At 58.4% G+C, this 113,952-nt stretch carries 102 protein-coding genes and 5 tRNA genes (2 of these 107 running past the window's edge); 52 read left to right on the forward strand and 55 right to left on the reverse strand.

Features of this window, described 5'->3' with window-relative positions; translation table 11 throughout:
• Positions 1 to 491 carry the 3' portion of a GNAT family N-acetyltransferase gene (locus tag ACR0LF_RS01440; protein WP_480573886.1) on the forward strand. 49 nt of this gene lie to the left of the window's left edge, so only the last 491 of its 540 coding nucleotides appear in the window; its start codon lies off the left edge, out of view; it ends in the stop codon at positions 489 to 491.
• Positions 492 to 537: 46 nt separating this feature from the next.
• On the opposite strand, the gene ACR0LF_RS01445 is transcribed toward ACR0LF_RS01440, so the two are convergent.
• The 7 genes from ACR0LF_RS01445 to ACR0LF_RS01475 all read right to left on the reverse strand — a co-directional run bounded on the left by ACR0LF_RS01445 (position 538) and on the right by ACR0LF_RS01475 (position 7,722).
• The gene (locus ACR0LF_RS01445) at positions 538 to 1,584 is read right to left on the reverse strand and encodes a Hint domain-containing protein (protein ID WP_480573889.1); all 1,047 of its coding nucleotides are present in this window, start codon (positions 1,582 to 1,584) and stop codon (positions 538 to 540) included.
• Between the two features lie 123 nt (positions 1,585 to 1,707).
• Positions 1,708 to 3,198 (reverse strand): replicative DNA helicase, encoded by a 1,491-nt coding sequence (locus tag ACR0LF_RS01450; protein WP_480573892.1) that lies wholly within the window; start codon positions 3,196 to 3,198, stop codon positions 1,708 to 1,710.
• A 225-nt stretch (positions 3,199 to 3,423) separates the two neighbouring features.
• Positions 3,424 to 4,104 carry an orotate phosphoribosyltransferase gene (locus tag ACR0LF_RS01455; protein WP_480573895.1) on the reverse strand — a complete coding sequence of 227 codons (681 nt, stop codon included), beginning with the start codon at positions 4,102 to 4,104 and terminating at the stop codon, positions 3,424 to 3,426.
• A gap of 141 nt (positions 4,105 to 4,245) precedes the next feature.
• Entirely contained in the window at positions 4,246 to 5,427 is a 1,182-nt protein-coding gene (locus ACR0LF_RS01460; RefSeq protein WP_480573898.1) for an ammonium transporter, read from the reverse strand.
• A gap of 197 nt (positions 5,428 to 5,624) precedes the next feature.
• Positions 5,625 to 6,101, reverse strand: coding sequence for a CinA family protein (locus ACR0LF_RS01465; protein WP_480573901.1), 477 nt, complete (start codon positions 6,099 to 6,101; stop codon positions 5,625 to 5,627).
• Positions 6,098 to 6,595, reverse strand: coding sequence for a phosphatidylglycerophosphatase A family protein (locus tag ACR0LF_RS01470; RefSeq protein WP_480573904.1), 498 nt, complete (start codon positions 6,593 to 6,595; stop codon positions 6,098 to 6,100). The genes ACR0LF_RS01465 and ACR0LF_RS01470 overlap by 4 nt, the downstream gene beginning before the upstream one ends.
• A complete protein-coding gene (locus ACR0LF_RS01475) occupies positions 6,592 to 7,722 on the reverse strand; it encodes a bifunctional 2-C-methyl-D-erythritol 4-phosphate cytidylyltransferase/2-C-methyl-D-erythritol 2,4-cyclodiphosphate synthase (RefSeq protein ID WP_480573907.1) in 1,131 nt (376 codons plus the stop codon). The genes ACR0LF_RS01470 and ACR0LF_RS01475 overlap by 4 nt, the downstream gene beginning before the upstream one ends.
• 182 nt (positions 7,723 to 7,904) lie before the next feature.
• Here ACR0LF_RS01475 and dusB point away from each other — a divergent pair, with 182 nt between their 5' ends.
• The 5 genes from dusB (at position 7,905) to ntrX (ending at position 15,134) form a co-directional block, all read left to right on the forward strand.
• Complete coding sequence (dusB, locus tag ACR0LF_RS01480; protein ID WP_480573910.1) at positions 7,905 to 8,888, forward strand: tRNA dihydrouridine synthase DusB; 984 nt, start codon at positions 7,905 to 7,907, stop codon at positions 8,886 to 8,888.
• Positions 8,885 to 9,973 (forward strand): two-component system sensor histidine kinase NtrB, encoded by a 1,089-nt coding sequence (locus ACR0LF_RS01485; RefSeq protein ID WP_480573913.1) that lies wholly within the window; start codon positions 8,885 to 8,887, stop codon positions 9,971 to 9,973. Before dusB ends, ACR0LF_RS01485 begins: the two co-directional genes overlap by 4 nt.
• Positions 9,973 to 11,340 (forward strand): response regulator, encoded by a 1,368-nt coding sequence (locus ACR0LF_RS01490; protein ID WP_480573916.1) that lies wholly within the window; start codon positions 9,973 to 9,975, stop codon positions 11,338 to 11,340. The genes ACR0LF_RS01485 and ACR0LF_RS01490 overlap by 1 nt, the downstream gene beginning before the upstream one ends.
• A gap of 123 nt (positions 11,341 to 11,463) precedes the next feature.
• On the forward strand, positions 11,464 to 13,728 hold the full coding sequence (locus tag ACR0LF_RS01495; protein WP_480573919.1) for a sensor histidine kinase NtrY-like: 2,265 nt from the start codon (positions 11,464 to 11,466) through the stop codon (positions 13,726 to 13,728).
• Entirely contained in the window at positions 13,725 to 15,134 is a 1,410-nt protein-coding gene (ntrX, locus tag ACR0LF_RS01500; protein ID WP_480573922.1) for a nitrogen assimilation response regulator NtrX, read from the forward strand. Before ACR0LF_RS01495 ends, ntrX begins: the two co-directional genes overlap by 4 nt.
• 75 nt (positions 15,135 to 15,209) lie before the next feature.
• Here the strand turns inward: ntrX and ACR0LF_RS01505 are convergent, their stop codons facing one another.
• Positions 15,210 to 15,689 carry a hypothetical protein gene (locus ACR0LF_RS01505; RefSeq protein ID WP_480573925.1) on the reverse strand — a complete coding sequence of 160 codons (480 nt, stop codon included), beginning with the start codon at positions 15,687 to 15,689 and terminating at the stop codon, positions 15,210 to 15,212.
• A gap of 96 nt (positions 15,690 to 15,785) precedes the next feature.
• Between ACR0LF_RS01505 and trkA the strand changes: the two genes are divergently transcribed.
• The 5 genes from trkA to ACR0LF_RS01530 all read left to right on the forward strand — a co-directional run bounded on the left by trkA (position 15,786) and on the right by ACR0LF_RS01530 (position 20,669).
• The gene (gene trkA / locus ACR0LF_RS01510; RefSeq protein ID WP_480573928.1) at positions 15,786 to 17,162 is read left to right on the forward strand and encodes a Trk system potassium transporter TrkA; all 1,377 of its coding nucleotides are present in this window, start codon (positions 15,786 to 15,788) and stop codon (positions 17,160 to 17,162) included.
• A complete protein-coding gene (locus tag ACR0LF_RS01515; protein ID WP_480573930.1) occupies positions 17,162 to 18,700 on the forward strand; it encodes a TrkH family potassium uptake protein in 1,539 nt (512 codons plus the stop codon). Before trkA ends, ACR0LF_RS01515 begins: the two co-directional genes overlap by 1 nt.
• Before the next feature lie 132 nt (positions 18,701 to 18,832).
• Positions 18,833 to 19,072, forward strand: coding sequence for an RNA chaperone Hfq (gene hfq, locus ACR0LF_RS01520; protein ID WP_005982826.1), 240 nt, complete (start codon positions 18,833 to 18,835; stop codon positions 19,070 to 19,072).
• The gene (gene hflX / locus ACR0LF_RS01525; RefSeq protein ID WP_480573934.1) at positions 19,072 to 20,343 is read left to right on the forward strand and encodes a GTPase HflX; all 1,272 of its coding nucleotides are present in this window, start codon (positions 19,072 to 19,074) and stop codon (positions 20,341 to 20,343) included. Before hfq ends, hflX begins: the two co-directional genes overlap by 1 nt.
• Before the next feature lie 20 nt (positions 20,344 to 20,363).
• Positions 20,364 to 20,669 (forward strand): putative quinol monooxygenase, encoded by a 306-nt coding sequence (locus ACR0LF_RS01530; protein ID WP_480573937.1) that lies wholly within the window; start codon positions 20,364 to 20,366, stop codon positions 20,667 to 20,669.
• A 1-nt stretch (position 20,670) separates the two neighbouring features.
• On the opposite strand, the gene ACR0LF_RS01535 is transcribed toward ACR0LF_RS01530, so the two are convergent.
• The 4 genes from ACR0LF_RS01535 to hemB form a co-directional block, all read right to left on the reverse strand.
• Complete coding sequence (locus tag ACR0LF_RS01535) at positions 20,671 to 21,066, reverse strand: SgcJ/EcaC family oxidoreductase (RefSeq protein WP_480573940.1); 396 nt, start codon at positions 21,064 to 21,066, stop codon at positions 20,671 to 20,673.
• Between the two features lie 109 nt (positions 21,067 to 21,175).
• Positions 21,176 to 23,638, reverse strand: a complete 2,463-nt coding sequence (locus ACR0LF_RS01540; RefSeq protein WP_480573943.1) for a penicillin acylase family protein — start codon at positions 23,636 to 23,638, stop codon at positions 21,176 to 21,178.
• Between the two features lie 169 nt (positions 23,639 to 23,807).
• Positions 23,808 to 24,383 (reverse strand): lipid-binding SYLF domain-containing protein, encoded by a 576-nt coding sequence (locus ACR0LF_RS01545; protein WP_480573946.1) that lies wholly within the window; start codon positions 24,381 to 24,383, stop codon positions 23,808 to 23,810.
• Between the two features lie 143 nt (positions 24,384 to 24,526).
• Entirely contained in the window at positions 24,527 to 25,525 is a 999-nt protein-coding gene (gene hemB / locus ACR0LF_RS01550; protein WP_480573949.1) for a porphobilinogen synthase, read from the reverse strand.
• A gap of 120 nt (positions 25,526 to 25,645) precedes the next feature.
• On the opposite strand from hemB, the gene ACR0LF_RS01555 reads away from it, so the two are divergent.
• Positions 25,646 to 26,170, forward strand: coding sequence for a component of SufBCD complex (locus ACR0LF_RS01555; RefSeq protein WP_480573952.1), 525 nt, complete (start codon positions 25,646 to 25,648; stop codon positions 26,168 to 26,170).
• 20 nt (positions 26,171 to 26,190) lie between these two features.
• The gene (mfd, locus tag ACR0LF_RS01560; RefSeq protein WP_480573955.1) at positions 26,191 to 29,649 is read left to right on the forward strand and encodes a transcription-repair coupling factor; all 3,459 of its coding nucleotides are present in this window, start codon (positions 26,191 to 26,193) and stop codon (positions 29,647 to 29,649) included.
• A gap of 144 nt (positions 29,650 to 29,793) precedes the next feature.
• Here mfd and ACR0LF_RS01565 read toward each other — a convergent pair whose 3' ends face one another.
• From ACR0LF_RS01565 to ACR0LF_RS01580, 4 genes are all read right to left on the reverse strand, one after another.
• Positions 29,794 to 31,452 (reverse strand): tetratricopeptide repeat protein, encoded by a 1,659-nt coding sequence (locus tag ACR0LF_RS01565; RefSeq protein ID WP_480573958.1) that lies wholly within the window; start codon positions 31,450 to 31,452, stop codon positions 29,794 to 29,796.
• A gap of 57 nt (positions 31,453 to 31,509) precedes the next feature.
• Complete coding sequence (locus tag ACR0LF_RS01570; protein WP_480573962.1) at positions 31,510 to 32,718, reverse strand: multidrug effflux MFS transporter; 1,209 nt, start codon at positions 32,716 to 32,718, stop codon at positions 31,510 to 31,512.
• A 76-nt stretch (positions 32,719 to 32,794) separates the two neighbouring features.
• Positions 32,795 to 33,454: a DsbA family oxidoreductase gene (locus ACR0LF_RS01575; RefSeq protein ID WP_480573965.1), complete on the reverse strand. Its 660-nt coding sequence runs from the start codon at positions 33,452 to 33,454 to the stop codon at positions 32,795 to 32,797.
• Positions 33,451 to 34,968: a class I adenylate-forming enzyme family protein gene (locus tag ACR0LF_RS01580; RefSeq protein WP_480573968.1), complete on the reverse strand. Its 1,518-nt coding sequence runs from the start codon at positions 34,966 to 34,968 to the stop codon at positions 33,451 to 33,453. The genes ACR0LF_RS01575 and ACR0LF_RS01580 overlap by 4 nt, the downstream gene beginning before the upstream one ends.
• Positions 34,969 to 35,032: 64 nt before the next feature.
• Between ACR0LF_RS01580 and ACR0LF_RS01585 the strand changes: the two genes are divergently transcribed.
• Complete coding sequence (locus ACR0LF_RS01585; protein ID WP_480573971.1) at positions 35,033 to 35,656, forward strand: helix-turn-helix domain-containing protein; 624 nt, start codon at positions 35,033 to 35,035, stop codon at positions 35,654 to 35,656.
• Here ACR0LF_RS01585 and ACR0LF_RS01590 read toward each other — a convergent pair.
• Positions 35,645 to 35,884 (reverse strand): hypothetical protein, encoded by a 240-nt coding sequence (locus ACR0LF_RS01590; protein WP_480573974.1) that lies wholly within the window; start codon positions 35,882 to 35,884, stop codon positions 35,645 to 35,647. The genes ACR0LF_RS01585 and ACR0LF_RS01590 overlap by 12 nt on opposite strands.
• 557 nt (positions 35,885 to 36,441) lie before the next feature.
• Entirely contained in the window at positions 36,442 to 38,259 is a 1,818-nt protein-coding gene (locus ACR0LF_RS01595; protein WP_480573977.1) for an extracellular solute-binding protein, read from the reverse strand.
• A 298-nt stretch (positions 38,260 to 38,557) separates the two neighbouring features.
• On the opposite strand from ACR0LF_RS01595, the gene ACR0LF_RS01600 reads away from it, so the two are divergent.
• A complete protein-coding gene (locus ACR0LF_RS01600; RefSeq protein ID WP_480573980.1) occupies positions 38,558 to 39,331 on the forward strand; it encodes a 3-hydroxybutyrate dehydrogenase in 774 nt (257 codons plus the stop codon).
• Between the two features lie 64 nt (positions 39,332 to 39,395).
• Complete coding sequence (locus ACR0LF_RS01605) at positions 39,396 to 40,421, forward strand: patatin-like phospholipase family protein (RefSeq protein WP_480573983.1); 1,026 nt, start codon at positions 39,396 to 39,398, stop codon at positions 40,419 to 40,421.
• Here the strand turns inward: ACR0LF_RS01605 and ACR0LF_RS01610 are convergent, their stop codons facing one another.
• From ACR0LF_RS01610 to ACR0LF_RS01620, 3 genes are all read right to left on the reverse strand, one after another.
• Positions 40,422 to 41,099, reverse strand: coding sequence for a DUF502 domain-containing protein (locus tag ACR0LF_RS01610; protein ID WP_480573986.1), 678 nt, complete (start codon positions 41,097 to 41,099; stop codon positions 40,422 to 40,424).
• A gap of 65 nt (positions 41,100 to 41,164) precedes the next feature.
• On the reverse strand, positions 41,165 to 42,076 hold the full coding sequence (locus tag ACR0LF_RS01615) for a pseudouridine-5'-phosphate glycosidase (protein WP_480573989.1): 912 nt from the start codon (positions 42,074 to 42,076) through the stop codon (positions 41,165 to 41,167).
• Positions 42,073 to 42,966: a PfkB family carbohydrate kinase gene (locus tag ACR0LF_RS01620; RefSeq protein ID WP_480573992.1), complete on the reverse strand. Its 894-nt coding sequence runs from the start codon at positions 42,964 to 42,966 to the stop codon at positions 42,073 to 42,075. The genes ACR0LF_RS01615 and ACR0LF_RS01620 overlap by 4 nt, the downstream gene beginning before the upstream one ends.
• A gap of 170 nt (positions 42,967 to 43,136) precedes the next feature.
• Between ACR0LF_RS01620 and ACR0LF_RS01625 the strand changes: the two genes are divergently transcribed.
• The gene (locus tag ACR0LF_RS01625; RefSeq protein WP_480573995.1) at positions 43,137 to 44,279 is read left to right on the forward strand and encodes a hypothetical protein; all 1,143 of its coding nucleotides are present in this window, start codon (positions 43,137 to 43,139) and stop codon (positions 44,277 to 44,279) included.
• Here the strand turns inward: ACR0LF_RS01625 and ACR0LF_RS01630 are convergent.
• Positions 44,276 to 44,896 carry a thiamine phosphate synthase gene (locus ACR0LF_RS01630; RefSeq protein WP_480573998.1) on the reverse strand — a complete coding sequence of 207 codons (621 nt, stop codon included), beginning with the start codon at positions 44,894 to 44,896 and terminating at the stop codon, positions 44,276 to 44,278. The genes ACR0LF_RS01625 and ACR0LF_RS01630 overlap by 4 nt on opposite strands.
• 163 nt (positions 44,897 to 45,059) lie before the next feature.
• Here ACR0LF_RS01630 and ACR0LF_RS01635 point away from each other — a divergent pair, with 163 nt between their 5' ends.
• Genes ACR0LF_RS01635 through ACR0LF_RS01645 form a run of 3 tightly spaced genes read left to right on the forward strand, consistent with a single transcriptional unit; the run spans position 45,060 to position 48,482 of the window.
• Entirely contained in the window at positions 45,060 to 45,803 is a 744-nt protein-coding gene (locus ACR0LF_RS01635) for an RNA methyltransferase (protein ID WP_480574001.1), read from the forward strand.
• 59 nt (positions 45,804 to 45,862) lie between these two features.
• Positions 45,863 to 47,008 carry a heme A synthase gene (gene ctaA, locus ACR0LF_RS01640; RefSeq protein ID WP_480574003.1) on the forward strand — a complete coding sequence of 382 codons (1,146 nt, stop codon included), beginning with the start codon at positions 45,863 to 45,865 and terminating at the stop codon, positions 47,006 to 47,008.
• Positions 47,009 to 47,012: 4 nt separating this feature from the next.
• On the forward strand, positions 47,013 to 48,482 hold the full coding sequence (locus ACR0LF_RS01645) for a carboxypeptidase M32 (protein ID WP_480574006.1): 1,470 nt from the start codon (positions 47,013 to 47,015) through the stop codon (positions 48,480 to 48,482).
• A 25-nt stretch (positions 48,483 to 48,507) separates the two neighbouring features.
• On the opposite strand, the gene trhA is transcribed toward ACR0LF_RS01645, so the two are convergent.
• Together trhA and gyrA are read right to left on the reverse strand one after the other, a co-directional pair.
• Positions 48,508 to 49,194 (reverse strand): PAQR family membrane homeostasis protein TrhA, encoded by a 687-nt coding sequence (gene trhA, locus ACR0LF_RS01650; protein ID WP_480574009.1) that lies wholly within the window; start codon positions 49,192 to 49,194, stop codon positions 48,508 to 48,510.
• Between the two features lie 115 nt (positions 49,195 to 49,309).
• Positions 49,310 to 52,015, reverse strand: a complete 2,706-nt coding sequence (gyrA, locus tag ACR0LF_RS01655; protein ID WP_480576148.1) for a DNA gyrase subunit A — start codon at positions 52,013 to 52,015, stop codon at positions 49,310 to 49,312.
• A 223-nt stretch (positions 52,016 to 52,238) separates the two neighbouring features.
• Between gyrA and ACR0LF_RS01660 the strand changes: the two genes are divergently transcribed.
• Both ACR0LF_RS01660 and ACR0LF_RS01665 read left to right on the forward strand, forming a co-directional pair.
• On the forward strand, positions 52,239 to 52,508 hold the full coding sequence (locus ACR0LF_RS01660) for an usg protein (protein ID WP_480574012.1): 270 nt from the start codon (positions 52,239 to 52,241) through the stop codon (positions 52,506 to 52,508).
• Positions 52,509 to 52,608: 100 nt separating this feature from the next.
• Positions 52,609 to 53,271, forward strand: coding sequence for a lipid-binding SYLF domain-containing protein (locus tag ACR0LF_RS01665; protein WP_480574015.1), 663 nt, complete (start codon positions 52,609 to 52,611; stop codon positions 53,269 to 53,271).
• Here the strand turns inward: ACR0LF_RS01665 and ACR0LF_RS01670 are convergent.
• Positions 53,268 to 54,221, reverse strand: coding sequence for a radical SAM protein (locus tag ACR0LF_RS01670; RefSeq protein WP_480574018.1), 954 nt, complete (start codon positions 54,219 to 54,221; stop codon positions 53,268 to 53,270). The two genes, ACR0LF_RS01665 and ACR0LF_RS01670, sit on opposite strands and share 4 nt — an antisense overlap.
• A gap of 162 nt (positions 54,222 to 54,383) precedes the next feature.
• Between ACR0LF_RS01670 and zwf the strand changes: the two genes are divergently transcribed.
• From zwf to ACR0LF_RS01690, 4 genes are all read left to right on the forward strand, one after another.
• Positions 54,384 to 55,838 (forward strand): glucose-6-phosphate dehydrogenase, encoded by a 1,455-nt coding sequence (gene zwf, locus ACR0LF_RS01675; RefSeq protein WP_480574021.1) that lies wholly within the window; start codon positions 54,384 to 54,386, stop codon positions 55,836 to 55,838.
• Complete coding sequence (pgl, locus tag ACR0LF_RS01680; RefSeq protein ID WP_480574024.1) at positions 55,835 to 56,506, forward strand: 6-phosphogluconolactonase; 672 nt, start codon at positions 55,835 to 55,837, stop codon at positions 56,504 to 56,506. The genes zwf and pgl overlap by 4 nt, the downstream gene beginning before the upstream one ends.
• A 4-nt stretch (positions 56,507 to 56,510) precedes the next feature.
• A complete protein-coding gene (gene pgi, locus ACR0LF_RS01685; protein WP_480574027.1) occupies positions 56,511 to 58,115 on the forward strand; it encodes a glucose-6-phosphate isomerase in 1,605 nt (534 codons plus the stop codon).
• 185 nt (positions 58,116 to 58,300) lie between these two features.
• Positions 58,301 to 59,920, forward strand: a complete 1,620-nt coding sequence (locus tag ACR0LF_RS01690; protein ID WP_480574030.1) for a long-chain-fatty-acid--CoA ligase — start codon at positions 58,301 to 58,303, stop codon at positions 59,918 to 59,920.
• A gap of 21 nt (positions 59,921 to 59,941) precedes the next feature.
• Here the strand turns inward: ACR0LF_RS01690 and ACR0LF_RS01695 are convergent.
• The 3 genes from ACR0LF_RS01695 to ACR0LF_RS01705 form a co-directional block, all read right to left on the reverse strand.
• A tRNA-Asn gene (locus ACR0LF_RS01695) sits at positions 59,942 to 60,016 on the reverse strand.
• Positions 60,017 to 60,145: 129 nt separating this feature from the next.
• Positions 60,146 to 60,220: transfer RNA gene (locus tag ACR0LF_RS01700), tRNA-Asn, on the reverse strand.
• A 76-nt stretch (positions 60,221 to 60,296) separates the two neighbouring features.
• Positions 60,297 to 61,211, reverse strand: coding sequence for an MBL fold metallo-hydrolase (locus tag ACR0LF_RS01705; protein ID WP_480574033.1), 915 nt, complete (start codon positions 61,209 to 61,211; stop codon positions 60,297 to 60,299).
• Positions 61,212 to 61,255: 44 nt separating this feature from the next.
• Between ACR0LF_RS01705 and ACR0LF_RS01710 the strand changes: the two genes are divergently transcribed.
• Both ACR0LF_RS01710 and ACR0LF_RS01715 read left to right on the forward strand, forming a co-directional pair.
• Entirely contained in the window at positions 61,256 to 62,575 is a 1,320-nt protein-coding gene (locus tag ACR0LF_RS01710; protein ID WP_480574036.1) for an ATP-binding protein, read from the forward strand.
• A gap of 95 nt (positions 62,576 to 62,670) precedes the next feature.
• On the forward strand, positions 62,671 to 63,228 hold the full coding sequence (locus ACR0LF_RS01715; RefSeq protein ID WP_480574039.1) for a hypothetical protein: 558 nt from the start codon (positions 62,671 to 62,673) through the stop codon (positions 63,226 to 63,228).
• A 45-nt stretch (positions 63,229 to 63,273) separates the two neighbouring features.
• Here ACR0LF_RS01715 and ACR0LF_RS01720 read toward each other — a convergent pair.
• A tRNA-Ile gene (locus ACR0LF_RS01720) sits at positions 63,274 to 63,350 on the reverse strand.
• A 106-nt stretch (positions 63,351 to 63,456) separates the two neighbouring features.
• Here ACR0LF_RS01720 and purM point away from each other — a divergent pair.
• The 3 genes from purM (at position 63,457) to rnd (ending at position 66,369) form a co-directional block, all read left to right on the forward strand.
• On the forward strand, positions 63,457 to 64,503 hold the full coding sequence (purM, locus tag ACR0LF_RS01725; RefSeq protein WP_480574042.1) for a phosphoribosylformylglycinamidine cyclo-ligase: 1,047 nt from the start codon (positions 63,457 to 63,459) through the stop codon (positions 64,501 to 64,503).
• Positions 64,500 to 65,096: a phosphoribosylglycinamide formyltransferase gene (gene purN, locus ACR0LF_RS01730; protein ID WP_480574045.1), complete on the forward strand. Its 597-nt coding sequence runs from the start codon at positions 64,500 to 64,502 to the stop codon at positions 65,094 to 65,096. The genes purM and purN overlap by 4 nt, the downstream gene beginning before the upstream one ends.
• Positions 65,097 to 65,211: 115 nt before the next feature.
• Positions 65,212 to 66,369, forward strand: coding sequence for a ribonuclease D (gene rnd / locus ACR0LF_RS01735; RefSeq protein ID WP_480574047.1), 1,158 nt, complete (start codon positions 65,212 to 65,214; stop codon positions 66,367 to 66,369).
• A gap of 6 nt (positions 66,370 to 66,375) precedes the next feature.
• Here rnd and ACR0LF_RS01740 read toward each other — a convergent pair whose 3' ends face one another.
• Positions 66,376 to 66,906 carry a hypothetical protein gene (locus tag ACR0LF_RS01740; RefSeq protein ID WP_480574050.1) on the reverse strand — a complete coding sequence of 177 codons (531 nt, stop codon included), beginning with the start codon at positions 66,904 to 66,906 and terminating at the stop codon, positions 66,376 to 66,378.
• Between the two features lie 139 nt (positions 66,907 to 67,045).
• Between ACR0LF_RS01740 and ACR0LF_RS01745 the strand changes: the two genes are divergently transcribed.
• A complete protein-coding gene (locus tag ACR0LF_RS01745) occupies positions 67,046 to 67,456 on the forward strand; it encodes a SufE family protein (RefSeq protein WP_480574053.1) in 411 nt (136 codons plus the stop codon).
• 2 nt (positions 67,457 to 67,458) lie between these two features.
• On the opposite strand, the gene ACR0LF_RS01750 is transcribed toward ACR0LF_RS01745, so the two are convergent.
• The 3 genes from ACR0LF_RS01750 to ACR0LF_RS01760 all read right to left on the reverse strand — a co-directional run bounded on the left by ACR0LF_RS01750 (position 67,459) and on the right by ACR0LF_RS01760 (position 70,076).
• Entirely contained in the window at positions 67,459 to 68,118 is a 660-nt protein-coding gene (locus ACR0LF_RS01750) for a DUF1638 domain-containing protein (RefSeq protein WP_480574056.1), read from the reverse strand.
• A gap of 76 nt (positions 68,119 to 68,194) precedes the next feature.
• Complete coding sequence (locus ACR0LF_RS01755; protein WP_480574059.1) at positions 68,195 to 69,232, reverse strand: Hint domain-containing protein; 1,038 nt, start codon at positions 69,230 to 69,232, stop codon at positions 68,195 to 68,197.
• Between the two features lie 145 nt (positions 69,233 to 69,377).
• Complete coding sequence (locus ACR0LF_RS01760) at positions 69,378 to 70,076, reverse strand: corrinoid protein (RefSeq protein ID WP_480574062.1); 699 nt, start codon at positions 70,074 to 70,076, stop codon at positions 69,378 to 69,380.
• Between the two features lie 274 nt (positions 70,077 to 70,350).
• Between ACR0LF_RS01760 and ACR0LF_RS01765 the strand changes: the two genes are divergently transcribed.
• Entirely contained in the window at positions 70,351 to 71,418 is a 1,068-nt protein-coding gene (locus tag ACR0LF_RS01765) for a PA0069 family radical SAM protein (RefSeq protein WP_480574065.1), read from the forward strand.
• A 134-nt stretch (positions 71,419 to 71,552) separates the two neighbouring features.
• Here ACR0LF_RS01765 and gltA read toward each other — a convergent pair whose 3' ends face one another.
• Positions 71,553 to 72,848 carry a citrate synthase gene (gltA, locus tag ACR0LF_RS01770; protein WP_480574068.1) on the reverse strand — a complete coding sequence of 432 codons (1,296 nt, stop codon included), beginning with the start codon at positions 72,846 to 72,848 and terminating at the stop codon, positions 71,553 to 71,555.
• Positions 72,849 to 72,969: 121 nt separating this feature from the next.
• Positions 72,970 to 74,370, reverse strand: coding sequence for a glutamate--tRNA ligase (gltX, locus tag ACR0LF_RS01775; RefSeq protein WP_480576151.1), 1,401 nt, complete (start codon positions 74,368 to 74,370; stop codon positions 72,970 to 72,972).
• 78 nt (positions 74,371 to 74,448) lie between these two features.
• Between gltX and ACR0LF_RS01780 the strand changes: the two genes are divergently transcribed.
• Positions 74,449 to 76,497 (forward strand): ComEC/Rec2 family competence protein, encoded by a 2,049-nt coding sequence (locus ACR0LF_RS01780; RefSeq protein ID WP_480574071.1) that lies wholly within the window; start codon positions 74,449 to 74,451, stop codon positions 76,495 to 76,497.
• Here the strand turns inward: ACR0LF_RS01780 and lexA are convergent.
• The 6 genes from lexA to ACR0LF_RS01810 all read right to left on the reverse strand — a co-directional run bounded on the left by lexA (position 76,491) and on the right by ACR0LF_RS01810 (position 81,316).
• Positions 76,491 to 77,189: a transcriptional repressor LexA gene (gene lexA / locus ACR0LF_RS01785; RefSeq protein WP_480574074.1), complete on the reverse strand. Its 699-nt coding sequence runs from the start codon at positions 77,187 to 77,189 to the stop codon at positions 76,491 to 76,493. The genes ACR0LF_RS01780 and lexA overlap by 7 nt on opposite strands.
• Positions 77,190 to 77,267: 78 nt before the next feature.
• Positions 77,268 to 78,440 carry a molybdopterin molybdotransferase MoeA gene (locus ACR0LF_RS01790; protein ID WP_480574077.1) on the reverse strand — a complete coding sequence of 391 codons (1,173 nt, stop codon included), beginning with the start codon at positions 78,438 to 78,440 and terminating at the stop codon, positions 77,268 to 77,270.
• On the reverse strand, positions 78,437 to 78,910 hold the full coding sequence (moaC, locus tag ACR0LF_RS01795) for a cyclic pyranopterin monophosphate synthase MoaC (protein WP_480574080.1): 474 nt from the start codon (positions 78,908 to 78,910) through the stop codon (positions 78,437 to 78,439). Before moaC ends, ACR0LF_RS01790 begins: the two co-directional genes overlap by 4 nt.
• A complete protein-coding gene (trpC, locus tag ACR0LF_RS01800; protein WP_480574082.1) occupies positions 78,910 to 79,722 on the reverse strand; it encodes an indole-3-glycerol phosphate synthase TrpC in 813 nt (270 codons plus the stop codon). Before trpC ends, moaC begins: the two co-directional genes overlap by 1 nt.
• Positions 79,719 to 80,738, reverse strand: coding sequence for an anthranilate phosphoribosyltransferase (gene trpD / locus ACR0LF_RS01805; RefSeq protein ID WP_480574085.1), 1,020 nt, complete (start codon positions 80,736 to 80,738; stop codon positions 79,719 to 79,721). The genes trpC and trpD overlap by 4 nt, the downstream gene beginning before the upstream one ends.
• Positions 80,735 to 81,316 (reverse strand): anthranilate synthase component II, encoded by a 582-nt coding sequence (locus tag ACR0LF_RS01810; protein WP_480574088.1) that lies wholly within the window; start codon positions 81,314 to 81,316, stop codon positions 80,735 to 80,737. The genes trpD and ACR0LF_RS01810 overlap by 4 nt, the downstream gene beginning before the upstream one ends.
• Positions 81,317 to 81,514: 198 nt before the next feature.
• Between ACR0LF_RS01810 and ACR0LF_RS01815 the strand changes: the two genes are divergently transcribed.
• Positions 81,515 to 82,948, forward strand: coding sequence for a divergent polysaccharide deacetylase family protein (locus ACR0LF_RS01815; protein ID WP_480574091.1), 1,434 nt, complete (start codon positions 81,515 to 81,517; stop codon positions 82,946 to 82,948).
• A gap of 57 nt (positions 82,949 to 83,005) precedes the next feature.
• On the opposite strand, the gene trpE is transcribed toward ACR0LF_RS01815, so the two are convergent.
• The 5 genes from trpE to fabI form a co-directional block, all read right to left on the reverse strand.
• Positions 83,006 to 84,517 (reverse strand): anthranilate synthase component I, encoded by a 1,512-nt coding sequence (gene trpE / locus ACR0LF_RS01820; protein WP_480574094.1) that lies wholly within the window; start codon positions 84,515 to 84,517, stop codon positions 83,006 to 83,008.
• Positions 84,518 to 84,529: 12 nt separating this feature from the next.
• Positions 84,530 to 86,371: a peptidyl-prolyl cis-trans isomerase gene (locus ACR0LF_RS01825; RefSeq protein WP_480574097.1), complete on the reverse strand. Its 1,842-nt coding sequence runs from the start codon at positions 86,369 to 86,371 to the stop codon at positions 84,530 to 84,532.
• An 80-nt stretch (positions 86,372 to 86,451) separates the two neighbouring features.
• Positions 86,452 to 87,627: an aminotransferase gene (locus ACR0LF_RS01830; RefSeq protein ID WP_480574100.1), complete on the reverse strand. Its 1,176-nt coding sequence runs from the start codon at positions 87,625 to 87,627 to the stop codon at positions 86,452 to 86,454.
• Between the two features lie 65 nt (positions 87,628 to 87,692).
• Entirely contained in the window at positions 87,693 to 88,202 is a 510-nt protein-coding gene (gene gpt / locus ACR0LF_RS01835) for a xanthine phosphoribosyltransferase (RefSeq protein WP_480574103.1), read from the reverse strand.
• Between the two features lie 5 nt (positions 88,203 to 88,207).
• Entirely contained in the window at positions 88,208 to 89,014 is an 807-nt protein-coding gene (gene fabI / locus ACR0LF_RS01840) for an enoyl-ACP reductase FabI (protein ID WP_480574106.1), read from the reverse strand.
• Between the two features lie 135 nt (positions 89,015 to 89,149).
• Between fabI and pdxH the strand changes: the two genes are divergently transcribed.
• The 4 genes from pdxH to ACR0LF_RS01860 all read left to right on the forward strand — a co-directional run bounded on the left by pdxH (position 89,150) and on the right by ACR0LF_RS01860 (position 90,998).
• On the forward strand, positions 89,150 to 89,755 hold the full coding sequence (gene pdxH / locus ACR0LF_RS01845; protein WP_480574109.1) for a pyridoxamine 5'-phosphate oxidase: 606 nt from the start codon (positions 89,150 to 89,152) through the stop codon (positions 89,753 to 89,755).
• 142 nt (positions 89,756 to 89,897) lie between these two features.
• Positions 89,898 to 90,404: a cold-shock protein gene (locus tag ACR0LF_RS01850; protein WP_480574112.1), complete on the forward strand. Its 507-nt coding sequence runs from the start codon at positions 89,898 to 89,900 to the stop codon at positions 90,402 to 90,404.
• A gap of 6 nt (positions 90,405 to 90,410) precedes the next feature.
• On the forward strand, positions 90,411 to 90,878 hold the full coding sequence (locus tag ACR0LF_RS01855) for a DUF192 domain-containing protein (protein WP_480574115.1): 468 nt from the start codon (positions 90,411 to 90,413) through the stop codon (positions 90,876 to 90,878).
• Between the two features lie 43 nt (positions 90,879 to 90,921).
• Positions 90,922 to 90,998, forward strand: a tRNA-Pro gene (locus ACR0LF_RS01860).
• A gap of 11 nt (positions 90,999 to 91,009) precedes the next feature.
• Here ACR0LF_RS01860 and ACR0LF_RS01865 read toward each other — a convergent pair.
• Positions 91,010 to 91,444, reverse strand: coding sequence for a hypothetical protein (locus tag ACR0LF_RS01865; protein WP_480574118.1), 435 nt, complete (start codon positions 91,442 to 91,444; stop codon positions 91,010 to 91,012).
• 544 nt (positions 91,445 to 91,988) lie between these two features.
• Here ACR0LF_RS01865 and ACR0LF_RS01870 point away from each other — a divergent pair.
• Both ACR0LF_RS01870 and ACR0LF_RS01875 read left to right on the forward strand, forming a co-directional pair.
• Positions 91,989 to 95,609 carry a vitamin B12-dependent ribonucleotide reductase gene (locus ACR0LF_RS01870; protein ID WP_480574121.1) on the forward strand — a complete coding sequence of 1,207 codons (3,621 nt, stop codon included), beginning with the start codon at positions 91,989 to 91,991 and terminating at the stop codon, positions 95,607 to 95,609.
• A gap of 542 nt (positions 95,610 to 96,151) precedes the next feature.
• Positions 96,152 to 96,397: an EF-hand domain-containing protein gene (locus ACR0LF_RS01875; protein ID WP_480574124.1), complete on the forward strand. Its 246-nt coding sequence runs from the start codon at positions 96,152 to 96,154 to the stop codon at positions 96,395 to 96,397.
• 43 nt (positions 96,398 to 96,440) lie between these two features.
• Here the strand turns inward: ACR0LF_RS01875 and ACR0LF_RS01880 are convergent, their stop codons facing one another.
• Entirely contained in the window at positions 96,441 to 97,985 is a 1,545-nt protein-coding gene (locus ACR0LF_RS01880; RefSeq protein WP_480574127.1) for a trimethylamine methyltransferase family protein, read from the reverse strand.
• 407 nt (positions 97,986 to 98,392) lie between these two features.
• Here ACR0LF_RS01880 and ACR0LF_RS01885 point away from each other — a divergent pair, with 407 nt between their 5' ends.
• Positions 98,393 to 98,923, forward strand: coding sequence for an outer membrane protein (locus ACR0LF_RS01885; RefSeq protein ID WP_480574130.1), 531 nt, complete (start codon positions 98,393 to 98,395; stop codon positions 98,921 to 98,923).
• An 8-nt stretch (positions 98,924 to 98,931) separates the two neighbouring features.
• Here ACR0LF_RS01885 and ACR0LF_RS01890 read toward each other — a convergent pair whose 3' ends face one another.
• Both ACR0LF_RS01890 and ACR0LF_RS01895 read right to left on the reverse strand, forming a co-directional pair.
• Entirely contained in the window at positions 98,932 to 100,119 is a 1,188-nt protein-coding gene (locus tag ACR0LF_RS01890; RefSeq protein ID WP_480574134.1) for a pyridoxal phosphate-dependent aminotransferase, read from the reverse strand.
• A gap of 57 nt (positions 100,120 to 100,176) precedes the next feature.
• Positions 100,177 to 100,521, reverse strand: a complete 345-nt coding sequence (locus tag ACR0LF_RS01895) for an MmcQ/YjbR family DNA-binding protein (RefSeq protein ID WP_480574137.1) — start codon at positions 100,519 to 100,521, stop codon at positions 100,177 to 100,179.
• On the opposite strand from ACR0LF_RS01895, the gene ACR0LF_RS01900 reads away from it, so the two are divergent.
• The 4 genes from ACR0LF_RS01900 to ACR0LF_RS01915 are packed head-to-tail and all read left to right on the forward strand — an operon-like array spanning position 100,520 to position 104,550.
• Positions 100,520 to 100,807: a hypothetical protein gene (locus ACR0LF_RS01900; RefSeq protein WP_480574140.1), complete on the forward strand. Its 288-nt coding sequence runs from the start codon at positions 100,520 to 100,522 to the stop codon at positions 100,805 to 100,807. The genes ACR0LF_RS01895 and ACR0LF_RS01900 overlap by 2 nt on opposite strands.
• Positions 100,740 to 102,137 carry a cysteine--tRNA ligase gene (gene cysS, locus ACR0LF_RS01905; protein ID WP_480574142.1) on the forward strand — a complete coding sequence of 466 codons (1,398 nt, stop codon included), beginning with the start codon at positions 100,740 to 100,742 and terminating at the stop codon, positions 102,135 to 102,137. Before ACR0LF_RS01900 ends, cysS begins: the two co-directional genes overlap by 68 nt.
• The gene (cimA, locus tag ACR0LF_RS01910) at positions 102,137 to 103,771 is read left to right on the forward strand and encodes a citramalate synthase (RefSeq protein ID WP_480574145.1); all 1,635 of its coding nucleotides are present in this window, start codon (positions 102,137 to 102,139) and stop codon (positions 103,769 to 103,771) included. Before cysS ends, cimA begins: the two co-directional genes overlap by 1 nt.
• Before the next feature lie 2 nt (positions 103,772 to 103,773).
• Positions 103,774 to 104,550, forward strand: a complete 777-nt coding sequence (locus ACR0LF_RS01915) for a squalene/phytoene synthase family protein (RefSeq protein WP_480576154.1) — start codon at positions 103,774 to 103,776, stop codon at positions 104,548 to 104,550.
• Here ACR0LF_RS01915 and ACR0LF_RS01920 read toward each other — a convergent pair whose 3' ends face one another.
• Positions 104,551 to 105,777, reverse strand: a complete 1,227-nt coding sequence (locus tag ACR0LF_RS01920) for an MFS transporter (protein ID WP_480574148.1) — start codon at positions 105,775 to 105,777, stop codon at positions 104,551 to 104,553.
• Positions 105,778 to 105,874: 97 nt separating this feature from the next.
• Here ACR0LF_RS01920 and ACR0LF_RS01925 point away from each other — a divergent pair, with 97 nt between their 5' ends.
• Complete coding sequence (locus ACR0LF_RS01925; protein ID WP_480574151.1) at positions 105,875 to 106,507, forward strand: DNA-3-methyladenine glycosylase family protein; 633 nt, start codon at positions 105,875 to 105,877, stop codon at positions 106,505 to 106,507.
• Positions 106,504 to 107,169, forward strand: coding sequence for an alpha/beta hydrolase (locus ACR0LF_RS01930; protein ID WP_480574154.1), 666 nt, complete (start codon positions 106,504 to 106,506; stop codon positions 107,167 to 107,169). Before ACR0LF_RS01925 ends, ACR0LF_RS01930 begins: the two co-directional genes overlap by 4 nt.
• A gap of 45 nt (positions 107,170 to 107,214) precedes the next feature.
• Here ACR0LF_RS01930 and ACR0LF_RS01935 read toward each other — a convergent pair whose 3' ends face one another.
• Together ACR0LF_RS01935 and ACR0LF_RS01940 are read right to left on the reverse strand one after the other, a co-directional pair.
• Entirely contained in the window at positions 107,215 to 107,640 is a 426-nt protein-coding gene (locus tag ACR0LF_RS01935; protein WP_480574157.1) for a VOC family protein, read from the reverse strand.
• 32 nt (positions 107,641 to 107,672) lie between these two features.
• The gene (locus tag ACR0LF_RS01940; protein ID WP_480576157.1) at positions 107,673 to 108,278 is read right to left on the reverse strand and encodes an rRNA large subunit pseudouridine synthase E; all 606 of its coding nucleotides are present in this window, start codon (positions 108,276 to 108,278) and stop codon (positions 107,673 to 107,675) included.
• Between the two features lie 213 nt (positions 108,279 to 108,491).
• On the opposite strand from ACR0LF_RS01940, the gene ACR0LF_RS01945 reads away from it, so the two are divergent.
• Positions 108,492 to 109,079 carry an HNH endonuclease gene (locus ACR0LF_RS01945; protein WP_480574162.1) on the forward strand — a complete coding sequence of 196 codons (588 nt, stop codon included), beginning with the start codon at positions 108,492 to 108,494 and terminating at the stop codon, positions 109,077 to 109,079.
• On the opposite strand, the gene ACR0LF_RS01950 is transcribed toward ACR0LF_RS01945, so the two are convergent.
• Positions 109,076 to 109,546, reverse strand: coding sequence for a disulfide bond formation protein B (locus ACR0LF_RS01950; RefSeq protein ID WP_480574165.1), 471 nt, complete (start codon positions 109,544 to 109,546; stop codon positions 109,076 to 109,078). The two genes, ACR0LF_RS01945 and ACR0LF_RS01950, sit on opposite strands and share 4 nt — an antisense overlap.
• The gene (locus ACR0LF_RS01955; protein WP_480574168.1) at positions 109,543 to 110,121 is read right to left on the reverse strand and encodes a YqaA family protein; all 579 of its coding nucleotides are present in this window, start codon (positions 110,119 to 110,121) and stop codon (positions 109,543 to 109,545) included. Before ACR0LF_RS01955 ends, ACR0LF_RS01950 begins: the two co-directional genes overlap by 4 nt.
• Positions 110,122 to 110,268: 147 nt before the next feature.
• Between ACR0LF_RS01955 and ACR0LF_RS01960 the strand changes: the two genes are divergently transcribed.
• From ACR0LF_RS01960 to ACR0LF_RS01970, 3 genes are all read left to right on the forward strand, one after another.
• Positions 110,269 to 110,354: transfer RNA gene (locus tag ACR0LF_RS01960), tRNA-Leu, on the forward strand.
• A gap of 555 nt (positions 110,355 to 110,909) precedes the next feature.
• Positions 110,910 to 111,878, forward strand: a complete 969-nt coding sequence (locus ACR0LF_RS01965) for a TAXI family TRAP transporter solute-binding subunit (RefSeq protein WP_480574171.1) — start codon at positions 110,910 to 110,912, stop codon at positions 111,876 to 111,878.
• Positions 111,879 to 111,976: 98 nt separating this feature from the next.
• Positions 111,977 to 113,952, forward strand: the 5' portion of a protein-coding gene (locus ACR0LF_RS01970; RefSeq protein ID WP_480574174.1) for a TRAP transporter permease. The gene runs 634 nt beyond the window's last position; only the first 1,976 of its 2,610 coding nucleotides appear in the window; it begins with the start codon at positions 111,977 to 111,979; its stop codon lies off the right edge, out of view.

Consider the following 113,952-nt stretch of genomic DNA (forward strand, 5'->3'; position numbering starts at 1 on the left):
TATTTGCGGAGGTCTTTGCTGCATCGGAAGGGGCGGAAGAAGGCGCGGTTATCGGGGCGTTCGTGCGGGAGTTGATCGCAAGCACACAGCCCGAAGATTTACTGGTGTGCACCGCGCATCAAGATCAGGAACTGCTGGGCTGCGCCATCTTTTCCCAATTGACGTTTCCGCAGGATACGCGTGACGTGTTCATCCTGTCGCCCATGGCCGTCAGAACAGATACTCAGAAAACGGGTGTCGGGCAGGCGGTGATTTCTTATGGTCTGGATCGTTTGCGTGCATCCGGTGTGGATGTGGCGCTGACCTATGGCGATCCGGCCTATTATTGTAAAACCGGCTTTGCGCAGATCACTGAAGATGTCGTGCAACCTCCGTTGAAACTCAGCCATCCGCACGGCTGGTTGGGGCAGGCGCTGGACGGTGGGGAACTGGAACCATTGAAAGGCCCATCGCAATGCGTTTCCGCCCTGAATAATCCGTCGCTCTGGTAAACCAAGGCGGGTGCTTCACCCTGATCCACGGCCACGGTTCCATCGCCTAGAACAGGGGGTGATCTATAATCGCCTTGCTGTTTCGTACATGCCGGGCCACCAGCTTTTTCTGCCTTTTACCGCTGGGGATATAGCAGGCAGGGTCCATGCCCCGATGGCAGTTCAGGCCCGGGAACAGTTGCAGAATCTCGCGCAACGCCTCCGGAGGAAGGGATTTGAGCGCCTCGGGCCCGGTGAACAGGCTTTCGCTTGGGGCGCCTTCGGCAAACAGAACCACGTGGCGGTCAAAGACAAGGTGGTGGTACGTCACTTGCGTCGCGTCACAATCCACATAAATGCCGGGCATGCCCGTCAACCGGATGGCCGAGACCAATACGTTCCGCGTGTCAAACATCCGTTGTGCTATGTCCGAGCGGACCAGCATTCTGTGCTGTCGCGAGACCAACAGGTCCCGACGTGGCAGACTGTGGCCCAAAGCTCCGGCCAGGATGCGGACCGGACGCAGTTCGGGGGTTTTCAAAAGTTCCGACTGGCGCAGGGATCGGGATAGAGCCAGGCGAACCGTTGCTTCACTGCCCTCGGTCGTCATGACTCTGTCGCCGGGGCTGATGTCCTGAACTCTGACTTGCCCACGGTCCGTCAGGATCAGGGTGTCCGAAGTGAAACAGGGCGCGCCGGGGCTGGGATTAGGGTCCTCTACAAAATTCACTCCGTCCGTCGATGATAGCGAAGAGGTATCGTCAGTGCCGTTGCTGCCGATCTGGGTCGAGGTCTGGCCGCTGGCCGGACCCTGGGTCGCTGTCACCTGGGCGTCAAAAGACACAAAGCTGAGGACCGAGCCATTGTCCGAGAGAGAAACAGCCCCGAAACGGTTGATACGGGCCGATATCACGTAATAGTCGAAACCGCCCACGGTGGTCATCGTACCGTTGTCGACATCTGTCGAACTGCGGACTGAGCCATTGGAGTTGTACACGTCAACCTGAAGGCCGGTGACATCGGTTCCAGTGGGAACACGGATTTCTATGAAATCCTCATTCGGAGAGAAATTCGGACCGTTGCGATATCTGATTTCCGAAATGATCGCGGGCAAATCTGATTGTCTCCAGACGGGAACGGCGCGTTTTGCGCGAATGATAGCATTATTCTACCACCGGCAGAGGAAAACAACAAAGCGCAAGGCATAGGAAGTCCCGACCACGCTTGCCAGTTGCGATCAATAACCTTCGATTTCGCCGCCCTGTTGCCAGGGTTTGACCAGATTGCCGAACCGGGTGAACTGTGCCTCGAAGGACAGCTCGACCGTGCCGATGGGGCCGTGACGCTGCTTGCCGACGATGACCTCGGCCTTGCCGTGCAGGCGTTCCATCGCTTGCTTCCACTCTTCCATCTTTTCCAGCTCGTGATCGCCGGGCTTTTCGCGTTCTTTGTAGTATTCCTCGCGGAACACGAACATCACAACGTCGGCGTCCTGTTCGATCGAGCCCGATTCCCGCAGGTCGGACAGTTGCGGGCGTTTGTCGTCGCGGCTTTCGACCTGACGGGAAAGCTGTGAGAGAGCGACCACCGGGATATTCAGTTCCTTGGCAATGGCCTTCATGCCCATCGAAATTTCGGCAATCTCATTGACGCGGTTGTCGGACATGCCACGGCAGAGTTGCAGATAGTCGATTACAAGAAGATCCAGCCCGTGTGTCCGTTTCAAACGGCGCGCTCGCGCAGCCAACTGTGAGATCGGCAGGGCCGGGGTGTCGTCAATGAACAGAGGGCAGGCTTCCAGTTCCTTGGCCGCGTCGACGAAGCGGCGGAACTCGGCCTCGGTCATGTCGCCCTGACGGATCTTGTGGCTGGAAATTTCGGAGGCTTCGGCCAGAACCCGGCCTGCAAGCTGTTCAGCGCTCATCTCCAATGAGAAGAACCCGACGACGCCGCCATCAATTGCACCCTCGGACCCGTCGGGCTTAGTGCCGCGCTTGTACGCCTTGGCCACGTTGAACGCCACGTTGGTTGCCAGAGAGGTTTTCCCCATCGACGGACGCCCGGCCAGAATGATCAGGTCGGACGGGTGCAGGCCACCCAACTGCTTGTCGAGATCGGCCAGACCGGTGGAAATCCCCGCCATGCCGCCACCGCGCTGGTAGGCCTCGTTGGTGACGTTGACGGCTTCTGTGACCGCTTTGAGGAAGGATTGAAACCCCTGTTCGGTCTGGCCCTGCTCGGATAACTGATAAAGCTGTTGCTCGGCCTCGACGATTTGTTCTTTTGGTTCGCTGGACACATCGACCCGCGCCGCCTTGTCCGAGATGTCCCGGCCCAGCCGGATCAGCTCGCGTCGGATGGCGAGGTCATAGATCATCTGGGCATAGTCATGCACAGCAAAGGCGCTGATCGAGGCCCCGGCCAGTTTGACCAGATAGGCAGGTCCACCCAGTTCCTTCAGGCCCTCATCCTCTGCCATGAAGGATTTCAGCGTTACAGGCGAGGCCAGCGCATTCTTGGCGATGCGTGTGGCGGCAACTTCATAGATACGGGCATGGACCGGATCATAGAAATGCTCGGCCCCGATGATCGAGGCGACCCGGTCATACAGGTCGTTGTTCGTCAGAATCGCGCCCAGAAGCTGCTGTTCGGCCTCAATGGAATGCGGCATGGTTTCGGCATTTTGAATCTGTGCTGCCGCCTGCTCGATACTGCTGATCTCGTTCATTTTGTCCCCGCTGCCCGTTCCGAGGTTTTACACGCGAAACGCTATCGCAAGCTATCTGGAAATACCTGTGGCTAACTTGGGGTAAAGCCTAGGGATAACTTTCCAGACCGCTTGGATGCCTGTGTATGCGTGGCTTATTATGTAGGAATTGCAGGAAAAGTCACCAGATATCGTGGTGAACTGGCCGATTCTTTCGGGCTTATCCCCAATCCCTCCACAAGAGGTTTACGTGGGTTTATTGGCCTCTTGCCAGCCGCGCGGATCGTTCAGAAAGGCCTCAACTCCGCTAAGGGTCTCTTCGTCAAAGGCCTTTTGCGCTTTGGCTTCGGCCAGAACATCCCACCACGTGCAGAGCGAGTGAAGCTTTACACCATGATCGCCCAGCGTCTTCTCGGTCTCGGGGAAGATGCCATAGTAGAAAATGACGGCGGTGTGTCCGCAGGTCGCGCCAGTTTCGCGGATCGCATCGACAAAGGACAGTTTCGAACCGCCATCGGTGGTCAGGTCCTCGACCAGCAGAACGCGTTCACCCTCGCTCATCGCGCCTTCGATGCGGGCGTTGCGGCCATAGCCTTTGGGCTTCTTGCGGACATAGGTCATCGGCAGCGCCATACGCTCGGCCACCATGGCGGCAAAGGGGATGCCTGCGGTTTCGCCACCTGCGATGTTGTCGAAGGCTTCGAACCCGGCCTCGCGCATCACGGTGACGGTCAGGAAATCCATCAGGGTCGAGCGAATGCGCGGGTACGAGATCAGCTTGCGGCAGTCGATATAGGTCGGGCTGGGCAGGCCGCTGGCCAGTGTGAAGGGCTCACGCGAATTGAAGTGGACGGCTTTGATCTCCAGCAGCATGCGCGCGGTCAGGCGGGCGATTTCGGTGCTGTCGGGAAAGGAACTGGGGATCATGGCGCAAACCTCGGGGCTGAAAACACGTTGCGGGCTGATAGCCTGACCCTTGGGCCGGAGTCGAGAGGTCGGCAAAAGAAAAGCGGACCCCGAAATGAGGTCCGCTTTAGCCCTTGCGGGCGATGGGCAGCCAAGGTGGGCTTAACTGCTCATGTCATAGGCCCGCTCACCATGTACCGAGAGGTCGAGCCCGTTTGTCTCGGTTTCGGCGTCTACGCGAAGCGGGGTGAGGAGTGCAACCAGTTTGACCAGCACAAATGTGACAACTGCCGTAAAGGCACCCACGATCACCAGCCCGCCCAACTGCGCGGTCCAGGTTCCGAGGCCAAACAGAGCGATCATGAGTGTGCCGAAGATGCCGCCGACACCGTGCACGGCAAACACATCCAGCGTGTCGTCGATGTTCAGCTTGTTGCGCACCACGCTGACGGCTTCTTGACACAGTACGCCAGCCACGGCGCCGATGATCAGCGCTTGAACCGGCCCCACAAAGCCCGACGCCGGAGTGATCGAGGCCAGACCCGCGATCGTGCCGGTCACCAGACCGACCATCGAGGCCTTGCCAAAGCGGATACGTTCCCACAGGGCCCAGGTCAGCGAAGCCGTGGCGGCAGACAGATGCGTGACGGTCATTGCCATCGCGGCCCCGCCATCAGCGGCCAGTTGCGAACCACCGTTGAAGCCGAACCAGCCGACCCAAAGCATCGCAGCGCCAACCATGACATAGCCGGGGTTGTGCGGCGGTGTCGTGCGATTGCGGCGCGGGCCGAGTATCACCGCGATGATCAAGGCCGCCAGACCAGCGGTTTCATGCACAACGATACCACCTGCGAAGTCGCGCACGCCGATTTCACCCAGAATGCCGCCATCGGCCAGCATTCCTCCGCCCCAGATCCAGTGCACAACCGGCGCATAGCACAGCAACATCCAAAGGGCCGAGAAGGTCAGGACAAAGCCAAAGCCGACGCGTTCGACATAGGCCCCAACGATCAGGGCCGGGGTGATGATGGCAAAGGTCATCTGGAAGGCGAAGAACAGGATTTCAGGCAGGGTGCCTGCAAGGCTGTCCACATCGACGCCGTTCAGGAACGCTTTGCCCAATCCACCCCAAAGCCCGCTTTCACCGGGGCCGAAAGCGATGGAGTACCCTGCGACCAGCCACAGAACGCTCATCAAACAGGCAATGGCAAAGCAATGCATGAACACGCTGAGCACGTTTCGGGCACGCACAAGCCCGCCATAGAACAGGGCAAGTCCCGGCAAAGTCATGAATAGGACCAGTGCGGTTGCAACGATGATCCAGGCTGTATCGGCTCCGTTCATGGGCCGTTCTCCCTTCCGAATGAGTGCGCCGGTCCGTGAAAACTCGGCACGGACCGGCGCTTTGCGAGTGGTGTGGCTTGTTTCAAGCCACCGTCGGATGGAGAAAAAAGAGGCAAGGCGAAAAAAGATGCCTGTTTTGGCGGCCTTTTTTCAACTGATGTTAATTGCAGCGGTTTCAGGTGCGAGGTGCTGAAAGTTTAGGCGTTTGCGGAAAGGGCCTTGTATAGCAGCATCAGCGCGTGATCCCGCGCTGCGCTCCGCACGGCGTCGCGGCCAAGGGCACCGAATTCGATGGTTTCGACATGCGTCGGCTGTCCGTCTGTTGCCAGCCCGAAACACACGCGCCCTTCGGGTTTGAATTCTGATCCGCCCGGCCCGGCGATGCCCGTGATCGAGACGGCAAGTTGTGCGCGCGAGTTGCGCAACGCGCCTTCGGCCATTTCGCGGGCGACCTCTTCGGAAACCGCGCCATAGGCGTCAAGCGTGGCTGCCAGAACGCCCAGCATGTCCTGTTTGGCCGCGTTGGTATAGGTGACAAAACCGCGATCCACGACTGCCGAACTGCCGGGAATATCGGTCAGGGCTGCAGCGACCATGCCGCCGGTGCAGCTTTCTGCGGTGGCGATCATCATGCCTAGCGCCTTGGCGCGGTCCAGCAGTTCGGTCACGGTCACAGGCCCAGAACTCCGTGTGCTATTGCTGCCAGAATCATCACTCCGATAGCTGCGAAAACACCCGCGATGACGTCGTCCAGCATCACGCCCATCGGGTCGCCGCGACGATCAGCCCAACCAACCGGGCCGGGTTTTGTGATGTCGAACAGGCGGAACAGAAGGAACCCAGCGATCCAACCGGGCCAGAGGGCGGTAATGTCGATCCCATGCGCCCAGGACGGATATGAAATCGCCCAGAGCGCGATGAACTGGCCTGCGACCTCATCAATGACAATTTCAGAGGGGTCGTGATCGTCCTGACCTTGGGTCATCACTCGAGTGGCCCAGAAGCCACCGACAAAAACAACGACCGTTGCGAGCGCCAGCAGCGGAAACCCACCCAGCGTATGCAGAACCCAGACCATCGGCAGCGCCACCAGCGATCCCCAAGTGCCGGGGGCAGGGCGCAGATAGCCCACACCGCCGACAGTCCCGATCACTTGCGCCGCGTTCATGCCTTCACCAAACAGGCTGTGGCCAAAGAGGCGATGCCTTCACTGCGACCGGTGAAGCCCAGACGCTCGGACGTGGTGGCCTTGACCGAGACCTGATCGGCGCGCAGGCCCATGATTTCAGACATCTTTTCCCGCATAGCTGGTGCGTGTGGACCGATCTTCGGATATTCGCAGACAAGCGTGCAATCGACATTCGAGATGCTGTATCCCATCTGCCCCGCCAACTCGACCGCGTGGCGTAGAAAGATCTCGCTGGCAGCACCTTTCCACTGCGGGTCCGAAGGGGGGAAATGCTGCCCGATATCGCCCTGTGCCAGTGCGCCATAGATCGCATCGGTGACCGCGTGCATTCCGACATCGGCATCCGAATGCCCTTGTAAACCGCGATCATGCGGCACTTTCACACCACAAAGGATCACATGATCCCCGTCGCCAAAACGGTGCACGTCGTACCCGTTGCCCAGCCTCACATCCATATTCGTTCCCATAATGCGTTCCGCCCGGGTAAAATCCTCGGGTCGGGTGATTTTCAGATTGTCCGCATCGCCCGGAACGATGCAAACGTCGAGCCCCGCGGCCCGTGCAACCTCGACATCATCCGCAGCGCCGCCGGGATGGCCTGCGTGGGCGGCGGTGATGGCACCATAGTGAAACCCTTGCGGCGTCTGAGCTGCAAACAGGTTGCTGCGATCCTGCGTGCCGGTCACCACCTCGTCCTGCCCAACCCACAGGGCGTCTGTCACCGCCAAACCGGGTGCTGCCGCCGGATGAGAGGCCAAGGCGCTCAGAACGTCGTGAATGATGCGGGCTGTCACGCAAGGCCGCGCCACGTCGTGGATCAAAACGCGCTGTATATCCCGGTCCGCCAGCGCTGCCAGCCCGTTGCGCACGGACCCTGCTCGGTCTGTGCCGCCTGACGCGAGGATCAGGCCTGTTTCACGGAATTCATCCCATGCCTGGGTGTCGTCATCGGACAGCACCAAGACAATGTGGTCCACCTGTCCACGGAACCGATCTATGGTCCAATCAGCCACCCTTCGGCCAGCAAGCTTGCGCCACTGCTTCGGCACGCCACCCCCGGCCCGCAGACCGCGTCCGGCGGCAACTATTATGGCGGCTGTTGTCATGAGTGCTGGCTCTCCTCGTGATGGGCTTTGTTTAGGCGGCGGTGAATGCAGAGGCAATCACCCATGGTAAAGTGATGAAAAATTAGGCAAGTGATGATTTTGCGGGCTTGTTGCGCGCCGTTTTGTTGTTCATATGCGCAGAAAACGATATCAAAACCGCAACTGCCCAAGGATTAAGCACGTTGACTTTGCACCTCGCCGACAAGGACGTAACACTGCCTGTTCTGCTGGCCCCCATGGCCGGAATCACCGATCGCCCGTTTCGCGATCTGGTGATGCGTTTTGGCGCGGGGATGGTGGTCAGCGAAATGGTCGCCAGCCAGGAAATGGTGCAGGCCAAGCCGGGTGTGCGCGAACGGGCGGAACTTTCCGCAGATGTGGAAAACACCGCCGTGCAGTTGGCCGGGCGCGAGGCGCATTGGATGGCCGAGGCCGCGCGTCAGGTCGCCGACCGAGGCGCGCGGGTGATCGACATCAACATGGGGTGCCCGGCCAAGAAGGTGACGAACGGCTATTCTGGTTCGGCCCTTTTAAAGACACCGGATCACGCGCTGACTTTGATCGAAGCCGTTGTCGACGCGGTTGACGTACCCGTTACGCTGAAAACCCGGTTGGGATGGGACGACAACCTGTTGAACGCTCCGGATGTGGCGCGCCGCGCGCAAGAGGCGGGCATTCAGATGGTCACGATTCACGGCCGCACACGCTGCCAGTTCTACAAGGGGCGTGCCGATTGGAATGCAATCCGGGCGGTAAAAGAGGCTGTGTCGATCCCGGTCATCGCGAACGGTGATATTGTGGATACTGCCGCCGCGCGGACTGCGTTGACGCAATCTGGTGCGGATGGGGTGATGGTAGGCCGTGGCGCTCAGGGCAAGCCGTGGCTGTTGGCGCAGATTTGTCATGACCTCTATGGGGCGGATGCGCCCGACATTCCAACCGGAGGTGATCTGATCGACATGGTGCGCGCGCATTATCAGGCGATGCTTGGATTCTATGGCACCGATCTGGGCCTGCGCGTCGCTCGTAAGCATCTGGGTTGGTATATGGACGAGGCCGCAACCCCTGCGCCCCTGCGCCGGGCAGTTCTGACCTCACGCGATACGGATGAAGTTTTGCGCCTGTTGGCAGATGCGTTGAGCGACGCGGGCGAGGTGGCGGCATGAACTCCAACGCCAGCATCTGGAACTCTCTGCCGGTTCCGGCGTTCATCATTGATGAAAGCGACCGCATTTCGGATGTGAATTCGGCAGGTGAGGGGTTTCTGAATGCGTCACGCAAATCGGTTATCAGCCATCCGGTTTGGGATCAGATCGCCGTGGACGCGCCTCTGGAAGAAGCATTTGAGCGCGCACGGTGGCAGGGCACGCCTTTGTTCGTGAACGATGTGGATGTTGGGTCAGGAAATCGGGCTCCGCTGCAATGCGCGTTGCAGATAGCACCTTTGGTCGGTCATCCGGGGTCCATGATCATGATCATATCACCCCGCGAACTGGCAGGTCGGATGACGCGGGGAAACACGGTCAAATCGGCGGCACAATCGGCGATCGGCATGGCCGAGATGCTGGCGCATGAGATCAAGAACCCGCTGGCTGGGATCACTGGTGCAGCGCAGCTTCTGAGCATGAATATACCGCCGCAAGACCTTGAATTAACAGACCTTATTGTTGCTGAAAGTCGTCGGATTGTGAAGCTGTTAGAGCAGGTCGAACAATTCGGAAATCTGCAAAAACCCGATTTCAAACCGGTCAACATCCACGATGTGTTGGATCGCGCAAGGCGGTCGGCGTTGCTGGGGTTCGGCGCGGACATGACAATCATCGAAGATTACGACCCGTCACTGCCGTTGGCTTACGGCGACACGGATCAGTTTCTTCAGGTGATCCTGAACCTGCTTAAGAACGCGTCCGAGGCTGCGGGCCCGCAGGGCGGAACGATCCGCCTGCGCACGTATTTCGAACATTCGTTCCGGCTGCGCCGCAGTGACGGATCGGGTCATTCGCTGCCTTTGCAGATCGAGATTATCGATGATGGTCCCGGCCTGCCTGAACAAATCCGCAGCGATATTTTCGACCCGTTTGTATCGGGCAAGGAAAACGGCACCGGTCTGGGGCTGGCGCTGGTCAGCAAGATCGTCTCGGACCATGACGGCTGGATTTCGGCCGAGTCCGTGCCGGGGCGCACGGTATTCAAACTGTCGCTGCGCCGCGCGCCGCGAGATGCAATTGAGGACAACAAGGAGAGCACCTGATGGATGGCACCGTACTGGTTGCGGATGATGACCGCACAATCCGCACAGTTCTGACACAGGCCCTCACGCGTGCCGGATGCAAGGTGCACGCGACCTCATCGCTGACCACTCTGATGCGCTGGGTCAGCGAGGGCAAAGGGGATGTGGTGATCTCGGACGTTGTCATGCCGGATGGAAACGGGCTTGAGATGCTGCCGAAGATCGCCGAGGACCGACCCGGTTTGCCGGTGATTGTGATCTCGGCACAAAACACGATCATGACGGCGATTCAGGCCACCGAGGCGGACGCTTACGATTATCTGCCGAAACCTTTCGACCTGCCGGATCTGATGAAGCGTACGGCACGGGCACTGGATCAGAAACAGCGTGCGCAACCAGTGCCTGTTGAAGGCGCAAGCGAGCGCCCCGAAGAATTGCCTCTGGTTGGTCGCACGCCGGTGATGCAGGCGCTTTACAGGTTGGTGGCGCGGGTGATGAACACAGACTTGTCCGTAATGATTTCTGGTGAAAGTGGGACGGGCAAGTCGTTGATTGCGCGGGCTATTCACGACTTCTCCGATCGCCGCACCTTGCCGTTTGTCACCGTCACGGCCGCTGATCTGCGGGATCTGGAAGGACCGGCCCGTGTGATGGCGCGCGTACGTGGGGGCACGCTGCTGATAGACGAAATCGCGGATATCGAGGATGAGGTTCAGGCCCGCATCGTTCGGATGATGGATACTCCGGGCGACCATGTTCCGCGTTTCATGGCCACCAGCCAGTCGGACCTGACCGAAGGGATGGAAAGTGGTCGGATCCGTCAGGACCTGTATTATCGTCTCTGCGGGGCGACGATCCACGTGCCATCCTTGCGCGAAAGGGTGGATGATATTCCGCTGTTGGCCGAGCACTTTCTGGCGCGGGAAGAGCGGGAAAGCGGCACCAAACGCTGGCTAAGTCCCGAGGCGGTAGAGTTGGTGCGGCGCTATTCCTGGCCGGGAAATGTTCGGCAGTTGGAAAACGCCGTCCGTCGGTTGGGGTTGACGAGCAGGGCCGATGAAATCTCGAAGCCCGAAGTGGAAATGGTGTTGGGCAGCCAGCCCGAGGCAGAACCGATTCTAAGTGGGGGCGAGCGCGAAAAACTCTCGACTTCGGTGGAACGTCACTTGCGGCGGTATTTCGATTTGCATGGCAATATTCTGCCACCCCCCGGCCTCTATCAGCGCATTTTGCGCGAAGTCGAGGCCCCGTTGATCGAGATCGCATTGGATGCAACTGGCGGAAATCAGGCGAAATGTGCCGATTTGCTGGGAATCAATCGAAATACGCTGCGAAAAAAGATTACAGATCTCGATATTCAGGTGACACGCCGACGCAAACTGATGTAATATCGCCACACAAACCGTGGCATCCCGGCATCTGTTGGGAAAAGATCACGATATATGGCGGTACGCCGCGCAAGCGGCACATCAGGATGAGGGCAGACGGTGGCAACCCGAGCACAGAGCGGGATGATCCTATCGATTAGTCGATGGCGTAAATCACGGAAACTGCGCAATTTCGGCACCTTTGGGCTGGTCCTCATGGGGCCTGTTCTGGCATTGGCCACTTATCTTGTCATTGGCCCATTTGATCTTGGTGCGACGGCACCGACCCTGCGGCTGATTCTGCTGGCCGATCTCGTCTATGTTTTGGTTGTCGCGGCGCTGGTGCTCAGCCAGGTGGGCAGCCTGATTGCGGCGCGTCGGGCCAAATCGGCAGGTTCGCGCCTGCATTTGCGTCTGATCGGGGCGTTTACGCTGCTGGCTCTGGTGCCGACCGTGACCGTGGCGATCTTTGCGGGCCTGACCGTGAATATCGGTCTTGAAGGCTGGTTCTCGGATCGGGTGAGGCAGGTTGTGGGATCGTCCCTGACGGCGGCGGAAGCCTATGAGCAGGAACACCGCCGGGGTCTGGTGCAGGATGCGTCTGTGCTGGCGCGTTATCTGGACAATGCTCGGACACTTGATTTCTACATCTCGGATGCCGAGCTTCGCGAAGTGCTGGCGCAAGGGCAGGCCCAGATCCAGCGCGGGCTGCGCGAAGCTTACGTCATCGACGGCGGCGGTGAAATCAAGTCGCGCGGGGATCGGTCTTATCTGTTCAACTACGAAGCACCGACACCCGAGCAGATGGCTGAGGCGACCGATGAAGGGCTGTTGATCATCGCCGACTGGCCGAACAATGAATTTCGCGCGCTGGTACCTCTGACCGCCTATCTGGACCGCTATCTTTATGTCAGCCGTGAAGTGGACGGTCAGTTGCTGACGCTGCTGGACGACACCAAAGAAACGGCGCAGTTCTACCAACAGTTGGAGAGCGAACGTGGCAGGGTGCTGTTTGAGTTCGGCCTGCTTTATCTGGGCTTTGCGCTGATCCTGATCCTTGCCGCGATGTCTCTTGGCATGTGGTTCGCCGAACGCCTGTCGCGCCCGGTCGGGCGATTGACCACGGCGGCGCAGCGCGTAGGGGCCGGGGACCTGAGCGTTCAGGTCATCGAAGAGGCCAGCGATGACGAGATTGCGATGCTGGGTCGGTATTTCAACCAGATGACCCGGCAGTTGAAAGGGCAGCGGGACACGCTGCTGGAAAACACGCAACAGATTGAAAGTCGGCGCCGCCTGTTCGATTCAGTGCTCAGCTCGGTTACATCGGGTGTTGTGGGGGTCGATCCCGAGGGGTGCGTAACCTTCGTGAACCGCTCGGCCGAACGGCTGCTGGATTGGTCGCGGGGCGAAGAGCATCTGGCGATTGGTATCGCTGTGCCCGAGTTTCTGCCGCTTTTCGAAAGCCTGAAAGACAGCGGACAAGAGGCCGTTCAGGGCGAGATCAAGGTGACCCGCAAGGGTCGACTGGAAAACCTGCTGGTGCGCATGGCCATCCGCCGTGGCGAAGACGGTGGTCTGGAAGGCTATGTGGTGGCCTTTGATGACGTGACCGATCTGGTCAGCGCGCAGCGCATGGCGGCGTGGGGCGACGTGGCCCGCCGCATTGCGCATGAGATCAAGAACCCGCTGACCCCGATCCAGCTGAGCGCGGAACGGATCAAGCGCAAGTTCGCCCGCAAGCTGGACGAAGAGGATTGCGATAGCCTCGAGTCGATGACGGGAGTGATCGTGCGCCAGACCAACGATCTGCGGCGTATCGTGGATGAATTCTCGAAATTCGCGCGGATGCCAGAGCCTGAGCGCCGCGAGGAAAACCTGGTCGATCTGGTGCGCGAAGCGGTGCTGTTGCAGCAGGCGGGTCAGCCGGATGTGCAGATCGACGCAAAATATCCGCAGCAGCCGATCATGGCGGATGTGGATGCGACCATGTTGAATCAGGCGCTAACGAACCTGATCAAGAACGCCGGAGAAGCAATTGTAACCCTTAAAGAAAAAGGGGCTCCGGACAACCTCAGGCCGCAGGTCAGAGTTGAGGTTTCCAGCGATGACGCGGGTACGGTCATCACCATTGCGGATAACGGAATCGGCCTGCCGGAAGACCGGGCGCGGCTGTTTGAACCTTACGTGACGACACGCGACGAAGGGACCGGGCTGGGCCTGCCCATCGTCAAAAAAATCATAGAAGAGCATGGCGGTGCGCTGACCCTTGAAGACGCGCCCGTATTTGACGGACAGGACCATTTCGGCGCGATGGCCGTGATCCGTTTGCCGGGGACCAGTATTTCCCCAACCGCTGCGCCACAGAAGCAGGCAATTAGAACCAACAAACTGAAAGCAGGCCAAAGATGAGCGACATTCTGATCGTAGATGACGAACGCGATATTCGCGAGCTGGTGTCCGACATTCTGGAGGACGAAGGCTATTCAACCCGGCTGGCGGCGAACTCGGACGAGTGTATGGCGTCAATCAATTCCGAGCCACCGGGGCTGTTGATCCTGGATATCTGGCTGAAAGACAGCCGTATGGATGGGATCGATATTCTCAAGGCGGTGAAACGCGACAACCCTGATGTACCGGTGGTTATCATTTCCGGTCACGGCAATATTGAAATCGCCGTCGCCGCGATCAAGCAGGGCGCGTATGACTTTATCGAAAAACCCTTCAACATTGACCAGTTGATGGTGGTGATCCGCCGCGCAATGGAGACCTCGCGCCTGCGTCGTGAGAATGCGTCTCTGAAGCGCAAAGAGGTCAACAACTCCGACATGATCGGCAAGTCTGCCTCGTTCCGCGCCATGCAGGGGCAGTTGGACAAGGTGACCAAGTCCAATGGCCGCGTGATGCTGAGCGGGCCGGCCGGGTCGGGCAAGGAAATCGCCGCCCGTTATATCCATGCGCATTCCAATCGTGCCAACGCACCGTTCGTTACGGTCAATTGCGCCGGGATCGAGCCAGAGCGCGTTGAAGAAGTTCTGTTCGGACGGGAATCATCGGAACGCGGCGTGGAATCCGGACTGTTGGAAGAAGCACATGGCGGCGTAGTCTATTTTGACGAGGTCGCTGACATGCCATTGGGCACGCAGTCAAAGATATTGCGGGTACTGGTGGATCAGCAATTCCAGCGCGTTGGCGGGTCCGACAAGGTGCGCGTGGATCTACGGGTGATCTCGTCGACCAACAAGGATCTGGATGAGGAAATCGCCGCCGAGCGGTTCCGCGAAGAACTGTACCACCGTCTGAATGTTGTGCCGATCACGGTTCCATCGCTGGAAGATCGCCGCGAGGATATTCCGGTTCTGGCACAGCATTTCATCGAAATGTGCAATGAAACGCAGGGTTTGCCGATCCGGGAGATGTCGGAAGAAGCGATTGCTCTGCTGCAGACAATGACCTGGCCCGGCAACGTTCGCCAACTGAAGAACCTGATCGAGCGGGTTCTGATCCTGGGTGACGGCACCGGTCCGATCGAAGCGCGCGAGTTGCCAAACGAAGAGGAAAAAGCCGAAGACACCGGCCGCGTTGTTCTGTCGGGTGCTTTGGCCACCCTGCCGCTACGCGAAGCCCGCGAAGCCTTTGAGCGGGAGTATCTGCTGACTCAGATCAACCGGTTCGGCGGCAATATCAGCCGGACGGCCAGCTTTGTGGGGATGGAGCGCAGCGCTTTGCACCGCAAGCTGAAGTCGCTGGGCGTGGTCACTTCGAACAAATCCGGCGCGCGGGTGGCGCAGATCGACGAACCCGAACCGGCAGAGTAATCTGCCGGTCGGATGGCTTCAGTCAGGGCCTGATCCTTTAGAGGGGCGGGCCGAGCACTCAGATAGGATCACGCATCAGCCCGTCTGACCGGGTGTTATGATCTGGAATGAGCCATCATTGAATTTCACAAAACACGAAGCGCTGTTGAGCGGCGGCAATGTGGTGGTTCGGGTCGCCGGAACGCGTGACTTCACGTTCTGTTTGCAAGGCGGCAGGCTAACAGGCCGAAACCCTTTTTTCGCCATGCATTGCGCTTCGACAGAGTTGCGCAGGTTCTGGTTCACATCCACGGTGTAGACGCGGCCCGGCTGCCACCAGCCCGCGGATCGATAGCAACGGCCGTGGCCGTCGCAATATGTGCGCCCCGGCCAATAGGTTGGCGGGCTTTGGCGGACCTGATTGGCAACTGGCACCTCTTTGGCCGCTGCAAGCTGGCACTGCGTGGTCTCTTGCTGCAGGCGAGATACGGTTTCACCCTCGCGATAATAGAGCGAAAGCGGCCCGCATGAGGACAGCACCATCAAGGGTACGAGCATAGGAAACAGCGTTTTCATATGCTTATCTTGCCGCAGCTAAACGACGATGACAATTCAATTGACCGCTTTGGGGGCATCTGTCATTCAATCCTTTCAGGCAGAAGGGCCAGAAACATGAAGGTCATTATTTGCGGCGCGGGTCAGGTTGGCTGGCAAATTGCGCGGCACCTTTCGGGCGAGCTGAACGACGTCACCGTCGTGGACAACAATCCCGATCTGGTGCGTCGGGCGACGGAAACGCTGGATGTGCAGGGCATCGCCGGGTTTGCAAGCTACCCCGACGTGTTGGAGCGGGCAGGGGCTCGGGACGCCGACATGATCATCGCCGCGACCCATTCGGATGAGGTGAACATGGTCACCTGTCAGATGGCGCACTCGGTGTTTTCGATCCAGCGCAAGATCGCGCGACTGCGGTCGAAATCCTATCTTGAGGCGATCCACTCGGACCTTTATCGCCGCGATCACCTGCCGATTGACGTGGTGATCAGCCCGGAACGCGAAGTGGCCGCTGCCGCGATGCGCCGGCTGTCGGCCCCGTCCGCCTTTGACACTGAAATCTTCATGGATGAGAAAGCACAGCTGCTTGGCATTCGGGTGGAAGAAGATTGCCCGATCGTAAACACGCCGCTGCGGCAACTGACCGATCTGTTCTCGACTCTCAGTTCGATTGTGGTCGGCGTGCGCCGCGAGGGGACTCTGTTTGCGCCCGAATCCGAGGATCAGCTGTTCGTCGGCGACGAATGCTATGTCTTCACAAATGTGAATGACGTGGACCGGACCATGGAAGTGTTCGGCAAGGCGCAGAAGCGGCAGGACCGCGTGGTGGTCGTCGGCGGCGGCAATGTCGGGCTGGAAGTGGCCCGGACGCTGGAAGAGCGCGAAAGCCGCGTACGTGCCAAGATTATCGAGCGCGACCGGCAGAGCGCAGAGATCGCCGCCGAAGCTCTTGAGCGGACGATTGTGCTGCACGGCGACGGGTTGGATTCCGGGTTGCTGAGCGAGGCCGGGATCGAACGGGCCGATGCGATGCTGGCGGTGACCGATGACGACCGTACAAATATGCTGGCCGCCGTTCGCGCCAAGGCCGAAGGCTGTGCGCTGGCAATTGCACTGATAAACGATCCCAGCATGGTGGCCCTGATGGGGCCATTGGGCATTGACGCCTATATCAACCCGCGTGCGACAACCGTCAGTTCGATCCTGCGACACATCCGTCATGGGCGCGTGCGGCAGGTCTATTCTATCGGTGACGCCGAAGCCGAAGTGATCGAGGCCGAGGTCCTGTCGACCTCGCCGATGGCCGGGCAGCGTCTGCGCGATATCGACTTCCCCGAAGGTGTTCTGGTGGGGGCCGTGCGTAAAGGGGACGAGGTTCTGCGACCGACGGGCAGCCTGCGGATCGATGAAAAGGATGTGGTGGCAATCTTTGCCATGGCTAAGGACGTGCCAGAGGTCGAGCGCCTGATGCAGGTTTCAATCGATTTCTTCTGATGGCGCGTGCGGGGACACAACAGTTCGGGCTTTTGCGGCGGTTGCCGCTGTTTCTGCTGATCTGGGCTATTGCGTCGCTGGCCATGTGGATTCCGGCGATTTATGCGCTGGCGCTGGACGATCACTCAACGTCGCGATCCTTTCTTTACTCGGGCCTTTTGGGGCTGTTTCTGGTTGCCACAATCGCGATGGCGTCGTCCAACCGCGTTCCGCGACGGGGGACATTGGGTCAGTTAGCGGTGATGTTGGGATGTTTCACCATCCTTCCCATCTTTCTGGCCATCCCGTTTCACGACGCGCTTGGAACGACCATTTTTCTCAACGCCTATTTCGATATGGTCAGCGCCCTGACGACCACGGGGGCGGATCTGTTTCCGAACCCTGATCGCCTGTCGGCACCGCTGCATCTGTGGCGCGCTTTGGTCGGCTGGATGGGCGGCCTGCTGATGTGGATCGCGGCTGCCGCGATCCTTGCTCCGTTGTCACTTGGCGGGTTCGAGGTCACGGCCAAGGGGCAACCGGGGCGCCCCGTGTCCGGGGTGGCGCAAAGCGAACGCGTGGACCCGCGTGGCCGTCTGATCCGCGTGGCGAAGACGCTGACGCCGGTTTATGCCGGGCTGACTGCAGTGATCTGGGTACTTTTGCTCATCGCTGGTGAAGTCGGATTGACAGCCGTCTGTCATGCGATGGCTGTTATGGCGACGTCCGGGATTTCTCCGGTCGGAGGGATGGAGGGGGCTCAGGCCGGTTTTACGGGTGAAGCAATCCTGTTTCTGTTTCTGTTCTTCGCCCTCTCGCGCCTGACCTTTTCGAAAGATACCGCCACAACCGGCTATTCCCGTCTGGATACGGATCCCGAGTTTCGTATCGGCCTGATGATTGTTCTGGCCGTGGCGATCTTGCTGTTCTTCCGCGTGTTTGCCGGGGTGACAGAAATCGGTGGTCAAATCGAACCCTTACAGGCATTGCAGGTTATCTGGGGGATGCTGTTCACCGTTCTGGCCTTTTTGACAACCGCTGGTTTCGAAAGCGCAAACTGGAACGATGCGCAACAACTTTCCGGGCTGGGAACACCGGGTCTGCTGCTGATGGGGCTGGCATTGATCGGCGGCGGTGTCGCAACTACGGCCGGAGGTGTCAAACTTTTGCGTGTCTTCGCACTGTACCTGAACGGCGCACGTGAGATTGACCGATTGATCTATCCCTCATCGGTCAGTGGTGCAGGGGGCGGTAACCGGCGCATTCAAAGCGATGGTGCCTTTATCGCCTGGATCTTCCTGATGCTTTTTGCGCTTACGCTTGCTGTTTTTAACCTGCTGTTGGCGGCGATGGGGTCTGGGTTTGAACAAGCGATGGTGCTCAGCGTTGCAATGCTCAGCACGACGGGGCCTTTGATCGATCTGGCCACGGATGTTCCAATTCGCCTGATCGACCTGTCCGCCGGTGCCAAACTGACCCTTTGCGCGGCAATGGTGATTGGTCGTTTGGAAACACTGGCAATCATTGCCCTGATCACACCTTCTCTGTGGCGGGATTGAACCGGGCGCATGTCGCGAGTGTTAACGCCTGATTTTTCATCTGGAATATCTGCGCATAGCACTCCATACTCTCCGAGAGGGAGCGCGTTGGTCCGCAGCGCGTAGCAAGAACAATGGCGAGATTATAAAAATATGGCTTCGGACAGACAGAATCTTCAGGATGCCTTCCTGAACAATGTACGGAAAGCTAAGGTTCCGGTTACGATTTTCCTGATCAACGGTGTAAAACTGCAGGGTGTGATCACCTGGTTCGACAATTTCTGCGTATTGTTGCGCCGCGACGGACAGTCGCAGTTGGTATACAAGCACGCGATTTCGACCATCATGCCATCGCAGCCGATCAACCTGTATGAGGGCGAAGACGCCTCTTGATGGAACATGACCGGACGCGCACCCGAGCCTGGGTGCTGCATCCCGAAATCAAATCAGATGAACAGCGCCGTGTCCCCGAACCGGCGCTGGAAGAGGCGGTTGCACTGGCCGCCGCATTGCCCGATCTGGATGTGATCGGGTCCGAAATCGTTCGCGTTCAACGCGCCCAAGCGGGGCATTTGTTCGGCAGCGGCAAGATCGAAGAGCTTGGCGAGCGATTTCACGAAAACGAGGTTGAACTGGTTCTGATCGATGGGCCGGTGACGCCGGTTCAGCAGCGTAACCTGGAAAAGGCGTGGAGGGTCAAGATCCTCGACCGGACCGGGCTGATTTTGGAAATATTCAGCGACCGCGCACGGACCCGCGAAGGTGTGCTGCAGGTCGAGATGGCGGCGCTTAGCTATCAGCGCACGCGGCTGGTGCGGGCCTGGACCCACCTTGAACGTCAGCGGGGCGGATTGGGGTTTGTCGGCGGACCCGGCGAAACCCAGATCGAAGCCGACCGCCGCGCCATTGACGAACAACTGGTGCGCTTGCGGCGCCAATTGCAGAAGGTGGTCAAGACCCGCACGTTGCACCGAGCGGCGCGGGCAAAGGTGCCTTACCCGATTGTTGCATTGGTCGGTTATACAAACGCTGGCAAATCCACTCTGTTCAATCACCTGACCGGGGCCGAAGTGATGGCCAAGGACATGCTGTTCGCCACGCTGGACCCGACCATGCGCCGCGTACAGTTGCCTGATGGCCCCGAGGTAATCCTGTCCGACACGGTGGGTTTCATCTCGAACTTGCCGACCGAACTGGTGGCGGCCTTTCGGGCTACGCTGGAAGAGGTGCTGGGGGCTGACCTGATCGTCCATGTGCGCGACATCAGCCACGAGGAAACGGAGGCGCAGGCGCAGGATGTCGAGGCGATCCTGACCTCGTTGGGGGTCGATGAAGAGCGGCCCCGGCTTGAGGTCTGGAACAAGATCGACCTGCTCAGCGACGATGAGCGCGAGGCGACTTTGGCACGCGCGGAACGCGATCCGGCAATTTTCGCCATTTCGGCGGTGACCGGTGAAGGGATCGACCCTTTGCTGTCCGAGATCGCGACCCAGTTGCAAGGCGCGCGGCATGAGGAGGTTTTGAACCTGTCCTTCTCGGAGGGTAACAAACGGGCCTGGCTGTTCCGTCAGGATGTTGTGCGCAGCGAAGAACAGACCGAAGAGGGCTTTCGCATCACCGTTCTGTGGACTGATAAACAAGCGTCTCAGTTTGAGGCGCTGTAGATTTGGCGGCAGGGCTGAATATGTCTGACAAGCCAGATCAGCGGGTGTTTTTGAGCGGCTATATCACCGTGCCTGCCGACCGATTGGAAGAGGTGCGCGCGGCCCTGCCGGAACATGTGAAACTGACACGCAAGGAAGAGGGTTGCATTTCCTTCGAAGTGATCGAAGATCCGACCAGTCCGGGTCGGTTCAACGTGTCAGAAGTGTTCGTGGACCAGCAGGCCTTTGACGCGCATCAGGCGCGGGCGCAGGCGTCTGACTGGTCTCGGATCACTCAGGGGATTCCGCGAAACTACAAGATAGAAAGCGGAACCAACAGGGGCTAGCTCAGGCCCCGTCTATCTGCCGTTGATAATCATCCGCGTCGAACCAGCCCAGCGATGATTGTACCAGGTAATCCGGCGTCAATTCCCACTCTTCCCATCCACGCGCTATGACGTGATTGCCGGTTTCAGCGTGGTGCCCTTCGAGAGTTTTGACAAAAATGGCATGAGATCCGGCCCACCGCATCATGTCGCAGCGTACCTCCAGATCCGGAAAATCCGCGTAGAAGCCCCGGGCCATGTCGGCAATCGCCGCGCGCCCTTCGATCGGGTCGCCCCGGTTGATCGTGATCTGGCCGTCTGGCGCAAAGAATCCGGCAACCGCGTCGGGGTCACCTGAACTCCAGGCGATAGCGTAATCGCGTGCAAGATTATTTAGGACATCCCGAATACTGGCCATAATCGTTCCCCCTTGGTCCCACATAATCGGCCCGATGATGTTAGGCGAAAAAGGCTCAAGGTGCCACGATGGCGCAGAAATCGGGGCGAGGACTTGCCGAATAGGCGGATTATCGCGGGATCAGATTGGTCACGCCAACGGCGGCTGCGCGGGCCAGATCAAGGTCCAGTGACATCGGAATATACTCGCCACGCCGCCACAGCTGCGCCTGATCGTCATAATAGCGCGACAGGAAATGGCCCGACTGCCCGGTCGCCGTGATAAAGACCGAGCTGTTGGGATCAGCAAAGTCATAAACGCCGCGATACCCCGCCCCATGTACATTCTGGAACGGGTCCGGCCCTTCTCCCGAGGTGCGTCCCCGCAGCAGGGTATTGTCGCCACCGCTGGTCGATTGGCGAATGTTTACGAAAAACCTCAGAACAGGGACAGATCCAAGCACCGGGTGGTCGTGCGTCGCCTGATGCGCGTCGCCCCAACGCAAGGACTCCAGCGCGCTGCCATAGCGTTCGGAGATCCAGATCAGGGCGTCATCCAGCGCCAGCCGCGACATCTCGGTGCAGGTCTCGACCGGGGCGCTTTGCAGCACATCGCACCAGACGCCAGCGCCGTCGATGTCGCGATAGACCCGTTCAATGAACAGCGGTTCGACATGTTTGTATTCGCTGGCCAGTGGTCCAAGTTCGTCCGAGATCAGACGGATTTGCAGGGCGCGCAGCCAGGCCGCATAGATCAACGGCTCGGGCAGGTGTTCGTTCATCTCGCCGTTCCAGTCCGCAAGCAGGGACAGGGCTATCTGCCGTTGGCGCTCTGGTGTGCCTTCGGGGGCCGAGGCACCGGTGAACCACAAATCGGCACCGATCAGCGGAAGCAGGGACCGCGCGGTAAAGCTGACCGTGTCTAGTTGCGCTTCGATAAAGCTGTCGCGGGTATGCACCTCGCGCGATTGCATCAGGCGTTCCCAACGATGCACGCGCTGTGTATCGCCCCATTCATAAGACACATGATCCGGGAACGGGCGGTCGATGATCTTGTTGTTGGTGTTGCCCAGAACGCCGCCGACGGGGGCCACGAATTCCGGGTTGTCGGCATAGGGCAGGCGGCCTTGCCAGCGGTTGGCCTCGATCCAGCCGGGCGAGGGGATGCGCCCACGGCTTTGGTTTTGCAGATCGCGCCGGGGCATTGCGCCAATCAGCTTCATCCCGATTGTGGTCTTGTCGACCAGCGACAGGTTCTGAGACGGGGCGATGAAGCGCTCTCCAACCGTGATGGCCTCTTGCACGCTGTCAGCGTTCATCAGCGCCATGGATGCCGACATTGACGTGTCTTGCGGGCTAAGCGCGGTCCAGGACAGGGACGCTACGTGCCCCGGTGGTGTGATGGTTTCCAGCTTGTAGTCCGTGCCCGGCAGAACCGGCCCGTTATCCGTCCAGCGAAGGGTCAGCGTAACCGGGGCCTTATCCTTGATCTCAATGATCGAGGGGCGCGTCTGAAACTCCTTGAAGCCGTCCGGGGTCAGGTATTCTTCCGGGTTATCAGGATTGAGCTGTTCGATATGAACGTCCTGATCGTCGAGATATGACGAAGTCAGCCCCCATCCCAATCGGTCGCTGCGCCCGGTCATGATGGCGGGCACGCCGGGGATCGAGGCCCCGATCACACCGCCTTTTTGCAGACCAAGATGTGCCAGATACCACACCCCTGGTGCCGTGAAGCCCAGATGCGGGTCGTTGGCCAGCAATGTGCCTCCGCTTGCCGACCTCGATGGGGCGGCGGTCCAGGCATTGGACGCTCCGGCCAAACCGCGCTTTGGAATGGGCGACAAGGGTGACTCAGGGGTGTCCAAACCTGCGGCATAACGTGGTAGATTGGGGAACAAAGCGGCATATTCAGGAAGTGCCGCAATACCGGGTCCGGGCACGTCAGGCAGGATATCCGCCAAACGGGCGGGATCGTTCAGCATCAGCGAGGTGCGGGCGCGCAGAACCTCATCGCTCAGGTGGCCTGACAATTGCAGCGCCATCAGCTTGATCACCGCGATGCTGTCGCCCGGCTGCCAGGGTGAGACTGGGGCGTTGAACAGGAACATTTCCGGAGCACCGCGCCCCAGAGCCTCTTCGTTGATTTCGGTCAGCCGGGCGTTGACCCCAGCGGAATAGGCGCGCAGTGCAGCCTTGGTATAGTCGTCCTGCACCTCGACCGAGCGGTGGGCAAGGCCATAAAGGTCCAAGCGGCGCAGAAGCTTGTCGATGTGAAGCGTGCGTGGGCCAAAGACCTCGGATAAACGCCCCTGGGCGGTGCGGCGCATCACCGTCATTTGCCACAGCCGGTCCTGCGCATGGGCATACCCCAGGCCAAAGAAAACATCGGGGTCATTCTGGGCCAGAATATGCGGAACGTTGGCCGTGTCGCGTACGATCTCGACCGGGGCGGTCAGCCCATCGACCTCAAGCGTCTGGTCATAGTCGGGCAGGGATTGGCTGGCCAGAAAATAGACAAGGCCCACCGCAGCGAGGATCAGAATAATCAGACCCGACGCGATGCGCACCAGCCAGCGGAAAACAAGACCCATTACTGCCCCAGATTCTTATTCAGATGAAGGTTGGGCAGAGACTAGAGGATGGAGGGTCTGACCGAAAGAGGAACGCGGCAAGAACCTGCGTGGAAAGGGTTAAAACGAATGCCCCGCCGCAGTTTTACGCTGCGACGGGGACCGTTTGAGGGGGAAGTGGTAATCCGGATTATGGAATGATGCGGGTGTATTTCGTGCCTTCGACGGTCGCGCCGAATTTCAGACCGGCCTGGCCAAAGACCACCGCCAGCACCGGCGAACGCAGTGTTGTCGTGTCCGTGGACAAGGAATTCCCGGTTGCGTCAACCACGTACCCGATATCGGCACCTGCCGTCCATCCGCTGGAACGGCGGAAATCGTTCAGCGCATCTTCGGTCATGAAGAACAGGATATGCGCATATTGCTGCGCACCGAGTTGCAGGCCTGCGGTTCCGGAAATTGCAGAATAGTAATCGACCGTCGCCCCGTTGATGCGCAGCGCGCCTTGGCCGTAAGCGCCGCCAAAAAAGATCAATCCGGCGTCGGTGATCAGGGGCATAACCAACATGCCGTTGGCTTTGTTCGCGATGTCAACAGTGTTGGGGTATTTCGCGTACATCTCGGTCAACGTGGCATCAACGCGCGCATCGATTGTCGCTGCGTTGGAACTGCCGACACCGTTGCCGCAGGCTGCGGTCAGGGTTAGCCCTGCCATGCCAAAGGCAAAGCCGCGACGATTCAGTCGGGGGGAATTGGAACTGCTCATGGTTTTTTGTCTCTGTAACTGTGCCTGATGTGTCGGGTATTCCCGATCTTGGCGGCAAGGATACGCCGATTAGGGCGATGTGTCACGGGAAAGCTGTCCGCCTGCGCAGGATTATCGGCGAAAAGTCGCGAGTCTTTGGGGTTTTAGCTTTGCAGCGTGCGCGCAACCTGAGGCGCGAAATAGGTCAGGATTCCGTCGCACCCGGCGCGCTTGAAGGCCAGCAGGCTTTCCAGCATCACCTTGTCGCCATCGATCCAACCGTTCTGAGCCGCCGCCTGAATCATCGCGTACTCGCCAGAGACCTGATAGGCATAGGTTGGCGCGCCAAAGCTGTCTTTCACCCGGCGGCAGATATCCAGATAGGGCATTCCCGGTTTGATCATCACCATATCCGCGCCCTCGGTCAGGTCGCGTTCGATCAGGCGCAGCGCCTCGTCCGAGTTGGCCGGGTCCATCTGATAGGTTTTCTTGTCCCCGGTCAGGGCACCCGATGCGCCGACCGCGTCGCGGAACGGGCCGTAAAAGGCACTGGCATATTTCGCGGCATAGCTGAGGATCATCACATTGTGATGGCCTGCACCTTCCAGCGCGCTGCGCATTTCCCCGATACGGCCGTCCATCATGTCCGACGGGCCGATGATATCCGCACCTGCCTCGGCTTGGGCGAGGGTCATCTTGACCAGCGCCTCAACGGTTTGATCATTCACGATCTCGCCATCGACGACATAACCGTCATGGCCATTGATGTTATAGGGGTCCAGCGCAACATCGGTCATTACGGCGATATCCGGGGCCGCTGACTTGATCGCCCGAATGGCCCGGTTCGACAGGTTATCAGGGTTCCAGGCTTCTGCGCAATCTTCGGTTTTCAGCGAAGGATCCGTGTAGGGAAAGATGCAAATCGCCGGAATCTCAAGCGCTTGGGCTTCGACCGCCGCCTTTGCAATCAGATCTACCGAGCGGCGCATCACGCCTGGCATTGAAGGGACCGGCTCTTCAATCCCTTCGCCATCGCGTACGAATACGGGCCAGATCAGGTCATCAGTGGTAAGAGTGTTTTCGCGCACCAGCCCGCGAATTGCCTCGGATTGACGGGCGCGCCGAAAGCGGGTCATGGGATAGGGGGCAATGGTCGGTTTCATGGCGCGTTCTCCTTGAACATTCGTGCATTGGGTGGCATGAATTCACAAAGGTCTCAAGGGTATCAATGGACGCGGCTGCGTGGCAGAACCTCCCTGAGTGGTTTGAATAAAGGGTTGGGTTTGGACTGGTACTCTTCGATCTTTGAAGTCATCGACATGCGCAGCTTTTCGAATCTCTGGTTCTGGATTGTGCTGGCAGTTGCCTGGTCGTCAGCCAGTCACTGGGTCATGGGCATTCCCTACGATCTGGTGGTGCGCGCCCGGCGGGTCGGGGGGCAGGTCGAGGTTGATCTTCTCGACATCGTTCGCATTCACACCAACCGAATTCTGCTGATCGTGGACATGTCAGGTACCATATTGCTGGCGGCTGGATGTTTTTTGTTCACTGGCCTGGCGACGTTAGGGTTTTATTACGGTGTCGAAATTGCGCAGGCCGTGTTTTTGCTGCTGTTTCCGATGACGCTGGTGCTGTTGGTAAACATTGTGCACGCAAGGCGTTTGCGGCAGCAGGAGCTGACGATTGAGACGGTTTCAAAGACGATTTCGCGCTGTCGGCTGTATACCCAGATCATCGGCATGATCTCGATACTGGTCACTTCGTTCTGGGGCATGTATCAGAACATTTCGATCGGCGTTCTGGGATAGCAAATCTGAAAGGCGAGGCGATGAAGGCTCCGAACCACGTGACAGTTGGCGGCGCCCCCGAAGGGTTTGACGCGCAGCTTGTGCTGAACGAAATCGCCCGCACCAACGGGCCGGTGGCCCATGTCGCGCGTGATGACAAGCGGATGGAGGCGATGCGTGCGGCGCTGGCTTTCTTTGCCCCCGACATGCCGGTCTTTGTGTTTCCGGGCTGGGATTGCCTTCCTTATGATCGGGTGTCACCTAACGCGGATATCTCGGCGGCGCGGGTGGCCACGCTGGCGGCGCTGGTTCACCAGATGCCGCAGAAGTTCGTTCTGCTGACGACTCTGAATGCCGCGACCCAACGCGTCCCTGCGCGAGAGGTTCTGCGCGAAGCGGCGTTTACCGCCCGCGTGGATCAGCGCATTGATGAAACCGCGCTCAGGAATTTTCTGGTGCGCATGGGTTTCACCCAAAGCCCCACGGTGATGGAGCCCGGAGACTACGCCATTCGCGGCGGCATTATCGACATTTTCCCTCCGGGCGAATCCGGCCCGGTTCGTCTGGACTTGTTCGGAGACGTTCTGGACGGCGCGCGCCGATTTGATCCGGTATCACAGCGCACAACCGAAAAGCTGGACGTGGTGGAACTCGCGCCCGTGTCCGAGGTCATTCTGGACGAGGCCGCGATCACTCGGTTCCGTCAGAATTACCGCATCGAATTCGGTGCGGCGGGCACCGATGACCCGTTGTATGAGGCCGTCAGCGCCGGCCGCAAGCATCAGGGCATCGAACACTGGCTGCCGTTCTTCCATGACAAGCTTGAGACGCTGTTTGATTATCTTCCGGATGCCTCGATCACAGTCGATGATCAGGTCACACCGGCACGGCTGGCCCGGTGGGAGACGATTGCCGATCAATATGAAACCCGGCGTTTGGCGCTGGAAAACCGATCTCGCATGGACACGGTCTATAAACCAACGCCTCCGGGACTGTTGTATCTCGACGACGCGGCGTGGGAGGCGGTGGTCGCGGATCGTCGGGTGATGCAGTTCAGCCCATTGCCGCAAGCGTCGGGCCCCGGTGTCATCGATGCAGGCGGCCGCATTGGGCGCAACTTTGCCCCGGAACGTCAGCAGGAAAGCATCAGTCTGTTTGGCGCTTTGGCCAGCCACATCACAGCCAAGCTCGACAAGGGGCCGGTTCTTATTGCGTCATATTCCGAAGGCGCGCGCGAACGTCTGACCGGTCTGATCGAGGACGAAGGTTTGGCCGAGGCCATTCCGGTGTCCAATGGCACCCGCATCGGCAAGCGCGGCCTGCACCTTGCGGTCTGGGCGTTGGAGCATGGGTTCGAAACCCCCGACCTGACGGTTATCGCGGAACAGGATGTTTTGGGCGACCGCCTTATCCGCCAGCCCAAGAAACGCCGCAAGGCCGAGAACTTCCTGACCGAGACCCAATCGCTCAGCCCCGGCGATCTGGTGGTGCATGTGGATCACGGCATTGGTCGCTACCGGGGGATGGAGGTTGTCACCGCCGCCGGTGCCGCCCATGAATGCCTGCTGCTTGAATATGCCGAGCAAGCCAAACTGTACCTGCCGGTCGAAAATATCGAGCTTCTGTCGAAATACGGCCATGACGAAGGATTGCTTGACCGTCTGGGCGGCGGCGCATGGCAGGCCCAAAAGGCCAAGCTCAAAGAACGTATTCGCGAGATGGCGGACAAGCTGATCCGCATCGCCGCCGAACGCGCTCTGCGCAAGGCCCCTGTGATGGACCCGCCGCCCCATGCGTGGGAGGAGTTCAGCGCCCGTTTCCCCTATCAGGAGACCGACGACCAGTTGCGTGCCATCACAGAGGTGATGGAGGACATGCATTCCGGTGCACCGATGGATCGCCTGATCTGTGGCGATGTCGGCTTTGGTAAAACCGAAGTCGCCATGCGCGCGGCCTTTGTTGCGGCCATGTCCGGCGTACAGGTGGCTGTTGTCGCTCCGACCACCTTGCTGGCTCGCCAGCACGCGGCATCCTTCAAGGAACGGTTCCGAGGTTTCCCTCTGGAGGTCCGGCAGCTGTCGCGTTTTGTTTCGGCGAAAGAGGCACAGCAGACCCGCGACGGGTTGGCGCGCGGTACAGTGGATATCGTGATCGGAACCCACGCGCTGCTGGCCAAGGGAATACGGTTCAACAATCTGGGTCTGCTGATCATTGACGAGGAACAGCATTTCGGTGTTGGTCACAAAGAGAGGCTGAAGCAATTGCGCTCGGACGTGCACGTGCTGACGCTGACCGCCACGCCGATCCCGCGGACCTTGCAATTGTCGCTGACCGGCGTGCGCGATCTGTCGATCATCGGCACTCCGCCCATCGACCGTCTGGCGATCCGCACCTATGTCAGCGAATTCGACGCGGTGACGATCCGCGAAGCGCTGTTGCGTGAACACTATCGCGGCGGGCAAAGTTTCTATGTGGTCCCGCGTATCTCGGATTTGCCCGAGATCGAAGAGTTCCTCAAGGAACAGCTGCCGGAGCTGACCTATGTGGTTGCCCATGGCCAGATGGCTGCGGGAGAACTCGATGACAGAATGAACGCGTTCTATGACGGCAAATACGACGTGTTGCTGGCCACGACGATTGTCGAAAGTGGCTTGGATATTCCGACAGCTAATACGATGGTTGTACACCGCGCAGATATGTTCGGCCTTGCACAACTCTATCAGATACGCGGGCGGGTAGGGCGCTCGAAGACGCGGGCTTACGCCTACCTGACCACGAAACCGCGTCAGAAACTGACCGCCACCGCCGAAAAACGCCTGCGGGTTCTGGGTTCGCTTGACACGCTGGGGGCCGGGTTCACTCTGGCCAGCCAAGACCTCGACATTCGCGGCGCGGGCAACCTGCTTGGTGAAGAACAATCAGGTCAGATGCGCGATGTGGGGTACGAACTTTATCAGTCGATGCTGGAAGAGGCGATTGCCAAGATCAAAGCGGGCGAGATGGAAGGGTTGTCGGACGCTGACGATCAATGGGCCCCGCAGATCAATCTGGGCGTTCCGGTCCTGATCCCCGAGGACTACGTGCCCGATCTGGACGTCCGTCTTGGTCTTTATCGCCGCCTGTCATCGCTGTCGACCAAGGTCGAGTTGGAAGGCTTCGCCGCCGAGTTGATCGACCGGTTCGGCAAATTGCCGAAAGAGGTCAACACACTGATGCTGGTCGTGCGTATCAAGGCGATGTGTAAACGCGCCGGAATTGCAAAGCTGGATGGCGGTCCTAAAGGCGCGACGATCCAGTTCCACAATGACAAATTTGCGTCCCCTCAGGGGCTGGTCGAATTCATCCAGAACCAGCGCGGCATGGCCAAGGTCAAAGACAACAAGATCGTCGTGCATCGCGACTGGAAAAAGGACAGCGACAAGATCAAGGGCGCCTTCGCGATTGCCCGCGACCTTGCTGAAAAAGTGGTCGCGGAAAAGAAGAAGGCCAAAGCTGGCTGACAGGTAAGACAGGGGCTCTGCCCCCGATGCGCGTTCCGCGCATCTCCCCCGGGATATTTACGGCCAGATGAAGTAACGGATCCCAGCTTCATCTGGCTAAAAATATCCCCGCCGGAGGCATCGCGCGGCAGCGCGATCACCCCTCTAATCACGCATTGCAGCCTGCGCGCAGAAGCAAGACGCTGCAACCGCCCGATCAGCGCGGGCCAAAGCGAGGTCGAGGCGTTGTTTTATCTGTAAGATTTCAACCTCTTCTCCACGGGCTTTCAGGCAGTCGTGTAACCCCTTCAAGCTCCAGACGTTGTCCGGGTGGATCGAAGCGCGGCTCAGGGCACCGCCGAGACCCAGATCTTCGCGATAGACGTCCTCGGCTTCTGCCGTATGGCCTTGTTCGAACAGCAAAGCGCCAAGCGCGTGGCGTGTGGGCTGCATCCAGCCCCAGGGCTCGTCATAGGGCAGGGTATCGTCCAATTCGACCGAGCGGCGCAGGTGGGCGAAAGCGATTTCGAAATTACCCTTGCGATACTCGATCTCACCGCGCAGCATTTCCCGCGCGATCTCCAGCAGGTCGATCACGCGGTTGTTGTGCAGCCTGCGGGTTTCGGGAACGCATTCTTTAGCGGCGAGAAACAGGTTCTCTTCCGCTTCGGCGTGGGTGACATCGCCAGTTGCCGCATGGGCAATGGCGCGGGCGTAATGGGTCGTGGCCGTCAGGGTGCGGAACAGATCCGGATCCGAGGGCAGGTCCAGCGCCTTTGCCTCTTCCCATCGGCCAAACCGGACCAGAATATGCGGCCCCATGGACATATAGCTTTCGAAGAAATCCGCCATGGGCGGGCTTTCGATGCGAAGCATTTCTTCGGGCGTCGTATCCCACAACCCCTGGTTGGCACGCAGCGCAGGTTCAATTTGCCCCAGAAAAAGCGCGCCGTAGATGGTGAAGTGGTAGTTGTGTTGGCGGTAGCCGGTATAAATGTTGAACGCACCTTCGCGTTCGTAATATTTCAGATCGGCTTCGGAGGCTTTTTCATTCCAGTACACAACATTGTGGTAGTGGCCGCAGAGCACATCTATGTGTGTTGGCATATGGACCAGATGCCCGGCATCCGGAACCAAAGTGCGCAGGATATCTCCGGCTTTCAGGGCTTTTTCCGGTGTGGGCGACATCTCCATCAGGTGGACGTAAAGATGCAGCAGGCCGGGATGTGACATGGCGGCCGGATCGTTGGTCATCGCCCATTCCAACGCCTCTTGAGCCTCAAGCGTTGCAGCACCTTCTGCCGGTTGGCCTGTTTTCAGATCCCACATTTTCCAGGGTGTCAGGTTCAAAAGCGCTTCGACGTAGATTGTGCGCAGATCGAGGTGATCAGGGTGTGCCGCAAACGCTGTGCGCATGACGTCGGCAAAATCATGATCCCACGTATGCATGTCCTCGATTGGATCCCGCTGCGGATAACGCGCAGTTAGAGCCCTGATCAGAGATTGTTCAACGGGCGTGCAGCCGTCAGCCAGCTCCAGCGCCTTTTGCATGGCATCATAAGCCAGTGCCAGTGCTTTGCCCCGCCCACGCTCATCCTGCAATTCCCAGGGCAGGTTGTAATTCGGGCCAGCCGCATAGGCCACGCCCCAATGGGCCATGGCGCATTGGGGGTCATGTTCGGCAGCGCGCTGGAAGCAAACCACAGCTTCTTCGTGATTGTATCCGTAGGTCCAGTTCAGACCGCGGTCGAACCACAATTGAGCCTCAGGTATCGACGTGGAAACCGGGCAAGAATAGCTGCCCAGATCGTAATAGTCGTTCATCAGTGGTCCCCCCTCAGCCTGGGCCAAGGGTAGCGCATTTCCAACATGTTGCACAGATCAGGCTGGCAGGCGTTCCTCGACGCGGCCCATATGCAGCATCAGGGCGAAGGCCAGTATGCACATTGTCAGGATACCGAATGTCAACGGCGCGATGGATCCGTCAAACAGCAAGCCGATCGGCGCTGCAATTGCAGCGGCCAGCACCGTCGAAATCGATCCGATGACAGAAGCCGCCATCCCGGCAATATGCCCCATCGGCTCCATGGCGATGGCGTTCAGGTTGCCCAAAGTTACACCGGCCATGAAAAACACCATGGTTTGCCAGAACACGAACAGCGCAAATGAGGCGTCAGGCGAAAGGAGCATGGCATTTAGCGTCATAACCAAAGCTGTGATCAGGATTTGCCCGCCCAGCGCCCAAGTCACCATCCGGCGCATACCCACGCGCACGACCAGTGCTGCGTTTAACAAGCTGGCTGACCCGGACATCAGTGCCACGAACCCAAACCAGAAAGGAAAGCTTTCCGCACGGTCATGGATTACGTCATAAACCGGCTGAACCATAGTCAGCATGGTAAACAACACGCCCATACACAGCGTTTGAACCATGATCGAAAGGCGCACAGTCGGGTGAGCAAACATTTCTTTAGTGGCCGAAAGCATCAGCGGTAAGCGGAAGGGGCGGCGGTTTTCTCGGGCCAGAGATTCAGGCAGGCGAACGCCCATCCAAGTGATGATGACCAGTGCAAATAGAATGAATGACACAAAGATCCCGCGCCAGCCAAACAGGGCGATCACACCCGCTCCCAGCATCGGTGCGGCAGCAGGTACCAACGTAAAAATCATCATTGCAATCGAGATGATCCGCGCCATTTCACGGCCCGAATACAAATCGCGAATGATTGCCATCGCCACCACGCGCGGGCCAGCAGCGCCCAACCCCTGAAACACACGTGCGATCAAAACCAGCTCCAGCGAGGAACTTGCCCAGGCCACAGTCGATGCCGCGACATAGAGAACCGCGCCTCCATAAATTACCGGCTTGCGTCCAACCGCGTCGGAAAGAGGGCCGGTGAAAAAGGTTCCGATCCCCATGCCCAACACAAAGGACGTCAGGATCAATTGGGCCCGGTTGACATCATCAGGGCTGAGCTGCGCGCCGATTTCGGGAAGAGCAGGCAGCATTGAATCGATCGAAAATGCGATGGTGGCGAACATCATTGCGATCAGAGCAATGAATTCCGCCTTTGACATGCGGTTGGCCATGAAGCACTCCTAACCCGTTGGCGCTATCACGGTGGGTCAGGTTAGACCAGACTGGAATTTTGCACAGACCTCTGTGCTATTCTGCAGGGGAAGCCTCAAGTTGAGACATGATCTCGGCGATCACTTTCTCCCACATGTCAGGGGGTTGCGCGCCCGGAACCGCGTGTTGGTTGGCGACAATGTAGGTTGGGACCGAGCTGACGCCCATTTCGCGCGAGTGAGTGTCCCGGTTGCGAATTTCTTCGCGGTCGGCGTCTGATTTCAGCAGTTTCATAACCACGGCGGCGTCCATTCCAGCGCTGTCGGCGATGTCGGATAGGACTTCGGGATTACCAATGTCACGGGCCTGAACAAAATAGGCATCGAACAGCGCGTCGACGACGGCGTTCTGTTTGCCTTCAATACCGGCCCAATGGATCAGGCGATGCGCGTCCAGCGTGTTGGGCGTGCGCTTCATGCCTTCGAAGTCGATCTTGAGCCCCGCATTTTCGGCATGTTCGACCACGGGGGCATAAGCCCGAACCGCGCCTTCCTTGCCGCCAAACTTGCGCTCAAGGTACTCGCGCCGATCCATGCCAGCATCCGGCATGTCTGGGTTTAACTGAAACGGGTGCCATTCAATGACAAAGGGATGGTCGGGAACGTTGGCCAGTGCCTTGTCCAGATGCGTTTTGCCGATAAAGCACCACGGGCAGATCGGGTCGGACAGGATGTCGAGCTTGACGGTCTGGGTCATGTGGTTGGTGCCTCGAAATAGGCCGGCAACGCCCGGCGCAGGAGTTTGCCATTGCCGCCGGTCGGCAGCGCGGGCAGGTGGATGAAGGCGCGCGGTTGCTTGTAACGCGCCAGATTGGTCTCGACATAGGCGCGCAGGGCCGCATCGTCCAGCTTTTCCGGGCCAGTGTAGAAGGCCGCTATCACAAATGTGTCCGGTTTGACCTCGACCGCCGCCGCGCCGACCTGAGTGATGCCGGGAAAACGGGACAGGGCGGCTTCGACTTCGACCGGAGACACGCGATACCCACCCGCGTTCATCATGTCATCGTCGCGACCCAGGTAAGAGATCTGGCCATCCACGGCCATGGCCCCCTGATCTCCGGTCAGGAACCACTCACCCTGCATACGCGTTTCAACTTCATCAGGGGCGTTGAGATAGGTCAGCATTAATCCGGGGTCAGAGCGGTGAATTGCAATGGTGCCTTCCTGCCCCTGAGGCACCGGGCCGTCCGGTCCCAGGATCGCCACACGCCGCCCCGGTTGCGGTTGTCCAAGCGCATCCTCGCGTGCGGGATGGGCCGGGCTCGAGGAGATGAAGGTCGAGCATTCGGACATACCGTAGGCTTCGAAAAGCTCGGTGCCGGTGGTGCTCAGCCATTTCTCATGCAGTGAACGGGCCAGTTTTTCGCCCGCGCACAGACCGTGGCGCAGGTCGGGCAGCTCTATCTGATCCGCTATTTGCAGCATCTTGCGATAGACACCGGGGGCTGCGGCAAAAATTGTTGCGCGATGCTGGCCTAGCAAAACGGGCAGGGCGGAGATGTCCGTGCCCGGTTCCGGGATCAGAGCCGTCGCGCCGATGGTCCAAGGGTCCATCAACCCGGTTCCCAGCGTATAGGTCCAGTTGAACGCGCCAGCGTGGCACAACCGGTCGGTTTCGCGCAGACCGTACCAGCCTTCGACCATCATCTGCCGGGCCCAGATTGCGCGATGGGCATGGGCGACAGCGCGCGGCTTGCCTGAGGTCCCAGAGGTATAGACGACATAGGCCATACGCTCGGGATCGCCCATGTCAAAACGGGCCGCAGGCAGGTTTCGCATGGCCTTCAATGCATCCAACCCGATCTGTTGGGGATGCGAAGCGCAGGCGACGTCGGGATCGCGCAGAATGGCCGCCGGGGAAAGATCCTCGATCATTTTGGCGGTTTCGGGTTCCGTCAGTTGCGACGATGTCGGCACCGGTACGACGCCCACGGCAATAGCGCCCAGATAGGCAATCGGGAAATCCACCGTATTGCCCAGCCGCATCAGCGCGATGTCACCGGGTTTCAAACCGGCCTTCAGCAAACCCGTACCAGTGCCCAGCACCGCAGCTTTCAGATCGCGATAGCTCCAATCCTGCGAGTTGCTCGAACGCAAGACCGACAATGCCACTTTATCCGGGGCGTACTCGGCGCGGCCCAGAACATGAGCCGCCAGGTTGAACGGTTTGGGGCAGGGCGCAGCCGGCCCCTGATCGAAAATGGACAACATGGACACTGGCTAACGCGCCGCCTGCCGCGTTGCAAGCGCGGCTGGCCGGGCCTATAGAGAAGGCATGAGAACCCAAGATCCCAAATCCCTGATCCGAATTGCCCGAGACGCCGGCGAATACACCGAAGTGGAACCGCTGGACCTTGGCGCGCGCGTGCGAGAGCTGCGCAAGGCTCGGCAATGGACACTGGAACAGGCCGCCAGCCAGGCCGGATTGGCACGCTCGACCCTCAGCAAGATTGAAAACGGGCAGATGTCGCCCACGTATGACGCGCTCAAGAAACTCGCGATCGGGTTGGAAATTTCGGTTCCGCAGCTTTTCACACCGCCTCAGCGCGATCAGGTGATCGGACGGATGGCAATCACACGTGTGGGCGATGGTACGGCACATGCTACAACCACCTATGAACATGAGTTGTTGGCCGAAACCCTGACCAAAAAGCAAATGCTGCCCTACCGTGCGCGGGTCCGGGCGCGATCAATGGATGAGTTTGACGGCTGGGTGCGCCATGACGGCGAAGAGTTCATGTATGTGCTGACCGGAGTCGTGCAACTTTATACTGAGTTTTATGAGCCGGTCGAGATGCGTAGGGGCGACAGCGCTTATTACGATGGCAGCATGGGCCATAACGTAATTTCAGTTAGTGACGAAGACGCGACTATCCTTTGGGTCACATCACTTACTTAAAGCGGCGCTGCTGAATTCCCGGTTCAGACCTTCGGTGAACAGGAAATCTTCGACCTCTTCATGTGCTTCATTCATTGTCAACTGGTGACGCTCGGCCAGATAGGCCTCAAACCCTTTACGATCCTTTAAGACGCGCATCATGTCCTGGTCACGCAAGTTCGGAAAGCGCCGCTTCGCGCGTTCATAGGCCGCGCCCCAGTCTTTTGTCAGATCGGTCCAGTTCATCATCTGTGAGCTTTCCTTTAGTAGCGATTAGGACTGCTCTCCCCCACAACAGAGTACGGATAGGGGGCGGCCTCGTCAGACATGACAAAATGTCGCAGCGCGTTGTCACATTTCTTTTAGGGGCTTTGTGCCCGCTGCGAAATTTCCGCAACGGGCCGATGGGCCAATATTTGGGGTGAGTGGTGGTGGCCCAGTTGTTCTGTTTCCCGCAGCGCAGGAGGGATTCAACAAGCGGATTGCAAAGGCACTTCCCAGCTTGCCATGAAACCTAAATGTGCCGGATGTATACAGCTTTTTCCTGTTTTCCAAAGCTATTTGATGGCTTTTGCGGCGCGATCACCAAGTATTGATGGTGTTGCTAACGCGTTGCAGAGGATTGTTGGCGCCGAAACGAAATCTTGTTGGACGTGGCAATGTGCTGAATTTCGCCGACAGGCGCAGATTTTCCGGCAGCAGGCTGCAACGAACCGCAGGGCCTTCATCTGTAAGGGATTGGAAAAGTCGGTTTGGGTTGACCGGCCGGGATCACCCTTGCCCCGGCTGGCCTTTGGGTCATGCTTTTATTGGACCTCGTACCACCACACTTCGGGCATGTATTGGGGGCCGTCTCCGTAAATGGGCAAGGTATTCGGGAATCTCAGATCTTTGACATGCGCAATGCGTCCGATGTCGAAGCTCCAGATCGGGATGACATAGCGGCCTGCGGTCAGTACCCGATCCAGAGCGCGGGTGGCGGCAACGAAATCTTCTCGCGTTTCCGATGCCAGCATGGCGTCGATCATGGCGTCGACCGCGGGTGAGGCCACGCCCATCAGGTTGCGCGTTCCGGGCGTATCGGCGCCTTCGCTGCCCCAATACAAACGCTGCTCATTTCCGGGGGACAAAGAAAGTGCCCGGCGGAACGGTGTAATGTCGAAATCTAGTTCAGAAGTGCGCCCGACATATTGCGCGTTATCGACCTGTTCAGTCATGACCTGAATGCCCAGACGTTCCAACGCGCGGGAATAGATCTCGACCACCGTTGCCATTTCGCTGTCGCCCTGTTGCAGCAGAAAAGTCATCTGGAACGCATCACCGTTTGAGTTTCGCAAAACGCCGTCCTGAACGGTCCAGCCCGCTTCGGTCAAAAGTTTGGCGGCTTTGCGCAGGTTCGCCCGGTTCCGGGCCGATCCGTCGCCTTGCGGTGGTTCATACCCCTCCAGCGTGCCGGGGATCAGGTCATCGGCGAAAGGTTGCAACAGGTCCTGCACGTGACCTTGGGCCGGGCCGGGCTGCATGGCAAGGTCGGAGCCCGAGAAATAAGACGTGATCCGTGGTTGCGCACCACCGGTCACCGTGTCGTTGATGAATTCGAAGTTGAAAGCAAGTGTCAGTGCCTCGCGAACGCGCCAATCATCGAACGGGGCTTTGCGGGTGTTCATTACGAACCCGGTCATGCCCGAAGGTTTTCCGTGTGGAATCTCGGTTTTGACCACATCGCCGCGCTGCACGGCGGGAAAGCTGTATTGCGTGTCCCATTTGTCACCGTTGAATTCCCGGACCGCAGACAATTCACCGGCTTTGAAGGCTTCGAACAATACGCTGCCATCGCCGTAGAACTCGATCCGCATCTCGTCCAGATTCATGGTGCCGCGACGGAACGGGATATCCCCGCCCCAATAGTCCGGATTGCGGCGCAGGTTCACGTAGCGACCGGCCTCATAACTATCGATCACATAGGGGCCGGTTCCAATCGGCACATCATGCAGTTGCGCATCGGCGAAAGCCTTACCTTCCCATTGCGCCTTTTGCAGGATCGGACGCATCCCTGCGAGCAGGGCAAGCTCTCGATCAGGTTCATTGAATGTGATCCGCACCGATCGCGGGCCGGTTTGTTCGATACTGTCGATCTTGCCCCAGAGACCGCGATAGCGCAGGTGCCCCTGAGTGCCCAAGGTCTCGTATGACCAGATCACATCGTCGACCGTAACCGGGGTGCCGTCGGAAAAACGTGCCTCTTCCCGCAAGGTGAATTCGACCCAGGAGCGGTTCGGAGCCGTCTCAACTGATTCGGCTAACAGCCCGTAAAGTGTGAAAGGTTCGTCCCAGGACCGGCCCATCAGGCTCTCGTGGGTCCAGAATGGCAATTGCCATGGCGAGGTGCCTTTTTGCAAAAACGGGTTCAGACTGTTAAAGCCGCCCGTATTCCCGAACACGGCCTTGCCGCCTTTGGGCGCATCCGGGTTTGCATAGGGGAGGGACACAAAATCCGGTGGTAGGGCCGGGTCCCCATACATAGCTATGCCATGAGACGATTCTGCATGGGCGACAGACATCACGAAAATGCTGGCGATTCCCGCCGCAAGTGGTCGAAACGGACGGAGAAAATCCGGGCTCATTTTGGAAACAATCCTGCTCTGGCCTTATTTTGTTGGGATTCACCGTAGAGATGATTTTTCTTATTATCAAACTTTTAGCTTGGACCAAGGCGCAGAATTGCTTATAAAGGTTCCACTGCTCGATAGGTTTCTTGCCTGTATGAAACCTGCCTCAATAACTTAACGCCCGCTTCGTGCGGGCGTTTTTTTATGCGCCAAGAAGTCTCAGGCCGGGAGTCCAATCGAAAATGTTTCCCCGTTTTCTTTGCAGGTGCAGCATGGCATGCTGCGCCAAGTTAACGCTTGAGGGAGAAGGGACATGAGCCTGTCCGGCAAAACGGCAATCATCACGGGATCGAATTCTGGTATCGGTCTGGGGGTCGCACGGGAACTGGCCAAGGCCGGTGCCGATGTGGTTCTGAATTCCTTTACGGATCGCGACGAAGATCACGCGCTTGCGGCAGATATCGCGAAAGAGACCGGGACAAACGCGCGCTACATCAAGGCCGACATGTCCAAGGGTGACGAATGCCGATCGCTGATTGAGCAGGCCGGGGCCTGTGACATTCTGGTGAACAATGCGGGCATTCAGCATGTCTCACCAATCGATCAGTTCCCGGTCGAGAAATGGGACGCAATAATCGCGATCAACATGAACTCGGTCTTTCACACAACCGCTGCTGCGTTGCCGATGATGCGTAAGGCAGGTTGGGGGCGGGTGGTGAACATCGCCTCGGCCCATGGGTTGACGGCATCGCCCTTCAAGGCGGCCTATGTCGCGGCCAAGCACGGTGTTGTGGGGATGACCAAAACCGTGGCGCTGGAAACCGCGCAAGAGCCAATCACCTGTAACGCGATCTGCCCGGGCTATGTTCTGACCCCTCTGGTCGAGGCTCAGATTCCCGATACGATGAAGGAATACAACATGAGCCGTGAGGATGTGGTGAAGAACATCCTGCTGGAGCGGCAACCGTCCAAGGAATTCGCCACTGTTGAACAGTTGGGCGGAACGGCGATCTTCCTGTGTTCGGATGCGGCGGCGCAGATCACCGGGACCACGATTTCCGTAGATGGTGGTTGGACCGCGCTTTGAGGTTTTATGGGGGCTCTGCCCCCATACCCCCGGAGTATTTGTGAAAAGATGAACGGGCTGAGGCATGAAACGGATCAATCTGGCTTTGCAGGGCGGCGGCGCACATGGGGCGTTCACTTGGGGTGTGCTCGACCGGTTGCTGGATGAGGAAGATATCGAGGTCGCGGCCATCACAGGAACCTCGGCCGGGGCGTTGAACGGGGCGGCGTTCAAGTCGGGGATGGTGCATTCCGGGCGAGAGGGCTCGCGCGCGCGGCTGGACGGGTTGTGGAAGCGTATGGGTGCGATTGGCGACATGCGCATGGCGAATTGGTTTCGCGGCCTGGAACCGGCGGCCATCGCGCAGGCGATGGAGTATTCTGTGCCGTTTTCCATCGGGGACGCGTGGTCGCGGATGGTCTCGCCCTATGCTTATGGGCCATTCTACAGCAATCCGTTGGAACCGGTGGTGGACCGGTTCAATTTTGCCGAAATTTGCGCGGATGAAGGCCCGCGCCTGTTCGTGTGTGCCACTTGCGTGCGAAGCGGAAAGATCCGCGTCTTTACCGGGGACGAGATTTCCACGGATGCCATTCTGGCCTCGGCCTGTTTGCCGACCTTGTTCAAGGCGGTCGAGATATTTGATCCAAAGACCAACCGGACTGAAGCCTATTGGGACGGAGGCTATACCGGCAATCCGGCGCTTTATCCGCTGTTCAATGAGGACTTGCCAGACGACGTGGTGATCGTGAACATCAACCCGTTGGAGCGCGACGAGGTTCCGATCACACCGCAGCAGATTCAGAACCGCATCAATGAGATCAGTTTCAACTCATCCCTGTTCCGGGAACTGCGGGCGATCAGTTTTGTTCAGCGGTTGCTGGAAGAGGGCAAGCTGAAAGCCGGCGAGATGAGCCGTGTTCTGGTTCATATGATTGCGGACAACGAACTGATGAACAGCCTGTCTGTTGCCACCAAGACCGTGCCCAATCCGGTTATTCTGCACAAGTTGAAGAAGGCCGGGCGGGATGCGGCGGACGGTTTTCTTGCCAGACACAAGGATGATTTGGGTCAGAACAGCACTGTCGATCTGCCAGCAATGTTCAACTGATCACTCGGGTGGCTGTGTCGGGTCTTTTCCGTTGGGATAGACTAGCCCCGCTGAAATCACCAGTTTCGCGGCGTCTTCGATGCTCATATCCAGCAAAATTACGTCTTCGGCGGGGAAAAACAGCAGAAATCCCGAGGTCGGGTTCGGGGTTGTGGGCACGAATACGCTGAGCAGCTCGCCACCCGTTTCGGCACGCTCGCTGACCTCACCCTTGGCGCTGGTCGAGACAAAGCCGATGGCCCAGATGCCTCGTCGCGGATATTGGATCAGGCAGGCTTTTTCAAACGAGCGCTCGGTCTGGGCAAACACAGTTTCCGAAATCTGTTTGATCCCGGAATAGACCGAGCGCACAACGGGCATCCGGTCTACGAGGCTTTCGGCAAAATGGATCAGTGAGCGGCCCAGAATGCCCTTGGCGATCCAGCCAACGATCACTGTGAAGAACAGGAAGATCACCACGCCCACGCCGCGCAGGTTGATGCCCACATATTGCTCTGGCTGGAACTGGTGCGGCACCAGCGGCAGGACCGCACTGTCGATCCAGCCTACGACAGACCAGATCAGCCAGACGGTCAACCAGACAGGTGCAATGACGACGATGCCCGTCAGAAAGGACGCGCGCAGCCGTGAAAACAGGCCGGGGCGGCGATGGGGCTCTTCGTCAAACGGTGTATTCATTGCAGTTCCGAATGGTTTCCGTGGTTTAGGTAGTCAATCCACGGCTCTGGTACAATAGGTTAGCGTCAACGCTGTTGCACCAATGCGCACGCGATCTTTGCCGCCAATCGCGCGTTGTTGCGCACAAGGGCGATATTGGCGACCAGCGAACGACCCTCGGTCTTTTCAAAGATGCGTTGCAGCAGGTAAGGCGTGACGGCCTTGCCGGTGATGCGGTGCGCATCCGCGTCAGCTTGCGCCGCGGCGATGATAGGGGCGAGTTCCTCGGCCGGGATCTGATCGGCGTTGGGGATGGGGTTCGCCACAAGTTGGCCGCCGGGCAGACCCAGCGCGCGGCGGGTGGCGTGCGCTTTGGCGATGGCGTCGGCGCTGTCCATGCGCAGGGGCGCCGCAAAAGGCGATTTGGCTGACCAGAAAGCAGGAAACTCGTCCTGACCATGCGCGATCACAGGAACGCCCAACGTTTCAAGAACCTCAAGCGTTTTGGCGAGGTCGAGGATGGCTTTTGCACCGGCTGCGACAACTGTCACCGGCGTATGCCCAAGCTCATGCAGGTCAGCGGAGATGTCGAATGTGGTCTCGGCCCCCTGATGCACCCCACCGATGCCGCCGGTGGCAAAGACATCGATCCCGGCGTAATGCGCCGCGATCATGGTGGCGGCGACGGTTGTCGCCCCGGTGCCGCCGGTCGAAATGCAGGCCGCCATATCCGCACGCGAGATCTTGGCGACGCCCTGCGCCTGACCCAGCCATTGCAGCTGCTCAGGCTCCAGCCCCACGTGCAGTTTGCCTTCGATCACGGCCATGGTTGCAGGAACTGCGCCCGCATCGCGGATGTCCTGTTCGACCTGAGCCGCAACTTCGACATTCTGCGGGTAGGGCATGCCGTGGGTGATGATGGTGCTTTCCAGCGCAACGATGGGTTGGCCTGCGTCTTTGGCGGCGCGGACCTCGGCTGAGTAATGGATGTCGATCACAGTGGGGTTTCTCCGGATACGTAGGTTGCAGCGGCGTGCAGGGCGCGGGTCAGGGCCTCGTCACTCGAAGCGCCGTCGGATTCTGAGGCGATATGGGCCGCCAGGAAGGTATCCCCGGCACCGGTCACGCGGGTGACCAGAACCGAAGGGGGCGTCTGGGTCAGGATTTCGTCGGCATTGCCGACAGTGGCCGAGTTGCCGCCATCGGTGACCAGCACGCGCAGAGCGCCGCGATCCAACAGGCCTTTGGCGGCAGATTCAGAGTCGGTGAATTCGCGCTGACACAGGATACCTGCCTCTTCGAGGTTCACATAAAGGGTGGCACGGGCGTGTTTCAGGAAAGGTAAAAGACGTTCTGCCTTGCCGGGTGAGGCCGGAGCCACACGCAGATCAGCTTTTGCAAAGGCGGGGCTTTGGGCAATCTCTTCCAGCAGGTCCAGTGTAAGGTTGCCGTCAAGTGCAATGGGGCCTTCAAACGGTGTGTTCTCATAGCCCAACGGTCCGTGCATCAAAGGGTGTAATATCTTCGCGCCTGCGGCCTCCAGCGAATGCGCGTCGGCAATGGCCGCGATCAATCCATTCGCGCCTTCGACGGCCATGTAGCGATCAGTCGGCAAGTCTTGTGAGCGATAGATGTGTTCCGTGACCATGCCGAGGCGGGAACAGGCATGCACCAGTTCGTCGCCTTCGGGGTCGCGACCAATGGCGGTCAACAGGGTCGGGGCCATGCCAAAGCGCACCAAAGTCATGGCTATGTTCATCGCAACGCCGCCGGGCAGCCGGGTGATCCGGCCTGGCACGTCCGAGCCCTGCCGCATAGCGCTGGCTGATCGTCCGATCACATCCCACAGGACCGAGCCGATACACAGGATATCACTGTTCTGAGTCATAAGGGATGTCATGCCGCAGGGGTGAAGCCCGTGCAAGCCAGAACGTTACAGCAATCAGAGATTCGGAGGTTGTCAGGCCGATGCGCCCTTTGGGCTTGCGATCCACGGTCTTCGCGGGAACAATCGAAAGCAATGATTGGTGATTTGATTTTTCCGTTGGAGCGTTTCGTATGAATGGCCCTGGTTTCCGTGCCATCCTTCGCGTCCTGAAAACCTGTGCTCTGAGTTTTTTTGTTTTTTTTACTTTGCACTCGGGGGCTGTCAGGGCGCAATCCGACCCACCAACCATTATTGATTTCTGGGTCAAGTCGGACACTCTGTTTCTTGAGGTAAAGTTGAATGCCGAAGCTATGCTGACCGGGATCGACCCGACACAGCAGAACGCCTTTTCTAACGATCCACAGTACAAATCTCTGCGCCGGATGGTTTCGTCTGAATTGGAGCCGCAGATCAGAGATTTCGTTCAAACCTGGAAGCAAAGCCTTGTCGTTGAGGCTCCTGATCGGTTGAGCCTGTCATATGAAGGTGTGCGTATTCCTGTGGTTGGAGATACGGAAAAGACGCGTGTTTCCAAACTGTTGTTGACCGCGCCTTTGCCGGATCAGGCATCTGGCTTGCGTCTGACTTGGCCGTCAGGGAACGGGCCGATCGTGCTTCGACAGCAGGATGTAGTGGCCCCATACACTGGGTATTTGACTGCGAGCGAGGCAAGCCCGCTGATCCCGTTGCAGGGCGGGGCATCCCTGACAACACAGCAAACCTTGCAGACGTTTTTTGCAAAAGGGCTTGGCCAGTTTGTTCAAAACCCAATCAAGCCGTCCATTCTAGCTTTGGTGCTAGTGTTCCTGTCTTTGAACCTGCGCTCAGTTGCTCCCCAACTGGCCTTCTTATCGGCGGGCATTCTGGTTGGACTTTGGCTGGGTTTGTACGACGTTGTGGTGATGTCCAGGGCTATCGAGGCCCCGGCGCTGGTGGCCTCGACCATCGTTCTGGCGCTTTGGAATCTTGTCGCCAGAAGGTTACAGGTCTGGCGTCTGTTGGCCGTGCTTGCCGTGGGCTGTCTTCAGGGGCTGGCATTGTCCACGGCCCTGAGGGGGATCGGGGTGCCGCCTGATCATCTTCCACCGTCCATTCTGGGATATTGGGCGGGGAGTATTCTGCCGTTGATCTTTGTCGCTTTGCTAGTCTTTGCTTTGGCATTTTTTCTAGCTGGAAACTCGCACAGAACACGAGGCCGGATATCGGTTCTGGCCTCGATGCTGATCGCCGGGATCGGGGTCTATTGGATGGCTGAACCCTGGCTATTGGGTTAAGCCATCGCAGCCAGCAGCGTGTTCAGTGCGCCCATCGGATCATCGCTGCCCCAGATTTCATCGCCAATGCCGAAGAAATCAGTGCAAGGGGCCAGACCGCGGACCAATTCAGCCGTCAAACCGCCTTCGGCCACAACCGGAACCTCGATCATCTCGGACCACCACTGGAACAGGTCCTTTTCGGCGCGGGTTCCGTCCCCCAACGTGGCGTTGCCAACCGGTCCGAAGGCCACATAATCCGCCCCATTTTCGCCCGCGGTCATGCCGTCATGGCTGGAGGCACCACAGAAACTGCCGACAATGGCGTCTGCGCCCAATTCCTTGCGCGCGGCGCGAACCGACCGCGCCCCGTCATCCAGATGCACCCCGTCCAAACCCAGACGCTGCGCCAGCAGAACATGGTTCGAGATCACGATGGCCACGTCGCGCGCATGGGCGACTTCGCGGCAGGTGTCGGCTGCGCGGGCAATGGTATCTTCGTCGCTCCCGGCCAGCGCGAGGCGGATGCAGGCAATCTCGGCCCCGTCCAGAACAGTCGCCAGCTTGTTCGTGAATGTGCTCAGTTCGATGGTTGGAGGCGTGATCAGGTAAATCTGCGGCTGCTCGGGGGTGTCCATGGGCGCGTCCTTCGGCGTTTGATCTTTGGCGCGGTTTAGCGGATTAAAGCGCGGAAGCAAACTTTTAAGCCTCCGGCGGAGGTATTTGGGAACAGAAGAAGAGGATCGGGTTGCTCTGGCCATGCAGGCGGATTAGAGCGGACGGAACTTTTCGGAGAAAGCCATGCCCAGCGACAAATCCCAGCCTTCCTTCGTGCTTGTGCGCCCGCAGATGGGTGAGAACATCGGCGCTGCTGCACGGGCGATGTGGAATTTCGGGCTGGACCGGATGCGTATCGTGGCACCCCGCGATGGCTGGCCGAACCCCAAGGCCGTAGCGATGTCCAGCGGCGCGGGGCGGTTGTTGGACGAAGCACAGCTGTTTGACGATCTGGCCGGGGCGTTGGCTGACAGCACCTTTGTCTTCGCCACCACGGCGCGGCAACGCGGGCTGACGAAACCCGTCTATAGCCCCGAGCGCGCCATGCAGATCGCGGCCGAAAAGGTCGCAGCAGGCGAGAAGGTTGCGGTTCTGTTCGGCCCTGAACGCGCGGGGTTGGAGAACGAAGACATCGCCAAGGCCAACGCCATCATCTCGGTTCCGGTGAATCCGGAATATGCCTCGCTGAACCTGGGTCAATGTGTGTTGCTAACTGCCTATGAATGGATGCGCCAAACGGGCGACGTGGTGCATGAGACCACTGATCTGGGCAAGGGCGACTGGGCCACTGGGATCGAGGTTGAGAAACTGGTCGAGCATTACGAGGATCGGCTGGAAGAGGCCGGGTTCTTCTATCCGCCCGAAAAGGCGGAAGGCATGAAAGTGAACCTGCGCAATCTGTGGTCGCGGATGCGGATGACACGGGCCGATGTGCAGATGCTGCACGGGATCATGCGGCAGATGGTCCGCTGGAAAGACAAAGGCTGAGGCTGGACCTATCTTCCCCCAAACCCTAGCTTGCGACAAAATCAGGACATGAGGACAGCATGAGCGGTAAGCGCAGCATCTTCGAAGAGGTCTCGGACACCGAAAAACAACAGGCGGTTCAACCCGGTATGATCGACCGGGGTCGAGGAGGCGCGCGCAAGGCGATCCGTGTCTGGCTGATGATCCTGTTTGTTTTGGTTGTCGTGATGATCGCAGTTGGCGGCCTGACGCGCCTGACGGACAGCGGTCTTTCGATCACCGAATGGCGTCCGATCACCGGTGCCATCCCGCCAATGACCGAAGCAGATTGGCAGGCGGAGTTCGACAAGTACAAGCAGATCGATCAATGGCGGATCCAGAACCAGTGGATGGAATTGAGCGACTTCAAATCCATCTATTGGTGGGAATGGGGCCACCGGCAACTGGGCCGTGTGATCGGGTTGGTCTGGGCGCTCGGCTTCCTCGGCTTTCTCGTCGCGCGCAAGATCCCGACAGGCTGGATCGGCAAGCTGTTGATCCCCGGCCTTCTGGGGGGTGTTCAGGGCGCGGTTGGCTGGTGGATGGTCGCCTCGGGCGTGACACAGGGCGAAGGCATGATCGCCGTCGCCAGTTACCGACTGGCCATCCATCTCGGCCTGGCATTCGTGATCCTGGGTTTTCTGGCGTGGTATATCTTTGAGCTTGGTCGCGACGAACGTGACCTCATGCAAGCGCGCCGCGCCAAAGAGGCAAAGCTGTTCTCGCTTTCGACCGGCCTGATGCATTTCGCCTTTTTGCAAATACTCATTGGCGCGCTGGTCGCTGGTATCGACGCCGGTCGGTCTTTCACCGACTGGCCCCTGATCGGTGGGCAATTGCTGCCACCAGATGCGGCTGCGCTGGAGCCTATCTGGCGCAACTTCTTCGAAAGCCCTGGACTTGTGCAGTTCATTCACCGCTGCGCCGGGTATCTGCTGTTCATCTTTGCTGTCATCGTCTGGCGCCGTGGCGGTGCCAGCGCGCATCCGCAAACGCGCTTTGCGTTCAACGCGGCCTTTGCGGCGCTGTCGCTTCAGGTCGTCGTTGGCATCGTAACCGTGGTCTACGGTGCGCCATGGCAGATCGCCATCTTCCATCAGTTCATGGCAGTCGTCGTTTGGACCCTGATCCTTCGCGTGCGGTTCCTGACAGCCTACCCAATCGCAACATCTGTGCGCGGAGTTTGATACCATGACCGCTTTCAACGACCTGATGGCCTTTCAGCGTGAAACATCGGCTTTGGGGCAGATCGCTGGACGGCTGGGCTGGGATCAGGAAACCGTGATGCCACGCGGGGCCGCTCCGCAGCGCGCCGAAGAAATGGCGGCGATCGAGGCCGTCCTTCACGCACGCCGATCCGATCCGCGCGTGGCTGAATGGCTGGAACAGGCCGCGCCTCAGGATGAGGTCGGCAAGGCGCAGCTTCGTGAGATCCGCCGCGCATATGACCGGGCCGTTAAGGTACCTGCCGATCTGGCAACCCAGATTGCCCGAGTAACGTCCGCGGCGCAGGGAACCTGGGCCCAAGCGCGGGCGGACGAAGACGTTTCGGCGTTCCTTCCGGTGCTGGAGGAGGTTGTCTCGCTCAAGCGTCAGGAAGGTGAGGCACTGGCGCAGGGCGGAAATGTTTATGACGCCATGGTCGAGGATTACGAACCCTATACGACCGGCGCGCAGATCGCGGCGATTTTCGATGAGATGCGTCCGCGCTTGGTTGCCTTGCGCACGGCCGTTCTGGATCGCCCGGAACCTGCAGCGCTGACCGGCAGCTTCAATGAGCAGGCCCAAATGCGGCTGACTCAGAATCTCGCGGTCGCATTTGGCTATGACCTCAACAACGGGCGCGTGGACAAGGCTGTTCATCCGTTCAGCTCCGGCAGCGGGCTGGATGTGCGTATTACCACGCGGACCAGCGAAACCGATCCGTTCAACTGCTTCTATTCGACCATTCATGAGGTCGGTCACGCAGCCTATGAACAAGGAATCAACCGCGACTATCTGCTGACACCCCTCGGGCAAGGCGTGTCCATGGGTGTGCACGAAAGCCAAAGCCGGATCTATGAAAACCAGCTGGGCCGGTCGCGCGCCTTTACGGGCTGGTTGTTCGACCAAATGACCGAGGCGTTCGGAGATTTCGGTATTTCAGATGCGGATGCGTTCTATGCCACCGTGAACCGGGTTCATAACGGCTATATCCGCACCGAGGCGGATGAGGTTCAATACAATCTGCACATCATGCTGCGGTTCGACCTTGAGCGCGCTTTGATGGCCGGAGACCTGCAGGTCAGTGATCTGGAAGCCGCCTGGAACGACCGCTTCAAAGCGGATTTCGGTTATGCGGTCGACAAGCCCTCGAATGGCTGCTTGCAGGATGTTCACTGGTCGGTTGGTCTATTCGGATATTTCCCGACCTATTCGTTGGGCAACGTTTATGCCGGATGCCTGTATCAGGCATTGCGTAACGCTGTACCTGGGCTGGAGGCACAATTGGCCGAAGGCGACACATCCGGCGCAACAAGCTGGTTGCGCGAGCACGTCCAGCAGCATGGTGGCCTTTATGCGCCGCGCGAGATCATTCAGCGGGCAAGTGGGATTGAGCCTGGGCCTGAACCACTGATGACCTACCTGGAACAGAAGTTTGGCGCGCTGTACGGGTTGTGAGTTGTTGGGGAGCGCTTAAGCGCGCTTAGAGATTGGCAACCTGAACCAGCTCGATCCGCGCCGCGACCGCCGCAAAGAACAGGACGCTGCCGACCAGAACAAACACGTGCCATATCGTGTTGTGGAACGGCAGCCAGTCCAGCAGGTAGAAGGCGACTCCGGCGGTGTAGACGAGCCCTCCGGCGATCATAAGGGTGACGACTGTTGGGGTCAGCTCTGTCAACATGGATTGGCCGGCCCAAACTGCTGCCCATCCCATCAACAGGTAGAGCGCAAGCCCGAACCAGCGGAATCGGTTTGGATCGAACATCTTGAGCGCCGATCCAAGTGTTGCTGAAGACCACAGGCCAATCAATAGCCCCGGTGATTGCGTTCCCGACAGCAGCAGGAACGGTGTGTAAGTGCCCGCGATCTTGACGTAGATGCCCGAGTGGTCGAGGCGGCGCAGAAATGCGCTCCAGTCGTCGTGTTCGATCATGTTGTAGAGCGCTGAAAAGGTCAGCATCAGAACCAGCGTCACGCCGTAGATCGACGCGCCCAGAACGGCAGTGGGGTCCGAGCGATAGTAGATGGTCAGAGTTATCAGCATTGGAACGGCGATCAACGCGGATGAAACGCCGAGCACATGGATCACACCGTCGCTTACACGCTCAGCGCGGCTGTAGGCGGGGCGGATATGTGCGAAAGACCACATGTTAATAAGGCTAGGCATTGGATTGGTCCTGGACAAGCGCGTCAACCGGGGGACTGCCGATAACGTGATCCCAAACGGCAAAACGCCCGCAATAACGGGCGTTTTGTTTCAAAAACGTAGTGAAACGTGAGAGTTACTCTTCGGTTTCCTCATCGCCCTGATCGGCGATCCAGGCGACGCTGACGACCTCTTCGCCCTTGCCGGTGTTGAAGACTTTCACCCCGCCCGCGCTGCGGGAACGGAAGGAAATACCATCGACCGGAACCCGGATGGATTGGCCCTTGGAGGTGGCCAGCATGATCTGATCGTCGATCTCAACCGGGAAAGAGGCCACGAGCTCGCCGCCACGCATGGCCTTGTCCATTGCGGCGACACCCATGCCACCGCGTCCGCGAACAGGGTAGTCGTGGCTGGAGCTAAGCTTGCCCGCACCACCTGCGGTGATGGTCAGGATCAAGTTCTCGGCGGCCGACATTTCGGCATAGCGTTCCTGGCTGATCGTCGCCAGCGCATCACCTTCTTCGTCCGTCGCCTCGGCATCGTCGGCCAGACCGGCCACCGCTCGGCGCATCTTGAGATATGCGGCCCGTTCATCCGAGGTAGCGTTGAAATGGCGGATCACCGACATCGAGACCACCTCGTCATCGCCGTTCAGACGGACGCCGCGAACACCGACAGAGGAGCGGCTGTTGAAGACCCGCACATCTGTTGTTGGAAAGCGGATAGCACGGCCGGATTTGGTGACCAGCATCACGTCGTCATCTTCGGAACAGATACGTGCGTTGATCAGCTTGGTATCGGCGTGCTCATCCTCGAACTTCATGGCGATCTTGCCGTTGCGTTTTACATTGGTGAAATCCGACAGGCGGTTGCGCCGTACGGTGCCTGCACTAGTGGCAAAGACGATCTGCAGGTTTTCCCACTCTTCATCTGGGACATCCACGGGCATGATCGCTGCGATGGAAACCCCGGTCGGGATCGGCAGGATGTTAACGATGGCCTTGCCCTTACCGGTGCGCCCCGATTGCGGCAGGCGCCACGTCTTGAGCTTGTAGACCATCCCGTCGGTGGTGAAGAACAGCAACTGCGTATGGGTGTTCGCCACAAAGAGGGTGGTGACCACGTCCTCTTCCTTGGTCTGCATGCCCGACAAGCCCTTGCCGCCACGCTTCTGCGCCCGGAAATCGGCCAGCGGTGTGCGTTTGATGTAACCGCCGGAAGTAACAGTCACGACCATGTCTTCACGTTCGATCAGGTCCTCGTCTTCCATATCGCCGGACCAGTCGACGATCTCGGTGCGACGCGGTACAGCAAACTGCTCGCGCACGCTGCGCAGCTCATCGCCGATGATCGACATGATGCGCTCGCGCGAGGACAGAATATCCAGATATTCCTTGATCTTGGCGGCCAGTTCCTCCAGTTCGTCCGTGACCTCTTTGACGCCCAGTTGGGTCAGGCGCTGTAGGCGCAGGTCGAGGATGGCGCGGGCCTGAACCTCGGTCAGGTTATAGGTGCCGTCGTCGTTCATCTTGGACAGAGGATCGTCGATCAGGCGCAGATAGCCTTCGATTTCGGAGGCGGGCCAGCGGCGCGTCATCAGCTTTTCGCGCGCTTCGGCGGCATCGGCAGATGAACGGATGGTGGCAACCACTTCGTCCACGTTCGACACGGCAACGGCCAGGCCACACAGGATATGGCTGCGTTCGCGGGCCTTGCGCAGGTCGTATGCGGTTCGGCGGGCGACGACATCCTCGCGGAAGTCGATGAACGATGTCAGGAACCGGCGCAGGGTCAGTTGCTCGGGGCGGCCACCATTCAGGGCCAGCATGTTGCAACCGAACGAGGTTTGCATCGGCGAGAAACGGTAAAGCTGGTTCAGTACCACCTCGGGCGTGGCATCGCGTTTCAGTTCAACGACGACCCGCACGCCGTTGCGGTCGGATTCGTCCTGCACATGGGCCACGCCTTCGATGCGCTTTTCGCGCACGGCCTCGGCGATCTTTTCGATCATCGAGGCTTTGTTTACCTGATAGGGGATCTCATCCACGACGATGGCGTATCGGTCCTTGCGGATTTCCTCGGTGCGGGTCTTGGCGCGGATGATGACGCTGCCGCGGCCCTCAAGGTAAGCTTTGCGCGCGCCGGACCGGCCAAGCATAACGCCTCCGGTTGGGAAATCAGGGCCGGGGACGTATTCGATCAGTTGCTCTGACGTCAGGTCAGGGTCGTCGATCAAAGCCAGCGTTGCGTCGACAACTTCGCCAAGGTTGTGCGGCGGGATGTTGGTTGCCATGCCGACAGCGATACCACCGGCGCCGTTGACCAGCATGTTCGGAAAACGGGCGGGCAGGACGGTCGGTTCCCGGTCCTTGCCGTCATAGTTGTCCTGAAAATCGACTGTCTCTTTTTCGATATCGGCAAGAAGCGAGGCGGCGGGCTTGTCCATCCGCACTTCGGTATAGCGCATGGCCGCCGGATTATCGCCGTCCATTGAGCCAAAGTTGCCCTGACCATCCAGCAGTGGCAGCGACATCGAGAAATCCTGTGCCATCCGCACCAGCGCGTCATAGATCGCGCTATCGCCGTGCGGGTGGTATTTACCCATGACGTCGCCAACGGGGCGAGCCGACTTGCGGTAGGCCTTGTCGTGGGTATTCCCGGTCTCGTGCATGGCGTAAAGAATCCGCCGGTGCACCGGTTTCAGGCCGTCACGCAGATCGGGGATCGCGCGGCTGACGATGACCGACATGGCATAGTCCAGATAGGACGTACGCATCTCGGATTCGATGGACACCGTCGGGCCGTCATAAACGGGGCGCTCGGGCGGGGTTTCATCCATGTTTTCGGGGATTTCTGGCGTATCGCTCACGTAAACTGCCCGTGCCTTGTAATGGGTCTATATCTTGTGGATGTATCTTATCAGACTACGCACATAAGGTGCAAGCAAGCAGCGATTTTAGCAGGGGAAATCCTCGGTAACAGCCAAGTAATATAATGTTATCTAAGTATTAGGAGGTTTTCGTGCTAGCCTGAAGAGACCTTGCAACAAACCGGAGATCTGCATGAAGCCAAGTGAAACCGAATTGATGCTAAAGGGCTACGGGCTGACGACGGCGGAATTTTTCTATCACATGCCCGATTACATCCACGTCTTGAACACGTTCATCTGGCAGGAATACGACCTTGCGCCGGATCATCCCAAACTGTTCGAATTCATCGACTTTTGGCAGCGGGAAATCGAAGGCCCACTGCATTCCGTCAAGTTCACACACCGCAAAATGATCGCGCCGGGTGAGTGGCGCAATATGGTTGGCGAGTTTCGCGTGAATTGAGCGGTCGATTAAGTCTGCGCAAGCATCAAAAAACCATTCTTATTTGAGGCAAGTCGGGTACAGTCGCACCCAATCTGCTGGTGCCAAACGGAAACTGACTATGACCCGAGCTTTGTTCCTTGCTGCAGCGCTTTGCCTGAGCAGCCCTGTTTTTGCAGAAGGCGTTCTGGACAAGATCAAGAAAGGCGCTGAGAGCGTTGGGAATACCATCGACAAAGGTGCAGCGGCGGTCGATGACACTATCAATTCCACCTCGGAATTGCTGTCTAACGAGGCAACACCTGAAGAAACGCGTGCGAAGCTTGACGCTATGGCGGGTGAGATTCTGGATCAGCTTCTGGCAGAAAACCCAGATGCGCAGTCACTTTATGACATCAGTGCCGGGTACGCGGTGTTCGATTCTCGCAAGGTTACCGTATTTCCTGTTTCGGCGGGCTATGGCAGGGGTGTGGCGGTGTCGAAGGACACCGGGCAGCACACGTATATGAACATGGGGACTGGCGGTGTCGGCGGTGCCATCGGTATTGGGGGGTTTGAAACCAAGTTCGTGATACTGTTCGAAACGCCAGAAGATTTCGATAAGTTCATTACCCAAGGCTACGACGCAACTGCAGAAACCGGGGCCATGTATGGCGAGGACAAAACGGGTGAAACCCTGCGCTTTACTGACGGACGCTCGTTCTTTGTTCTCAACAAGAAGGGGTGGCGTGTATCGGCTGGCGCCTCTGGCACAAAATTCTGGAAATCGCCCGAATTGAACTAGCCCGAACAACTGGCTCCGCCCAGGACGCAGAACTTGGCGCAATGGGGGTGGTTCAGGTGAACGTCGGCTTCGGCCTCAGCCAGGGTCTGGCCCATCTCGAACTCGGGCTCGTAGGGCAGTAGGGTGCATGCCAGCACGGCTGGCTTTTCGGCACCTTTGCGCTTTACCACCATTCGGGCGCTGGCGCACATGACTGCGTCGGGTGATTTGTCAAGAATACCCCAGCAAGCCGTTGTGATTTCTGGCACTTCGACCGTTTCGTCCATTTCAGGGAACAATACTGTCTGAGCCGGATTCTGCGGGTCAATAACAAAGCTGTGTTCGGCAAAGAAACCGGCATACCCCGCACGGCTTTCTGCATCTGTATCACCCCAGACAGTGCGCCCCGCGATGGCCATTTGGAAACCGTGGTCGCGCAACCACGCCATGCCAGTGACGGTTTTGTCAAAGCTGCCTTTTCCGCGTTCTTCGTCGTGAAGTTCAGGCCGGTAGTGATCGACAGAAATGCGCAGAGTCAGCTTGTCGTTGTAGTCTTTTTGCAGCTCCAGCAACCCCTCGCGCATTTTTCGTCGCATCATCGGGGCCATCGCGTTGGTCAGGATCAGAACTTTATATCCACGTTCCAGCGCAGCGCGGGTCATTGCGATCATTTCGGGGTTCATGAACGGCTCGCCGCCGGTAAACCCGATCTCGTGCACCGGCCAATTGCGGGCTTCGATCTGATCTAGGTAATCGCGCACCTCGTCAGCGGTGATGTAGACCAAAGCGTCATTGGTCGGGCTGCTGGCGATGTAACAGTTCACGCATTCGATGTTGCACAGCGTACCGGTGTTGAACCAAAGGGTATCAGGTTGTGTCAGGGAAACCGTCGCGCGAGTTTGGCCGTCGGCTGTCACGGATTTGTTTTGAAACTTGCCGATATTGGCAAGCTGAGGGGCATTGTCTTTCATTCCCGCATCCGGTTCCTTGAGATCATCAAAGTGATCTAACCCTTTGATGCGGATTCGATAAGGGTGACGCAGCGGTTCTGACAGAGTTTTGATCGGTGTGTTTTTTTGACCTTGATTGCGCTAACATTGGACATGCCGGAAGGGGCGGGGTAAGGACAACTTATGGTTTCACGCGTCATACCTGTTGATCCCTTTGATCTGATCATTTTCGGCGGCACCGGCGATCTGGCGCAGCGCAAGATCCTGCCTGCGCTCTACCGCCGTTTCTGCGCCGGGCAATGGCATGAGGATGCCAGAATCATTGCTGCCGCGCGTGGCGACCATTCCGCTGAAGATTTTCGCCAGATGGTCGCAGAGTCATTGCGCAGACACGCCTTGGCACCGACCGGGGAATCGCAGGCATTGGCCCAATTTCTGGAGCGGGTCGACTATGTCCCGCTGGATGCGTTGACGTCCGAAGGCTGGGAGTCGCTGGGTAAAAAGCTGTCTGACAATCGCGTTCGCGCGTTCTATTTCTCGGTCGGACCCCGCTTGTTCGGACCTCTGGCCGAGAGGGTCCGGGCGTATGATCTGGCGACAGAAGACACCCGTATCGTGATCGAAAAGCCATTCGGGCATGATCTGGCAAGCGCGCATCTGCTGAATGCCACGTTGGCTGCGCATTTCGATGAAAGTCAGATTTACCGGATCGACCACTATCTGGGTAAGGAAACTGTCCAGAACCTGATGGCCGTTCGGTTTGGCAATATGCTGTTCGAGCCGCTTTGGAACAGCCAGTATGTCGACCATATCCAGATTACAGTTGCGGAATCCGTGGGTATTGACGGGCGCGAAGAATACTACGAACGCGCGGGCGCGATGCGGGACATGGTGCAGAACCACCTGATGCAGTTGCTGTGCCTGATTGCGATGGAACCTCCTGCAAAGTTCGATCCTGACGCGGTGCGGGACGAAAAGCTCAAGGTGATCCGGGCGCTTGATCCCGTTGAACCGCATCACATCGTGCGGGGCCAGTTTGCGGCAGGACCGGACGGGCCGGGATACCGCGACTGTGTTGGCAACCCACGCTCGACCACCGAGAGTTATGTGGCGCTCAAGGCCCATATCAGCAATTGGCGGTGGGCGGGTACACCGTTTTATCTGCGCACGGGCAAACGGCTGGTGGCGCGTTCGTCGGTGATCAACGTTGTGTTCAAGGACGCGCCGCATTCGATTTTCGGTGCAGATGCCGGGCGTCACGCCAATGTCTTGTCGATCCGGTTGCAGCCGAATGAAGGGATCACCCTCAAGGTGACGATCAAAGAACCCGGGCAAGGCGGCATGCGCCTGATCGACGTGCCGCTGGATATGAGCTTTGCCGAAGCGCTGGGGCCCGAAAACCAGGACCCGCCCGACGCTTATGAGCGCCTGGTGATGGATGTGATCCGGGGCAATCAGACGCTGTTCATGCGTGGGGACGAGGTCGAAGCCGCCTGGGCCTGGACCGATCCGATCACCGACGGATGGCTGGCGCGCGGGGACGTTCCGAAACCTTATGACAGCGGCAGCACAGGGCCGGGCGACGCCGAGCTGCTGATGAAACGTGACGGTCGCCACTGGCAAGGAATCAAGCCATGAATATTCAGGAATATGCTGATCGGGAAATGCTGGCCATCGACGTGGCAAACGCGCTGGCGGGTGAGCTTGAGGCCGCATTGCTGCATCACGACACCGTTGCGCTGGCCGTTCCCGGTGGGACAACTCCAGGACCGGTGTTCGACAGCCTGTGCGCGGCTGATCTTGAATGGGATCGCGTGCGGGTGCTGCCAACGGATGAACGGTGTGTGCCCGCCGATCACGAGCGCTCGAACGAACGTCTGATCCGCGAGAGACTGCTGACCAACCGGGCGTCCGTGGCGCAGTATATTCCGCTTTTTGTTCCGGGTGCAGAGCCTGAAGCGGCCTTGCCGGAAGTCGAGGCGCTGATCGCGCCTGTGTTGCCTTTGTCCGTTCTAGTTCTTGGGATGGGCGAAGACATGCATACGGCCTCTTTGTTCCCTGGAATGGATGGGCTGGAAGAAGCGTTGAGCAGTCATGCGCCGACCTTGACCGTTGCTCGAACCGATGTGCAACCCGAGGCGCGTATTTCGATGACGGCGCCAGTGTTGGATGGGGCGTTGTCGAAACACCTGATTATCTACGGGCAGGCCAAGCGCGACGTTTTGGAAAAGGCCATGTCCTTGCCACCGGAAGAAGCCCCGATCGCCGCCGTTCTTAGCGGCATGACAGTCCATTGGGCGGAGTGAGGCAATGCAACTGGATGCTTTGAAAACGCTGGCTGCCGCTGACCGTCGTATCCTTGATCTGTTTGCCGAGGATGCAACCCGGGCCGGGGCTTATTCCGCCTCAACCGGGGATTTGCTGTTCGATTATTCGAAAACGCAGATCGATGAATCGGTACGCAAGGCGCTGACCCAGCTGTGCGAAGATGCCAATCTGGCGGCGCGGCGAGATGCCATGTTTGCCGGGAACAAGATCAACGAGACCGAAGGGCGCGCGGTGCTTCACACGGCCCTTCGCAACCTTGATGGCGGGCCGGTCGAAGTGGACGGTCAGGACGTCATGCCCGAAGTTCTGGACACGCTGCAACGGATGCGCGTGTTTGCCGAGGAAGTGCGCGGCGGAGCCATTGCAGGGGCAGGGGGCAGCTTTACCGATGTGGTCAATATCGGCATCGGCGGGTCTGACCTTGGTCCGGTGATGGCCACGCATGCGCTGGTGCCGTATCACGATGGCCCGCGGGTTCACTATGTCTCGAACGTGGACGGCGCGCATATCGCGGATACGTTGCGCCAGTTGGACCCGACGCGGACACTGGTGATTGTTGCCTCGAAAACCTTCACAACCATTGAAACAATGACCAATGCGCGCACCGCCCGCGCCTGGATGACCGAGGGCGGAGGGGATCCGTCCCGCCAGTTTGCCGCCGTATCCAGCGCCTTGGACAAGACGCAGGCGTTTGGCATCCCAGAGGCGCACGTGTTTGGTTTTGCCGATTGGGTTGGCGGGCGCTATTCGGTTTGGGGCCCGGTCGGCCTGCCGGTCATGATTGCCGTCGGCTCGAATGCGTTCGATGCGTTTCTACGCGGCGGGCAGGCGATGGATCTGCATTTCCGCTCGGCGGATTGGGTTGAAAACATGCCTGTGATGCTGGCGCTGGTCGGTATCTGGCATCGTCAGGTTCTGGGTCACACCAGCCGCGCGGTTCTGCCCTACGATCAGCGACTGTTACGTCTGCCTGCCTATTTCCAACAGTTGGAAATGGAATCGAACGGCAAATCCGTGGCGATGGATGGATCATCCTTGACCGTGCCTTCAGGGCCTGTGGTCTGGGGTGAGCCGGGAACTAATGGCCAGCACGCGTTTTATCAACTGATCCATCAAGGCACAGATGTCATCCCCTGTGAGTTCATGGTTGCAGCCGAAGGGCATGAACCCGAGCTGACCCATCACCACCGCCTGCTTTTGGCCAATTGCCTGGCGCAGTCCGAGGCGCTGATGCGTGGCCGTTCTTTGGACGAAGCACGGCAGCGGATGGTTGAAAAGGGGCTGCAGGGCGAAGAATTGGACCGACAGGCCCGACACCGGGTGTTCCCGGGCAACCGTCCTTCCACAACACTGATCTATCCGAAACTCACTCCGTTTGTGCTGGGGCAGATTATCGCCCTCTATGAGCACCGTGTGTTTGTCGAGGGCGTACTGTTGGGCATCAACTCCTTTGACCAATGGGGCGTGGAGTTAGGCAAGGAACTGGCCAACTCGCTTGGGCCGATCGTGGATGGTGCCCAAAGCGCCGATGGCAAGGATGGATCGACCGCAGCATTGGTCGCCTACGCTCTGAAACATCGGGATTAACGCCTGAAAACGCGGTCTGCCACACTGGCGGACTGCATTCTTTTATTGTCAGACAATTAAATGATTGGCAGGGTTCCATCCTAGGAAACGACTGGATTGACGCATTGGGGCTTACCCCTAGCTGTTAATGTCAGGTGGATAAGGCAGGGGTCATCTAAGGCCTCGCCAACGACGGGAGGATGTCCATGCTGGGACAGATGATGACGCAGCCCCTGCTGATTTCGTCGCTGATCGATCACGCAGAGCGCTACCATGGTGAAACCGGGATTGTCTCGGTGGAAACCGACGGAACGGTGACCGAAACCAATTGGTCGGGGATTGCGCAGAATGCGCGGCGACTGGCATCGGCGCTGACGAAACTGGGGTTGGAGCCGCAGGACAGGGTCGGAACACTGGCCTGGAACAACCGGCGGCATCTGGAGATTTATTATGCCACTTCGGGCGCGGGCTATGTCTGTCACACGGTCAATCCCCGCCTGTTCCCTGAGCAATTGACCTATATTATCAACCACGCGCAGGACCGGGTGCTGTTCTTTGATGCGACCTTCCTTCCGCTGGTCGCAGCCCTGCGTGGCGCTTTGACCGAGGTTCGGCATTTTGTCCTGATGGGACCACGCAATGATGAGGCAGCAGCCCAGATTCCCGATCTGAAATTCTATGACGATCTGATCGAAACCGGAGATGCGGGTTTCGCGTGGCCCGACTTGGATGAAAACACTGCGTGCGGCTTGTGTTACACCTCGGGGACGACGGGTAACCCGAAAGGTGTGCTGTATTCACACAGATCGACTCTGTTGCACAGCTTTGCATCGAACACGAAGGACGTAATCGGGTATTCCGCGATGGACGTCGTGATGCCTGTTGTGCCGATGTTCCACGTCAACGCATGGGGTTCGCCTTATGCCTGCGCCATGTCCGGATCGCGGCTTGTATTGCCGGGGCCGGACTTGCACGGTGAAGCGCTGGTGAACCTGATCGACACCTATGGCGTGACTTTGGCCATGGGCGTGCCGACCATCTGGCAAGGGTTGTTGGCCCATGCTGCCAAGTGCGGGACCGAGTTGAAAAGCCTCGACCGGACTGTGATCGGCGGCGCGGCCTGTCCGCCATCGATGATCGAAACCTTCCGCGAAACCTATGGCGTGGACACGGTACACGCGTGGGGAATGAGCGAGATGAGCCCGCTGGGCACGACAAATTACCCGCTGGCCAAACATCTTAAGCTGCCTGCGGAAGAACAACACATGATCCGTCTGAGCCAGGGGAGACCGCCGTTTGGTGTCGAACTGAAAATCGTCGATGACGATGGCAAAGACCTGCCTCATGACGGTGAAACGCAGGGCGATCTGATGGTGCGCGGGCATTGGGTGCTGGACAGCTATTTTATGTTGCAGGATCAGGACCTGTTGCAGGACGGCTGGTTCGCGACCGGCGATGTCGCCACTTTGGATGCGGATGGGTACATGACCATACGCGACAGGTCCAAGGACATTATCAAATCCGGCGGCGAATGGATCAGTTCGGTCGAGCTTGAGAATATAGCCGTAGCGCACCCCAAGCTTGCAACGGCGGCGGTGGTCGGTGTGCCGCATCCGAAATGGGACGAACGGCCCTTACTGGTCGCGGTGAAGGCCGACGGTGAAGACCCAAGCGAAGAGGAACTGCTGGGCTTCTTCGATGGAAAAATCGCCAAATGGCAGATTCCAGACAAGGTTGTCTTTGTTGAAGCGTTGCCGCTGAATGCAACCGGCAAGGTTCTGAAACGCAATCTGCGGGCGGATTTCGAGGGGGCTTTGTCGAGCTAAGATCGCGGTATCAAGGAAGAATGGCTCCGGCGGTAGGGATCGAACCTACGACCAATTGATTAACAGTCAACTGCTCTACCGCTGAGCTACGCCGGAACGGTTCGCGCCGTATAGCAATCCGGTTTACCAACGTCCAGAGGGTGCATGAGTTTTTTGAGCGAAAAATTTCCTCAGAATTCGAAGCGATCTTTGACCGTCGAAAACGAATGCTTGAATTGAGAGATTTGGCTCCGGCGGTAGGGATCGAACCTACGACCAATTGATTAACAGTCAACTGCTCTACCGCTGAGCTACGCCGGAACTGAGGGGCGTATAGCAACCCGGATTTCCGGCGTCCAGAGGGTAAGCGCGAGAACCGTCAAAAATTTTTGTCGGTTTAACTGAGCCTGCGAAAAACGGACGATGCCGATAGCGATCCAACTGGAGACACCATGTTTTTCCCTGTCAGATCAACAAGGTGTGCGAAAACGTTTCGTTCGGCTGCACGCAACAAGGCGGCAGGTGTTTCGATGTAAATGCGTTCGGCCAGTTGTCTCGCTGTCCCGTTCGCATCTTCCAATGCAGACAGAATCTGTGTCTCGCGGGTTTGGCGATGTTGTACCAACCAGTCCAAACGCTGGGCAGGGGTGTGTATAGGTGCGCCGTGGCCCGCATGAAAAACCGACCAGTCACGCGCCCGCAACCGGTGGCAGGCGGCCATGAAGTCGGTCAGATCGCCATCCGGCGGAGACACCAATGAGCTGGCCCATCCCATGACGTGATCCGCTGTAAAACAGACGTCCTGCCAGGCCAGGGCAATTTGATTGCCCAGATGGCCCGGGGTGTGAATGACCTCAAGCTGCCATCCGTCACCCGAGATGACCTCTCCGTCCGCCACTTCGACATCGGGCCGAAAGGCGGTGTCGATGCCTTCGCCGCCACCGGCCAGCCCCTGCGCTGCTAGATCGGTCATGACGGCGCTGCGTCCCGCTTCAGGTCCGCCAAAGGCATAGATCGCTGCCCCTGTGCGAGCGGCCAGAGGTGCCGCCAGAGGCGAATGATCCAGATGTGTATGCGTGACGATGATATGACTGATCCGCTGCCCCGGGCGCAACGAATCGAGAATTGCGTTCAGATGCGCCTCGCTGGAGGGACCCGGATCAATGACCGCGATATCGCGATCACCCAGCAGATAGGTGTTGGTGCCGCGATAGGTCATGGGCGAGGGATTCGGCGCGAGAATGCGCCGCAAACCGGGTTGCAGGTCCTCCGCCACTCCGGCAGGTGGGTCGAAATCGTCAGGTGCCTGCATTCTGTGCTCTTCCTCTTGTCCGGGCAGCCCGCTAGGTTTAGCGCATGTCCGCACATTGGCTCAAACCCTATATGCCCCGAAGCCTGTACGCCCGGGCCGCGCTGATCCTGGTCCTGCCGGTGATTGTGTTGCTGTTGGTCGTGGGAATCGCCTTTCTGCAAAAACATCTTGAGGATGTTACCGGCCAGATGACCCGCGCCGCGTCACGCGAGGTGACGCTGATCACCACTATGATGGAAGGTGCCGAAACACAGCAACAGGCGTTGGCCGCAGTTCGCCCGGATCTACAGGCGCTTGAAATGAATGCCAGATTTCTCGACACCAACGAAGAGCCGATGATCGGCGCGCGGCGATGGTATGACTTCATCGCACCTCAGGTCGAATCAGAACTGCGCGCAAGGTTGCCCGATCTTGTTGCTGTTGCGTTGCCCAGCAGTAAAGAGGCGCGGGTTTATCTGAAGACCCATCTGGGCCTGCTGCAACTGACTTTTGACCGGCGCAGGTTGTCACCGGCGGCACCGCATCAGTTGATCGTTACAATGGTGTTCTTCGCCGTCATCATGACAACGATCTCGTTTCTGTACATGCGCAACCAAATACGACCCATTACGCGTCTGGCAGATGCGGCGCAGGCGTTTGGGCGGGGGCGAAGTGTTCCCTATGCTCCCGGCGGGGCCATCGAAGTTCGCGCGGCAGGCAACGCGTTTCTGGACATGCGGGCCCGAATCGAACGTCAGATGGAGCAACGAACATTGATGCTGTCCGGGGTTAGCCATGATCTGCGCACCCCGTTGACGCGTCTGAAACTGGGTCTGTCGATGTTGCCCGAAGACGAGGCCGCGCCGTTGCAGCAGGATGTGAACGAAATGCAGTCTCTGCTGGATGCGTTTCTGGATTTCTCGCGCGGGGTTGCCGAGGGGGCCCCGGAAGAAGTCCGACCGGATGAGTTTCTCCGCCAGATTGTGGACGATGCAAAACGGGCCGGGCTTCACGCGGAACTGATCGGGACCGAGGGGGAGGGAACCGCCATGCTGCGCCCGACGGCCATTCGCCGGGCAGTCGAAAACCTGATCGGTAACGCGGTGCGCTATGGTAACCGGGCTGAGGTCAGCCTGTTTCTGAACGCCAAATCAATGCGCATCCGTGTCGAGGATGACGGTCCCGGTATTCCGGCAGAACAGCGCACCGAAGCGGTGAGGCCTTTCACCCGACTCGACCCCGCGCGCAATCAGAATCAGGGCAGCGGCGTGGGGTTGGGTCTTGCGATTGTAGCCGATATAGCCCGCGCCCATGGCGGCACTTTGCGTCTGGCGAAAAGCGAGCGTTTGGGCGGTCTGTGCGCGGATATTGTCATCGGTCGGTAACCTCCCGTTATGCCCGTACATTGAATGCAATTTTGTTAATTTGTTCAGTCATGGCATCCTGTCCCAATATTTTTTTGCTTATTGGGGGCTGAGAGATGGTTATCGCAGGATTTGTGAAACTGGCTGAAAAAGGGTTCGTGGGCTGCGCGACAATTGCTGCAATTTTGCCGCTCTGGCAGTGGTATGACGAAACGGAAGAAAGACGGGTTGAACGCCTATCGGGCTTCATTGGTGCAGGCGATACCTGCCTGAAGTGGTTGCGGTCCGATCTGGTCGAGTCACTGGCGTCTGAGCTGTGGTATGCGTCGCAGCGCGAAGTAATTAATGGCGACGAAGATCTGGCGCCGCTGCCGGTTCAGGTGCGCGCCAATATGGCGATATTCTGCGCTGAAATGCTGGACTATCTCCAGAATGACTTTGGCAAGTTCGATGAACCTTATGCCTATGATTATTACATGATGATCATGGGCGCCGCGTTTTGGGTCGATCCCGCGGATTTCGAAACTTATCTGGCGACGGTGCACCAGGACCCGGCGCTTTCAGGAAGTCACGAGAATTACAGTTTTGGTGGGCGCGATGGCTATCACTATGAGTGGGAAGTGACTCAGGAAGAGTTCAATGCGTATTTTGGAAACGAAGAATCGAGCGAGTGACTCTGTGCGAACACTTCATAAACTGACACAGGCGTTTCGGCGAAATGGTAGGCCCGGCAGGACTTGAACCCGCAACCAAAGCGTTATGAGCGCTCTGCTCTAACCAATTGAGCTACAGGCCCGCCTTGGCGTCTTGCCTATCACGGTGAACGCCCGCGTCAAGCCTGACCGTTGCAACATGTTGCACAATCGACTAACCCGCCCCAAAGCATTCATGAGGGACCGACCATGACAGCGGGTAAGAACGGAATCACCTATGCCGATGCGGGCGTGGATATTGACGCAGGCAATGCTCTGGTCGATCGGATCAAGCCCGCCGCCAAGCGGACCAATCGCGCTGGCGTGATGAGCGGGCTGGGCGGATTTGGCGCCCTTTTCGATCTGAAAGCTGCCGGGTATCAGGACCCGATTCTGGTAGGGGCAACAGACGGTGTTGGCACCAAGTTGCGGATCGCGATTGACACTGGTGTTGTGGACGGGGTCGGCATCGATCTGGTGGCCATGTGCGTCAACGATCTGATCTGTCAGGGGGCCGAGCCGCTGTTCTTCCTGGACTATTTCGCGACCGGCAAGCTGGACACTGACACCGCAGCACGGATCATCGAAGGGATTGCCGAAGGTTGTGCGCAATCCGGCTGTGCGTTGATCGGCGGCGAGACCGCCGAGATGCCAGGCATGTATCCCGATGGCGATTTCGATCTGGCCGGATTCTCAGTCGGTGCGATGGAGCGCGGTGCGGATCTGCCTGCGGGCGTGCAGTCCGGTGATGTGTTGCTGGGGCTGGCCTCGAACGGGGTGCATTCCAACGGGTATTCGCTGGTGCGTAAACTGGTCGAGCTGTCGGGTCTGGGCTGGGATGCTTCGTCGCCCTTCGGTGAAGGCTCTTTGGGTGAGGCGCTGCTGACGCCCACGCGCCTCTATGTCAAACCGGCTCTGGCCGCGATCCGCGCGGGCGGTGTTCATGCGCTGGCCCATATCACGGGGGGCGGGCTGACCGAAAACCTGCCGCGTGTGTTGCCCGAGGGGCTGGGGGCCGAGATCGATCTGGACAGCTGGCAACTGCCACCCGTCTTCAGCTGGATGGCGGAAACCGGTGGTATCGTCGAAGCCGAAATGCTCAAGACCTTCAACTGCGGCATCGGCCTGATCGTTGTCTGTGCAGCCGACAAGGCGGATGACCTGTCGGCCCTGTTGACGGAAGCCGGTGAAACCGTGGCGCGGATCGGCACCGTGACCGAAACGCCCGGCGTTGCCTATTCGGGCAAATTGCTGTGAACCACAAGCGCGTCGCGATCCTGATTTCCGGGGGCGGGTCGAACATGGTGTCACTGGTCGATAGCATGACCGGCGAACACCCGGCGCGGCCCTGTTTGGTGCTTTCAAACGATGCGCAGGCGGGCGGGCTGAAAAAAGCTTCGGACCGTGGCATTCCGACCGCAGTGGTCGATCACCGCCCGTTTAAAGGGGACCGCGCCGCGTTCGAGGCCGAGCTTTTGAAACCACTGCAAGAGGCAAAGCCAGACATTGTCTGCCTAGCGGGGTTCATGCGGGTTTTGACAGGCGATTTCGTGTCGCGGTTTCAGGGTCGAATGTTGAACATTCATCCCTCTTTGCTGCCGAAATACAAAGGGTTACACACCCATGCTCGCGCTATTGAGGCCGGGGACGGTGAACACGGCTGCTCGGTTCATGAAGTCACCGCAGCGCTGGATGATGGCCCGATTTTGGGGCAGGCGCGGGTGCCTGTCGAGTCGGGCGATACCCCCGATACGCTGGCCGCGCGGGTGTTGGTGTGGGAACATAAACTCTACCCCGAAGTGTTGCGGCGCTTTGCAGAAGGCAACAGGTCACCCGTCCTGTTGCCCTGAACCAACTCAGGGTGATTTACACCCGCCTGAAATTCGGCCTATGGTCGTCGGTAACGCTCGGGACAGAAAACAATAACGGGCAGTCACAAAACAAAGAGCGATACTAGTACGGCGCATGAAAACCCTGACGACGACGCAAGAGCTGGCCGATTTCTGCAAGGCCGCTGCAGGCTATCCTTACATCACAGTCGACACCGAATTCCTGCGCGAGCGGACGTATTATTCTAAACTTTGCCTTGTGCAACTGGCGGTCCCGTCCGAGGATGAAGACAGCGCTGTTCTGGTCGATCCGCTTGCGGATGACCTGTCGCTTGAGCCGCTCTACGATCTGTTCCGGAACGAAGATGTGGTTAAGGTGTTCCACGCCGCCCGTCAGGACCTTGAGATTTTCTGGGTCGAGGCGGGCGTGTTTCCCAACCCTCTGTTCGATACGCAGGTTGCCGCGATGGTCTGCGGGTTTGGCGAACAGGTGGGTTATGAAACTCTGGTGCGGAAAATTTGTAAGCAGGGGGTTGATAAGACCTCGCGGTTTACTGACTGGTCACGGCGTCCACTGACCGACGCGCAGAAAACCTATGCACTGGCCGACGTGACGCATCTGCGAAAGATCTATGATTACCTCGCCGCTGAGCTTGAGAAGACGATGCGCAGCCATTGGGTGGCGGAGGAGCTTCGTACTCTGACGCAGCCTGCGACGTACGACATCCGCCCCGAAGAGGCGTGGAAACGGGTCAAGACGCGCACGAACTCGGCCAAATTTCTAGCCGTCGTGCGGGAATTGGCGCAGTTTCGCGAAGCCTATGCCCAGGAAAACAATGTACCGCGGAACCGGGTTTTCAAGGATGATGCCTTGATCGAACTCGCGTCGACCAAGCCAAAAACGCCCTCTGACTTGGGTGGATCGCGCCTGTTGCTGCGCGAGGCTCGCAAAGGCGCAATTGCCGAAGGTATTCTGGCGGCCGTCAAACGTGGGGTGAATTGCCCGGCGGACAAGCTGCCAAAGGTCGATAACTCCCGCGACAAGCTCAAGGTCAATCCAGCGCTGGCGGACCTGCTGCGGGTGTTGCTGAAATCCAAAACCGAAAGCTCGGGCGTGGCGGCCAAACTGATCGCCACAAGCTCGGAACTGGATCAGATAGCTGCTGGTGAGCGGGAACTGCCTGCCATGTCGGGATGGCGGTTTGAGGTTTTTGGCGAAGATGCCCTGAAGCTGTGCGAGGGGAAAATCGCTTTGGCGGCCAAAGGGCAGGCGGTTAAGGTCGTTGCGCTCTAATTGCGCTTAGCGGCGCCGCGATTCCAGCGCGTTTTGCTGTCCGACAACCCGAACCAGACGAATACCTTCCAGATCCTGTCTGGATACATTGATGGCGTCCGAAACCATCCGCGTACGTTCCGAACCTTGCGGTGTCTCAGAGTTAGGATAGTTTACGCGGAATTCGAACTCCAACGTCCCGTTCTTCGCGTTCTCTTCCGATGGAATAGAAACAAGCCGCGCGTTATAAGCTCCCTGACGCACGGCAGTGCCAGACGCATAAATAATCGCGCCGGTGGGAGTCGGATCAATGCGCAATTCGTCAATTCGTCCAATCTGAATACTGGTGTCCTCAGCATCGGGGCGTGAGAAAAGGCCAGTGCCTCCCCCTTGTTTCGGAACCAGCGCGTCGGCGGCGTTCGGGTCCGGAGGTGTTTCGGCTTCGACAGATCTGCTGGAGCCAAACCAGTTTGAAGGGTTAACCCGAGAATCGCGCCAACTGTTGCAGGCAGACAGGGTCAACGCGGCGATGATAAGAACGGACAGAGATTTTTGCATGGACCCACAGATTTTCACACGAATTCAGGCAATGGGTTAGCGCAATTTCCTCGCGTTGAAAAGCCACAGCGAGGGCTGGACAGCGGGTGGTCGTCGGCATAGTTCACAATTGTGATTGCAACGGAAGGATCACCAAGCCATGGCCACACCTGCCTTTGAAGAAATTGTCGAGGATTTCGAGTTTCTCGAGGATTGGGAAGACCGGTATCGCCATGTTATCGACCAAGGCAAGGCAATGGAGCCTCTGGACGATGCGTTCAAGGTTCCGGCGACCAAAGTGCACGGGTGTGCCAGCCAGGTTTGGCTGCATCCGATGATCGAGTCCGGTGTTTTCAAGTTCGACGGCGACAGCGATGCCTTGATCGTGCGCGGACTGATCGCAGTTCTACGATCCTTGTATAACGGATTGCCGGTGGCCGACGTTCCCAAAGTCGATGCCGGGGCCGAACTGGCGCGCCTTGGCCTGAACGACCACCTGTCTGCGCAGCGTTCAAATGGTCTGCGCTCCATGATCGAGCGCATCCGGCAGGTTGCACAGGAAAACGCCTGATTTCAGGTCGGGCGGTTTGCCCAATCTGTCATCGTGCTTTCCAGATCGCCGTAGCCAGTGAACCGACGTTCGAACTCCAAGCCCATGCGGTCTGCACATTCGCGTGCCCGTTCCGTCAGTTCCGGGCTGTCGATCTGGGCCTGATAGATCAGTTTGGTGTAATTACCGAAATACATGTCGCGCAGTTCCGGGTGGCGATCCAATCCAAGTGGCTTCCAGACGAAGGCGTCGAACTGCCGGGCCAGAAAGTCCGTAAGATAGAAGGCTGTTGTTTCATCTTCTCCGCGCTTCTCAAAGGCCTCGTTCCCTTCGAAGAACGAATAACAATGCGGGCCCTTGACCATTTCGACCCCAAGTTTTTCGCAGGCTTGCTGCAACAGTCCACCAGTTCCGCAATCGGCGTAAACTACATAGATTTTGTCGAACTTGCCTTGATGTTTGGCCACAGCGTCTTCCACGGCCTGAGTGATCCGTTCCGGGTGCACGTGCAGGATTGCCGGCAGGCAGGTCAGCGCCATGTGATCCCAGCCGTTGCGCGTTTTGATTTCCAGGATTTCCCGCGCCAGAGCGCCACAGGCGATCAGCAGGATATTTCCCTTGTCCATACCGTTGTAGCCCTGAGTCGTCAGGCTTGCATCATCTGGCAGGGTTTCGTTCGGCATGGTTTGGCATCCTCTTGGCTATCTATATAGGAGGATGATTAGGGCCGTCGGGCAAGCCTTGTTCCGACATCTGATGTCAGGCCGCCGACGCATGTGTTTCGAACGCAGCCAACAGAGGCCGGGCAGGGGGGCCATAGGCGCTTATGCCCTTTTGCGACAGCTCCGGGAACAGCATCAGGATCTCTTGCCGTGCAGCATTCTCCAAACTGTTCCAGATTTGCGCACCGGGATGAAAGCTCTCGCTTATGCAGCCTTCGGACCAGAGCAGCTCATGCTGGTCGAACAACAGATGGATGTAGGTCACCCATCCTCCGGGGCGCAGTACGATGTCGCGCCCGTTCACGAGGTGTTTGGCAGGGGCCAGAGCCTCGGCAAGGCCCGTGTGTAGCTCTACGCGCCAATCCCGGATCAGCATTCTATGCTGTTGTGACACGAGTAGATCGCGCCTGTTTCCAACGGCGCCAGATTTGAAAAGGACGGGTGTATTCAGCCCTGTTGCTTTGACAGTTCGCCGCCCGATCCAGCGCAGGGTTTGCAGGCCGCGGTCAAGGGTTTCGATTCCATCCCCGACACATAAGGTTTCAATCGGACGCTCTCCTCTTTCGGTGCAGATCAACGTGCCGGGGGTGAAGCAGGGGACCAGATCCCAATCCTCACGCCTAGCTGTCAGGCCCGAGTATCTGTTGCCGCGAAGACTGTTGAAGGTGATTGATCGGATGGGCCCTGATTCCAGCGCCGCCTGATCGGAATTGTCCGAAAATTCCGGCATCAGGTAGGTGTTGCCATCCACATCCTGCGCCACGACAGCGGTAATATTTGCCTTCGAGCCATCGAAATAGGTGATTGAGGCATTGTAAATCGAAGTGCCGTCGAATGTCTGCGGCGACCCATCGTCGATTGAAAACCGATCATCGGCGGACATATTGTTCATGTTGAAAACATGGCCCGGGTTGCCAACCGCACTCCAAGTCGCACTGTTGTGGGCCAGGGGATCGCCGGGCCCGCCAAAGGTCTTTCCTACCAGCGCCGAGGCGTTTTCGGCCCTGTTGTTGCCTTCAAAGCTGTCGATATCGGCGAGTTTGCCAAGCGAAATGACTGTAAAGGTTCGCGGCATGAGGCCTCCGGGCTAGGGGTGCCTCGTTCTTTTAGCCGAGCCTTCGTTTAGAAATGGCTAATCCGGACCGTCTGGTAACGTACCGGTTGCGCAACAAAAAAGGCCGCCCAAACCGGACGGCCTTTGAACATGATTTTTGAGGGGCTCAACCAGCCAGCTGGTTGTGCTTGCGGCCCACGAAATCCTTGGCGGTTTCGACCGCAACAGCGGCGTCGCGACAATATGCGTCTGCGCCGATCGCCTTGCCGAACTCTTCGTTCAGCGGTGCGCCGCCGACCAGTACGATGTAGTCGTCGCGCACGCCTTGCTCGACCATGGTGTCGATGACCACTTTCATGTAGGGCATGGTGGTTGTCAGCAGGGCGGACATGCCCAGAATGTCGGGCTGCTCGGTTTCCAGCGCTTCCAGATAGTTTTCGACCGGGTTGTTGATGCCCAGATCGACAACTTCGAAGCCCGCGCCTTCCATCATCATCGACACAAGGTTTTTGCCGATGTCGTGGATGTCGCCCTTCACGGTGCCGATGACCATCTTGCCAACGCGCGGTGCACCGGTTTCGGCCAGCAGGGGCTTCAGGATGGACATGCCGCCCTTCATGGCGTTCGCAGCCAGAAGAACTTCGGGTACGAACAGGATACCGTCGCGGAAGTCGTGGCCAACGACGGTCATACCGCCAACCAGAGCTTTGGTCAGGATGTCATAAGGCGTCCAACCGCGTTCCAGCAGAATGTTGGTGCCTTCTTCGATCTCTTCTTTCAGGCCGTCATAAAGATCGTCGAACATCTGCTCGACCAGTTCGTCGTCATTCAGTTCGGACAGGACGATATCTTCTTCGTCGGACATGGGGTGTTCCCTGTGCTGGGCGGGCTATCGGCCCGTGGTGGCATTTTTTCCGTTTTGGCCAAAACGTCGCATCCTGACTGTGACGATTGCGACGTCGGTCGTTTCGGGACCGACGTATATGGCAAAAAATGAGGCGGCTCGAGAGAAAAGTCTGCATGATCATCCTGCAATCTCTTCAACTGTTTTAAATCCATTAGTGTTTTTGGAGCCGACTTGCACCAATCGCTAAGCAGGTTTATGTTGAGCAGGAACAAAACGGGAACAAATTATTGAAATGAACATCGCGCGGACCATCAAAGCAAGAGGAGCGGCGACAAACGAATCCGGTAGATTCGAGCGTTTGGCCACCGTGGCCGACGATGACGGCTGGGGGATCGAGGAAGATTTGCCGCCCCTGCGCACCGAGACACGCGAGGAGGTGGCGCGCAGCGCGATAACCTACAACCGTTCTCCGGATTTGCCTTTCGACCGTTCGATCAACCCGTATCGGGGATGTGAACATGGGTGCGCCTATTGCTTTGCGCGGCCCAGCCACGCGTATCTCGGATTGTCGGCAGGGTTGGATTTCGAGACCCGCCTGATCGCGCGGCCCAACATGAGTCATGTCCTGCGCAAGGAGCTGTCCGCAAAGTCTTACAAGGTGGCAACGATGGCCATCGGTACAAACACGGACCCCTACCAGCCAATCGAAAAAACTCACGTGATTACAAGATCATGCCTTGAGGTCTTGCGCGAGTTCAACCATCCGGTCGCGATTGTCACAAAGGGCGCACTGATCGAGCGGGACTTGGACATTCTGGCCGATATGGCCGGTCAAGGATTGGTACGGGTCGGCATTTCTCTGACAACTCTGGATGCGGTCTTGTCCCGGCGGATGGAGCCGCGCGCACCGACACCGCTGCGTCGGTTACGCACGATCAGGGCGTTGACTGACGCTGGCGTTCCGGTCCGTGTGATGACGTCGCCTATTGTGCCGGGGCTGACGGATCATGAATTGGAAAATCTGCTGGAAGCCGGGAAAGAGGCCGGCGCAGATGCCGCGAGTTGGATCATGTTGCGCTTACCGCGCGAGGTGTCTCGACTGTGGCAGGATTGGCTGGCAGATCATGAACCTGTGCGCGCGGAAAAGGTCATGTCAAAGTTGCGGGAAATGCACGGGGGGCGGGATTATGATCCCCGTTGGGGGCATCGAATGCGGGGTGAGGGTGAGTATGCCGGGCTTATTGCTCAGAGGTTTTCGAAAACCTGCAAACGTTTGGGGCTTTCGGTAAAATCTGCCCCGTTGCGCTGTGATCTGTTTGCGGTTCCGTCGCAACCGGGGGATCAGATGAGCCTGTTCTAGGGCGAGCAAACCTGGCGTTAAGTTATCCGGTATGGCGTTGAAAACATGTATTCTTTGAAAATCGCTCGCGCAGGATCAAAAATAAAAGCCCCGGTTGAGCCGGGGCTTTTTTGAATTCTGCTTTTCTGAGCGGATTAACGGTTTTCGATATCCACGTAATCGCGCAGCGTTTCGCCCAGATACAACTGACGCGGACGGCCAATCTTGTTCTGCGGATCTGCGATCATCTCTTTCCACTGGCTAACCCAGCCAACCGTGCGGGACAGGGCGAAGATCGGCGTGAACATCGAAGTCGGGAAGCCCATCGCTTCGAGAATGATGCCCGAATAGAAGTCGACATTGGGGAACAGTTTCTTCTCGGCGAAGTACGGATCTTCCAGCGCTTCTTTTTCTAGCTCTTTGGCGACCTGAAGCTTGGGGTTGTCCTCAATTCCCAACAGGTCAAGAACTTCGTCCGCCGACTGTTTCATCACTTTGGCGCGCGGGTCAAAGTTCTTGTAAACGCGGTGGCCAAAGCCCATCAGGCGGAACGGGTCGTCCTTGTCCTTGGCGCGGGCGATGTACTCGGGAATGCGATCAACGGTGCCGATCTCTTCCAGCATTTCCAGACATGCCTGGTTGGCGCCGCCATGGGCAGGCCCCCACAGGCAGGCAACACCGGCGGCGATGCAGGCGAACGGGTTTGCACCCGAAGACGACGCCAGACGCACGGTCGAGGTCGAAGCGTTCTGTTCGTGATCCGCGTGCAGGGTCAAAATCCGGTCCATTGCGCGGCTGAGGATCGGGTTGACCTCATAATCCTCGGCAGGAACGGCGAAACACATGCGCAGGAAATTCGACGCATAGTCCAGATCGTTGCGTGGATACACGAAGGGCTGCCCGATGTGGTATTTGTAGGCCCAGGCCGCAATTGTCGGCATCTTGGCGATCAGACGGTGCGAGGCAACCTCACGTTGATGCGGATCCGTGACGTCGGTCGAGTCGTGATAAAAGGCTGACATCGCACCAACGACGCCGACCATGATGGCCATAGGATGCGCGTCGCGGCGGAAACCGCGATAGAAATACTGCATCTGCTCGTGCATCATGGTGTGGCGGGTGATCGTGGTTTCGAACTTCTCCAGATCCTTCGCCGCCGGCAGCTCTCCGTACAGCAGCAGATAGCAGACTTCGAGGAAGTGCGATTTCTCGGCCAGTTGGTCGATCGGATAGCCCCGGTGCAGCAACTCACCCTTTTCGCCGTCGATATAGGTGATGGTGCTGTCGCAGCTGGCAGTCGACGTGAAGCCAGGGTCGTAGGTGAAAACACCGGCTTCACCGTAGAGCTTGCGAATATCGATGACATCCGGACCAGCGGTCGGGGAATGAACAGGCAACTCATACTCTTTGCCGTGAACGGTCAGAGTGGCTGTTTTGTTGCTATCAGTCATGGTTGTCCCTTCTTCATTCATGCGCACACCAGAGCGGCCTCCGGCGATACGGGCAATGACTGCGCGCGTACGCGCAGCCCGGGTGTTAGTGGAGCAGCGTTACCCGAATATGAAGATTGGGTTATTTCACTGCCTCAGAAAGCCGCGCCAGGGTTTCATCCCGCCCCAGCACCAGCATCATGTCAAAAACCGAAGGAGTGACAGCCCGACCCGCCAGAACGGCCCGTAGCGGGCCCGCCAGCTTACCGAACTTGAGTTCCTTTGACTCGGCAAAGGAATTCAGGGTTTCCTCCAGCTCGTTTCGGGACCAGCTAGCATTTTGCAGCTGCGGCGTCAATTCCGTCAGTATACCATCGGATACAGATGCCAGTGCTTTTGCAGCTTTCTCGTCAGGAACAATCGGCCGTTCTGTCAGGGCAAAGTGTGCTTTTTCAAGCAGTTCCGGGAAAGTTCGCGCCCGATCCTTGAGGCAATACATCGCACGTTCCAGATCACTGGATTGTGTATCCGTCAGGGCCGGCAGATTGGCAGCCGCCAGATAGGCTTCGATTTCTTGCCGCAGCGCAGCATCTTCTGCAACGGCGATGTGTTGCCCGCAGAGGTTCTCAAGCTTTTTCAGATCGAACCGTGCCGGACTTTTGCCAATGCCCACAAGATCGAACCATTCTTTTGCCTGAGCATCGGTGAAAAATTCATCGTCACCGTGGCTCCAGCCGAGTCGGGCGAGGTAATTTCGCATCCCGGCAGCAGGATACCCCATGGCCTGATATTCTTGCGCACCTAGTGCGCCGTGGCGTTTGGACAGTTTTTTCCCGTCAGGCCCATGGATCAAAGGGATATGTGCCCAGACCGGAACGTCCCAGCCCATCGCCTCGTAGATCATCATCTGGCGCGCCGCGTTGTTCAGGTGATCATCGCCGCGAATAACGTGGGTGACGCCCATGTCGTGATCATCGACCACCACCGCCAGCATGTAGACCGGTGTACCGTCCGAGCGCAGCAGGACCATATCGTCCAACTGATCATTGCGGATCGTCACGTCACCCTGAACCTGATCGCGGATCACCGTCGCGCCGTCCTGCGGGGCCTTGATGCGGATGACGAAGGGCGCGTCGGGATGTGTTGCAGGATCTGCATCGCGCCAGGGGCTGCGGAACAGGGTCGACTTCCCCTCGGCCCGGGCCTGTTCGCGGAAGGCGGCGATTTGATCCTGAGTCGAGAAACACTTGTATGCCTTGCCCTCGGCCAGCAACTGATGTGCGACCTCGGCGTGGCGTGCAGCGCCTTCGAACTGGCTGATCACATCGCCGTCGTGATCCAGACCCAGCCATGCCATGCCCTGCAAGATTGCCGCGGTTGCCTCGGGGGTCGAGCGTTCGCGGTCAGTGTCTTCGATCCGCAGAAGAAACTTGCCGCCACGGCCGCGTGCATAAAGCCAATTAAACAGCGCGGTACGCGCGCCACCGATATGCAGAAAACCGGTGGGAGAGGGGGCAAAACGAGTGACGACCTGTTCGGACATGGTGGGGATTAACCTTTTGGTAACCGTATCTGGCATAGCTTGACGCCTGTCTAACGAGCCCGAAGGACGGGGGCAACCATGCGTGTTCTTGCACGGGTCGAGGCCGCGCTGCTGCACCAGACAGGGTACCTGTTCCCGTGGTCGCCGGTCCTGCTGGCAACGGGGATTGGCCTCTATTTCGGCCTCCGGGTTGAGCCGGATTTGCCGGTTTATGCAGGTCTGATCTTTCTGTGCGTGGCATTGATCGCCCTGCGCCGCTGGCTGCCACCGGGGATGGGCACGTTGGCGATAGGGGGGGCGTTGATTGCGGCTGGTTTCTGTCTGGCTGGTGCTCGCGCCCATATGATGGCGGAACCGGTTCTGTCATGGCGATATTATGGCCCCATCGAGGGGAGGGTCGTCGCCATGGATCGGTCCGCCTCGGATGCGTTGCGGTTGACGCTCGATCAGGTGCGCGTAGGGGACGTACCTCAGGAGCGCAGGCCGCGACGCATCCGTCTTTCCGTTCACGTTCCAATGGGTCCAATTGCTCCGGGGCAGCGCATTATGACCACCGGGCATCTCTCGCCACCGCAAGGTCCGGTGGAACCCGGCGGGTTCGATTTCCGCCGTCATGCCTGGTTTCAACGTCTGGGCGCGGTTGGGTACACCCGCGTTCCGGTTCTGACCATCGCACCCGCATCGGAGGGCGTAGAGGGCGTTCGGATCACCGCAGTTCGGATGGCCATCTCGCAGCGCGTGAAAGAAGTCTTGCCCGGCGAGATTGGTGGATTCGCGGCCGCTGTCACCACCGGGGATCGTAGTGGAATGGGGCAGCAGGCGCTTTCATCCTTACGCGCTTCGAATCTTGCGCATCTGTTGGCCATTTCCGGGCTCCACATGGGGCTCCTGACCGGGTTCGTGTTCGTGACCTGCCGCATGGGGCTGTCGCTGTGCCCTCCTGTCGCGCTTCGGTTGCCGGTTCGGAAAGTGGCAGCCGTGTGCGCACTTTGCGCCGCGACCATCTACCTGATGCTGTCCGGTGGCAATGTCGCCACCGAGCGCGCCTTTGTCATGGTAAGTGTCATGCTGGGTGCGTTGTTGATCGACCGGCGGGCCATCTCTCTGCGCGCGGTCGCGGTCGCGGCAATAATCGTTTTGGTTCTGCGCCCCGAGTCTCTGTTAAGCCCGGGATTTCAAATGTCCTTTGCTGCAACCACAGCATTGGTCGCCGTTTTCGGCGCGCTGAGAGACTTGGGCCCTTTGCCCGGTCCGAACTGGTTGAAACCGGTTGCCGGGGTGTTGATGTCGTCGGCGATTGCCGGTCTTGCTACTGCTCCGATAGGTGCCGCGCATTTCAACACGATGTCTCATTATGGGCTGTTGGCGAACCTGTTATCCGTGCCTGTCATGGGACTTTTTGTGGTGCCGTCGGCAGTTGTCGCGGCACTTCTTGCCCCAATCGGATTGGAGGCGATTCCCCTGACCGTTATGGGCTGGGCGTTGCACTGGATTCTGACGGTATCCAATTGGGTGTCGCAATTGGACGGTGCGCAGGGATTTGTGGTCAGCCCGCCTTGGTTCGTGCTGCCGCTGATCGCGTTAGGCGCATTGTGGCTGGCCTTGTGGCAAGGCAGCATGCGTTGGATCGGTGTCGGACCCGCTGTGTTGGCCTTTCTGCTGTGGAGCATGGGTCAAAGACCGGACGTCCTGATTGCTGAGAATGGCGGTCTGGTAGGCGTCATGACAGAACAGGGCCGGGCCCTTAGCAAAAGTAAGGGCAGCGGGTTTGTCGCCAGTGTCTGGCTGGAGAATGACGGTGATGGTGCAGATCAAGCCGAGGCGGCGCTCAGATGGCCGGACAGCGGTTTTGTTCAGCGATATCCAATGAAGGACAATGAGATCGTCCATATCACCGGAAAGCGCGCGGCAAGATCGTTTGATGAGTGTCGGGACAACCAGATCATTATCTCGGCAGTTGCGCTGACTCTGAAAGGATCATGTGGGGTATTTGACCCGAAAAAAATGTACGAAACCGGTAGCCTGTCGGTCTCGGACGGAAAACTGACATCAAGCGCGGATTTGACAGGTCATCGGCTCTGGTCCCCGAAACCTGCCGGGGACCGCCGTTCAAAACAGGATCAATAAGTCCGGATCAAACCGACAAGGCGGCCCTGAACCTTGACCTTTTCTTCAGGCAGGACTCGCGTTTCATATGCCGGGTTTGCGGCTTCAAGCGCGATGGCATTGCCACGGCGGAAATACCGTTTCAGCGTCGCTTCCTGATCCTCGACCAACGCGACAATGATGTCGCCGTTATCCGCGGTCGAAGTTTCCCGGATGACAACAACATCACCGTCATTGATGCCAGCGTCGATCATCGAGTCGCCGCGTACTTCCAACGCATAGTGCTGGCCCTGCCCCGAAACCATGGGGCCAGGGACGGCGACGTGATGCGAGACATGGCTGATCGCTTCAATGGGAACGCCAGCTGCAATCCGGCCCATAACCGGTAGTTCCAACGCGTCCACCGAAACGGGTTCCACATTCGCCGGGCGGCGGCCTTCGGGCTTGTCACCTTCGATCACACGGGGCGTAAATCCAGCGGTCGGTTCGCCACCGAGGCTTTCGGGCAGTTTGACAATTTCAATGGCACGGGCACGATGCGCAAGGCGACGGATAAAGCCGCGTTCTTCCAGCGCAGTGATCAGCCGGTGGATACCGGATTTCGACCGCAGATCAAGCGCAGCTTTCATTTCGTCGAAACTGGGCGGAACACCGTCCGCCTGCACGCGTTTGTGGATGAATTCCAGCAAATCCAATTGCTTCTTGGTCAGCATCGCTCACACCTCGTCGCTCATGCGTTTTCTTTTGTTCTACGCATGTTCACGTTTTGTGTCAACGGATTTGAGAACATCTCAGATGGGCAGGTAGTGAACCGTTTCCCCAGCTTTGCGCGCGGGATCGCGTGGCGCACGGACTAAAAGCGCGTTGGCCTGCGCCAGTACGCTGAGAAGCGAACTGTCCTGATCTGCGCAGGCAGTAATACCGGTATCAGTCAAAACCGCACGCATGTAATGTTCGCGCGGGCCGTTTTCAGACAGGGGTGCGTTTAGCTGCGCGGTGCGGAACGGTGGAACCACGTGATCCAGCCCCAGCATTCGCCGAACCATCGGCGCCAGGAACAGGTATCCGCAAACCATCGCGCTAACCGGGTTGCCCGGCAGGCCGACCATGGCCGTTTCACCTATGCGACCGGCCATTAGCGGTTTACCCGGTCGCATTCGGATCTTGTAGAAGGATTGCTCCATCCCCAAGCCCTGCGAGACGTCCGAGACGAGGTCGTAATCTCCAACCGACGCACCGCCGATCGTCACGACCAGATCCGCCCCTTGCGCAAGGCCAAAGGCAGTTTCGAGCGACGATACAGTGTCCCTCGCGATCGGAAGAACGCGAACCGAAGCCCCAAGCCCCTCCAGCATCGCCTGCAGGCCAATCGTGTTTGAGGCAATGATCTGATCCGGGCCCGGGTCTTCGCCGGGCATGACCAGTTCGTCACCGGTCGAAATCAGCGCGATCACGGGTTTGCGCGAAACTGGAACGCGAGGGATGTTCATCGCGGCCATTAGGGCGACATCTTCGGCGCGGATCAAACGTGGAGCGGTAATGGACGTCCCAGCGGCAAAGTCAACGCCTGCGGGGCGGATGTTTGTTTTTGGTCCAGGGGAGTCGGTGATCGTTATGAGATCGCCACGCCGGTCTGTATCTTCCTGAATCACAACGAAATCAGCGCCGTTCGGAACTGGAGCGCCAGTAAATATGCGAACGGCCTGACCGGGACCCACCGTGCCGTCGTAACGTCGGCCAGCCGCAGATTCGCCCACAACTTTGAACATGGCGTGCAGTTCGACTTCGTCGGATTTGACCGCATAGCCATCCATCGATGACGCGGCAAAAGGCGGTTGGTCGCGTGTCGCCGCGACATCGCGCGACAGAACGCGACCGGCTGATTGGGAGAGTGGAACTTCTTCCGAAGGTAAAGGCCCCACAAGATCGAACAGCAGGGAACGCGCCTCTTCGACCGTTATCATGTCGCCTCGTAACGCCCTGATTTTCCGCCATCTTTAAGAAGAACGCGGATGCCGCCGATCTCCATCGCCTTATCGACTGCCTTGGTCATGTCATACACCGTCAGGGCTGCGGTTGAGACGGCGGTCAGGGCCTCCATCTCGACCCCGGTCTGGCCCGAGGTTTTGACCGTGGCTTCGATTTGAACACCCGGCAATTCCGGGTCAAGCGTCAGTTCGACAGCCACCTTGGTGACCGGCAGAGGGTGGCACAGCGGAATCAGGTCCGGCGTTTTCTTGGCGCCCATGATACCCGCCAGACGAGCTATGCCCAGAACGTCGCCTTTTTTGGCGCGTCCTTCTGAAATGATTTCAAAGGTTTCTGCTGCCATCTTGATGTGACCAGCGGCTACTGCGACACGGTCGGTTACCTCTTTGTCCGAGACATCGACCATATGCGCCTGACCTTGGGCATCGAAATGGGTCAACGGCATCACATCACTCCGGGGATTAGGGGATTGGACAGGATGTGGCGCGTGGCGGCCTCGACATCGTCCTGACGCATCAGGCTTTCACCGATCAGGAAGCAACGGGCACCGTAACGCGCAATGTCCTTCAGATCGTCTGGTGTGCCCAGTCCGCTTTCGCAAACGATTGTTCGGTCCGCAGGCACCAGTTTGGACAGGCGGCGCGTTGTATCGAGCGTGGTCTCGAAGGTTTTGAGATTGCGGTTGTTGATGCCGATCAAGGGGCTTTTCAGTTGCGCTGCGCGTTCAAGCTCCGCTTCGTCATGCACTTCGATCAGAACATCCATCTCCCAATCGAATGCGGTTTGTTCCAATTCGGCCGCCTGATCGTCGCTGACCGAGGCCATGATTATTAGAATACAGTCGGCCCCCAATGCGCGCGCTTCGACCACCTGATAGGGTTCATACATGAAGTCTTTGCGCAAAGCGGGCAGGGAAGTCGCGTCGCGCGCCTGAGTGAGAAACTCTTTCGCGCCCTGGAAGCTCGGGGTGTCGGTCAGCACGGACAAACACGCCGCACCGCCACCCTCATAAGCTTTGGCCAGTTCAGGCGGGTTGAAATCAGGACGGATCAGACCCTTGGACGGGCTGGCCTTCTTGACCTCGGCAATCAGGCCATACCCTTGCCGCGAGGCGTGTTGCAACGCGTTGGCAAAACCACGTGTTTCCGATGCAGCGCGTGCTTCACCCTCCAGAGTTTCCAGTGACTTCTGCGCCTTGTCCGCCGCGACTTCTTCCAGTTTGTAGGCTTTGATTTTGTCCAGAACGGTTTCGGTCATGCGGCTTCCTGTGTCTTGGCGGCCAAGGCCGTGATTTTGTTTTTGGCGTTGCCACTGTCGATGCTTTCAGCGGCCATGGCCACGCCCTCGCGCAGATCGTTCGCAGCCTCGGCCACAACCAGCGCGGCCGCCGAATTCAGCAACACTGCGTCGCGATAGGCCGAAGGCGCACCACCCAGCAGAGCACGGAAGGCAATGGCGTTCTCTTCTGGTGTGCCGCCGATAATATCCTCGAACGGATGTACGGGCAGACCTGCATCCTCGGGGTGCAGTTCGACCTCTTTCACCATGCCGTCTTCCAGAGCAGCGACCCAGCTTACGCCAGTGATCGTCAATTCATCGGTCCCGTCCGAGCCATGCACGAGCCACGCCCGGTCAGAGCCCAGCAGGCCAAGCGTTTCGGCCATTGGGCGGATCAGGTCGCGGCTGAACGCACCGGTCAACTGCCGTTTGACGCCAGCGGGGTTGGTCAGAGGGCCAAGGATATTGAAAATCGTACGCGTCCCCAATTCTTGCCGGGACGGCATCACATGGGCAATCGCCGGGTGATGCATCGGTGCCATCATGAAGCCTATTCCGACGTCTTTCAGAGCATTCTCAACAACTTGCGGGCCAACCATGACGTTGATGCCCATCTGGCCCAAAGCATCCGCCGCGCCGGATTTGGAGCTCAGATTGCGATTGCCGTGTTTGGCGACCGTCACTCCGGCACCGGCCACGACAAAGGCCGTCGCGGTCGAGATATTCAGGGTACCTTTGCCATCACCGCCCGTACCAACGATATCCATCGCCCCTTCGGGCGCCTTCACGGCGTTGCATTTCGAGCGCATCACGGCTGCGGCTGCGGCGTATTCTTCGACCGTCTCGCCGCGTGTCCGCATGGCCATCAGCAATCCGCCGATCTGGCTGGGTGTCGCTTCGCCTTCGAACAGAATGGCAAAGGCCTGCTCGGCCTCATCACGTGTCAAAGGGCGATCGGCAGCGGCTCCGATCAGCGGTTTAAGCGCGTCGCTCATGCTGGGACTTTCAGTTCTTGAAGGAAGTTCTTGAGCAAGGCGTGACCATGCTCGGACGCGATGGATTCCGGGTGGAACTGTACACCGTGGATCGGCAATTCCTTGTGTTGCAGACCCATGATCGTGCCGTCTTCCAACTCGGCCGTGATCTCCAGACAATCTGGCAGGGTGTCGCGTTCCACGATCAGCGAATGGTACCGGGTGGCCTCAAAAGGTGAGGGCAGACCAGCGAACACGCCTTTGCCAGAGTGGTTCATGGTGCCCATCTTGCCGTGCACGATCTCGTGGCACCGGATTACCTTGCCCCCGAAAACCTGCCCGATGGTCTGGTGACCAAGACAAACCCCCAACAAAGGCGTTTTGGTTTCTGCGGCAGCTTCGGTCAGCGCAAGGCAAATCCCGGCCTGATCCGGGTCGCAGGGGCCGGGGCTTAGCAGGATACCGGCGGGGTTCATGGCCATCGCTTCCTGCACATCCAGCGCATCATTCCGGCGAATGACCATTTCGGCACCAAGTTCGCCTAAATAATGTACCAAATTGTAGGTAAACGAGTCGTAGTTGTCGATCAGCAGCAGCATATGGGCACTTATCTTCGCTTGGGCATTTCGGGCTGGCGATGCAGCCCCGGGCCACGGTATAATGTCCGCACATACATGCTCAGGCTTGAGCGGCAGCGTCAAGAGGACATACCGTTTCTGACGCGTTCAATTGGCCGAGCGCCACATCAGATGGCGCAGAGCTGGACGAGGCAGAGAAAAGAGGCGAAAGGCAGGAAAATGGGCGGATTTTTCGGAGGAATGGTCGCTGGGGCGATCGTTGTTTTGATCTTGGGCGTGATCGTGTCGCTCAAGACGCCGATGGTCAATACGCCGGTTGTCTCAACCGAAGCACCGGCGCCGACGATTTCTGAAACACCCGAGGCACTGGCCGAAGTGGTCGAGGCCGGTTCTGATGCCGATCTGGTGGAATTGGCCCCGCGTGCGCCAGAAGCCGCCGATGACGCCAGCGAGGATCTGGCGGATCTGTCGGGGCTTGAATCGTCGTCTGATTCTCAGCCAGTTGTAGGCGCAACAAATGAAGCTCTGAACCAGCCAGAAGCCGCGGTCGCACATGAAGTGTCCGTTGTGACCGAAGCGCCCGCTGCTCCACCGGAACCAAGCCAGGCACCGGCGATTCAGCAGGACGATGTGCTGCCCGCAGTAATTGACGAAACTCCAGCGCCGCCAACAGAGCCTGAGAATACAGAGGTCGCAGTTCTTCAACCTGAACCGGAACCACTGCCGCAGACCGAGCCGGAGTTGGATCCTAAGCTTACGGAAACCGAAGAAGAAAATCCCTTTGAAAATAGCCCGATTGCGGTGGAAGGGGATGAAGACACCTTGCCCCGAAAACTGCCACGCATCGCAGCGTTGCCTCAGATCGGGGGTGAGCAAGACAGTAGTGGCAGCTCGATCATCGGGAAGCGTGTTGTACCGCTGACAGAGCGTGATGATGAGCCCGTCGTGGAACAAGCTTCTGCCGAGCAATCGAAATCAGGAAAACCGATAGAGCGTTTTGCGGCCAAGTTTGATAACCCCGAGGCAAAGCCGCTGATGTCGATCATTCTGATTGATGATGAAGGCGCATTCGGGTCCGAAGCGTTGCAGGATTTTCCCTATCCGATCAGCTTTGCCGTGAACCCGTCTGATCCGAACGCGGCAGAAAAGATGGCGCGGCATCGTGAGGCCGGTTTCGAAGTTCTGGCCCTTGCGGACCTGCCCGAGGCCGCAAGCGCTCAGGATGCCGAGGTTTCGCTGTCTGTGTGGCTGGATACCTTGCCCGAAACAGTAGGAATTCTGGAAGGCGTGACCAGTGGCATTCAGGGCAATCGCAAACTGGCGGATCAGGTCGCTGCGATTGCGGCCGGGACGGGCCGGGGGCTTATTACGCAGGATAATGGGCTGAACACGGTCCAGAAGCTGGCGGCCCGCAACGGTATCCCATCCGGTGTCGTGTTCCGTGATATCGATGGCGCGCGTCAGGATCCCAAGGTCATGCGCAGGTTCCTGGATCAGGCAGCGTTCCGTGCTGGGCAGGAAGGAACTGTGGTCATGCTGGGGCGCGTACGTCCCGAGACGATTTCAGCCCTGTTGTTGTGGGGGCTCGAAGATCGGGGAAGCCGTGTGGCTATGGCTCCGATTTCGGCTGTCATGATGAAACAGGTGCAGTGACCTGCGAACATAGGATCTAAAAAGGGCGGCGATCATCTGATCAGCCGCCCTTGTTTTTTAGCTGTTCCCGTTGCCGGTAAACCGCGCGGCATCAGCTGCCGCGCGCCGTATGGCGTTGGATTTATGGACGGTTTCCATGAACTCGGCCTCGGGGTCGCTGTCATAGACAACACCGCCACCGGCCTGGATATAGAGTTTCTGGTCTTTCACGATGGCTGTGCGCAGGGCAATACACATATCCATGTCGCCGCCTGCGCTGAAGTAACCGACGCCGCCGCCATAGACACCGCGTTTTTCCGGTTCCAATTCGTCGATGATCTCCATCGCACGTACCTTGGGCGCACCCGAGACTGTTCCCGCTGGCATCCCGGCAAAGAAGGCATCCAGCGCGTCTTTGTCTTCGGCCAACTCGCCCACAACGTTTGACACGATATGCATGACGTGGCTGTAGCGTTCGATGATGAACTCTTCGGTCGGACGGACGGTGCCGATCTTCGAAACGCGCCCGGTATCGTTGCGACCGAGATCCAGCAGCATCAGATGTTCTGCCAGTTCTTTCTTGTCGGCCAGCAGATCAAGCTCATTCGCCTTGTCTTCTTCGGGCGTCGCGCCACGGGGGCGGGTGCCTGCGATGGGACGAATGGTGACTTCACTGCCAAACACACGCACCAGAATCTCGGGGCTGGCACCGACGACCTGAAATCCACCGAAGTTGAAATAGAACATGAACGGTGACGGGTTGGTACGTCGCAGCGAGCGATACAGCGTGAAGGGCGGCAGCGGGAAATCCTGTGACCAGCGCTGTGCTGGAACGACCTGAAAAATATCTCCCGCGCGGATGTATTCCTTGGCCTTTTCAACCGCTTCCATATAACCGGATTTGGTGAAGTTGGACACCGGCGGTGCAACTTCGCGCGCATCGCCCAGATCGCGGGTTTCTGCGGGCATGGCGCGTTCCAGATCGCGCACGGCATCCATCACACGCTCAGCCGCCTGCGCGTAAGCGGCCTTTGCTGATTGGCCTTCGCTGGCCCAGGCGGGTGAAACCACGGTCACTTCACCTTTGACACCATCCAACACCGCGATGACGGAAGGGCGCAACATGATCGCATCGGGCAGGCCCAAGGGATCAGGGTTCACATCCGGCAGGTATTCGACCAGCCGAACCATGTCATAACCCAGATACCCGAACAGACCGGCTGCGGCCTGAGGCAAGTCTTCCGGAAGGTCGATCTTGCTTTCGGCCAGCAAGGCCCGCAAATTGTCCATCGGGTTGCCGTCCTGCGGAGAAAACGCCTCGGCTTCGAACCGGGCCGAACGGTTCAGTTCCGAGGTTTCCCCGCGGCAGCGCCAGATCAGGTCGGGTTTCATACCTATGATCGAATACCGGCCGCGCACCTCGCCGCCCGTCACCGACTCCAGCATGAACGCATCTTTCTGCGCGCCCGTCAGCTTGAGCATCAGTGACACCGGCGTGTCCAGATCGGCGGCCAGACGGGTATAAACCACCTGATTTTCGCCCGCTTCATAGGCGCGCGCGAAGATGTCGAATTCGGGTGTCAGGGCCATATTGGTCTCGTCTTAAAAGCTCGCCTGCACGGCGTTCAGCGCTTGCTGGTCCACCACGGGGCGGGCTCGGGTCTGGGCGTCGCGCACATAGGCGTCGAAAATGTTCTGTGCCAGTGCCTGATCCATCTGCGTGCCCAGAGCGTCGCGCAACTGACGCAGTTCATCGGTATCTGCCGGGGGCAGGATTTCGTCCAGACGCACGATCAGGGCCGCGCCGTTACCGCCGATGACCCGCAGTTCACCCGGATCCATCTCGAACACTTCGTTCATGAAATCGGCGGGGACGTCATCAAGAAACGCGGTTCGGGTCAGAGCGTTTTCCACGCGGAACGGGAGGCCGGTTTCGGTAAAGTCACCATCCGTGGCAAGTTGGGTCAGCACAGAATTCGCCTGATCCTGCAGGGCCTTGTTTGTCTCGGCCAGTTTCCAGGCCGCTGCAACGCGGTCGCGGGCGCTGTCCAGAGGCTCCGGGCGTTGCGGCAGAACCTCGTTGAGGCGCAGGGCAAAGATAGAGCCGTCCTCAAGGAATGCGATTTCAGGGAAATCACCTTCCTGTACGACCTCGGCAGCCACGCGGAACCCATCATACGCCGCAACGCCATCGGCGCTGTCGCGGGTCCAGTCGATCTGGCCAAGTTCCATTTCGGTTTCACCCGCCAGCTCTTCCAGCGTGGCGCCACCGGCCAGCATGTCGTTGATGTCTTCGGATTGGGCTTCGATCAGACGACGGGCGCGTTCTGTCGCAAGCTCTTCCCGCAACGCTGGTTCGGCCTCTTCAAAAGGCACGTTGTTCGCGGCCAGCGAGCCGTTGACGCGGAACAGGGCCGGGCCAAACACGGATGGCAGGGGACCAACAACGGCGTCAAGTTCCGCTGCAAACACCGCGTCGGCGGCTTCGCCCAGATCCTCTCGGGTCATGTCACCCAGATCAATGTCGTTCAGTTCAAGGTCACGATCCCGGACCAGCTGCTCGAAGGTCGTGCCGCCCACTTCAAGCTGCGCCAAAGCGTCATTGGCGGCTTGCTCGTTCGGGAAGTTCAAACGTTCCACCAAACGGCGTTCTGGCTGATTGTATTCAGCGGATCGTTCCTCATAGAGGCGACGCAGCGCGTCTTCATCGACTTCTACCGTGTCCACCAACATGGAGGGCGACAGAATCGCATAGGTCAGTTGTTTGGTGCGGGGCAGGGTGAACAGATCGCCATTGTCATCGTAGAAAGTCTGGATCTGTGCGTCCGTCGGTTCGGCCACAGGAGTTTCCAACGTTTCAGTTCCAACAGTCGCGACGGTAAAGCTGCGCCGGGCGCCGATGTAGTCCGTCATTGTATCCGTCAGAGTTGCAGGCATTTCCACGCCGCCCATGATCGCGCCCTGAACAATTGTCCGTGCGGATTCTTTACGCAGATCCGTTTCGAACTCGGAATCCGTCATGCCGACCTGTTCCAGCTGAAACCGATATGATTCGCGATCGAAGCTGCCGTTGACACCTTGAAAGGCCGGGATCGAGACAATCTCCTGCTGCAGGTTCTCGTCGCCGATGGACAGCCCGAGCTGGGCAACCTCGTTGTCCAGTGAGGCCAATGCCGTCAAACGGGCAAGGGCGTTTCGGTCCAGACCCAAATCGCGTGCCTGTGACATTTGCAGGGATTGACCGGATTGCGCCTCAACCGCGCGGATCTCACGCTGCAACTCACGCACATAATCCTCGACCGAGACGCTTTCGTCGCCCACTTGCGCGACAGTTCGAACCGTACCGCTGAGGTTAGTTGCGCCAAAGCCCGCAAGGCCCAGCATCAGCAGGCCCATCAGAATCCAGACAAAGGTTTTCGAAAGACTTTTAGCGCCTGCGGCCATGGTGCCCTCTTGTTATTACGGCAGCGATCTGCCCTGTCGGTTGCGGCCCTGAATACGACGCACACCGCCGGGGAGCAAGCTCAGAAGGACAGGGCCTGCAACCGGTCGAACAATTGGCCCAAACCGGCCCGGTCGAGATTGGCAAAAGCAATGCGGACCTGTCGCTTTCCCGCCGGGTCATGGTCGGGCATGAACATGGTGCCGGGTAGAAGCAGAACACCGGCTTCGCTTACCAAACGACGGGCGAGCTCATCCGACGCCATGTCAAACGGGTGTTCGAGATAGGCGAAATACGCGCCAAGTCCCAAAAGACGCCACCCCTTGGCCTTGAGCGCAGGCATGCCTTCCGCGATGGCGGCGCGGCGGTCCAGGATTTCGTCGCGCTCACCCGCCAGCCATTGCGGCAGATTCTGCATGCCCCAAAGTGCAGCGAACTGACCGATCTGACCCGGGCAGATGGCGACGGTGTCCAGAAATTTCTCCACCTCTGCCAATAGCCTCTGGCTGGTCGCGATTGCCCCAACCCGATGGCCTGTCAGGCGATAGGCCTTGGAAAAGGAGTATAGGTGGACCAGAGTATCGTCCCACTCCGGTTGTTGAAACAGGTCATGCGGAGGGCCGCTGCGGCTGTCGAAATCGCGGTAGGTTTCATCGACAATCAGGCGAATCCCGGTTTCGCGCGCCAGGTCATAGAAGGCGCGGACAAGGATTGCCGGGTATTCGACACCGCCCGGATTGTTGGGTGTGACCAAGGCGATGGCACGGGTCTTGTCAGTGATCAAAGCACGTGCACTCTCGGGGTCGGGCAGAAGGTCGTTGCCTGTCGGCAGATCCACAGTACGTATACCTGCCATATCCAGCCACATTTTATGGTTGAAATACCAAGGGGTTGGCAGGATGACCTCATCTGCTTCACCGGTGATTGCCGAGATCACCGCCGAAAACGCCTGATTGCAGCCCGAGGTGATGGCGACCTGAGATGCGTCTACTTGAGCCGCATAGTGCGCGCTGATCTGGGCCGCCAGTTCAAAGCGCAGATCGTCATTTCCCAACACCGGGCCATAGAGATGTGCGCTGTCTTCGCGTATGGCGAACTCGGCCATTGCCTCACGCATGGCCAATGGCGGCGGATCAACCGGGGCCGCCTGACTTACGTTGATCAGTGGGCGATCAGATGGGAACGTGACGCCCTCGACCCATCGGCGCGCCTCCATCACCGGAGGGGAAAAGGTGGCGCTGGTGCGTGTCTGGGTCATGGCGTGCCGGTTTCAATGCGAGGCTCTGCCTCCCGCTCCGAGGTATTTTTGAACAGAAGAAGGGATCAGTCGGTGCCTCGATAGGGCTCGACATATTGCAGCGCCATATCCCATGGGAAAAAGATCCAAGTGTCCTGACTGACCTCGGTGATGAACGTGTCCACCATCGGGCGGCCCTTGGGTTTTGCGTAAACCGTCGCGAAATGTGCGTTTGGATACATGTCGCGCACAAGCTCCAGCGTTTTTCCGCTGTCGACCAGGTCGTCGATGATCAGAATACCGGTGCCGTCGCCCATCAGGTCAGCATTCGGCGCTTTGAGCACCTCTGCCTCGCCCTGCGCCTGATGGTGGTAGGATTTCACGCTGACAGTATCGACCGTGCGAATGTCCAGCTCGCGGCTGACGATCATCGCAGGGGCCATGCCGCCACGGGTGATGGCAACAACGGCGCGCCAGGCTCCATCGTCCGGGCCTTGTCCGTCGAGTCGCCAGGCCAGCGCGCGCGAATCACGGTGAATCTGGTCCCAGCTGATGTGAAAGCCTTTTTCGTGGGGCAGGCGGTCTTTGGCGCTCATGGTTCTTACCCTTTTTCGACGTCAGGGGCGTCAACAGCTTTCATGCCGACAATGTGATACCCCGAATCTACGTGCAGATTCTCACCAGTGACGCCGCTGGACAGATCCGACAGCAGGTACAGTGCCGAGTTGCCGACATCGTCGATTGTTACGTTACGGCGCAGGGGCGAGTTATATTCGTTCCACTTCATAATATAGCGGAAATCACCGATACCACTGGCGGCCAGCGTCTTGATCGGACCTGCGGAGATCGAGTTCACCCGGATACCATCTTTACCCAGATCTTCGGCAAGATATTTGACCGATGCCTCCAGCGCGGCCTTGGCAACGCCCATCACATTATAGTGTGGCATGACCTGCTCGGCACCGTAATAGGTGAGCGTCACGGCGCTGCCGCCTTCTGTCATCATCTTTTCAGCGCGTTGCATCACCGCGGTGAAGGAATAGACCGACACATCCATCGTCAGATTGAAATTTGCCCGGCTGGTGTCGACATAGCGTCCGCGCAATTCGTTCTTATCGGAAAAGCCGATGGCGTGAACGACGAAGTCCAGCTTGCCCCATTTCTCTTCCAACGCAGTGAAAAGCGCATCAATCGATGCTTCGTCACTGACATCGCAGGGCAGAACGATTTCGCTTCCCAATTGCGCCGCCAGCGGGTCTACACGCTTTTTCAATGCGTCGCCCTGGTAGGAAAAGGCCAACTCGGCCCCGGCGTCGGACAAGGCGCGGGCGATTCCCCATGCGATTGATTTGTCATTGGCCAGTCCCATGATGAGGCCGCGTTTGCCGGCCATCAACTGATTTGACATGTTAGGTTCTCCGCCTCTCGTCGCGTATTATTGAGTTGGTTTATGCCATTGGTAGCGTTGCTTCAAGGCCGTGCGCTCTTGCCCGCAGCGGGTTCTCGCCTTAGGTTCGATCTTAATACTTTCCAGGGGATGGAAATGACCGAGCGTGAAGGCATATTTGCTGGCTCCGATCCGTTTGAAATAGCGGCTCGGTGGTTGGCTGAGGCTGAAGAAACAGAAGTGAACGATCCGAATGCGATTGCACTGGCAACCGTCGATTCCGATGGATTGCCGAACGTCCGCATGGTGTTGCTGAAGGAAATCGAAGCGGATTCCTTTGTGTTCTATACGAATTACGAAAGCACCAAAGCGGGTGAGCTGGATACGGCCGGAAAAGCTGCCTTTGTGATGCATTGGAAATCTTTGCGGCGTCAGCTGCGAGTTCGTGGTACTATAACCCGCGAAAACGGGCCTCAGGCAGACGAGTATTATGCATCGAGGTCACTAAAAAGCCGCCTCGGGGCTTGGGCGTCGAAACAGTCGCAACCGCTTGCCAGTCGCGCCGCCCTGATGGCAGAGGTCGCGAAAGTGACGGCGAAACTGGGACCGAAACCGCCACGTCCCCCATTTTGGGGCGGCTACAGATTGACGCCGACAGAGATTGAGTTTTGGGCCGACGGGGCGTTTCGCCTACATGATCGGTTCAGATGGCAACGAATTGAGCCGGGATCGGCATGGCATGTTGAGAGGTTGAATCCATGACGTTCACGTGTCGTGAAATGCAACAGTCAGATAATAAACGACTTTTTCAACTTGAATTTGTCTGCTATTCCCATAAACAACAAACCCTTAACGAACTGCTAAAATTCGCGATGGGAAAACCGTGCCAGAAGACCTGAACAACATGTATCGCGTCCGTGGACACGTAAAATGGTTCGACCCCGCCAAGGGGTATGGCTTTGTCGTGTCTGACGATGGCGGCCCGGATATCCTGTTGCACGTGAATGTTCTGCGCAATTTCGGCCAGAGCTCAGTTGCAGACGGTGCCGGTATTGAAATCATGACCCACCGCACGGACCGAGGGGTCCAGGCGGTGGAAGTGGTGGCGATTGACCCACCGGCACGGACCGACTCGATGATGCTTGCCGATTTCGCCGAGCTGGATCCGGTGGTTATCGCAGAAGCCCCTCTGGAAGCCGCGCGGGTGAAATGGTTCGACAAGGGCAAGGGTTTTGGATTCGCGAATGTCTTTGGGCGTGGCGAAGATGTGTTCCTTCACATCGAGGTATTGCGCCGCTCAGGTCTTGCCGATCTTCAACCTGGTGAAGCGCTGGCGATGCGGGTAATCGACGGCAAGCGCGGCCGGATGGCGGCGCAGGTTCTGGCCTGGGAAGCAGCACTGGACAGCTAATCGCTCATGAAACGGCTTCTGGTATTACTGACCTTCGTATTAATACTGTGGACAGGAGTGGCATTCGCTGCGTGCAGGGCAGACCGCGTCACACTCAAGAATGACAGTGCGACCGTGCGGTTTGACGTCGAAGTCGTTGCCACACCACAGGAACGGTCCCGTGGCTTGATGTTTCGTGAGTCGCTACCGAATCGATCCGGTATGTTGTTCGTGTTTGACCCGCCGCAGCCTGTTGTGTTCTGGATGAAAAACACCCTGATTCCGCTCGACATGATCTTTCTGGACCGCACTGGCACCGTGACGCGCGTGCATGAAGGGGCGATTCCGGGGGACCTTACACCGATTGAAGGTGGCGCTTCCGTATTCGCGGTGCTGGAAATCAACGCCGGATTGTCGGCGCGCTATTCCATCAAGCCCGGCACCCAGATGCAGCATGAAATTTTTTCGCAAGGTCCCGCAATTTGGCCCTGTTAGGGCTTTTCAAATCAGATCGGCATCGTTAGGAAGGCGCACGGTCCGGGGCGTGGCGCAGTCTGGTAGCGCACCTGTTTTGGGTACAGGGGGTCGTAGGTTCGAATCCTGCCGCCCCGACCACTTCCATCCAGCTATGTCGGCGAGCCTCCCATTGTTTGGTAGAGCTCGCTGATGGCTTGGTTCAAAACCTTGCTTTCCACGGGGACTTCAACCGCGCTGCCTGTTTTTTGCGGCACACTGAAGAAGACACGCGCATCCACGCGATATCCGGCAGCTGTCTTGGTCGATGTAAGGCGCATGACGCTTTGAGGCAGATCCTGCGGATGGCCGTCATAGTTCAGAATCAGGTACGCCGTCGCCTTGGCGGGCAGAAACTCCCTGCATTCAAAGGATTGGTCCCCGATTTTTTCAAAAGACTCACCGGGACCCGAGCAGCTGGTTTCAAACGTATCGAACAGGCGTTGAGGGTAGGTTTCAAACTGTGCGCTGCGTGATGCGATGGGCACATCTTGTGGTGCGCAGGCCACGATGCAGGCCAAGACCGGGATAAAATGAAGCAATTTCATTCGTGTCAAACCCTCTCACTCTTGAAGGAACCAGTCGGCACATGGCGCGGGGCGATTTGCCCGATCGGCGATGATTCTCTCTCAGCCTAACCAGCATGGTATCGGTTGATCAAATGCAGATAACTATGCTGGTAAAAACGAGAATTCGTTTTGAGACTTCGACGAGTCGGCGGAAATTTGCCGTGGATGAAGTTGTGGAGGAATCGGAGCCGGCATGCAGGCGCGCTTTCTCAGCCGTCAGGTCAATATAAAAGATTTCAAAAATGGCTGAAAAAGGGCGTTGACCTACTATGGCAACATACGTCAAGTTGTATGGGCCAACGAGATTGCCACAATATCTGGTGTCTAAGCCGGAATAGGCAGCAGGCGAGGGTCGGATAAGCACAGAATACTAACGTGCAGCCGTAATTGCGGCTTTAGCGCTGTCTCGGACAGTGACCAATACCTTTGTGAGCGTTTCTCGGGGCGTTGCAGGCGGCACCCTGCAACACAAGATGTGGTGTCGGGAAACGAAAATTGAGCTGTTTTAATCAGGGCTGCGGACATGAAGATTGAGAGAAAATTCACCAAACCAGATCAGGATGCTTACTCGGACCTGGATTTTGTGTCCGCAACGTCTGAAATCCGAAATCCGGACGGTACAATTGTCTTTCGTCTCGACAATATCGAGGTGCCTTCAAGCTGGTCGCAGGTCGCAAGTGACGTGATTGCGCAGAAATACTTCCGCAAGGCCGGTGTTCCGTCCAAGTTGAAGAAGGTTAAGGAAAAAGACGTTCCCGAATTTCTGTGGCGTTCGGTTCCCGCAGATGGATGCGACTTTGATGGTGAGACGTCTTCGAAACAGGTGTTCGACCGTCTTGCGGGGGCATGGGCCTATTGGGGCTGGAAGGGCGGCTATTTCTCGACCGAGGAAGACGCGCGCGCTTACTTTGACGAGATGCGCTATATGCTGGCGACCCAGCGCGCCGCGCCGAACAGCCCGCAATGGTTCAACACCGGTCTGCACTGGGCTTACGGGATCGACGGCCCGGCGCAGGGGCACCACTATGTCGACTACAAGACCGGCAAGCTGACCAAATCGAAATCCGCTTACGAACATCCGCAGCCGCACGCATGCTTCATCCAGTCGGTCGATGACGATCTGGTGAACGAAGGCGGCATCATGGACCTGTGGGTGCGCGAGGCGCGCCTGTTCAAATATGGCTCTGGTACCGGGACCAACTTCAGCCATCTGCGCGCAGAAGGCGAGGCGCTGTCGGGTGGCGGCAAGTCCTCGGGCCTTATGGGCTTTCTCAAGATCGGCGACCGCGCCGCTGGCGCGATCAAATCAGGCGGGACAACCCGTCGAGCAGCAAAGATGGTGATCGTCGATGCAGATCACCCGGACATCGAGCAATTCATCGAATGGAAGGTGATCGAAGAGCAGAAGGTGGCCTCGATCGTTGCTGGATCAAAGATGCACGAGAAGATGCTGAACGGCATTTTCGAGGCCATTCGCTCGTGGGACGGGTCTGCTGATGACGCCTATGATCCGAATTCGAACGACGCGCTGAAAAAGGCGGTTCGTGAGGCTAAAAAGGTCGCGATCCCAGAAACTTACATCAAGCGTGTGCTGGACTATGCCAAGCAGGGCCACGACAGCATCGAATTCCCGACTTATGATACGGACTGGGATTCGGAAGCCTACAGCTCGGTTTCGGGCCAGAACTCGAACAACTCGATCCGCGTCACCAACGCGTTCCTGACGGCTGTAGAGAAAGACGCGGATTGGGAGCTGATCAACCGCACCGACGGCAAGGTTGCTCGCACCGTGAAGGCGCGCGATCTGTGGGAAAAAGTCGGCCATGCCGCATGGGCCTGTGCCGATCCGGGCATCCAGTTCCATGACACGGTCAATGAATGGCACACTTGCCCCGAAGACGGTGAGATTCGCGGTTCGAACCCGTGTTCGGAGTACATGTTCCTCGATGACACGGCCTGTAACCTGGCGTCGATGAACCTGCTGACCTTCCTCAAGGACGGTGAGTTCCAGGCGGCGGATTATATGCATGCCTCGCGTCTGTGGACGCTGACGTTGGAAATCTCAGTAACGATGGCGCAGTTCCCTTCGAAGGAAATAGCGCAGCTGTCCTATGACTTCCGCACGCTGGGTCTGGGGTATGCGAATATCGGCGGCCTGCTGATGAACATGGGCTATAGCTATGACTCGGACGAAGGCCGTGCCATCTGTGGCGCGCTGACAGCGATCATGACCGGTGTGGCTTTTGCAACTTCGGCCGAGATTGCCGGTGAGTTAGGACCGTTCAAAGGCTATGAGCGTAACGCGGACCATATGCTGCGCGTCATCCGTAATCACCGCCGCGCATCGCAAGGAGTGACCGAGGGTTATGAGAAACTGGCCGTCAAGCCGGTGCCTCTGGACCACGACAACTGCCCAGACAAGCGTCTGATTGATCTGGCCATGTCGGCCTGGGATGAAGCGCTGAGTCTCGGTGAGAAAAACGGCTACCGCAATGCGCAGGCCACCGTGATCGCACCAACCGGTACGATCGGTTTGGTCATGGATTGCGACACCACTGGGATCGAGCCGGACTTCGCTCTGGTGAAGTTCAAGAAACTGGCCGGTGGCGGCTACTTCAAGATCATCAACCGTTCGGTGCCTTCGGCGCTGGAGAAGCTGGGCTATTCCTCGTCTCAGATTGAAGAGATCGTGGGTTATGCGGTTGGTCACGGCACCATCGGCAACGCGCCGGGGATCAACCACACTTCGCTGACCGGTCACGGCTTTGGTCCCAATGAGTTGGCCAAGGTAGACGCCGCGCTGGAAAGCGCCTTCGACATCCGGTTTGTCTTCAACCAGTGGACACTGGGCGAGGATTTCTGCACCGGAGTTCTCGGCATCCCGGCGACCAAGCTGAATGACCCGACCTTCGACTTGCTGCGCCATCTGGGCTTTACCAAGGCGGATATCGACGCGGCCAACGATCATGTCTGCGGAACCATGACGCTGGAAGGGGCGCCGCATCTGAAGGAAGAACACTATTCGATCTTCGACTGCGCCAACCCGTGTGGCAAGAAAGGTAAGCGTTTCCTTGGGGTTGATAGCCATATCACCATGATGGCAGCGGCGCAAAGCTTCATCTCGGGTGCGATCTCGAAAACGATCAACATGCCGAATGACGCGACCATCGAGGATTGCCAGAAGGCTTACGAACTCAGCTGGTCGCTGGGTGTGAAGGCCAACGCGCTGTACCGCGACGGTTCGAAACTGTCGCAGCCTTTGGCGGCGGCATTGGTCGAGGATGACGACGAAGCAGCCGAAGTGCTGGAAAGCGGCTCGACACAAGAAAAAGCCGTCGTTCTGGCCGAGAAGGTGATCGAGAAGGTTGTGGTTAAAGAGATGATCCGCAGCCATCGCGAGAAACTGCCGCATCGCCGCAAGGGGTATACCCAGAAGGCGATCGTCGGTGGCCACAAGGTCTATCTGCGCACCGGTGAGTTCGAAGACGGCCAACTGGGCGAGATCTTCATCGACATGCACAAGGAAGGCGCTGGCTTCCGGGCGATGATGAACAACTTTGCCATCGCGGTTTCGGTCGGTCTGCAATACGGCGTGCCGCTGGAAGAGTTCGTCGATGCCTTCACCTTCACCAAGTTCGAACCGGCGGGGATGGTTCAGGGCAACGACTCGATCAAGAACGCCACGTCGATCCTCGACTATATCTTCCGCGAACTGGCCGTGTCCTATCTGGACCGTACCGATCTGGCCCATGTGAAACCCGAAGGCGCAACCTTCGACGATCTGGGCAGGGGCGAGGAAGATGGCTTGTCAAATGTCTCGGAAATCAGTGAAACTGCGGCGTCCAAGTCATTGGAAGTGCTGAAACAAATCAGCTCGACCGGTTACCTTCGTAAACGTCTGCCGCAGGACTTGGCGGTGTTCAACGCGGGCCAGGCCGATCTGAACGGGATGGCCGAAACAGCAGCTTCCTTCGAAGCGCCGGCAGCAGAAACCGCAGTGGCAGCAGGTATGGATGCACGCACCAAAGCCAAGATGCAAGGCTATGAGGGCGACCCGTGCGGCGAATGCGGCAACTACACGCTGGTGCGCAACGGCACCTGCATGAAGTGCAACACCTGCGGCGCGACAAGCGGGTGTAGCTGAGTTTAACGCCCCGGCACCCCGGGGCGTAGGGGTCGGACGCTGCCCTTAGTAACCGACCCCGACGAATACGGAGCAAGGCGCTGAGACTTACCATCGATGCCTTGGTCCACTCGGCCGACATGCCCGTGTTGGCCGGGAACAGGGTGGGGCGGAATATTTGCTCCCTCCCACTCTTTCACGGGGCGGGTGCGCTCGTCCCATGCGCAGTCCAGGCCGCAGGCAAAAAAACACCGGGCGGTCAACGAAATGAGCCTGGAAGGCGAAACTGACAGGGGGCTTCGGCCCCCTTTCTTTTTTGGCGCTGTTCTGCCCGGTTAAGCGCCGTTTTGCCGGATCATGCGGGCGGCGTCGGGCAAGATTTGCCGAAACGGGGCTGGCGGAGTTTTGCCCGGCGGCGCTTTGCGACCTCGACTCAGGCAAACACGCAAAGATTGGCGCGAATTCCCGACAATCGCGAAAAACGGGTGACGCCCCGAGTTGTGTCGGTGTTTCTGGGGCCTGTCCGGACAAAGACATAATCAACCTATCCAGGAGGCACCAAAATGAAACCGCTATATTTGATTGGGATTTCCATCGCAGCTTTGACTTTGCCGGGAATTGTCTCGGCGCAGTCTTCAACCGATGCGAACGGCGATGGGGTTCTGACCATCGAGGAAATTCAGGCCGTTTTGCCGGATGTTGACGCCGATACTTTCTCGGCCATGGACGCAAATGGCGACGGAGCGTTGGACGCTGATGAGGTCGCGATCGCGCAAGAGGCAGGATTGCTTCCACCCAGCGACGGGTAATCCAAAAGGCGGCCCGAAGGTCTTCGGGCCGCCTTGTCACCAGTTATGCCGGCAGGTGAATATTGAACTTTTGCCGAAGCTCCGCGTCCAGAAGCGGATCAAATTTTGCCGCTGACGGGGTGGAAAGGATCTCTTCCTTGCGAGCTATTGCCTTTTGCACCAGATCCGGTTTGCCGAGTTCCACCCATTCCTTGGGTGAGGAACGGTCGCCAAACGTCGGATAGACATAGTCGGCCTGCATCCGGCCCAGCGTTGCATCCGTTCCCAGGTAATGACCGGGGCCTCCCATGCAGACTTCGGCCATCTGATCCAGCGCCAGAGTTTCGTCTGTCACTTCAATCCCGCGCACACAGCGTTGCGCCTGACCGATCAGATCGTCACTCAGGATCAGGCTCTCATGGCAGAACCCCAGCAATGAGGCGTGCATGCCAGCGGCTTCGTACACCATGTTCAACCCGGACAGGCCTGCCATCACGTTTGAACACATCTGCTCCCATCCGGCCTGCATATCCGGCAGTTTCGAATCGGAGGCACCGGCTGCCGCACCACCGGGCAAATTGTAGAATCGGTGCATCTGAGCACAGCCAGCCGTCAGCAGGGCTTGTTCACCGGAACCGATGGACATAGCACCTGTTCGCAGATCCAGGCCAAAGGGCCAGGTGCCAAAAATTGCCGGGGCACCGGGACTTACGGCGTTTACATAAACCAAACCGGCAAGGCATTCAGCGGTCGCCTGAGCAATTGCACCGGCAATGGTCGAAGGCGCGGTGGCTCCGGCCATGCCAGCCGAAAGCAGTAGGACAGGCATCCCGGCCTTGATGCATTCCTCCATCACTTCGCAACTTTCGGTCGCGAACTTCATCGGCGGAACCACAAAGCAGTTCGAGTTCGAGACGAAGGGCCGCTCGCGATATTTATCTTCACCACCTGCGATCATGTAGATCATCTCCATCGCGGGGGCGACGTGGCTGGGTTCGGTGAAGGATGTGCCGATATGTTTGAACGTACCGGAACAACTGGCGTAGATCGTGTTCAGGTCCATCTCAAGGTTGTCTGCGATGTCGCGGCAGACCATGGGGCGCTGAACAAAGTGAATGTTATCAAGCTGTTGACAGATTCGCGCGGCGTCATGCAAGTCTTGTACGGTTGAGTCGCGATACTCGTTGCCATGAACGTCGACCATGGAAACGGCAGCGCCAGCCGTGCCGTAATGTACTTTGGTGCCCATCAGCTCCAGATCGGTTTTGCCATCCCGACTGTACAATGTGACTGAGCGGTTCGCCTTGGCAATCGTGTCCTCAACCAGAGCGCGAGGAAAGCGGATGCGGCCATCGTCACCCAGTGTACAGCCAGCACCGACCAGATAATCTATGCCGCTTTGTGGGGCGTCCGCCAGCCCGATTGTTTCCAGCGCGGTCAAGGCGGCTTGGTGAATGCGTTCGATCTGCGCCTGTGTCAGAACGTTCAGAACGCCGCCTTCCATTCCGGGGCGGACGGGGCGCAGGTGATCCGGCAGCGCGGTTGCACGGGCGGCGCGACGCGCGGCGCGGCCGCCACTGCGCGAGGTGTTGCGGGATTGGTCGTTCATTTCGGTTTTCCGGTCGTTGAGTAATGTCGTGGGGTGTTGGGAAGAAACACCCTTACGGCCGTCCTCGCGCGGCACGACCACGATCCGCACCGATAGTGCGGCTGATCAGGCTGATCTTCCAATCGTGGTCTGTCATTTCGCCTCTCAACGTTTGACGCAACTTTTCCAAAACGCGGCGACACAATCTGTTCTGTTTGCGACCTCTGTTGAATAATACTTCAGCGATATTGTGCCCAATAAGAATGTGGTTGAAAGCAGGGCGAGTTTTTCTCCCGCAGTGGCAGAAATCTGTTATACTGCTTTCACTTACTTTTGACCTTTACACCCTAGGAATTGAATTCTGACAAAATCGATCCCAGGTAGAATACAAGTCCAATCCGAAGATCCGTAGCCCGAGCGAACTTGCTTTGAACCCGATTAAGAAACCTCTTTCTGTCCTGTTTGCCGCGGCTCTGATCGCCAGCGCAAGCCCGGGTTTGGCAGAGGATTGGACAGGCGGGTATGTTGGGCTCAGCATTGGATATGCGGATGTGGATGGGCCAGGTGGTTCAGGCGGGGATGACACCGCCTTTGGCGCACACGTGGGCTATGATCAGGACTTTGGGAGTTTTGTTCTGGGCGGTGAGTTGGAATACAATCGCCTGTCCCTGAATTTGGGCCAGTCTCAGGGCAGTCTGGATAACATGACCCGTTTGAAGCTGCGCGGTGGCTATGATTTTGGCAGTGCCTTGGGCTACGTCGTCGTTGGGGCAGCCCGTGCCGAGACATCTGTCGATAGCGATACGGCTGCTGTTTACGGGATTGGTGTCGCCTATCCGATTGGTGAGAACTTTGTCATCAGTGGCGAGGCGCTGAGGCAAGATTTCGACAATATCACCCGGACCAACGGCGGCCTGGATTCCAACGTCTTCAACCTGCGCACAACGTTCCGATTCTAGCAGTGAGGTTACTCAGCCGCGTGTTGCCTAGCCAGCTGTGCGGCGAATTCACAAAGTGTTTTCAACGCGCTTGCGAATCTTTCATCATCCACGGTCATGGCAACCCGAATATGGCCTGCGGCTGCGTTACCGAAGCTTTCTCCGGGCATAACGGCAATTGCATGTGTATCCAGCAGGGCATTAGCAAAGCCTTCACCTGACAGCCCGGTCGCGCGGATATCCAGCATCAGATACATTGCGCCCTGCGCGGGCACGAGGCCTATGGTATTTTGCGCCGCCAGTATTTCCATTGCCATTGAACGGCGGCGGCGGAATGGGGCGGCAATCTTCTCTTCCAGATCGGCCCCTGAGGTCAGCGCAAAGCTGGAGGCATCCTGAACAAATCCGGGCACGCCGTAGGTCGTGTGGGTGGCCAGGTTTATGAGATGGTTGATGACCTCTTCGGGGCCGACGATCCAACCACAGCGCGATCCCGTCATGGCATGGGATTTGGACATTGACCCAATCACCAGCGTCCGCTCTGCCATATCGGGCAATGTACGCGGTGACAGGTGTGCGCCGTCCCAGACTTGCGTGTCATAGACTTCATCCGAGATCAGCCACAGGTCGTGCCGCTGGCAAACTTCGGCTACTGCTTCAAGCGATGGGCGGGAATAGACCGCGCCGGTCGGATTGTTTGGCGTGTTGATCAACAGTGAAACCGCATCAGCGGCTGCCGCATCGATCCACTCTGATTTGGGCTGAAAGGCGTCTTCTGCTGTGGTCTGAACCGCGCGGGCAATAGCACCCACGCCTCGAATCGTTCCGGGATAGGTGGCGTAAAACGGGTCAAGGTACAGGCCCACATCGCCGGGATCACACACGGCCATATGGGCCGCGAACAGGGCGGCTTGCCCGCCGGGCGTGATCAGAACGTTGTTACGGGTGGTCGGAACACCTGTGCGCATCTGAACCCGCGCGGCAACCGTATCACGCAGCAGATCTGTGCCGGGCACCATCGCGTAGCCGGTGTGACCATTGCGGGCCGACAAATCCATCGCCTGTAGAATCGCCGGGTCAGTGCGGATGTCATGCTCGCCGATTGTCAGTTCGGTGACGGCATGTCCTTCGCGTAACATGCGGCGGGCACGGTAAAACACCTCCCAACCGTCGCTGCCACCGCCGGTGATCTGGGTGATGCGTTCAGACAGATTCATGACAGCGCCTCTGAGTTGCTTTGCGCTGAATGGGACAGAGCGATGGTCGTTTGTCAATCAGCTTCGCGGCGGCAATGTCGCTTGGAGCTTTTTTGTCAGCGACGCGCGCACGAGGTCATAAGAAACCGTCAAACGATGTCGCAATTCCTCGGTCTCTGCGTCAAACGGTAGACGCACCCAACTGCGGTGGAAATAGGGGGCTTTCACGGCAACACCGGCATCAATCACCATCTGAGCCGTTTCCACGTCGGGCGTTTTAACGGAAACGCCGTCATTTGCCGTGCCGATACAGGCGAACATCTTGCCGCCGACTTTCCAGGCGTCATGCCCGCCACCCCAGGGATCTGAAAGCTCGGCACCCGGAAACTCGTTGCAGATGGAGTTGATGAAGTCTCGGTCCATGACGGGCACTCTGCCGGAGCGGGCGAATAAACTCAACGCTTGGCTTGAGGGTGATCCCGTGCTAACCGATGGGCATGAACCCGGTGACCTGCATCATTATCTGCTGCATTACCTGCTGATTTATCAAGCGGGCCGGTTTCTTTCGTTTTCATCCCTGAGACAAGTTGCTAAGCCCGCGCCAACGCGCAAGCCTTTGCTGTTTCTTAGGAGCCAGACCGATGACGACGATCAAGCTGCACAACACGCGGACGCGGACGAAGCAAGACTTCGTGCCGATCGACCCTGAAAATGTGCGGATGTATGTCTGTGGTCCAACGGTCTATGATCGCGCGCATCTGGGCAATGCGCGACCGGTGGTGGTGTTCGACGTGCTCTATCGTCTGCTCCGCCATGTTTACGGCGCGGATCATGTGACCTACGTCCGCAACTTCACCGACGTGGATGACAAGATCAACGCCACCGCGCTGGCGCGTAAGCAAGCGGGTGCGGACGGATCGTTGGAGCAGCTGGTGCAGGAACGATCAGACGAGACAATCGGTTGGTATCTGCACGATATGGGGGCCCTGGGAACGCTTGAGCCCAACAAGATGCCGCGGGCAACCCAGTATATCGACCAGATGATAATGATGATCGAGGGCCTGATCGCCGAGGGCCACGCCTATGCCGCCGAGGGCCATGCCCTGTTTGCTGTCGACAGCTGGAAAGAAGGTTACGGCAAGCTGTCAGGCCGCTCGGTCGATGACATGATCGCGGGCGCGAGGGTTGAGGTTGCGCCTTACAAAAAGAACCCGATGGATTTTGTACTTTGGAAGCCCTCGACCGATGAGCTTCCGGGGTGGGATAGCCCTTGGGGGCGGGGGCGTCCGGGCTGGCATATTGAATGCTCGGCCATGTCCTATGAATTGCTGGGTGAGAGCTTTGACATTCACGGTGGCGGCAACGATCTGATGTTCCCGCATCATGAGAACGAGATCGCTCAAAGCTGCTGCGCGCACCCGGAAGGTGAGTTCGCACGGTACTGGCTGCACAACGAGATGTTGCAGGTCGAAGGCAAGAAGATGTCCAAGTCGCTGGGCAACTTCTTCACTGTGCATGATCTTTTGGAGCAGGGGGTGCCGGGCGAGGTGATCCGGTTCGTGTTCCTGCAAACCCATTATCGCAAGCCGATGGACTGGACCGAGAAAAAGGCGCGTGAGGCCGAAGCGACGCTGCGCAAGTGGCGGGCGCTGACAGCGGGCGTCGAGCCCGCCGCCAGCGCGGCACCTGAGGTGATCGCGGCGCTGAGTGATGATCTGAACACAGCAGGTGCCATGACAGAACTGTACCGTCTTGCGTCAGATGGTGACGCTGCGGGTCTGTTGGCGAGCGCGCAATTGCTGGGTTTGCTGTTGCCTGAGATGGGCGCTTGGGCCGACACGGCGTCGGTGGACCTGACCGCCCATGCGGATCGTCTGGCGAATGCGCGGGCTTCTGCCATGCAAAACAAAGACTTCTCAGAGGTTGATCGCCTCAAGGCAGCCTATGTGGCAGCAGGTCTTGAAGTCCGGATGAGCAAGGAAGGCGTTGAACTGGTGCCTGGCGCCGGATTTGATGCTGCCAAGCTGGAGGAGGTCTGATGACCAAAGAGCGCCTCTACCTTTACGATACGACACTTCGCGACGGACAACAGACGCAGGGCGTGCAATTCTCAACCGCCGAAAAAGTGCAGATCACGCAGGCGTTGGACGCTTTGGGTGTGGATTACATCGAAGGCGGCTGGCCCGGTGCCAACCCGACCGACAGCGCGTTTTTCGAGGCTGCGCCAAAGACCTCGGCCCGCTTGACGGCGTTTGGCATGACCAAGAGGTCAGGACGCTCGGCCGAGAATGACGATGTTCTGGCCGCCGTGATGAATGCTGGCACGCAGGCCGTCTGTCTGGTTGGCAAGTCGCATGAGTACCATGTGACCCATGCGCTTGGCATTTCGCTCGAGGAGAACACCGAAAACGTTCGCGCCTCGGTCGCGCATATCGTGGCGCAGGGGCGCGAGGCGCTGTTTGATGCTGAGCATTTTTTTGACGGCTATAAGGATAACCCGGATTACGCCATCGAGGTCTGCCGCGCAGCGCTTGAGGCTGGCGCGCGGTGGGTTGTGCTGTGCGATACCAATGGCGGGGCATTGCCGTCCGAGGTCGGACGGATCGTGTCAGACGTGATCGCAGCCGGGTTGCCCGGTGAACGGTTGGGCATTCACACCCACAACGACACCGAAAATGCGGTGGCCTGTTCGCTGGCCGCGGTGGAAGCAGGTGCGCGGCAGATTCAAGGCACTTTGAATGGTCTGGGTGAACGATGCGGCAATGCGAACCTAACCGCGTTGATTCCCACGCTGCTGCTGAAAGAACCCTATGCCTCGCAGTTTGAAACCGGTGTAAGTCTGGACGCACTGGCGGGGCTGACCCGTATCAGCCGGATGCTGGATGACGTTCTGAACCGGGTGCCCAGCAAACAGGCGGCGTATGTGGGGGCCTCGGCCTTCGCGCATAAGGCCGGGCTGCATGCGAGTGCGATCCTGAAGGACCCATCGACATACGAGCATGTGGATCCTGCGAGCATAGGCAATGAGCGTATCATTCCGATGTCGAACCAGGCGGGGCAGTCGAACCTGCGAAAACGGCTGACCGAAGCTGGGTTGAGCGTTGAAGCGGGTGATCCCGCGCTTGGGCGCATTCTGGATCGGATCAAGGTTCGCGAAGCCGATGGGTATTCCTATGACACCGCGCAGGCCAGTTTCGAACTGTTGGCACGGGACGAACTGGGGCAGTTGCCTGAGTTCTTCGAGGTCAAGCGTTACAAAGTCACCGTTGAGCGGCGGAAAAACAAATATAACAAGATGGTCAGCCTGTCCGAGGCCGTCGTCGTTGTGAAAGTGGATGGTGAAAAGAAACTCTCCGTCAGCGAATCCATGGATGAATCTGGCAGCGATCGGGGGCCAGTGAACGCTTTGGCCAAAGCCTTGGCCAAAGATCTGGGTCAGTATTCGCAGATTTTGTCGGATATGCGCCTTGTCGACTTCAAGGTTCGGATCACGCAGGGTGGGACCGAGGCGGTTACGCGCGTCATCATTGACAGCGAAGACGGGCAGGGGCGGCGATGGTCGACTGTAGGCGTCAGCGCGAACATAGTGGATGCGTCGTTCGAAGCTCTTTTGGATGCCATTCAGTGGAAGCTGGTGCGCGATTGCGATCCCCAAAAGGCAGCGGCTGAGTGAGCGTGGTCTTTGACGATGATGTCAAAGCCTGCGCCGCGCTGGTACAGCGGGCCGATCCCGACCGTTTCCGTGCCGCAATGGCAGCCCCGGTTGCGGCCCGCGCCGTTCTGTTTCCGATTTACGCTCTGAACGTCGAAGTTGCGCGTGCACCTTGGGTGACACAGGAACCAATGATTGCCGAGATGCGGCTGCAATGGTGGCGCGATGCACTTCAGGAAATTGCTGAAGGAACCACTGTGCGTCGGCATGAAGTGGTGACACCTCTTTCCAGAGTTCTGTCGCCCCATTTGGCGGGTGTTTTGGATGAATATGTCGCTGTAAGGCGTTGGGATATATATCGAGATCCGTTTGAGGATCAGGAACATTTCGACGCTTATATCAATCATAGCGCCGGGTCCCTGTTCGTGGCGTCCGCACAGGCGCTGGGTGTGGCGGACGAGGATGTACTGCGCGAATTTGGTTATGCAGCCGGGGTGGCAAATTGGCTTCGCGCCATCCCTGAGCTGGAAAACAGGGGGCGGATTCCTCTGTTGGATGGCACTCCGGAAGGCGTGCGTACCCTTGCCCAATCTGCGTTGGAGCGGTTGAGTAGGGCCAGAGCAAACCGGGCGGCAGTTTCTGTCGAAGCCCGTCCTGCGCTGTCTGCCGGGTGGCTTGCGGAATGGACGTTGAAACAGGCTGTTGCACGGCCTGAACGCGTTGCTTCTGGCACTTTGATACCGGGGGAAATGCGGCAGCGGTTGTCCTTGATGTGGACCGTGGGCAGCGGGCGCTGGTGATCAGGCCCGTTCCGGATCGGCAGGACGCAGAACCAGCCACAGCAAGGCTCCGCCTGCCAGCGTCAGCAACGGAATCATTGCAAGGTTTACGGCCGTCCAGCCCTCGATCGCGGACCCGCCCGAGCAGTTCATCAACCCGCCCGAAGCCAGCGAGGCCAGCGTTACACCGCCAAACACCAACAAGTCGTTCAGGCCCTGCATCCGGCCGCGTTCCTGCGGGTCATGCGAGTCCGCCAGCATGGTGGTTGCGCCGATAAAGCCAAAGTTCCAACCGACGCCCAGAAGAACGAGAGCGAGGAAGAAGTTCCCAAGTTCAACGCCTTGCAAGGCGACCAGACCCGCTGCGGCAAGGATTGCGAGGCCCAATGCCACGATCTTTTCAACCCCGAACCGGGCGATCAAATGACCGGTAAAAAAGCTAGGCACGTACATGGCCAGAACATGACTGGTAACGATGTCAGCGGCGTCATTGGCAGAGAACCCGCATCCAACAACCGCCAATGGCGTCGAGGTCATAACGAGGTTCATCAGGGCATAGGACACCATGGCACAGATAATCGCCACAGCGATGCGAGGCGTTTTCAGCAATTCGAGCCGCGATCTCCCTTTGGGTTCACTCGCCGTAGGTTTCGCTGGCGTGGGAATGTCGAGAAAGAAAAACAAGGCCGAGCCCAGGACATTGATTCCGATAACCGCCAGATATGTACCCAGAAATGGAATGACGTAGGATTCTGAGGTCAGTTTCACGATCTGAGGGCCAATGATGGCCGCTGCCAAGCCTCCGGCCATGACATAAGAGATCGCCTTGGGTCGGAATTCATCCGAAGCGGTATCCGCCGCAGCAAACCGGTAGAACCCGTGGGCGCTCATATAGATACCGGTCAGCAGACTGCCGATAAGGAAGACGGGGAAAGACCCAAGGAAAAGGCCGTAGGCTCCGACCAGTCCGCCCAATGCGCCGGCTGTTGCCCCGACAAGAAACCCTACGCGACGCCCCCATTTTTGCATGATGGCCGAAATCGGCGTGGCTGCCAGCATTGACCCCAGAACGATCAGCGAAATGGGCAGTGTTGCAAGGCAGGGGTTTGTGGCCAACGATTGACCGGCCAGCCCTCCGACGATGAACATCATGGGCATCTGAGCGCCCAGAATAGCCTGCGCAGCCACCAGGACGGCCACGTTACGTTTGGCCTGACGGTCATCGGGAAGGGTTGAGGTCATGGTCATGAGCGAATGGTTATCGGCTAAGCCATTGGGGCACAAGCAGCTTGCATCTGCGTCACATGCGCCTAACTTGCGCTTAAACGCCGAGCAGGGAGGCCGCATGTCCGTTGGCCGCATTATCGAAACGCCCGATTGCGTGGCCGAAGGGGCCGAGTGGCTGGCCGAAGCCTGCCCGCGCATGGCTTATGCAATGGAACAGACCGGCCCTTTGCCACTACGCCGCCGCCCGGATGGCTTTGCGCAGTTACTTAGCGCAATTGTCAGTCAGCAGGTAAGTGTCGCTTCGGCCAATGCAATCTGGAAGCGGTTGCAAGAGGCCAAACTGACCGGTCCGCGCAAAATCATGTGGGCCACGGATGACGATCTGCGTGCGGTGGGCCTGAGCCGTCAGAAGATTCGATACGCACGGGCTTTGGCGGATGCTCGTATAGATTACAAAGCCTTACGTGGCGCAGCTGATGCTGATGTCGTGGCAACTTTAACGCAGGTTCCGGGCATCGGTGTCTGGACGGCGGAAATTTACGCCATGTTCTCGCTGGGGCGCGCTGACGTCATTGCACCGGGCGATCTAGCGCTGCAAGAGGCCGCACGCATCCTCTATGATTTGCCCGAACGCCCAACAGATAAAGAACTGCGAAAAATGGCCGAGGCTTGGTCGCCCTGGCGCTCGGTTGCGGCGCGGGTGCTCTGGGCCTATTACCGGGTTGCAAAGCAAAGAGAAGGGATCAGATGACACGGGTTTTGAATGCGCTCCGGAAAGAGCCTGTTTCGGGCGACACGCGCTCGGTTGTGGTGTTCGTGCATGGCTATGGCGCAAATGGCGCCGACTTGCTGGGGCTGGCGGATCCCTTGGGCGAGCATCTGCCAGACACGTTGTTTGTGGCCCCGGATGCGCCCGAGCAGATCCCTGGAATGCCCAATGGATTTCAATGGTTTCCGATCCCGTGGATCGACGGCTCGTCCGAGGAAGAGGCGCGCCGGGGCATGGAAATGGCGGTCGAAGACTTCAACGCCTTTCTGGACGCGCTGATGGTGGACGAAGACGTGCTGCCCGAACAGGTTGTGCTGTTCGGCTTCAGCCAGGGCACGATGATGAGCCTGCACGTCGCCCCGCGCCGAGAGGACCCTGTGGCCGGGATCGTCGCCTTTTCTGGCCGGTTGCTGGAACCAGATCTTCTGCCCGACGAAACTGTCAGCCGGATGCCGATCTTGCTGGTGCATGGGGATGCCGATGACGTTGTGCCGCCGCAATCACTCCCCGAGGCTGCCGAAGCGTTGCAGGCTGCAGAATTCAAAGAGGTCTATGCCCATGTCATGAAAGGCACCGGCCATGGCATCGCACCAGATGGGCTGAGCGTTGCGCTGGCCTTCATGCGTGACAAGCTGAGCCTTTAGCCTTTGAAATCCGATAAGCGGAACGCCCATGCGTTCCGCTCCAGATCAAGTCCAAAGGTGCGCTTCGGCGAACTCGACCGAGTTTCCGGCCGGGTCGCGCACATATAAAGATCGTGCTCCGCCGGGCCAGTCAAACTCGGCATCAACGGGGATGTTCCAATCCAGCAGATGTTTGCGCATCGCTGCGATTTCATCCCGTGACAGCACAAGGCACACATGCCCGGGACCACGCGCACCGTGGGGTGGCACTGGCATATCCGGGTTGAGCGGAGGTTGTTCGGTCTGTTCAGGATTGAAGACCAGCAGAACCGATGCGCCGATGCGAAAGAAAACATGGAGATTTTCGACACGCTGAATGCGCTCAAGCCCCAGAACCTCACCATAAAACTGTTCTGCCGCATCCAGATCGTCGGCATAGAGCGACGCCTCCAGAATGGCCGAAGGGGCCGGGATGTCTGGTGTGAGTTTCATACCCCAAGCCTAGCAGATCAGGGCAGGTTGTGTCACCGGCGCGGGCGTCGGTCGCGTTTGCGCTGCGGGGTGGTGTTCAGCGTGGGCATCGGCAGGCTGTCCCATTGACCGGGGCCCAGATCGTCCAGGGTCCAGTCTCCGATCCGGTACCGGATCAGGCGCAAGGTCGGCAGGTCCACCGCCGCCGTCATGCGCCGTACTTGCCGGTTCTTGCCCTCTCGAATGGTCAGCTCGATCCAACTGTCGGGAACTGTCTTGCGTTCGCGGATTGGTGGGGTTCTGGGCCAGAGCGCGTTGGGTTCGTCGATCTGGCGCGCCTTGGCGGGACGGGTTAGACCATCCTTCAGTTCGACCCCGTTACACAGAGCTTTCAAGGCTGACTCATCGGGGATGCCTTCGACCTGAACCCAATAGGTCTTGGCCATCTTGTGTTTCGGATCTGAAATCTGCGCCTGCAGCTTTCCGTGATCTGTCAGCAGCATCAAACCTTCGCTGTCCCGGTCCAGCCGACCGGCGGGATAGACGCCGGGCAGGTCGATGAAATCGGACAATGTGCTGCGCGGACTGTCCGCGTTGGCGCGGTCGGTGAACTGCGGCAGCACGTCATACGGTTTGTTGAATCGAATGAACCAGGACATGACCCGCGCATAGCCCGAAGGACAGGCCCGGTGCAAGCTGTGGATAACTGTCATGCGCTTGTTACGGATTCGGCTTACCCAGTCTGCGACATATTGTGGAAACTCAGGGCTTGTCAGAGTTTTAACACGATATATAGTTATCTTAAGGCCGGGGCGGGTGCTCCCCGCTCTGGTGTCACAAACGGGCAGCTGAGAGCGAGGAGCGATTCTGTGATGGACGGAGATTTCAGGACCGAATTTGTAAGAGAGCCGGGGACGCTCAAGCATCACCCGGCACTGGTTTTGAATGCCGATTACCGCCCCTTGTCCTACTACCCGCTGTCGCTGTGGCCCTGGCAAGAGGCGATCAAGGCCGCCTGGCTGGACAGGGTGGATATCGTGGCTGAATATGACGAGGTTGTCCGCAGCCCGAGTACTGAGATCCGAATACCCTCGGTCGTTGTTTTGAAAGACTATGTAAAACCCAGAAAGCGCGTGGCCTTCACGCGCTTTAATTTATTTCTGCGGGATGAATTCCGCTGCCAGTACTGTGGTAGCCGTGACAACCTGACCTTTGATCATGTGGTGCCACGCGCCGCGGGCGGCGTGACCAGTTGGCAAAACGTCGTGGCAGCGTGCAGCCCCTGCAACCTGCGTAAAGGTTCGAAATCGCTGCGTCAGGCGGGCATGAGCCTGCGCAAGCCGCCACGTCAACCCGACGCCGAGGCGTTGCGCAATATCGGCCGGAAATTCCCGCCCAACCACCTGCATGAAAGCTGGATCGATTTTCTATACTGGGATGCAGAACTGGACGAGTTTTAAACGGGACGCGACCGCCACGCCGCCAGCCAGATCACTACCAGCACAGCCGAGGCAATGGCGTTCCATCCTGCCATTGAGATGCTGAACAATTCCCAAGGGATTTCATCGCATCTGACCAGTGGTGCATTCATGATCTGATCGAACAGATCATCGTTGCTCAGCCCGCTGATATCACCAGAGGTGCAGGTGCTGGGACCTTCCCACCATCCCTGCTCAACACCGGCATGAAAAAAGCCGATGGCCGAGGTGACGGCCGCCGCCGCCGCGCCCAGCAGGGGCAGGACGCTCAATCTTGGCAACGCCAGCGCCACCACGCCAATCGCGATAGCAACTGCATGCGGGTAACGCTGCCAGATGCACATCTTGCACGGTGCAAGCCCGGCCAGATGCTGAAAGCCAAAAGCGGCCAGTAGAAGGGCCAGGGACCCAAGACTTGCCAGAGCGACAAGTTGCGAACGTCTCGTCATAAGTATTTCACCACCAGAAATCCGCCAAACAGGAGGATGATGAACAGAGTAAACATAAGCCCAAGGCGTTTTTCGATGAACTCGCGGATCGGCTCACCGAAGCCCCAGAGCAAGCCCGCGACAAGAAAAAACCTCAACGCGCGCGCCAAGATCGACGTAGCGATGAAGGTTCCAAGGGGCATTCCGGTCCAGCCGGACATGATGGTGATGACTTTGTAGGGGAAGGGCGTCACGCCGGCGGCCAACACGGCCCAGAACCCGAAATCGTTGAAACGGGTGTTGAATTCTTCCATCGCATGAGCCTTGCCCATGGATTCCAGAATAGGCTGACCGATGCTTTCATAGAAAAACGCACCAATCGCATAGCCTAGCATCCCGCCCAGAACCGAAGCCACCAGAGCAACGGTCGCGATCAGCCAGGCACGCGACGGACGGGCCAGAATCATCGGTATCATCAGAACATCGGGCGGGATCGGAAAGAATGAGCTTTCGATGAAGGCGACAATGGCCAGCGCCCACAGCGCATGAGGATGTTCGGCCAGACGAATGGTCCAGTCATAAAGCGATCGCAACATAAAGCACTCAAATCCCGTTCTCGGTCTAGAGCCAAGCCAAACCATGCACCTGGCAAACCGTCAACCGTCGTGTTGGAAACAAATGGATTATTGGATGGTTTTTGCCTCTGGACCTTCCCTCGGATGGGCGCTAATCCAGTGTCCGTGGCCCAAGTGGCGGAATGGTAGACGCAGGGGATTCAAAATCCCCCGGTAGTGATACCGTGCCGGTTCGAGTCCGGCCTTGGGTACCAAAGTAAAAACAGGGGGTTAGGGGAACCTGCCGCCTGTTTTTTCTTTTCAGGGTTTTCGATTGGTCACAGTTCTTACTCGCAATTTCACGTTCTGTTCTCAGGTCAGATTCGACGCTTCTGCGCGGCTTTGGATAGCCTGCGACGATCAGCCTTGCGCCGATAGTACGCACCATTTCTGCGCCCTGGTTCGTCACTGTCTGAATTTCTGCGTCAGAGAAATGGGTATTCCCGGCGTCTGGTGTCAGGTCACTGAGCGTCGAATGAAGTTAAGTTTCAGGTGAGGCGCGTCCCAAGTAAATCCGAACGGTTCCTTGTCAACTGATGGGGAAAGTTCGGAATTAATGCTCATATATGCGAATTGACGTAGGTCAGCCCGGCGCTGGCCTTGACATTGTGAGTATCTGAATGAAACCTCACAAGGGTTGGGAGAAATTGGAAAATTCAAAGAGTTGATGCCGTTGCGACGCGGGCCGGTTTGTATTATCGGCGCGCTTCCCTGAGCAAGGCGATCAATTCTGATTTCCAACTGCCAGATAAAAAAGTGGGAGATAACATATGAAAAACAGCAGCAAATTGAGCGTCGGTGCGTTCGTCACGGCGGCCTTGATGGCCCCGGCGGCCTATGCCGAAGAGTTCATTACTATCGGTACCGGCGGCGTGACCGGCGTCTACTATCCGACAGGTGGTGCGATCTGCCGTCTGGTGAACAAAGGTCGCAAAGAGCACGGCGTGCGCTGCTCGGTCGAATCGACCGGTGGTTCGGTCTACAACATCAACACCATCCGCGAAGGCGAGCTGGAATTCGGCGTTGCCCAATCCGACTGGCAGTACCATGCATATAACGGCAGCTCGAAATTCGAAGAAGCTGGCCCCTTCGAAAACCTGCGCGCGGTCTTCTCGGTACACCCCGAGCCGTTCACCGTTGTTGCGCGTGCGGATGCCGGCATCACCAACTTTGAGGACCTGAAGGGCAAGCGCGTCAATATCGGTAACCCCGGTTCCGGTCAGCGCGGCACCATGGAGGTTCTGCTGGGCGAAATGGGCTGGACCACAGACGATTTCGAACTGGCGACCGAACTGAAGGCGGCTGAACAGTCGGCGGCCCTGTGCGACAACCAGATCGATGCGATGGTCTACACCGTCGGTCACCCGTCGGGTTCGATTCAGGAAGCCACCACCGCCTGTGACTCGGTTCTGGTGAATGTCAGCGGCGACGCGGTTGATAAGCTGGTGGGTGACAACTCGTTCTACCGTACTGCAACGATCCCCGGTGGCATGTATCGCGGGTCTGATGGCGACACTGCAACGTTCGGTGTGGGTGCAACCTTCGTGACTTCGGCTGATGTGTCGGAAGATGCGGTTTATGCGGTTGTCAGCTCGGTCTTCGAAAACTTCGATGACTTCAAAAAGCTGCACCCGGCATTCGCCAACCTCAAGCCGGAAGAGATGATTGCGGACGGCCTGTCTGCTCCGCTGCATCCGGGCGCCGAGAAGTACTACAAAGAAAAAGGCTGGGTTCAGTAAGCCAGACCTGAAGCAGGGTGCCCACGGGCGCCCTGCACAAAACCCGTATAAAACGGGGTTACAGAAGGCCAAAAATGGCCGCGACGGGGAGACATTTCATGAATTCCGACACTCAATCCAACCGCCCACTATCCGAAGAAGAGCTTCAGGATCTGGTCGCATCATCCGATGCAGGTGGGCGCAATCCGGTCGGTAACGTCGGGATTTTCCTGGCCGTTGTCGCGGCGATCTGGTCAATTTTCCAAGTGGTTCTGGCCTCGCCGCTGGCGAACTATGTGCTGCCCGGAAGTGTTGTGAACAATGCGCGGCAGTTCCATCTGGCCTTCGCTTTGTTTCTGGCCTTTGCAGCTTATCCCGCACTGAAGTCCAGCCCGCGTGGTTACATTCCCATTCAGGATTGGATCATGGGTTTGGTAGGCGCGTTCGTCGCGCTTTACGGCTATTTCTTCTACGACAAAATCGTCAATGCAGGTGGATTGGCCGATGATACGGACAAATGGGTCGCCTTGCTTGGGTTGCTCTTGCTGTTCGAGGCCGCGCGTCGTGCGCTCGGCCCGGCAATGGCAATCATTGCGACCATATTCCTGGCTTATGTTTTCTTTGGTTCGTCCGAATGGGTGCCTGAGGTTATCCGCTGGAAAGGGGCCAGCCTGAAAAAGGCGATGAGCCATATGTGGATCACGTCCGAGGGCGTGTTTGGCATCGCTTTGGGCGTCTCCACCAAGTTTGTGTTCCTGTTCGTTCTGTTCGGCGCGTTGTTAGATAAGGCCGGGGCAGGGAACTACTTCATCAAAATGGCGTTCGGCGCGTTGGGTCATCTGCGTGGCGGTCCGGCCAAAGCGGCCGTAGTGGGCTCGGCTGCGACTGGCCTGATCTCAGGCTCGTCCATCGCCAACGTTGTGACCACAGGAACGTTCACCATCCCGCTGATGAAACGTGTTGGTTTCAGTAGCGAACAGGCGGGTTCGGTGGAGGTCGCCTCGTCCGTCAACGGCCAGATTATGCCGCCAGTCATGGGCGCTGCAGCCTTCCTGATGGTTGAATATGTCGGCATTTCTTATGTCGAGGTGATCACCCATGCCTTCTTGCCCGCCGCGATCTCTTACATCGCGCTGGTCTATATTGTTCACCTTGAAGCCGTGAAGCGGAACATGCCCACACTGGGTGACCGTGACGTCCATCTGGCGCGGACCGTTGTCGGGATGCTGTCCTTCTTCCTGGTGTTTGCAGGGCTTTGCTATGGCTCACAGTTCCCGGTCGATGCCGTAACCGCATGGGTTCCAACCGCTGCGGGTTTGGTTCTGAGCCTGATTGTCTGTGCGGTTTACATCGTGCTGCTCTATCTGGCTGCCCAGGTGCCGGATCTTGAGCCGGACGATCCCAACGCCAAGGAAGTCACGCTGCCGGTTATCGCTGATATCTACAAGGCGGGGCTGCATTATCTGTTGCCGATCATCGTGCTGGTCTACTTCCTGATGATCGAGCAGAAGTCGCCGGGTCTGTCGGCCTTCTGGGCCACGGCACTGCTGTTCGTGATCCTTCTGACCCAGAAACCGCTGAAAGCGATCTTCCGGGGTGAAAGCGAGGTCTACAACCGCTTTATCGATGGCGTTGCAGACCTGTGGCAGGGCCTGATCGACGGTGCGCGGAACATGATCGGTATCGCTCTGGCGACCGCGACGGCGGGTGTGATCGTCGGTACTGTGACCCTGACAGGTGTGGGGCAGGTCATGGCCGATCTGGTCGAGTTCCTGTCGGGCGGCAATCTGATCCTGATGTTGATCATGGTCGGTATCCTCAGCCTGATCCTTGGTATGGGTCTGCCGACCACGGCAAACTATATCGTGGTCAGTTCGCTGATGGCCGGTGTGGTTGTCGAACTGGGCGCGCAAAGCGGGCTGATCGTTCCGCTGATCGCGGTCCACCTGTTCGTGTTCTATTTCGGGATCATGGCCGACGTGACACCTCCGGTCGGTTTGGCCAGCTTTGCCGCTGCAGCCGTATCGGGCGGGGATGCGATCAAGACCGGCTTCACGGCGTTTTTCTACAGCCTGCGCACCGTGGCGCTGCCTTT

This window comes from Ruegeria sp. E8, assembly GCF_056533985.1.

Bases quoted from the DNA above. Each gene is read 5' to 3' on its own strand.
- ACR0LF_RS01450 (WP_480573892.1), bottom strand. From the start codon at position 3,198: ATGAACGAGATCAGCAGTATCGAGCAGGCGGCAGCACAGATTCAAAAT.
- ACR0LF_RS01455 (WP_480573895.1), bottom strand. From the start codon at position 4,104: ATGATCCCCAGTTCCTTTCCCGACAGCACCGAAATCGCCCGCCTGACC.
- ACR0LF_RS01460 (WP_480573898.1), bottom strand. From the start codon at position 5,427: ATGAACGGAGCCGATACAGCCTGGATCATCGTTGCAACCGCACTGGTC.
- ACR0LF_RS01470 (WP_480573904.1), bottom strand. From the start codon at position 6,595: ATGAACGCGGCGCAAGTGATCGGGACTGTCGGCGGTGTGGGCTATCTG.
- ACR0LF_RS01475 (WP_480573907.1), bottom strand. From the start codon at position 7,722: ATGACAACAGCCGCCATAATAGTTGCCGCCGGACGCGGTCTGCGGGCC.
- ACR0LF_RS01485 (WP_480573913.1), top strand. From the start codon at position 8,885: ATGAACTCCAACGCCAGCATCTGGAACTCTCTGCCGGTTCCGGCGTTC.
- ACR0LF_RS01490 (WP_480573916.1), top strand. From the start codon at position 9,973: ATGGATGGCACCGTACTGGTTGCGGATGATGACCGCACAATCCGCACA.
- ACR0LF_RS01495 (WP_480573919.1), top strand. From the start codon at position 11,464: ATGATCCTATCGATTAGTCGATGGCGTAAATCACGGAAACTGCGCAAT.
- ntrX (WP_480573922.1), top strand. From the start codon at position 13,725: ATGAGCGACATTCTGATCGTAGATGACGAACGCGATATTCGCGAGCTG.
- ACR0LF_RS01505 (WP_480573925.1), bottom strand. From the start codon at position 15,689: ATGAAAACGCTGTTTCCTATGCTCGTACCCTTGATGGTGCTGTCCTCA.
- trkA (WP_480573928.1), top strand. From the start codon at position 15,786: ATGAAGGTCATTATTTGCGGCGCGGGTCAGGTTGGCTGGCAAATTGCG.
- ACR0LF_RS01515 (WP_480573930.1), top strand. From the start codon at position 17,162: ATGGCGCGTGCGGGGACACAACAGTTCGGGCTTTTGCGGCGGTTGCCG.
- hfq (WP_005982826.1), top strand. From the start codon at position 18,833: ATGGCTTCGGACAGACAGAATCTTCAGGATGCCTTCCTGAACAATGTA.
- hflX (WP_480573934.1), top strand. From the start codon at position 19,072: ATGGAACATGACCGGACGCGCACCCGAGCCTGGGTGCTGCATCCCGAA.
- ACR0LF_RS01530 (WP_480573937.1), top strand. From the start codon at position 20,364: ATGTCTGACAAGCCAGATCAGCGGGTGTTTTTGAGCGGCTATATCACC.
- ACR0LF_RS01535 (WP_480573940.1), bottom strand. From the start codon at position 21,066: ATGGCCAGTATTCGGGATGTCCTAAATAATCTTGCACGCGATTACGCT.
- ACR0LF_RS01540 (WP_480573943.1), bottom strand. From the start codon at position 23,638: ATGGGTCTTGTTTTCCGCTGGCTGGTGCGCATCGCGTCGGGTCTGATT.
- ACR0LF_RS01545 (WP_480573946.1), bottom strand. From the start codon at position 24,383: ATGAGCAGTTCCAATTCCCCCCGACTGAATCGTCGCGGCTTTGCCTTT.
- hemB (WP_480573949.1), bottom strand. From the start codon at position 25,525: ATGAAACCGACCATTGCCCCCTATCCCATGACCCGCTTTCGGCGCGCC.
- mfd (WP_480573955.1), top strand. From the start codon at position 26,191: ATGAAGGCTCCGAACCACGTGACAGTTGGCGGCGCCCCCGAAGGGTTT.
- ACR0LF_RS01565 (WP_480573958.1), bottom strand. From the start codon at position 31,452: ATGAACGACTATTACGATCTGGGCAGCTATTCTTGCCCGGTTTCCACG.
- ACR0LF_RS01570 (WP_480573962.1), bottom strand. From the start codon at position 32,718: ATGGCCAACCGCATGTCAAAGGCGGAATTCATTGCTCTGATCGCAATG.
- ACR0LF_RS01575 (WP_480573965.1), bottom strand. From the start codon at position 33,454: ATGACCCAGACCGTCAAGCTCGACATCCTGTCCGACCCGATCTGCCCG.
- ACR0LF_RS01580 (WP_480573968.1), bottom strand. From the start codon at position 34,968: ATGTTGTCCATTTTCGATCAGGGGCCGGCTGCGCCCTGCCCCAAACCG.
- ACR0LF_RS01585 (WP_480573971.1), top strand. From the start codon at position 35,033: ATGAGAACCCAAGATCCCAAATCCCTGATCCGAATTGCCCGAGACGCC.
- ACR0LF_RS01590 (WP_480573974.1), bottom strand. From the start codon at position 35,884: ATGATGAACTGGACCGATCTGACAAAAGACTGGGGCGCGGCCTATGAA.
- ACR0LF_RS01595 (WP_480573977.1), bottom strand. From the start codon at position 38,259: ATGAGCCCGGATTTTCTCCGTCCGTTTCGACCACTTGCGGCGGGAATC.
- ACR0LF_RS01600 (WP_480573980.1), top strand. From the start codon at position 38,558: ATGAGCCTGTCCGGCAAAACGGCAATCATCACGGGATCGAATTCTGGT.
- ACR0LF_RS01605 (WP_480573983.1), top strand. From the start codon at position 39,396: ATGAAACGGATCAATCTGGCTTTGCAGGGCGGCGGCGCACATGGGGCG.
- ACR0LF_RS01610 (WP_480573986.1), bottom strand. From the start codon at position 41,099: ATGAATACACCGTTTGACGAAGAGCCCCATCGCCGCCCCGGCCTGTTT.
- ACR0LF_RS01620 (WP_480573992.1), bottom strand. From the start codon at position 42,966: ATGACTCAGAACAGTGATATCCTGTGTATCGGCTCGGTCCTGTGGGAT.
- ACR0LF_RS01625 (WP_480573995.1), top strand. From the start codon at position 43,137: ATGAATGGCCCTGGTTTCCGTGCCATCCTTCGCGTCCTGAAAACCTGT.
- ACR0LF_RS01630 (WP_480573998.1), bottom strand. From the start codon at position 44,896: ATGGACACCCCCGAGCAGCCGCAGATTTACCTGATCACGCCTCCAACC.
- ACR0LF_RS01635 (WP_480574001.1), top strand. From the start codon at position 45,060: ATGCCCAGCGACAAATCCCAGCCTTCCTTCGTGCTTGTGCGCCCGCAG.
- ctaA (WP_480574003.1), top strand. From the start codon at position 45,863: ATGAGCGGTAAGCGCAGCATCTTCGAAGAGGTCTCGGACACCGAAAAA.
- ACR0LF_RS01645 (WP_480574006.1), top strand. From the start codon at position 47,013: ATGACCGCTTTCAACGACCTGATGGCCTTTCAGCGTGAAACATCGGCT.
- trhA (WP_480574009.1), bottom strand. From the start codon at position 49,194: ATGCCTAGCCTTATTAACATGTGGTCTTTCGCACATATCCGCCCCGCC.
- gyrA (WP_480576148.1), bottom strand. From the start codon at position 52,015: ATGGATGAAACCCCGCCCGAGCGCCCCGTTTATGACGGCCCGACGGTG.
- ACR0LF_RS01660 (WP_480574012.1), top strand. From the start codon at position 52,239: ATGAAGCCAAGTGAAACCGAATTGATGCTAAAGGGCTACGGGCTGACG.
- ACR0LF_RS01665 (WP_480574015.1), top strand. From the start codon at position 52,609: ATGACCCGAGCTTTGTTCCTTGCTGCAGCGCTTTGCCTGAGCAGCCCT.
- ACR0LF_RS01670 (WP_480574018.1), bottom strand. From the start codon at position 54,221: ATGAAAGACAATGCCCCTCAGCTTGCCAATATCGGCAAGTTTCAAAAC.
- zwf (WP_480574021.1), top strand. From the start codon at position 54,384: ATGGTTTCACGCGTCATACCTGTTGATCCCTTTGATCTGATCATTTTC.
- pgl (WP_480574024.1), top strand. From the start codon at position 55,835: ATGAATATTCAGGAATATGCTGATCGGGAAATGCTGGCCATCGACGTG.
- pgi (WP_480574027.1), top strand. From the start codon at position 56,511: ATGCAACTGGATGCTTTGAAAACGCTGGCTGCCGCTGACCGTCGTATC.
- ACR0LF_RS01690 (WP_480574030.1), top strand. From the start codon at position 58,301: ATGCTGGGACAGATGATGACGCAGCCCCTGCTGATTTCGTCGCTGATC.
- ACR0LF_RS01705 (WP_480574033.1), bottom strand. From the start codon at position 61,211: ATGCAGGCACCTGACGATTTCGACCCACCTGCCGGAGTGGCGGAGGAC.
- ACR0LF_RS01710 (WP_480574036.1), top strand. From the start codon at position 61,256: ATGTCCGCACATTGGCTCAAACCCTATATGCCCCGAAGCCTGTACGCC.
- ACR0LF_RS01715 (WP_480574039.1), top strand. From the start codon at position 62,671: ATGGTTATCGCAGGATTTGTGAAACTGGCTGAAAAAGGGTTCGTGGGC.
- purM (WP_480574042.1), top strand. From the start codon at position 63,457: ATGACAGCGGGTAAGAACGGAATCACCTATGCCGATGCGGGCGTGGAT.
- rnd (WP_480574047.1), top strand. From the start codon at position 65,212: ATGAAAACCCTGACGACGACGCAAGAGCTGGCCGATTTCTGCAAGGCC.
- ACR0LF_RS01740 (WP_480574050.1), bottom strand. From the start codon at position 66,906: ATGCAAAAATCTCTGTCCGTTCTTATCATCGCCGCGTTGACCCTGTCT.
- ACR0LF_RS01745 (WP_480574053.1), top strand. From the start codon at position 67,046: ATGGCCACACCTGCCTTTGAAGAAATTGTCGAGGATTTCGAGTTTCTC.
- ACR0LF_RS01750 (WP_480574056.1), bottom strand. From the start codon at position 68,118: ATGCCGAACGAAACCCTGCCAGATGATGCAAGCCTGACGACTCAGGGC.
- ACR0LF_RS01755 (WP_480574059.1), bottom strand. From the start codon at position 69,232: ATGCCGCGAACCTTTACAGTCATTTCGCTTGGCAAACTCGCCGATATC.
- ACR0LF_RS01760 (WP_480574062.1), bottom strand. From the start codon at position 70,076: ATGTCCGACGAAGAAGATATCGTCCTGTCCGAACTGAATGACGACGAA.
- ACR0LF_RS01765 (WP_480574065.1), top strand. From the start codon at position 70,351: ATGAACATCGCGCGGACCATCAAAGCAAGAGGAGCGGCGACAAACGAA.
- gltA (WP_480574068.1), bottom strand. From the start codon at position 72,848: ATGACTGATAGCAACAAAACAGCCACTCTGACCGTTCACGGCAAAGAG.
- gltX (WP_480576151.1), bottom strand. From the start codon at position 74,370: ATGTCCGAACAGGTCGTCACTCGTTTTGCCCCCTCTCCCACCGGTTTT.
- ACR0LF_RS01780 (WP_480574071.1), top strand. From the start codon at position 74,449: ATGCGTGTTCTTGCACGGGTCGAGGCCGCGCTGCTGCACCAGACAGGG.
- lexA (WP_480574074.1), bottom strand. From the start codon at position 77,189: ATGCTGACCAAGAAGCAATTGGATTTGCTGGAATTCATCCACAAACGC.
- ACR0LF_RS01790 (WP_480574077.1), bottom strand. From the start codon at position 78,440: ATGATAACGGTCGAAGAGGCGCGTTCCCTGCTGTTCGATCTTGTGGGG.
- moaC (WP_480574080.1), bottom strand. From the start codon at position 78,910: ATGCCGTTGACCCATTTCGATGCCCAAGGTCAGGCGCATATGGTCGAT.
- trpC (WP_480574082.1), bottom strand. From the start codon at position 79,722: ATGACCGAAACCGTTCTGGACAAAATCAAAGCCTACAAACTGGAAGAA.
- trpD (WP_480574085.1), bottom strand. From the start codon at position 80,738: ATGAGCGACGCGCTTAAACCGCTGATCGGAGCCGCTGCCGATCGCCCT.
- ACR0LF_RS01810 (WP_480574088.1), bottom strand. From the start codon at position 81,316: ATGCTGCTGCTGATCGACAACTACGACTCGTTTACCTACAATTTGGTA.
- ACR0LF_RS01815 (WP_480574091.1), top strand. From the start codon at position 81,515: ATGGGCGGATTTTTCGGAGGAATGGTCGCTGGGGCGATCGTTGTTTTG.
- trpE (WP_480574094.1), bottom strand. From the start codon at position 84,517: ATGGCCCTGACACCCGAATTCGACATCTTCGCGCGCGCCTATGAAGCG.
- ACR0LF_RS01825 (WP_480574097.1), bottom strand. From the start codon at position 86,371: ATGGCCGCAGGCGCTAAAAGTCTTTCGAAAACCTTTGTCTGGATTCTG.
- ACR0LF_RS01830 (WP_480574100.1), bottom strand. From the start codon at position 87,627: ATGACCCAGACACGCACCAGCGCCACCTTTTCCCCTCCGGTGATGGAG.
- gpt (WP_480574103.1), bottom strand. From the start codon at position 88,202: ATGAGCGCCAAAGACCGCCTGCCCCACGAAAAAGGCTTTCACATCAGC.
- fabI (WP_480574106.1), bottom strand. From the start codon at position 89,014: ATGTCAAATCAGTTGATGGCCGGCAAACGCGGCCTCATCATGGGACTG.
- pdxH (WP_480574109.1), top strand. From the start codon at position 89,150: ATGACCGAGCGTGAAGGCATATTTGCTGGCTCCGATCCGTTTGAAATA.
- ACR0LF_RS01850 (WP_480574112.1), top strand. From the start codon at position 89,898: ATGTATCGCGTCCGTGGACACGTAAAATGGTTCGACCCCGCCAAGGGG.
- ACR0LF_RS01855 (WP_480574115.1), top strand. From the start codon at position 90,411: ATGAAACGGCTTCTGGTATTACTGACCTTCGTATTAATACTGTGGACA.
- ACR0LF_RS01865 (WP_480574118.1), bottom strand. From the start codon at position 91,444: ATGAAATTGCTTCATTTTATCCCGGTCTTGGCCTGCATCGTGGCCTGC.
- ACR0LF_RS01870 (WP_480574121.1), top strand. From the start codon at position 91,989: ATGAAGATTGAGAGAAAATTCACCAAACCAGATCAGGATGCTTACTCG.
- ACR0LF_RS01875 (WP_480574124.1), top strand. From the start codon at position 96,152: ATGAAACCGCTATATTTGATTGGGATTTCCATCGCAGCTTTGACTTTG.
- ACR0LF_RS01880 (WP_480574127.1), bottom strand. From the start codon at position 97,985: ATGAACGACCAATCCCGCAACACCTCGCGCAGTGGCGGCCGCGCCGCG.
- ACR0LF_RS01890 (WP_480574134.1), bottom strand. From the start codon at position 100,119: ATGAATCTGTCTGAACGCATCACCCAGATCACCGGCGGTGGCAGCGAC.
- ACR0LF_RS01900 (WP_480574140.1), top strand. From the start codon at position 100,520: ATGACGGGCACTCTGCCGGAGCGGGCGAATAAACTCAACGCTTGGCTT.
- ACR0LF_RS01895 (WP_480574137.1), bottom strand. From the start codon at position 100,521: ATGGACCGAGACTTCATCAACTCCATCTGCAACGAGTTTCCGGGTGCC.
- cysS (WP_480574142.1), top strand. From the start codon at position 100,740: ATGACGACGATCAAGCTGCACAACACGCGGACGCGGACGAAGCAAGAC.
- cimA (WP_480574145.1), top strand. From the start codon at position 102,137: ATGACCAAAGAGCGCCTCTACCTTTACGATACGACACTTCGCGACGGA.
- ACR0LF_RS01920 (WP_480574148.1), bottom strand. From the start codon at position 105,777: ATGACCATGACCTCAACCCTTCCCGATGACCGTCAGGCCAAACGTAAC.
- ACR0LF_RS01925 (WP_480574151.1), top strand. From the start codon at position 105,875: ATGTCCGTTGGCCGCATTATCGAAACGCCCGATTGCGTGGCCGAAGGG.
- ACR0LF_RS01930 (WP_480574154.1), top strand. From the start codon at position 106,504: ATGACACGGGTTTTGAATGCGCTCCGGAAAGAGCCTGTTTCGGGCGAC.
- ACR0LF_RS01935 (WP_480574157.1), bottom strand. From the start codon at position 107,640: ATGAAACTCACACCAGACATCCCGGCCCCTTCGGCCATTCTGGAGGCG.
- ACR0LF_RS01940 (WP_480576157.1), bottom strand. From the start codon at position 108,278: ATGTCCTGGTTCATTCGATTCAACAAACCGTATGACGTGCTGCCGCAG.
- ACR0LF_RS01945 (WP_480574162.1), top strand. From the start codon at position 108,492: ATGGACGGAGATTTCAGGACCGAATTTGTAAGAGAGCCGGGGACGCTC.
- ACR0LF_RS01950 (WP_480574165.1), bottom strand. From the start codon at position 109,546: ATGACGAGACGTTCGCAACTTGTCGCTCTGGCAAGTCTTGGGTCCCTG.
- ACR0LF_RS01955 (WP_480574168.1), bottom strand. From the start codon at position 110,121: ATGTTGCGATCGCTTTATGACTGGACCATTCGTCTGGCCGAACATCCT.
- ACR0LF_RS01965 (WP_480574171.1), top strand. From the start codon at position 110,910: ATGAAAAACAGCAGCAAATTGAGCGTCGGTGCGTTCGTCACGGCGGCC.